Origin of the sequence: Streptomyces sp. PA03-5A, assembly GCF_033792725.1 — a bacterium.
Classification (GTDB): domain Bacteria; phylum Actinomycetota; class Actinomycetes; order Streptomycetales; family Streptomycetaceae; genus Actinacidiphila.
In genome coordinates, this window is the sequence record NZ_JARAVL010000042.1 from 1 (window position 1) to 82,793 (window position 82,793).

Genomic DNA, 82,793 nt, shown 5'->3' on the forward strand with positions numbered 1-82,793 from the left:
CCCCCCGCCGCGAGGGATCCGGCGCGTCCGGCACGTCCGGCAGCGCCGGCACCTCCGGCGTGCCGCACGGACGCTCTCCCGGGGCCCGCAGGCCGGCCGCCGGCGGACGCGACGCCAGGGGCGCCCGGGACCGGGCCGGCCGCGGGGCCGTACCGCCGCGGCGCAGGCCCCCGCGCCCGGTCACGCCGGCCGGTGCGCCGCTGCTGCGGCTGGGCCGGCCACGGCCGCGCCTGCGACTGGTCAGCTTCGCTCTCACGCTGGTGATGCTCACCTTCGTGATCCGGCTCTTCCAGGTGCAGGCCGTGGACGCCGCGACCTACGCCGCAAAGGCCGAGGTCAACCGCAACGTCAAGGTGACCCTCGCCGCCGAGCGCGGGACGATCACCGACCGCAACGGGGTCGATCTGGCCACCACCGTGGACGCGTACGACATCACGGCCGACCCGATGCTCTTCACCCCCAAGTACGCCGAGGTGAAGGACGCTCCGGCGCGCGCCGCGGAACTGCTCGCGCCGATCGTCGACGGCGACCAGAAGGAGATCGCGAAGCAGCTCGCCAACTACCCGGGATCGCGCAACGAGATCATCGCCCGGCAGCAGTCGCCGCAGGTCTGGAACCAGATCAAGGACCTGCAGAGCGCGCTAGCCGACCGGGCCGAGAAGGGCGACGGCGTCAACTACCTCGCCGGGGTCTTCCGGCTCCGGCACGCCAAGCGCGTCTACCCCGCGAGTGACCTCGCGGCGGGCGTGATCGGCTGGGTGAACGCCTCCGGCGCGGGCGGCGGCGGTCTGGAGAGCCGCCTCGACAAGGCACTGGCGGGAAAGGACGGCACCGTCACCTACGCCCAGTCCGGCGGCCGCCGGGTGCCCACGGCCAGCGTGCAGGAGCGCGCCGCCGAGCCCGGCACCGACGTGGAGCTGACCCTGGACCGGGACATCCAGTGGGCCGCCCAGCGGGCGATCACCCAGCAGGTGAGGGCGTCCGACGCCGACCGCGGCTACGTGATCGTCCAGGACACCCGCACCGGGCAGGTGCTGGCCATGGCCAACGCCCCCGGCTTTGACCCCAACGACCTGACCCGGGCCGACCCCACCGCCCTCGGCAACGCCGCGCTGCAGGACGCGTACGAGCCCGGCAGCGTCAGCAAGCTGATGTCCATGGCCGCGGTCCTCGACGAGGGCGTGGCCACCCCGGACACCCACGTCACGGTGCCCGGCACCCTGCCGCGCGCCGACCGCGTCTTCCACGACGACGTGGACCACGGCACCTGGCACCTGACCCTGAACGGCGTGCTCGCCAAGTCCAGCAACATCGGCACGATCCTGGCCGCCGAGCAACTCGGCAAGAACCAGAAGCAGGCCAACCGCGTCCTCTACTCGTACCTGAGGAAATTCGGCATCGGGCGGCCCACGGGGGTCGGTTTCCCCGGCGAGACGCCCGGCATCCTGGCGAGGCCGGACCAGTGGAACGCGTCCCAGCAGTACACCATCCCCTTCGGGCAGGGCCTGTCGCTGAACGCGCTGCAGGCCACCTCGGTGTACTCGACGATCGCCAACGGCGGTGTACGGGTCGAGCCCAGCCTGGTGCGCGGCACGACCGGCCCGGACGGCCGCTTCGTCCCGTCCCCGCAGGCGCCGCGGACCCGGGTGGTCAGCGCGAAGACCGCCAAGACGCTCACCACCATGCTGGAGTCCGTGGTCGGCGACGAGCAGGGCACCGGCACCAGGGCCCGCATCGCGGGGTACCGCGTCGCGGGCAAGACCGGCACGGCCAACCGGGTGGACCCGGAAACGGGCACCTACAGCGGCTACACGGCCTCGTTCATGGGATTCGCCCCCGCCGACGACCCGCGGCTGACCGTGTCCTGCGTGATCCAGAACCCGACCCGCGGCAGTTATTTCGGTGGTCAGATCTGCGGCCCGGTGTTCAAGCGGGTCATGGAGTTCGCCCTGAAGTCCCTGCAGGCGGCGCCCAGCGGAACCAAGGCCCCGAACCTGCCGGTCGAGTGGGACCCCTCGAAGCCGTGACCGGCGAGCAGGGGAGGAAGGAACGGCGGCCGTGAACGGACACGACCCCACAGCGGAAGGTACGGGCGGTAGCCCCGCGCACGCGGACCGTACCGGAGGAAGCAGCAGGCCGGAAGCCCGGCGAGGGGCTTTTGGCCCGGAGCCCGGCCCGGCGGGTACTCTCACGGCCGTGTCACACGCTGATCAGTCCCCCCGCCCCGAACCGACGCAGCCGGGCGCGCCCCGCCCCACCCGGGTCCGGCCCGTACCGACCACGGAACTGGCCGCGCGGCTGGGCGCGGAACCGCCCGCGCCCAGCGCCGCCCCGGTCACCGGGATCACGCACGACTCGCGGGCCGTCCGCCCCGGCGACCTGTACGCCGCGCTGCCCGGTGCCCGCTTCCACGGTGCCGACTTCGCCCCGCAGGCGGCCGAACTGGGGGCCGCGGCGATCCTCACCGACCCGGCGGGCGCCGAGCGTGCGGCGGCGACCGGCCTGCCGGTGCTGACGGTCCAGGACCCCCGGTCGCGGATGGGCGAGCTGGCCGCCGAGATCTACGGCCGGCCGGGTGAGGACCTGCTGCAGATCGGGATCACCGGCACCTCCGGCAAGACCACCACCGCCTACCTCATCGAGGGCGGCCTGCGGGCGGTGCACGGCGGCGGGACGGGACTGATCGGCACGGTCGAGTCCCGGATCGGCGACGAGCGGATCAAGAGCGAGCGCACCACCCCCGAGGCCACGGACCTGCAGGCACTCTTCGCGGTGATGCGCGAGCGCGGGATCGAGTCCCTGGTCATGGAGGTCTCCAGCCACGCCCTGGTGCTGGGACGGGTGGACGGGGCGGTCTTCGACGTCGCCGTCTTCAACAACCTCAGCCCCGAGCACATGGAGTTCCACTCGGGCATGGAGGACTACTTCCAGGCCAAGGCGCAGTTGTTCACCCCGCGCCGCAGCAAGGCCGGCGTGGTCAACATCGACGACGAGTACGGCCGCCGCCTGGTCCGCGAGTCGCAGGTGCCGGTCACCACCTTCTCCGCCGACGGCCACCCCGACGCCGACTGGCGCGCCGAGCACGTCGTGACCGGGCCGCTGCGCTCCACCTTCACCGTCGTCGGCCCGGGCGGCGTGCGCATCGAGGCCGCCTCGCCCCTTCCCGGCCCCTTCAACGTCGCCAACGCCCTCGCCGCGATCGCCGCCCTGGCGGTGGCCGGGATCGACCCGCAGACGGCCGCCCAGGGCGTCGCCGCCGTCCCGGGCGTGCCGGGCCGGCTGGAGCGCGTCGACGCGGGCCAGCCGTACCTCGCGGTCGTCGACTACGCCCACAAGACCGACGCCGTCGAATCGGTGCTGCGGGCCCTGCGCAAGGTCACCAAGGGCAACCTGCACATCGTCCTCGGCTGCGGCGGGGACCGCGACGAGACCAAACGCGGCCCGATGGGCGCCGCCGCGGCACGGCTGGCCGACACGGCCGTGCTGACCTCGGACAACCCCCGCTCCGAGGATCCGCTCGCGATCCTCACCGCGATGCTGGCCGGAGCAGCCGGGGTGCCCGCGCACGAGCGGGGCCATGTCGTCGTCGAACCCGACCGGGCGGCGGCCATCGCGACCGCCGTCGCCCTGGCCCGGCCGGACGACACCGTACTGGTGGCCGGCAAGGGCCATGAGCAGGGCCAGGACATCGCCGGAGTGGTACGCCCCTTCGACGACCGAGAAGTGCTGCGCGCGGCCATCGAACGGGCCGCCGGCACACCAGCGCAGGAGAAGGACCAGGACCAGCTGTGATCCCACTCACCCTCGCCGAGGTCGCACACGCGGTCGGCGGGAGCACGTACGACATACCGGACCCGACGGTGCCCGTCACCGGGTCCGTGGAGATCGACTCCCGCAAGGTGACGCCGGGCGGCCTCTTCGTCGCCTTCCAGGGCGAGCACGTGGACGGTCACGACTACGCGGAGCGGGCCGTGGCGGCCGGAGCGGTCGCCGTTCTGGCGGCCCGGCCGGTCGGCGTGCCCGCGATCGTCGTGGACGACGTCCAGCTCGCCCTGGGTGCACTGGCCAGGCACGTCATCGAACGGCTCGGCGCGACCCTCGTGGCGCTGACCGGATCGGCGGGCAAGACCAGCACCAAGGACCTCACCGCACAGGTGCTGCAGCGGCTCGCCCCGACCGTCTGGACGCCCGGCTCGCTCAACAACGAGATCGGGCTGCCGCTGACCGCGCTGCGCGCCGACGACACCACCCGGCACCTGGTGCTGGAGATGGGCGCCCGCGGCATCGGCCACATCCACTACCTCACCGAGCTGACCCCGCCGCGGATCGGCGTGGTCCTCAACGTCGGCACCGCCCACATCGGCGAGTTCGGCGGCCGAGAGCAGATCGCCCAGGCCAAGGGCGAGTTGGTCGAGGCGCTGCCGGAGGCCGCCGACGGCGGCGTCGCCGTGCTCAATGCGGACGATCCCCTCGTACGCGCCATGTCCTCCCGCACCAAGGCGCGCGTCGTGCTGTTCGGCGAGTCCGCCGACGCAGACGTCCGCGCCGAGAACGTCCGCCTCAACGACCGAGGTCAGGCCGTGTTCACGCTCACAACGCCTACCGGGTGCAGCGAAGTGACCTTGCGCCTGTACGGTGAGCACCACGTGTCGAACGCGCTTGCCGCGGCCGCCGTAGCCCGTGAACTCGGCATGCCCGTCGACGAGATCGCCACCGCGCTCTCCGAGGCGGGGACGCTGTCCCGCTGGCGCATGGAGGTCGTCGAACGGCCGGACGGCGTGACGGTCGTGAACGACGCCTACAACGCGAACCCCGAATCCATGCGAGCCGCCCTGCGCGCGCTCGCGGCCATGGGCCGTGCCGCCGAGGCACGCGGGGGACGCACGTGGGCGGTGCTGGGCGAGATGGCGGAGCTCGGCGGGGAGGCCCTCGCGGAGCACGACGCTGTCGGACGGCTGGCCGTCCGGCTCAACGTCAGCAAGCTCGTGGCAGTCGGCGGCCAGGCGGCCGCCTGGGTGCAAATGGGCGCCTACAACGAGGGTTCGTGGGGTGAGGAGTCGGTGCACGTGTCCGACGCTGAGGCGGCGATCGACCTGTTGCGCAGTGAACTGCGTCCGGGGGACGTCGTGCTGGTGAAGGCATCGAGGGCGGTCGGCCTGGAGCGGGTCGCACTCGCGCTGCTCGACGGCGTCGAGGGCGGGGGCGCTGAGTAATGAACCAGATCCTGGTCTCGGGTGTTCTCGGTCTGTTCCTGTCCCTCGTCGGTACCCCGATGCTGATCAAGCTGCTGGCCCGCAAGGGCTACGGCCAGTTCATCCGCGACGACGGGCCCAAGGAACACCACAGCAAGCGCGGTACGCCCACCATGGGCGGCATCGCCTTCATCCTGGCCACGCTCGTCGCGTACGCGCTCACCAAGGTCATCACCTCGGAGCGCCCGACGATCTCCGGCGTGCTGGTGCTCTTCCTCTTCACGGGACTGGGCGTCGTCGGCTTCCTCGACGACTACATCAAGATCGTCAAGCAGCGCAGCCTGGGCCTGAGGGCCAAGGCGAAGATGGCGGGCCAGCTGATCGTCGGCATCACCTTCGCGGTGCTGTCGCTGCAGTTCTCCGACGCCCGCGGCGTCACCCCGGCCTCCACCCGGCTGTCCTTCACACAGGACTTCGGCTGGTCCCTCGGCCCGGTGATCTTCGTGATCTGGGCGCTGTTCATGATCCTCGCGATGTCGAACGGCGTGAACCTCACCGACGGCCTCGACGGCCTGGCCACCGGCGCCTCGGTGATGGTCTTCGCCTCCTACACCGTCATCGGCGTGTGGCAGTACGGCCAGTCCTGCTCCAACGTCATCACCGCGGGGCCCGGCTGCTACGACGTACCGCACCCGCTCGACCTCGCGGTCGTCGCCGCGGCGCTGATGGGCGCCTGTTTCGGCTTCTTGTGGTGGAACACCTCGCCGGCCAAGATCTTCATGGGTGACACCGGCTCGCTCGCGCTCGGCGGCGCCCTGGCCGGTCTGGCCATCTGCTCCCGCACCGAGCTGCTGCTGGCGATCCTGGGCGGCCTCTTCGTCCTGATCACCCTCTCCGTGGTCATCCAGGTCGGCTCCTTCCGCCTGACCGGCAAGCGGGTCTTCCGCATGGCACCGCTGCAGCACCACTTCGAGCTCAAGGGCTGGAGCGAGGTCCTGGTCGTCGTCCGCTTCTGGATCATCCAGGGCATGTGCATGGCCGTCGGCCTCGGTCTCTTCTACGCGGGCTGGGTGGCCGCGCAGTGACCTCGGCCCCCGGGCAGGAGCCCGGCTCGCGTCAGGGCGGCCTTCCGCCGGCCGCCGTCGAGGCGGCCGGGCGGCTCGGACTGCCGGGCCGCCGGGTCACCGTCGCGGGGCTCGGCGTCTCGGGCGTGCCCGCCGCCAAGGTGCTGCACGCCCTCGGCGCCCGCGTGACGGTCGTCAACGACGGCGACGACGAGCCGGCCCGGGCCCAGGCCGCCGAGCTGGAGGCGCTGGGCGTCACCGTGCGGCTCGGGGACGGCCGGACCCTGCCCGAGGGCACCGAACTGATCGTCACCTCGCCCGGGTGGAAGCCCACCAGCCCGCTCTTCACGGCCGCCGGGGCCGCGGGCGTGCCCGTGTGGGGCGACGTGGAGCTGGCCTGGCGGCTGCGCGGCCCCGGGGCGGCGCCCTGGCTCGCCGTCACCGGCACCAACGGCAAGACCACCACCGTGCAGATGCTCGCCTCCATCCTGCGCGCTGCGGGCCTGCGCACCGCGGCGGTCGGCAACATCGGCACGCCGATCCTGGACGTCGTCCTGTCCGGGCAGGAGCACGACGTCCTCGCCGTGGAGCTGTCCAGCTACCAGCTGCACTGGGCCCCCTCGGTGCGCCCGCACTCGGCCGCCGTCCTGAACCTCGCCCCGGACCACCTCGACTGGCACGGCTCGATGGAGGCCTACGCCGCCGACAAGGGCCGCGTCTACGAGGGCAACAAGGTCGCCTGCGTCTACAACCTCGCGGACCCCGCCACCGAGGCGCTGGTGCGCGAGGCCGACGTCGAGGAGGGCTGCCGCGCGATCGGCTTCGGCCTCGGCAGCCCCCGGCCCTCGGAGTTCGGGGTCGTCGAGGGCATCCTGGTCGACCGGGCCTTCGCGCCCGAGCGGCACAAGAACGCCCAGGAGCTGGCCGAGGTCTCCGACGTGCACCCGCCGGCCCCGCACAACATCGCCAACGCCCTGGCCGCGGCCGCCCTCGCCCGTGCGTTCGGGGCCTCGCCGACCGCCGTCCGGGACGGCCTGCGCGCCTTCCGGCCGGACGCCCACCGCATCGCCCACGTGGACCGGATCGACGACGTGGACTACGTCGACGACTCCAAGGCCACCAACACCCACGCCGCCGAGGCGTCCCTCGCCGCCTACGAGCACATCGTCTGGATCGGCGGCGGCCTCGCCAAGGGCGCCACCTTCGACGAGCTCGTCAAGGGCGCGGCCAAGCGGCTGCGCGGCGCCGTGCTGATGGGGGCCGACCGCGCCCTCGTCCGTGAAGCGCTCGCGCGACACGCCCCCGAGGTCCCGGTCGTCGACCTCGACCGCACCGACACTGGGGCGATGGCGGCGGCCGTCCACGCCGCGCGGGACCTCGCCCACCCGGGGGACACGGTGCTGCTGGCACCGGCCTGCGCCTCGATGGACATGTTCGCGGACTACAAGGCTCGCGGAAACGCCTTCGCGCAGGCCGTACGGGATCTGCGGGCGCCCGGCGCCGGGCAGTAGCCGGGGCCGCTCCGGCACGCACCGCGACCTAGGAGGGGACATGACGGCAGCCGACCACGGTGACGCCTCCGGTTCTCGTTCCCGCAACGCCCTGAAGGCGCCCGCCCGCCCCCCGCGGGCGGCGCCGCCCCGGCGCGGGGCGGCCGCCGCCGGGGCGCGCACCCCCGGCGGGAAGGCGTCGCGGGGCAGCGCGCTGCGGGGCGCCAGGGTCGTCCTGGACCGCGCCATGCGGACCTGGGACCGCCCGCTGACCGCGTACTACGTCATCCTCGGCAGCAGCCTGCTGATCACCGTGCTCGGCCTGGTGATGGTCTTCTCCGCTTCGCAGATCAAGGCGCTGGAGTACGGGCTGCCGTCCACGTACTACTTCCGCAAGCAGCTGTTCGCCGCCGTGCTCGGCACCGGCCTGCTCGTCGCGGCCTCGCGGGTGCCGGTGCGGCTGCACCGGGCGCTGTCCTACCCGCTGCTCGTCGGCTCGGTCTTCCTCATGGCCCTGGTCCAGGTGCCGGGGATAGGGCAGTCCGTCAACGGCAACCAGAACTGGCTCTACCTCGGCGGCCCGTTCCAGCTGCAGCCCAGTGAGTTCGGCAAGCTCGCGCTCGTCCTGTGGGGCGCGGACCTGCTGGCCCGCAAGGAGGACCTCAAGCTCCTCGTTCAGTGGAAGCACCTGCTGATCCCGTTGGTGCCGGTCGCCTTCCTGCTGCTCGGCCTGATCATGCTCGGCGGTGACATGGGCACCGCGATCATCCTCACCGCGATCCTGTTCGGCCTGCTGTGGATCGCCGGCGCCCCCACCCGCCTGTTCGCGGGCGTCCTGGGGGTCGCGGGGATGATCGGCTTCCTGCTGATCAAGACCAGCGGCAACCGCATGGACCGGCTCGCCTGCATCGGGGCCACCGACGTCACTCCCGGTGGCGGCTGCTGGCAGGCCGTGCACGGGATCTACGCCCTCGCCTCGGGCGGATGGTTCGGTTCCGGACTCGGCGCGAGCGTGGAAAAATGGGGTCAACTGCCCGAGCCGCACACCGACTTCATCTTCGCCGTGACCGGGGAGGAACTGGGGCTGACGGGGACGCTGTCGGTGCTCGTCCTCTTCGCGGCTCTAGGCTATGCGGGTATCCGCGTGGCCGGTCGTACGGAGGAGCCCTTCGTCAGGTTTGCCGCGGGAGGCGTGACGACGTGGATCACGGCGCAGTTCGTGGTCAACATCGGTGCGGTGCTCGGCCTGCTGCCGATCGCCGGTGTCCCGCTCCCGCTGTTCTCCTACGGAGGCTCGGCCCTCCTGCCGACCATGTTCGCGATCGGGCTGCTCATCTCCTTCGCGAGGAGCGAGCCCGCCGCGCGAGCGGCACTCAACGCGCGGGGGCCCGGCTACTGGCCGGGGGCAATGACACGGACGATGAGGCGGTTCGTCAGACGGCGACCGTCCGGAGAGCGGTGAATTTCGGTGCATGTCGTACTCGCCGGTGGGGGGACCGCCGGCCACATCGAGCCCGCGCTCGCGCTCGCCGACGCCCTGCGCAGGCAGGACCCGACCGTGGGGATCACGGCACTCGGCACCGAGCGGGGTCTGGAGACCCGGCTGGTGCCGGAACGCGGCTACGATCTGGCGCTCATCCCGGCCGTCCCGCTGCCGCGCAAGCCCACCCCCGAGCTGATCACCGTCCCAGGGCGGCTGCGCGGCACCATCAAGGCCGCCGAGCAGATCCTGGAGCGGACCAAGGCCGACGCGCTCGTCGGCTTCGGCGGCTACGTCGCCCTGCCCGGATACCTGGCCGCCAAGCGGCTCGGCGTGCCGATCGTGGTGCACGAGGCCAACGCCCGCCCGGGCCTCGCCAACAAGATCGGCTCCCGCTACACCGGCTACGTGGCCGTGAGCACCCCGGACAGCAAGCTCCGGCACTCCCGCTACGTCGGCATCCCGCTGCGCCGGTCCATCGCGACCCTCGACCGCGCCGCGGTCCGCGCGGAGGCGCGTGCCGCCTTCGGCCTCGACCAGAACCTGCCGACCCTGCTGGTCTCCGGCGGTTCCCAGGGCGCCCGGCGGCTCAACGAGGTGATCGCCTCCGTCGCCCCGCGCCTGCAGCAGTCCGGCGTCCAGATCCTGCACGCGGTCGGCCCGAAGAACGAGCTCCCGCACGCCGACAACATGCCCGGCATGCCGCAGTACGTCCCGGTCCCCTACCTGGACCGGATGGACCTCGCCTACGCCGCCGCCGACATGATGCTCTGCCGGGCCGGCGCCATGACCGTCGCCGAGCTCTCCGCCGTGGGCCTGCCGGCCGCGTACGTCCCGCTGCCGATCGGCAACGGCGAGCAGCGGCTGAACGCGCAGCCGCTCGTCAAGGCGGGCGGCGGCGTCATCGTCGACGACGCGGACCTCAGCGCTGAGTGGGTGCTCGGCAACGTGCTGCCCGTCCTGACCGATCCGCACCGCCTGTACGAAATGTCGCGCGCCGCGGCAGAGTTCGGCCGCCCGCACGCCGACGAGCTGCTCGTCGGCATGGTCTACGAGGCGATCGCCGCCCGCCGCGGCTGAACCCCGGTGCCGGCCGGGCACCTCCGGCACCCCCGGCGGGCGACGCCGGGGGTCCCCCGTGCTCCGTTGGGGTCACGGGGGAGGAGGCCCGGCCCGCCGGGCGGCGCGCGGCCGCCCGGGCACCCAGCACGACGACTAGCCTGCCCGGAAGCGCAAGGCAGTTCCGACGACCCCGGAGGCGAACGTGGCCGTACCGACGACCGCCCCGGCGGCCGGCGAGCAGGACGGCGGGACCGAGCGCCCGCCGCGGCGGAGCCGGCGCCTCATCGTCCTGACGGCGCTCGCCGCGGCCACCGTGCTGGGCGGCACGGGCACCTGGCTGTTGTACGGCTCCGCCTGGCTGCGCGCGACGCAGGTCCGCGTGACGGGCACGGAGGTGCTCTACCCCGACCAGGTGCGCGACGCCGCGCAGGTGCCGCTCAACGGGCCGCTGGTTTCCGTGGACACGGACGTGATCGCCCGCCGGCTGAAGGCGCGGTTGCCGCGCATCTCCGCCGTGGAGGTGGAGCGTTCGTGGCCGCACGCGATCACACTGAAAGTGACGGAGCGAACTCCCGCCGCCCTTGTGAAAGGTGACGGGTACTTCGTCGAAGTCGACGCGGACGGCTTCCGGTTCGACGAGCGGGACACTCCTCTCAAGGGTGTGCCCATCATCGAATTGAGGCCTGACCGCGACTCCGCGAGCTATCGTCTTTTTGGGACAAAACGACTATTGGCGGCGGCGGTTCAGGTCGCGGCGGACCTGCCGAAGGTCGCATACCGGGACGCACAGCTCATCGATGTGCGCTCATATGACGACATTACGGTCGAACTGACCGGTGGACGTGCGGTGATGTGGGGGAGTGCGGATCGAGGGGCGGAGAAAGCGGTTGCCCTCGCGGCGCTGATGAAAGTCGAGCACGATGCCGAGTTCTTCGACGTGAGCGCCCCAACATCCCCTGCTGCGTCGGACAGTTGACGTCCCAGCCTTCTGTTCGACACCCTGGTTGGTCCGGCTCTGGCGTGATCACATAGGGTCAAAAGAAAAACGGGAGGTTCGGCGTGTTCGTTGAACGCGAACCGCTTGTCGATTTAGTGTCCTGTCCCAAAGACAGTGCGGGACAGACATACTGGTAACCCTAAACCTCAGGGTTAGGGTTCGGATCGGCCGGCCTTCCCGACGGTCCCCACAGGTATACGTAACTCGAGGCGAGAGGCCTTCGACGTGGCAGCACCGCAGAACTACCTCGCAGTCATCAAGGTCGTCGGCATCGGCGGCGGTGGCGTGAACGCCATCAACAGGATGATCGAGGTCGGTCTCAAGGGCGTCGAGTTCATCGCGATCAACACCGATGCACAGGCCCTGCTGATGAGCGACGCCGACGTCAAGCTGGACGTCGGCCGTGAACTCACGCGTGGACTCGGCGCCGGGGCCAACCCGGACGTCGGCCGGAAGGCCGCCGAGGACCACCGCGAGGAGATCGAAGAGGTGCTCAAGGGCGCCGACATGGTCTTCGTCACCGCGGGCGAGGGCGGCGGCACCGGTACCGGCGGCGCGCCCGTCGTGGCCAACATCGCCCGCACGCTGGGCGCCCTCACCATCGGTGTGGTCACCCGGCCGTTCACCTTCGAGGGACGCCGCCGGGCCAACCAGGCCGAGGACGGCATCGCGGGGCTGCGCGACGAGGTCGACACCCTCATCGTGATCCCGAACGACCGGCTGCTGTCCATCTCGGACCGCCAGGTGAGCGTGCTGGACGCCTTCCGCTCCGCGGACCAGGTGCTGCTCTCCGGTGTCCAGGGCATCACCGACCTGATCACCACCCCCGGTCTGATCAACCTCGACTTCGCCGACGTGAAGTCCGTGATGTCCGAGGCGGGTTCGGCCCTCATGGGCATCGGCTCGGCCCGCGGGGACGACCGCGCGGTCGCCGCGGCGGAGATGGCCATCTCCTCGCCGCTGCTGGAGGCGTCCATCGACGGCGCCCGGGGCGTACTGCTCTCCATCTCCGGTGGCTCGGACCTCGGCCTGTTCGAGATCAACGAGTCGGCCCAGCTGGTCAGCGAGGCCGCCCACCCCGAGGCCAACATCATCTTCGGTGCGGTCATCGACGACGCCCTGGGCGACGAGGTCCGGGTCACCGTCATCGCGGCCGGCTTCGACGGCGGGCAGCCGCCGACCCGCAACCGCGACAAGGTGCTCGGCTCGTACTCCTCCCGCGAGGAGAACTCCTCCTCGTCGCCGGCCCGTCCGGCCACCCCGGCCACCGAGCCGGCCCGCCCGGCCTTCAGCGGCCTGGGCAGTGTCACCCAGCGTGAGGAGGGGCCGAAGCCCGAGCCGGTCGCCGAGGTGCCGGCCCAGCCGATCGCCCCGCAGGTTCCCCCGGCGCGTCCGTACCAGGACACTGCCGCCGAGGAACTCGACGTACCCGACTTCCTGAAGTAAGCACAGTCACACGTGATAACGCTCAACCACGCACGTCCGGGCGGCGCCCACTTCGCCTTCACCGACAGGTGGGGAGGGGTGAGCGCCGCTCCGTACGACAGCCTCAACCTCGGCGGCGCGGTCGGTGACGACCCGGCCGCCGTCCTTTCCAACCGTGACCTCGCCGCACGCGGGCTGGGCCTCGACCCCGCCCGGGTGGTGTGGATGAACCAGGTGCACGGCAACGACGTCGCCGTGGTCGCCGCCCCCTGGGCCGACGGCCGGGTCCCGGAGGTGGACGCCGTCGTCACCACGCGGCCCGGACTCGCCCTCGCGGTCCTGACCGCCGACTGCGTCCCGGTCCTGATGGCCGACGCGCACGCCGGGGTGGTGGCCGCGGCCCACGCCGGCCGCCCGGGTCTGCTGGCCGGGGTCGTCCCGGCGGCGGTCGAGGCCATGGTCGGCCTCGGCGCCCGCGCGGAACGGATCACCGCGATGACCGGCCCCTCGGTCTGCGGCGCCTGCTACGAGGTGCCCGAGGCGATGCGCGAAGAGGTCGCCGCCGCCGTCCCCGAGGCCCGTGCCACCACCAGTTGGGGCACCCCCTCCCTGGACATCGCCACCGGAGTGCACGCCCAACTTGCCCGACTGGGTGTCCCGATGGGTGAGAAATCCCATATTTGTACGATGGAGTCCGGAGACCACTTCTCCTACCGCCGTGAGCGGACCACCGGACGACTCGCGGGATATGTCTGGCTGGACGGCCCGAGTGACTGACCGTACGCAAGAGCGAAGGGCCGAGCTGGCCGGGAACCTGGCCGCGGTCGAGGAGCGCATCGCGGCGGCCTGCGCGGCGGCCGGCCGGGCGCGGAACGAGGTGACCTTGATCGTGGTCACCAAGACCTACCCGGCGAGCGACGTGCGGATCCTGTCGGAGCTCGGCGTCCGCCAGGTCGCGGAGAACCGCGACCAGGACGCCGCCCCCAAGGCGGAGGCCTGTGCGGACCTACCGCTGACCTGGCACTTCGTGGGTCAGCTGCAGACGAACAAGGTGCGCTCGGTGGTCCGCTACGCGGACCTCGTGCACTCGGTTGACCGCCTCCGGCTGGTCGAAGCGCTCTCCGCGGCCGTCATGAAGTCCGAGCGGGCCGACCGTGAGCTCGGCTGCCTGGTCCAGGTCGCGCTCGACGCCGAGGCCGGGGCGCAGGGCGCCCGCGGCGGAATCGCACCCGATGCCGTCGAAGGGATCGCCGAAACCGTCGCGGCCGCCCCCGGGCTGCGCCTTGACGGACTGATGACGGTCGCACCGCTGGCGGGGCCGTACGCGGGTCAACCCCGCGCCGCCTTCGATCGGCTGGCGGAAATCGCATCCTGCCTGCGCGCGTCGCATCCGGCTGCAAACATGGTCTCGGCAGGGATGAGCGCGGACCTCGAAGAGGCCGTCGCCGCCGGTGCGACACACGTACGCATCGGTAGCGCGGTACTCGGAGTCCGGACCGGGCTCGGGTAACGTCACCAAACAAGTCGGACCACACAAAAAATATGGTCTTTCCCCGCTGAGAGGACGCAGAGCATGGCCGGCGCGATGCGCAAGATGGCGGTCTACCTCGGCCTCGTGGAGGACGACGGGTACGACGGCCCGGGCTTCGACCCCGACGACGAGTTCGAACCGGAACCCGAGCCGGAGCGCTCCCGCCGACCGCACCAGTCCCACCAGCCACCACATCAGACACAACCGGAGGAACCGGCACGCATCGTGCACGCCCCGGCCCCCCGGGAACCACGGATCGCCGCAGTGGCATCCATCACACAAGAACGCCATAGCCTGGAGAAGAACGCGCCGGTGATCATGCCCAAGGTCGTGTCGGAACGAGAGCCGTACCGGATCACGACACTCCACCCCCGGACGTACAACGAAGCCCGTACGATCGGGGAACACTTCCGCGAGGGCACGCCGGTGATCATGAATCTGACGGAGATGGACGACACGGACGCGAAGCGACTTGTCGACTTTGCCGCCGGGCTGGTCTTCGGGCTGCACGGCAGCATCGAGCGGGTGACGCAGAAGGTGTTTCTGCTGTCGCCTGCTAACGTCGATGTCACGGCGGAGGACAAGGCCCGCATCGCCGAGGGCGGGTTCTTCAATCAGAGCTGAGATACGCAACCGTACGAAACCGGCCGTGAGGGCCATGGACGAGCAAGGGAGAGGGAAGCGCGATGGACATCGCACTCCAGGTGCTGTGGATCGCGCTGATGTGTTTCCTGCTCGTCCTGATCTTCCGGTTGGTGATGGACTATGTTTTCCAGTTCGCTCGATCGTGGCAGCCCGGGAAGCCCATGGTGGTCGTCCTGGAGGCCACCTACACTGTCACCGATCCGCCACTCAAGCTTCTGCGGCGGTTCATCCCGCCGCTGCGTCTCGGGGGCGTGGCGCTCGACCTGTCCTTCTTCGTATTGATGATCATCGTGTACATCCTGCTCACCGTCGTAGGGGGCTTGCGAGGATGACCGATGCGGGCTCCCGATATGTCGACGATCACGTTGAGGTGAAGAGATGCCACTGACCCCCGAGGATGTGCGGAACAAGCAGTTCACGACCGTCCGCCTCCGAGAAGGCTATGACGAGGACGAGGTGGACGCCTTCCTCGACGAGGTCGAGGCGGAACTGACCCGACTGCTCCGCGAGAACGAGGACCTGCGCGCCAAGCTGGCCGCGGCGACCCGTGCCGCCGCCCAGAACCAGCAGCAGGGCATGCGCAAGCCCGAGCCGCAGGACGGCCGCGGTCCCGGGGCCCCCGTGCCCGCCGCCATATCGGGACCGCAGCCGGTGCCGCCCCAGCAGATGGGCGGCCCCGGTCCCCAGGGACCCGGCAGTGGCCTCGCCCTGCCCGCCGGGCCCAGTGCACAGCAGGGCCCCGGTCCGATGGGCCAGGGTCCGATGCAGGGCGGTCCCATGGGTCCCGGCCCGATGGGTCAGGGCCCCATGGGTCAGGGCCACATGGGCCAAGGCCCCATGGGTCAGGGTCCGATGGGCCAGGGCCCGATGCAGGGCGGTCCCATGGGTCCCGGCCCGATGGGCCAGCAGCACGGCCAGCACCCCATGGGTGGTCCCGGTCACCCGATGCAGCAGCAGGGCCCCGGTGGCGACAGCGCCGCCCGTGTGCTCTCGCTCGCCCAGCAGACGGCCGACCAGGCGATCGCCGAGGCGCGCGCCGAAGCGAACAAGATCGTCGGCGAGGCCCGCAGCCGTGCCGAGGGCCTCGAGCGCGACGCCCGCGCCAAGGCCGACGCCCTTGAGCGGGACGCGCAGGAGAAGCACCGCGTGGCCATGGGCTCCCTCGAGTCCGCCCGCGCCACGCTGGAGCGGAAGGTCGAGGACCTGCGCGGCTTCGAGCGCGAGTACCGCACGCGCCTGAAGTCGTACCTGGAGAGCCAGCTGCGTCAGCTGGAGAACCAGGCCGACGACTCGCTCGCCCCGCCGCGCACCCCCGCGGCCGCGTCCCTGTCCTCCGGTTCCGGCGGGATGGGCGGCACGATGGGCGGCGGCACCATGGGCGGCATGGCCACGGCCGGCGCCGGCACCATGGGCGGCAACCAGGGCTACGGCGGGCAGGGCATGGGCGGCGTCGGCGGGCAGAACCCGACGTACGGCGGCCAGCAGCAGATGTCTCCCGCTATGACGCAGCCGATGGCACCGGTGCGGCCGCAGGGGCCGGCGCCGCTGCAGCAGGCGCCGACGCCGATGCGTGGGTTCCTGATCGACGAGGACGACAACTAGTCGCGTAGTCGCTCGCGCGACGGCAGCACCACAGGGCCGGGCCCCCAGGGAATCGCTTCCCTCGGGGCCCGGCCCTTTGGCGTGCCTCTTGCGGCCCGGTGGTTGTGTGCGGGTTGTTTGCGCCTGCGGCGGGCGTCCACCCGCCCTCCCGCCCGATTGCCCGGCGCGGTCAGTGACCGCCTCGCGCGGTCGTTGTGGGGTCGGTGGCGCGCCGGCGCACTCCCCCAGCCTTCGGCCGGGGGGACCCCCACAGCGCTCGCGGTTTGGCCCTACGTCATTCGGCACCGGGTCCGCCGCTCATCGCTTCCGGGCGCACCCCGCCACACCCCCTCCCGGTGTGTTGGGGCGCATGACGGCCGGTGGGGGTGAGTAAGGCATCTGCGGCGACCCCGGACCGCCCACTCACCCCCAACCGGCCGTTGGCCGCCGCTCGATACGGAGGGGGCGGGGTCGTTGGGGGCACCCCCGGCCGAAGGCTGGGGAAGGGTGGGCGTTCTGGACGCTGATGTGTATGTGTTGTGCGGCATCCGGGGTCTGACCTGGACCGCCCGCCATGCAGATAAATATGCGGTCCAGAATGCCCAGCCCCGGAGGCCACGCCCCGGCCCACCATGCACGCGCGCAGCCCGCACCAATCGCGCCGGATGGGGGTCCCCCCGGCCGAAGGCTGGGGGAGGGAGGGCGGGCTGGGGAACCGCCCGCCGCAGGCGCAACCGCAACCACAAACGACCCGCGGACGACGACGCCCTCCGCCCACAGGGAACGTGGGCGGAGGGCGGCGCGTGGGGTGCGGCCCCGCGGGGGTTACCGCTTGCGGAGGTGGAAGGTGAGGCCGAGGGCCTCGTCGGTGAACGCGGGGCCGTAGCCCTCCTCCGGGGCGCCGGAGGCGAAGTCCGTCGCGAGGACCTCGTCCGCGACGAGCCGCGCGTGCTCCGCGAGGGCCTCCGCCAGTTCCGCGTCCGCCGCGGCCCAGCGCAGCGCGATGCGGTCCGCGACGTCCAGGCCGCTGTTCTTGCGGGCCTCCTGGACGAGCCGGATGACGTCACGGGCCAGGCCCGCGCGGCGCAACTCCGGGGTGATCTCGAGGTCGAGCGCCACGGTCGCGCCGGAGTCGGACGCCACGGACCAGCCCTCCCGCGGGGTCTCCGTGATGATCACTTCCTCCGCCGACAGGGCGACCGGCTCGCCGTCCACGAGGACCGACGCGTTGCCCTCGCGCAGCGCCAGCGACAGCGCCGCCGCGTCGCACTCGGCGACGGCCTTGGCGACGGCCTGGACGCCCTTGCCGAAGCGCTTGCCGAGGGCGCGGAAGTTGGCCTTGGCCGTGGTGTCGACCAGGGAGCCGCCGACCTCGCTCAGGGACGCCAGGGAGGCGACGTTGAGCTCCTCGGCGATCTGCGCCCGCAGTTCCTCGCCCAGTGCCTCGAAGCCCGAGGCGGCCACCAGGGCCCGCGAGAGGGGCTGGCGGGTCTTGACCCCGGACTCGGCACGCGTGGCGCGGCCCAGCTCCACCAGGCGGCGTACGAGGGCCATCTGGTCGGACAGGACGGGGTCGACCAGCGCCTCGTCCACCGTGGGCCAGCCGGCCAGGTGCACCGACCCGGGGGCGCCCGGGGTGACCGGGACGACCAGGTCCTGCCAGACGCGCTCGGTGATGAACGGCACCAGCGGCGCCATCAGCCGGGTCACCGTCTCGACGACGTCGTGCAGGGTGCGCAGCGCCGCCTTGTCGCCCTGCCAGAAGCGGCGCCGCGAGCGGCGCACGTACCAGTTGGACAGGTCGTCGACGAAGGACGAGAGCAGCTTGCCCGCGCGCTGGGTGTCGTACGACTCCAGGGCGTCGGTGACGTCCCGCACGAGCGCGCCCAGCTCGCCCAGCAGCCAGCGGTCCAGCAGCGGGCGGTCGGCCGGGGCCGGGTCGGCCTCGCCCGGGGCCCAGCCGGAGGTGCGGGCGTACAGGGCCTGGAAGGCGACCGTGTTCCAGTACGTCAGGAGGGTCTTGCGGACGACCTCCTGGATCGTGCCGTGGCCGACCCGGCGGGCCGCCCAGGGCGAGCCGCCGGCCGCCATGAACCAGCGCACGGCGTCGGCGCCGTGCTGGTCCATGAGCGGGATGGGCTGCAGGATGTTGCCCAGGTGCTTGGACATCTTCCGGCCGTCCTCGGCGAGGATGTGGCCCAGGCAGACCACGTTCTCGTAGGCGTTCCGGTCGAAGACCAGGGTGCCGACCGCCATCAGCGTGTAGAACCAGCCGCGGGTCTGGTCGATCGCCTCGGAGATGAACTGCGCCGGGTAGGTGCCCTCGAAGAGCTCCTTGTTCCGGTACGGGTAGCCCCACTGCGCGAACGGCATGGAGCCCGAGTCGTACCAGGCGTCGATGACCTCGGGCACGCGCACGGCCTCGGCGGAGCACTGCGGGCACGCGAAGGTGACGTCGTCGATGAAGGGCCGGTGCGGGTCGAGGCCGGTCTGGTCGGTGCCGGTCAGCTCCGACAGCTCGGACAGCGAGCCGACGCAGGTGAGGTGGCCCTCCTCGCAGCGCCAGATGGGCAGCGGCGTGCCCCAGTAGCGGTTGCGGGACAGCGCCCAGTCGATGTTGTTGTTGAGCCAGTCGCCGAAGCGGCCGTGCTTGACCGCCTCCGGGTACCAGTTGGTGCGCTCGTTCTCGCGGAGCAGGGCGTCCTTGACCGCGGTCGTGCGGATGTACCAGGACGGCTGCGCGTAGTAGAGGAGCGCGGTGTGGCAGCGCCAGCAGTGCGGGTAGCTGTGCTCGTACGGCAGGTGCCGGAAGAGCAGCCCGCGCGCCTGCAGGTCGTCGACGAGGGCCTCGTCGGCCTTCTTGAAGAACTGGCCGCCGACGAGCTCCAGGTCCTCCTCGAAGGTGCCGTCGGGGCGCACCGGGTTGACCACGGGCAGGCCGTAGGCGCGGCAGGTCTTGAGGTCGTCCTCGCCGAAGGCGGGCGCCTGGTGGACCAGGCCGGTGCCGTCCTCGGTCGTCACGTACTCGGCGTTGACGACGAAGTGCGCGCCCTCCATCTCCACCAGGTCGAAGGGCCGGTCGTACGTCCAGCGCTCCATCTCGCGGCCGGTGAAGCGCTGCCCGGTGGCCTCCCAGCCTCCCCCTGGGCCTGACGGCCCGGGAGGTGCCCCCACGCCGAGCGCCTTGCCGAGCAGCGGCTCGGCGACGACCAGCTTCTCCCGGCCGTCGGTGGCGACGACGTAGGTGACGTCGGGGTGGGCGGCGACCGCGGTGTTGGAGACCAGCGTCCAGGGGGTGGTCGTCCACACCAGGAGCGCGGCCTCGCCCGCGAGCGGGCCGGAGGTGAGCGGGAAGCGCACGTAGACCGAGGGGTCGACCACGGTCTCGTAGCCCTGCGCCAGTTCGTGGTCGGACAGGCCGGTGCCGCAGCGCGGGCACCAGGGTGCGACGCGGTGGTCCTGGACCAGCAGGCCCTTGTCGAAGATCTGCTTCAGCGACCACCAGACGGACTCGATGTACTCCGGGTCCATCGTCCGGTAGGCGTCGTCGAGGTCCACCCAGTACCCCATGCGGGTGGTCAGCTCGGCGAAGGCGTCGGTGTGCCGGGTCACGGACTCGCGGCACTTGGCGTTGAACTCGGCGATGCCGTACGCCTCGATGTCCTTCTTGCCGGAGAAGCCCAGTTCCTTCTCGACGGCGAGCTCGACCGGCAGGCCGTGGCAGTCCCAGCCGGCCTTGCGGGTCACGTGGTGGCCCTGCATCGTCTTGAAGCGCGGGAAGACGTCCTTGAAGACGCGGGCCTCGATGTGGTGCGCGCCGGGCATGCCGTTGGCGGTGGGCGGGCCCTCGTAGAAGACCCATTCGGGCTTGCCCTCGGTCTGCTCGAGGGAGCGGGCGAAGACCTTGTTCTCCTGCCAGAACGCGAGCACCTCGTGCTCGAGCGCGGGCAGGTCGACCTGGGCGGGGACCTGGCGGTACTGCGTCATCGGATTCTGCCTCCGGCGGACACGTCGCGTGCGTATTCCGTCGGAGGGACGAGAGCACGTGCTGTGACTGCTCCCGCGGTACCACCCTCCTTGGCTGCGGACGGGCCCTCGCGGGCTCGCTCCGCAACCCCCTCATTGGGGTCGCGCTACCGGGTCTACTCGCCCTCGCGGGCTTTCTTCCGGCGGCTCCGGGGTGATCTTCACGTCGCGCACACCCCCGGGCTTCCACCGTCCCCGGGTCGCTATGGGCTGCGTACGGCGCTACTCGTCCCCTTCCACGCCTTTCGCTCCGCCCAGTGTAAGGGGCTGCGGGGTGCCGTGTCGGCCGGGTTTCCGCGGGGAGCCGGTGTGACCCGAATGGCCCGGTCCGCACCCTGTTACCCGTTGGTACCGGAATACCTCGTGGAGAGCTGGGCACAACCGATGCAGACCTGCCTCCCGACCCGGAGCGGCAGGCGGATCAGGCGGCGTGCCCCGTTGCCGCGGGTCCGGAGTCGATTTATCGTTCCGGCACGATTCGCGAGCAAGATCACAATATGTGAAGGGGCCTCGGCCATGGTGGGGAAGAAGACCACCGTCACGAAGAAGACGACGGCGAAGAAGACGGCACCGGCGGCCGCCTCCGCGGCCCGCAGGAGCGCCGCGCCCACCGCGCGGAAGGCGGCGGCCAAGCGCCCCACCAGGGCCGCGTCCCCCGCTCGCAGCGACACCGCCACGGCCGGCGAAGGAGCGGCCGAGGGGAAGCGGACCCCCGCGAAGCGGGTGGTCCCCCGTACGTCCGCGCCGCCGGAGAAGGCGGCGCCGGCCACCAGGACGACCGCGAAGAAGGCCGCGGCCGGGAAGAAGGCGCCCGCGAAGAAGGCTGTCGTACGCAAGGCGGCACCCGCCGCGAAGAAGGCCGCGGCGCCCGCCGCGGGGAAGACCGCGGCCGAGGCCGCAGGAAAGAAGGCGGCCGTGGCGGAGGAGACGACGACCAAGGCGGCGTCCACACGGAAGACCGCGGCACGCACCGCGAGGAAGACCGCGCCTCCCGCCAAGAAGGCGGTCACGGCGGCGGAGAAGCCCGCGAAGGCGCCGGCCGCGGCGAAGAAGGCCGCACCGGCGAAGAAGGCCGCGCCCGCGGGGAAGGCCGCGAAGACGTCCAAGACCGCCAAGACCGCCAAGACCGCCAAGACCGCGGGTACGGCCGCGACGGCCGCACCCGCGAGGACCGCGAAGACCGGCACGACCCCCGCCCGAGCGGCGGCGAGGACCACGAGGGCCACGAAGGCCACGAAGACGGGAGCCAAGACGGTGGCAGCGAAGAAGACGGCGGCCGGTACGGCCGCGGCAGGGGCGTCCGCCTCCGCGGTCCCCACGGCCCGCATCGCCGAGGCGGCGGGCGTCGTCGCCGCGGGCGACCTGGCCGTACGGCCCGACGAGGAGCCGTGGTCCGAGGAGGAGGTGGACGCGGCGCGCGCCGAACTGCTGGCCGAGATGGACCGGCTGCGGTCCGAGATCTCCACCTCGGAGGACGCCATCACCGGGCTGCTGCGCGACTCGGGCGACGGCGCCGGCGACGACCAGGCCGACACCGGAACCAAGAACATCACGCGCGAGCACGAGATGGCGCTGACCGCCAACGCCCGCGAGATGCTCGCGCAGACCGAGCACGCGCTGGAGCGGCTGGACTCCGGCACGTACGGGCTCTGCGAGTCCTGCGGCAAGCCGATCGGCAAGGCGCGGATGCAGGCCTTCCCCCGTGCGACGCTCTGCGTGGACTGCAAGCAGCGCCAGGAACGCCACTGACCGCGGACACGGGGAATCGCGGGGCCCGAACCCCCGCAGCCCCGCTGTTCGGACGTATGTGCCGTAACCTCGTCTGCGTCAGGATCCGGACTGGCGCAGATCAGGGCTGAAGGACTCACATGGCGAAGGCACAGGAGACCGCGGCGGACACGGCCGAGGAGCCGACCGGCGGTACGGACGAGGTCACCGGCAAGGGGCCGCGGCGGATCGCCGTGCTGCTCGGCGTCGCGGCGCTCGCGTACGTCCTCGACCTCCTCTCCAAGATCTGGGTGGTGACCAGCCTGGAGGGGCACGAGCCCATCGACGTGTTCGGCAGCTACCTGCGCCTGGAAGCGGTGCGCAACGCCGGCGCGGCCTTCGGCTTCGGCCAGGGCATGACCATCGTCTTCACGGTGATCGCGGTCACGGTGATCGTGGTGATCGCCAGGATCGCCCGCAAGCTGCACAGCGTGCCGTGGGCGATCGCGCTGGGGCTGCTGCTCGGGGGCGCCTTCGGCAACCTCACGGACCGGGTGTTCCGCGCGCCGGGCTTCCTGCAGGGGCACGTGGTCGACTTCATCGCGCCGACCCACTTCGCGGTCTTCAACCTGGCCGACTCGGCGATCGTCTGCGGCGGCATCCTGATCGTCCTGCTGTCCTTCCGCGGTCTCGACCCGGACGGAACCGTCCACAAGGACTGAGCCGGGATCGGGGCGGCGGAGGACGCCCCGCGGATCCGGCATACTCGATCAGGTGAGTATGCCTGCCGAAGTTCGATCCCTTCCCGTCCCCGATGGCCTCGAGGGCGAGCGCGTCGACGCCGCCATCGCCCGCATGTTCGGTTTCTCGCGGACCAAGGCGGCCGAGCTGGCCGCCGCCGGGAAGGTGACGATCGACGGCAGCGAGGCCGCCAAGTCCGACCGGGTGTCGGGCGGTGCCTGGCTCGAGGTCGAGATGCCCGCGCCGCCGCGCCCGGTGGAGGTCGTCGCCGAGCCGGTGCCCGGCATGCGGATCGTCCACGACGACGAGCACGTGGTCGTGATCGACAAGCCCGTGGGCGTGGCCGCACACCCCAGCCCCGGCTGGACCGGCACCACGGTCATCGGCGGCCTGGCCGCCGCCGGCTACCGGATCTCCACCTCCGGCGCCGCCGAGCGCCAGGGCATCGTCCACCGGCTCGACGTCGGCACCTCGGGGCTGATGGCCGTCGCCAAGTCGGAGATCGCGTACAGCGACCTCAAGCAGCAGTTCCGGGAGCGCACGGTCGACAAGCGTTACCACGCGCTGGTCCAGGGCCATCCGGACCCGCTCAGCGGCACCATTGACGCGCCGATCGGCCGCCACCCCAACCACGACTACAAGTGGGCCGTGACCGCCGACGGCAAGCCCAGCGTCACGCACTACGACCTCGTCGAGGCGTTCCGCGCGGCCTCCCTGCTCGACATCAAGCTGGAGACCGGCCGCACCCACCAGATCCGGGTCCACATGGCCGCCCACCGCCACCCCTGCGTCGGCGACCTGACCTACGGGGCCGACCCCACCCTCGCCAAACGGCTGAAGATCACCCGCCAGTGGCTGCACGCCGTCCGCCTGGGCTTCTCCCACCCCGAGGACGGCCGCTGGGTGGAGTTCGAGAGCTCCTACCCCGACGACCTGCAGTACGCCCTCGACGCCGTGCGAGCCGACAGTGCCTGAGACCTACGAGGTCCGGGTCGCCACCGACCCGGACGACCTGAAGGCGTACTACGCGGTGCGGCACGAGGTCTTCGTCGTCGAGCAGAAGGTCCCCGCCGAGCTGGAGTACGACGCCCACGACACCGACGCCGTGCACGTCCTGGCCACCGGCCCCGGGGGCGGCCTCGGCGCGGGCCGGCTCCTCCTCGGCGAGGACGGCACCGGCATCCTCGGCCGGCTCGCCGTGACCGGCGCGTCCCGCGGGCTGGGCATCGGCGTGGCCCTGGTGCGCGCCATCGAGGACGAGGCCCGGCGGCACGGCCTGTCCGCCGTCGAGCTGCACGCCCAGTCGCACGCCGTCGGCTTCTACGAGCGCCTGGGCTACACGTCCTTCGGCGAGGAGTACGAGGAGGCGGGCATCCCGCACCTGTCGATGAGGCGCGTGCTCTGACCGGGGCGGAGGCAGCCGACATGCCACGCTAGGGGTGTGGATCAACTCGCGCTGTTCTTCGCCCTGATGCTCGCGGCCATCGTCATGGTGCCGCTGGGCGACCGGATGGGGCTGCCGTCGCCCGTGCTGATGACACTGCTCGGGGTCGTGCTGGCCCTCCTGCCGTTCGTGCCGAACGTCGAGATCAACCCCGAGCTCATCCTGCCGCTCGTGCTGCCGCCGCTGCTCTACGCCTCCGTACAGCGCACGTCCTGGCGGCAGTTCGCCGTCAACAAGAAGGCCATCTTCCTGCTGGCCGTCGCACTGGTGCTGATCACCACCGCGGCGGTGGGCGCCATCGCCAACGCCGTCGTCCCCGGCATCTCGCTGGCCGCCGCCCTCGCGCTTGGCGCGCTGGTCGCCCCACCCGACCCGGTGGCCGCGACCGCCGTCGCCGGGCGCCTCGGCCTGCCGCGCCGCATGGTGTCGACCCTGGAGGGCGAGGGGCTGTTCAACGACGTCACCGCGATCGTCGTCTACAACGTCGCCGTCGCCGCGGCCGTGACCGGCTCCTTCTCCTGGCCCGAGGCGCTCGGCGAACTGCTGCTGTCGGCGGTGGTCGCGGTCGGCGTCGGCGTCGTGCTCGGCTGGACCGCCTCCAAGCTGATGGGCGTCGTAGGGGACCCGACCCTGCAGATCGGGCTCTCGCTGCTCGTCCCGTTCGCCTCGTACGCGATCGCCGACGAGGCGCACGGCTCCGGCGTCCTCGCGGTGCTCACCACCGCGCTGTTCCTCGCCGAACACGCCCGCGACGCCGACGACGTGACCGGGCGACTGGTCGGCGCCACCTTCTGGGAGGTCGTCGACACGCTCGTCACCGGCGTCGCCTTCGGCCTGATCGGCCTGGAGCTGCACAACGTCTTCGGCGTCGGCGCCGGCCGGTGGGGCACGATGCTGAGCCACGCGGCGATCGTCGTCGGCGCCGTCGTCCTCGTACGGCTGGCCTACCTGATGCCGGCGGCAGCGGTGACCAGACGGCTGCACAAGCGGCGCGACCTCGACGAGGACATCCCGATGTCCTGGCGGGAGACCGTCGTCATGTGGTGGGCCGGCATGCGCGGTGTGGCGTCCGTCGCCCTGGCGCTGGCCATCCCGCACACCACGGAGGCCGGCGAGGCCTTCCCGGCGCGTGACGAGATCCTCTTCATCGCCTTCTCCGTCGTCCTCACCACCCTCGTGCTGCAGGGCCTCACCCTTCCGCAGGTCGTCAAACGGCTCGGGGTCAGCAGCGACACCCAGGTGGAGCACGACATGGAGATGCTGCTCGCGCTGCGCGCCATGGCCGCCGCCAAGCAGCGGCTGAAGGAGGTCGAGGCGACCGAGGACTTCTCCGAGGAGGTCTCCGAACTCCTGCACCGCCGCGCCTTCGACGTCGGGGCCCGGATCTGCCCCGACATCGTCGACGACGAGAAGCGCGAGCGGCACACCGCCCGCGTGCGCCGCATCAGGACCGTCGAGCGCGTCCAGCGCGACATGCTCTCCGCCGCCCGGCACGAGGTCCTCGCGGCCCGCAGCGAGCCCGGCTACGACCCCGAGATCGTCGACCGGGTGCTGCGCCAGCTCGACGTGCGCAGCCTGCGCGTGTCCCGGTAACCGGCCCGGCGCGTTGCCTAGCGGGATCCGGGGCCGGGACCGATGTCCTCGGCCCCGGGTGTGGCCTGCTCCCGGTCCGGGGCCTCGGCCAGGCCGGGGGCGGTGGCGGTGTTGATGCGCGGCAGTGCGTACGGGTGCTCGCGGCGCAGCCAGTCGATCATCTGCTCCCGCACCACGCAGCGCACCGTCCAGATGTCGTCCGCGTCCTTCGCCGTGGCCAGCGCCCGCACCTCGATCGTGGACGGGGTGGTGTCCGTCACCACCAGGCCCCAGGCCCGGCCGTCCCACTGCTCGCACTCCTTGAGGACGTCGTGGAGGCGTCCGCGCATCAGGTCGACGGGCGTGGCGTGGTCCAGGTGGAAGTAGACGGTGCCGGTCATCCGGGCGTTGCCGCGGGACCAGTTCTCGAAGGGCTTGCTGGTGAAGTACGAGACCGGCATGGTGATCCGCCGCTCGTCCCAGGTGCGGACCACCAGGTAGGTGAGGGTGATCTCCTCCACCGTCCCCCACTCGCCCTCCACGACCACCGCGTCGCCGATCCGGACCATGTCGCCGAAGGCGATCTGCAGCCCCGCGAAGAGGTTGCCCAGCGTCGACTGGGCGGCTATGCCGGCGACGATGCCGATCAGCCCCGCGGAGGCCAGCATCGAGGCGCCGAAGCCGCGCATCGCGGGGAAGGTCAGCAGCATGGCCGCGATCGCCACCACGCCGACGACCGCGGTGACCACCCGCTGGATCAGGCTCACCTGCGTCCGCACCCGCCGCACCCGCGCCGCGTCCTGGGCGGCGGAGGCGTAGCGCGAGTAGGAGGCCTCCACGACGGCCGCCGCGACCCTGACGACCAGCCAGGCACAGGCCCCGATCAGCACCAGCGTCAGCACCTGCCCGATCCCGCGGGTGTGGCCGCGGGCCAGGTGCGTCTGTTCGTACGAGCCGCGCAGCAGCGAACTGCAGATCACCAGCTGGAGCGCCAGCCGGGCGCGGCGCAGCAGGTTCCACAACGGGGTCTCCGGGTGCCGGGCGTCCGCCCGGCGCAGCGCGTGGTCCACGGCCCAGCCCACGGCGAGCGTGACGACGAGGGAGCCGCCCACCACGCCGAGCGGTCGTATGACGGAATCCATGTCTTCGACGGTAACGGGCATGATGGAGCCCGTACCCGACCGTGCGCCGATCATGGGAAGTGAAATTGTGAGCTCGGGCATGACCATCGTGCTGTTCCACTCGGCCTACGGACTCCGTCCCGCCGTGCACGCCGCCGCCGACCGGCTGCGCGCGGCCGGCCACGAGGTGCACGTGCCCGACCTCTACGAGGGCCGCACCGCGGACACCGTCGAGGAGGGCATGGCCATCAAGGACGAGATCGGCCGCGACGAACTGCTGATGCGCGCCGTCACCGTCTCCGGCCCGCTCTCCGGCCGCGGCCTGGTCTACGCCGGGTTCTCGCTGGGCGGTTCCATCGCGCAGAACCTCGCCCTCGCCGACGACAGGGCCCGCGGCCTCCTGCTGCTGCACGGCACCTCCGACATCGCCGACGACGCGGCCACCGACCTCCCCGTCCAGCTGCACGTCGCCGAGCCCGACCCCTTCGAGCCCGACGACTGGCTGAACGCCTGGTACCTGCGCATGCGCAAGGCGGGCGCCGACGTGGAGATCCACCGCTACCGGGGCGCCGGACACCTCTTCACCGACCCGGACCTCGACGACTACGACGCGGAGGCGGCCGAGCAGACCTGGGCGGTCGCCCTGGACTTCCTCGCCGACCTCGCGGCGGAGGCCGGGACGGCGGGGGAGGCGTAACGCCGTTGCGGACGGGGGCCGTTGTCAGTGCCCGCTGAGATCATCGGGGACATGGGTGTTCTCTACGGGTACTACTCCGCCGCCGACGACAAGGACGCCGCACGCGCCGTGGTCCGGGAGTTCCGTGAGCTGTGCGAGTTCCGGGGGCCTCGCGAGCTCCGCGAGGCCGACGGCGACGGTCGCGACGAGCACGTGACCCAGGGCATAGACCCGGTCGTGGAGTTGCTCCCCGCGGAGGTGCTCATCACCGGCCGCGCCCCCGAGGACGTGCGCTCCGACCCGCGCCGCGGCGCCCTGGTGGGCGTGGCCGGCGAGGGCAGGGTGGTCGCCGTCTCGCTCACCGACAGTTTCCGCGACGCCCTCGCCGCCTTCGACGCGGACCTGCTGGACGACGTCGCCATGGGGTGGTCCCGCACCTCCGGGGGTCTCCACGGCGTCCACGGCCCGGACGTCCTCGGGCTGTTCCTCAAGGAACTCGCCGGGCTGGCCGGCCGCGCGGCGGCGGGCGGACGGCGGCTCTACTGCTGGATCCGCCCCTGAGCGAAGGCGGCCCCGCGCGGCCCGGCGGCCGCGGCGAGCAGCAGGAGCGCGGCCGAGGGCAGGAACACGTACATCGCCGGCACCGCGCCGATGACGGACCAGGTGACCAGCGCCAGCGCGATGACGACGCAGGCCTGGGCGAACACCCTGGGGAACCGCCCCAGGAGCGGTGGCAGCGCCAGCGGCACCACGGTCAGCACGAAGAAGCCTCCGTAGTAGCTGTCCAGCCCGAAGAGCAGCCCGGGCACGGCCGCGGCCAACGCCCCCACCGCGAGCACCCACTGCCGCCGCCCGATCCCCGCCCGCGCTTCCGGTCGCCCCACCTCAGCCCTCATGGCCGCCCCTTCCCCCTGGCGAAGAGCACTTTGAACGCGTTCAACCTAGCGGATCGAGGCCCGGCTCAGTACCAGCGGCTGAACGCGGCGGCACCGAGGCCGGACCGGGCGGCGTGACGCAGCACACGCACGGGGGCGTCGAGCAGCTCGGCCCCGTCGAACTCCGGGGCGTCGCCCATGCCGCGCATCCAGCCGGCCACGCGGGAAAGGACCTCGTCCCGCCGGGCGCCGGAGACGTCCAGGGCCCGCACGACCCGGGGGAGTGCCGCCACCACCTCGTCATGGCTCAGCAGGAACTCGCCGAACCTGCCGGGCAGCAGGGCCGAAGCCTCCGCGCCGAGACCGTGCAGCAGCGCCGCGACCGGGCTCGCCTTACGGGCGACGGCGGCGAACGGGCCGTCGCCCCCGGTCGTCGGCATGAGCTCCATGAGCTCGTCCTGAAGGGTCAGCGCGGGCTCGTCGTCGGGGGCGGTGTTGCAGTGCACGAGTTCGGCGAACCGCAGCGCGGCCGGGGTGGGGGACGCGCCACCTGAGCCGTCCGCGGTGCCATCGAAGAAGCGCTCCGCGTCACCTCCGCCCGACCACCAGGCGAGCGCCTGCGCGTGCACCGGTGGCAGGTCCTCGTCTCCGGTGCCCCGCCGGGCCGCGTGCCGGGACAACGCCCGTGCCTCGTCGTCGGGGACGGCCCCGACCACCCAGACGCCCATCACGCTCACGGCCCCCACCCACCTCCCGGTTCGATCCCGACCGTATCCAAGGGGGCCGGAGGGAGCGTGGCGGGGCGTCACGTCGTGGATGACGGTCGGCACGGCGCCTGGGCCTGCCGCCGCCACCGCCGATCGCCACGACGGCCTACGCGTGCTCGTTCCGCGCGACGGCAACGTTCGTTGCCGTTCCGGGGACGGCCGGGGTGGAATGGGCGGATGGAAGACCTGTCCTCGATCGCCGCCGCCCTGGCGGAGGTCGGCCCCCGCCTCAAACGCCTGCGCACGCAGCGGGGCGTCACGCTGGCCGCGCTGTCCGAGTCCACGGGCATCTCCACGAGCACCCTGTCCCGCCTGGAGACCGGCGGGCGCCGCCCCAGCCTCGAACTCCTCCTCCCGATCGCCCGGGCGCACCGCGTACCGCTGGACGAACTGGTCGGCGACCCGGAGGCCGGCGACCCCCGGGTACGCCTCAAGCCCCGCCGCGTGAACGGCCGTACCGTCCTGCCGCTGACCCGGCAGCCGGGTTCCCCGCAGGCCTGGAAGGTCGTCGTCCCGGCGGGCCAGTGCGAGCCCGACCTCCGTGTCCACGAGGGCTACGAGTGGCTGTACGTGCTCTCCGGACGCCTCCGACTCCTGCTGGGCGACCGCGAGGTCGTCCTCGGCGTCGGTGAGGCCGCCGAGTTCGACACCCGGATGCCGCACTGGTTCGGCAGCGCCGGTGACCAACCCGTCGAGATCCTCAGCCTCTTCGGCCGCCAGGGCGAGCGCATGCACGTCCGGGCCAGGCCCAGCCGGGGGAAGGGGCGCGGCGGTGACGGCTGAGGACGAGCTGGCTGATCGCGCTTTCCCCGTCGCAGTAAGGCAGTAACCTCCGTCCGGAACGGGGGAGACGGGTGGGGACGGTGGGGGAAGTCCAGGGGCCGCTCGCGTCGGCAGAGGCCCTCATGCGCGGCGCAGCCCGGACAGGGATGCTCCGCGAATCGGACGTGGCCCTCAAAGGGGTGCTCGTCTGGGTCACGGTGGGGTTCGCCGGAACCTGGATCGCGGTCGCCGTCCGGCGCCGGCGACGCCTGTGCGCGGCCATCGCACAGCCGCCCGCACTCGTCGGTCGGCCACAAGGCCCTTTCGCCTGACCGGCTACCGGTACCAGTCGCCGCCATCGGCGAGGGCCCGCCGCAGATAATCGTCCAGCTCCCGCGCAGCCCACAGCCGACTGTCGTCCTCGTGGTCCCACACGAAGATGTCCGGACGCTTGGGCGTCTGCACGAAGGCGAACTGGTCACCCCCGCCGTTGTCACCGAAGAACAGCAGGGCGTCGAAGGGCATGTACAGGCCAGGGAACGCATCGGGAGACCAGAACAGCAGATTCTGTTCCACGATCCGATGCAGGGACCAGACGACGTCCTTGCCGTAGGTGCCGACCATCCCGTCGGCCTCCAGCAGCAGGGCGGCCAACTGCGCGGGCAGGGCCCGCCCCAGACGCTGCTCGGCCTCGGCGAGGGCTGCCCGGTCAACCGGTGGTCGAAATGCGACGTCGGGCAGGAGCTCGGCAGCGGTCTCTTTCCACATCAGCGCAGCATATGCGGCGGGCTGGTCAACCGGTCAGCTTCCGGATACGCCGGCGCCGGTCTTGAGCCGAAAGCTCAACTGGGCCCCCACCTCTCGGAAACCGAGCGCGCCCGCAACCCTTCGGGACGGCTCGGGCCGAGCTCTCCACTGAGGTAGGAGACCCGCATCGAGAGCATGAGCCACTGCTGCGGAGGCCACGGTCTTCGCCAACCCATGACCGCGGCGCTGCGGTGCCGTGAGTACCGACACATGAGCAGTACTCCCGGGCCACAGCCGATATCCCGCTGCGGCCACGACCTCGCCGCCGTCGAGGACGACGAACGCAGGCGAAGAGATCTCATCCAGGCCGCTTTCGCCGGCGTCTTCGTGCCCCGCTGCCCCGAGCAAGGCCAGCAGGTCAGGGTGTTCCGCGGGCAGGCGCACCACAGCCCGGTCCGTGGGCGCAGGACGGAACTCCACGTCGGACAGGTAAGCGAGGGTGGCCGGACCGAGTACCTCGATGACGGGCAGTACCGTCCGGAGCGCGTCCGTCCGGACGAGGGCGTCCGGAGGAATCCCAGCGGTGGCTTTGTACAGCAGGCCGGCGACCTCGGCTGTCGGAACCGTGACGATCCCTGCTCCGCCCAGCACCACGACCCCACACCACGAAGGGGGACACAACCCCGACCCCGGTGAGACGACCACCTGGGCCGCGGAGCGTCCGAATTCGACAGGTGCGCGGGCCAGTTCCCGCCACAGGGCTTGAGCACGAGCCGTCAGGTCGTCAGGCATGCGTGGATCCTGCCATTCGAGTGCCCAGTGCGAGGCGGCGTGAGCACAGGAGCCGGCCCGATCGGCGGCCGGTGTACGGGCCCGGATCTCTTGCGACCTCCGGCGCGACGTTCGCGGGGTCGGTCCGACGCGGCCGCTACGATCACCCCATGACGTCCCATCAGGTGGATGCCGCGTAGGGCGCCGTGCGAGGTGAGGGCCGCGGGGTCCGATGAACGAGGCAGTGATGCGGTGAGCTCGTTGCTCATCGGCACGTGTCCTGGGCAGCCCGTGTGCGCCGCCGTTCACACGTACCTCTTCGTCGACGGTCTCGACATGGTCGCGCGCAGCGACAGCAGGATGGCCGGCCTCGATCCGAGGCGGCTGCTCCGGCCGGGCGGGCCGCTTTATCCGACGGACATGCCGCGTGAGGTGGAGGTGGCAGCCCAGGGGCAGGCCGGGTCGGGGCCGGGCAGGCTGGGCATCCGGCTCCGGCTCCGGCTCCGGGGCGGGACGGTCATCTGGTCCGGCCTGATGTACCCCGGCATCGATGGCAGACCCGTCGAAGAGGTGCGCTTCCGCCTCGAGCAGTACCTGGGCGAGGTGGAGCGTGCCTACGCGGTCGTCACCGCCGACCGGCGGCCCACGGCGGGTGGCTAGGCCCCTGCCCTCGTCCTCATCCGCATGCATCGGTGGACCGACACGCCCACGCCGACGGCGAGGCATCCCGGCAGGCCGGTCGAGAGTGCCACGCCGGTCTCGCCGTCAGGATCTCCGATGCCGTCAGGAGTCGGCTCGATTCCGTACCTCACCGACAACGCGGGCGCCGCCCACGTCCGCCTCTCCGCGGCCGACCTCGCCGACCTCGACGCCATACCGGCCCCCGTCGGCGCGCGCTACTGACCCGACCGCCCCGGCACGCGGGGGCGCGGGACGATACCGCGCCCCCGCGGCGTGCCTTGCCCGCTACGGATCACGTGTGCAAAGCCCGGAATCGCCGAAGGCCACGAAGGTCAGCGTCGACATGGCCAGCACCATCGACGCACACACCCGCCTCGTAGTTGAAGCGCTGCGGCGCGCGTAGCTGTGCACGAAGTCCTCATGCGGGTGCCGCCCCGCAAGCGAGCGCCGTCACGGGGCCGTCGCCCGGCTGGAGGTCAGGTGATGCCAGGGGTGGCTGCAGTTGTGGACACGGCACAGTGCCCTGCGACTGCCGTCCGCGACGGCCAGCAGGGCGATCAGGAGGCGGAAGGCCTTCAGTCGCTCGTGCTGCGGGGTCAGCCCGGCGACCCTCCCCACCTGGTCCTCGATTCGTCCTCGAACGAGCATGACCGCAGGAGTGTGGGTCGGCCGGAGACCGGAACGCCGGATGCTCTCCAGGGCTTCCTCGGCGGTGGGGTGGGCTTGGAAGCAGAACCCCGCCAGCAGGCACAGCGTCCCGGTTTGCTCGTCCTCGGGGGAGGGATGCGAACCATGCGATCCCCTCGTCGAGCGGGCGCAGGTCCTGGGCGAGTTCGTTCAGGTACTCCCCGGTGCCCGCTCTGTATCGCACGGCTTTCCCTCTCTCCTCGGCCGTCCGCCCATCGTCATCTGCCCGAGGCCACCGCCGCATCCCCTCTGATGGAGGGAACTGTCCCCTTTGCCGCCGTCTATTCTGGTGGCGCGACCGCAGGTTCGCGCGTGCCGCTGCACGTCGTGCCGAGGACGCGATCGGCGGGCACGATGGCCCTGTGCCGTCCCTGGGCCGTGGAAGGTCGACCAGCGTTGGCGAACGTTGACAACCAGCGGCGGCGTCAACTCTGCTCAGTAGACCGATATGTGCACGTGGTCGAAGTGGTTCTGCGTGATGGACCCGCGGTCCTCCATCAACTTCCACCCCTGTTGCGGGAGTCGGCTCGACCAGATGTGCTGCTCGTAGATGACGTACCAGATGCCGTATTCGTCCGCGTGCTCCCGCACCCAGGCCACGATGGCCTCGCCCAGGGCGTCGGACTTGCCGGTGGCCTTCTTGCCGGCGGGCATGAGCATGAAGTCGCAGGCGCGGCCGAGAGGGTGTTCGCCGCCGCCGGCGATGCCGCCTTCCTCGCGGTAGCAGCCGGGGGCGCCCTCGAGGCCGCGGGGGCCGAACTCCTTGACGACGGCCTCGCGGACGGCCTCCATGCGGGCGGTGATGTGCTGCGGCCCGCGGGGTTGCTCCTTCGGCCAGTTGGCCGCGCGGACCTGTGCGGAGAGTGTGGGCCACGCCACGGCGGCCAGTACGAGGCCGCCGATCAGCAGCAGCCCGAATATGGTGCGCCGCCGGCCGCGGCGCGCGGTGTCCCGCCCCCTGGTGGTGTTCATCGCAAGCCAGAACGCGCGACCGTGGCCGGAAGTGCCCGGTTGAACGCGGTGCGACGGTGACGCGAATAACGCCCCGCCGGGGGTCGTCCCCGGGCACGCGAGCGTACGCTCCTGCGTTGGACGCGGCAGACACGGACCAGCCCAGGAGGCACAGCACCGATGGCCACAGGCATGACGACGGACGAAGAGCGCGGCGAGCGGATCCTTGAGGTCTTCGGCACCGCGTTCGGGGAGCTGCTGGCCGCCGATCCGGCCGCGTTCCGGGTCAAGTTCCGCAAGATGGCGGCGTCGGCGTTCGCCTTCTACCGGGGCACCGCGTGCCTCTACTACGCGGACCTGGCCGACACCAAGGACGGCAGCCCGTTCCTGGACGAGCGCACCTCCCGGGTGTGGATCCACGGCGACCTGCACGCCGAGAACTTCGGCACCTACCTGGACGCCAACGGCCGCCTGATCTTCAACGTCAACGACTTCGACGAGGCCTACGTCGGCCCCTTCACCTGGGACCTCCAGCGGTTCGCCGCCTCCATAGCGCTGATCGGCTACAGCAAGGCCCTGGCCGACGACGTGATCTCCGGTCTGGTGCGCAGCTACGCCACCGCCTACCGCGAGCGCGTGCGCGCCCTCGCCCAGGGCGAGGCCGTCCCCGCGCTGACGCTGGACTCGGCGCAGGGCCCGCTGCTGGACGCGCTGCGCCACGCCCGCTCGCAGACCCGGTTCGGGCTGCTGGACTCGATGACCGAGATCCGCGCCTGGGACCGCCGCTTCGGCGCGGGGGGCGGCGCCGTGGAACTGGACGGCGGCACCCGCGAGAAGGTGCTGCGGGCGTTCGAGGCGTACCTGGACACGCTGCCGGAGACCAGCCGGATCAACCCGGAGAGCCACCGCGTCAAGGACGTCGTGGGCCGCCGCGGCGTGGGCATCGGCAGTGCGGGCCTGCCCTCGTACAACATCCTCCTCGAGGGCCACACCGACGCCCTGGAGAACGACGTCGTGATCTACATGAAGCAGGGGCAGACCCCGGCGGTCTCCCGGCACATCACCGACCCGGCGGTGCGTGACTACTTCCGCCACGAGGGCCACCGCACCGTGATCTCGCAGCGCGCGCTGCAGGCGCACGCCGACCCGTACCTGGGCTGGACCGAGCTGGACGGCGTCGGCCAGCTGGTCGCGGAGGTGTCGCCGTACGCGGTGGACCTGGACTGGTCGGACATCGACGACCCGGAGCAGATCGAGGCCGTCGTCGCCGACCTCGGCCGGGCCACCGCCGGCATGCACGCGGCCGCCGACGACGAGAGCGGGCACTCGCTGGTGCCGTTCTCCACGGAGGACGCCATCGACGCGGCCATCGCCCGGGACGAGGACGGCTTCACGGAGTCCCTGGTGGAGTTCGCCCACTCCTACGGCGCCCGGGCCCGCGCCGACCACCAGATCTTCGTGGACCTGTTCCGCAACGGGCGCATCCCGGGGCTCTGATCCCGGGCGCCTTGTTCGGGGGTTTAGGCATTGCTTACACACCGGCATGGCACACTCTGCGCCATGGAAGGGACCGGACCCCGGCTGAGGGCACTGCGCGCGGGATGCTTCGCCGCGCTGTGCGTGACGCTGTCCGCGACCGCCCACATCATGCTCTCGCGGGAGCCCCTGCCGATGACGACCACGGCGGGGGCCTTCGCGGGCGTCTTCGCGGTCGCGTACGCGCTCGGCCGCCGGGAGCGCGGCTACTGGCCGATCGCCGGGCTGCTCGTCCCGCTGGAACTGGCCCTCGACACGCTGTTCACCGCGGGCCAGCACACCTGTTACGGCCCCGGGGGCGGTCCCGTCACCGGCTCGTGGCGCTCGATCAACGAGGCGCTGGCCTGCCACGGCGGCGACGTCGGCGGCTCGCTCGCCACGGGGCAGGGGATGTCCGGCGCCGGCACCTCGCCGTGGCTGCTGCTCCTGGCGCACGTCTGCGTCGGCCTGGTCGCCGCCGGGTGGCTGCGGTGCGGTGAGGACGCCCTGCACCGCCTGCTGCGTGCCGCCTTCCGGCCGCTGCTCGTCGCGGTGGCCGTCTTCCGGACGGCCGGACCGCGCGGTACCGCGCGCGCCGGCGCGGCCGGGCCCGTGGCCGCCGCCCCGGCCTTGCCCCTGCTCCTGCACTCCGTCGTACGGCGAGGGCCGCCCGCCCGTCTCGGCTTCCGCTGAGCACGGCGCCCCACCCCTCACCCACGTACGCACGAGTCGGAGATCACACCACCATGAGCAAGCGAAACAGCCAGGCCGCCAAGAACGCCGCCCGTGAGCGGCTGCGCGTCGAGCGCGAGCGGCAGGCGAAGCGGGACAAGCTGCGGCGGCAGCTCGTCGTCGGCGGCAGCGTCCTGGGCGTGCTGGCGCTCGGCGCCGGCATAGCCGTGGCCGTCGTCAAGATGAACGCGCCCACCTACTGGGAGAAGGCCGCGGACAAGCCGCTGGTGAAGCCGGCCAACTCCTCGGGCAAGAACGGCACGTCGATCGTCATCGGCGACGAGAACGCCAAGCACACGCTGAAGGTGTACGAGGACCTGCGCTGCCCGGTGTGCGCGCAGTTCGAGCAGACCTCGGGCGAGACCGTCCAGAAGGACGCCAAGGACGGCAAGTACAAGATCTCGTACACCATGGGTGCCTTCCTCGACGACCGCCTCGCCCAGGGCCAGGGTTCGAAGAACGCGCTGAGCGCGCTGGGCGCCGCCCTGAATGTCAGCAAGGACGCGTTCGTCCAGTACCACACGCTGCTGTACTCCAAGGACGTCCACCCCGAGGAGACCAAGGACGACTTCGGCAGCGACGACAAGCTGATCGAACTGGCGCAGAAGGTCGACGCGCTCAAGGGCAACAAGACCTTCGAGAACGCGGTCCGCAACGGCACCTACGACAAGTGGGCGCTGACCATGGACCAGCAGTTCACCGACGACGGCATCACGGGCACGCCGACCGTGAAGCTCGACGACAAGACCATCGACAGCGTGCAGGCGATGACCGCCGACCAGTACACGGCCGCGGTCGACCAGATCATCGGCAAGGGGTAGCACCGGCCCGTGGCCGGTTCCGCCCTCCGGTCCCCGGCGTCACGCCGGGGACCGGAGGGCGAAGTCCTCCCGAACTCTTGTGCATTCGGTCCCGGAAAGGGGTTACCGGCGCGTAATCTGACGCCCCGTGACCGATACCTCTGCACCCTCACAGACCTCATCGAGAACACCGAGCCGCCGTTCGGTCGTCAAGGCCGGCGCCGTCGTGACCGGCGCCGCGCTGATACCGCTGGCGGTCTCCGCCGCCCCCGCCTCCGCCGCGCCGGGCCCCGCCTTCCTGCACGGCGTGGCCTCCGGTGACCCGCTGCCCGACGGCGTGCTGCTGTGGACGCGCGTGACTCCCCTGCCCGAGGCCGTCCCGGGCTCCGGGCTCGGCCCCGCGACCGAGGTGAGCTGGACCGTCGCCACGGACAAGGCGTTCACCTCCGTCGTGGCTACCGGCACGGCGACCACCACCGCCACCTCCGACCACACCGTCAAGGCCGACGTGCGCGGACTGCAGCCCGCCACGGACTACTGGTTCCGCTTCACGGCCGGCGGTGTGACCTCGCCGGCCGGCCGCACCCGTACCGCGCCCGCCGAGAACGCCGCCGCCGACCGGCTGCGCTTCGGGGTGGTCTCCTGCGCCAACTGGGAGGCCGGGTACTTCTCCTCCTACCGGCACCTGGCCGCCCGCGGTGACCTGGACGCCTGGCTGCACCTGGGCGACTACATCTACGAGTACGGCACCGGGGGCTACGCCGCCCGCGGCACCGTCGTCCGCCCGCACGCGCCCGCCCACGAGATCGTCACGCTGGCCGACTACCGCACCCGGCACGGGCGCTACAAGACCGACACCGACCTGCAGGCGCTGCACGCCGTGGCCCCGGTCGTGGCGATCTGGGACGACCACGAGTTCGCCAACGACGCCTGGTCCGGCGGCGCCGAGAACCACACCGAGGGCGCCGAGGGCGCCTGGACGGCCCGGGTGGCCGCCGCCAAGCAGGCCTACTTCGAGTGGATGCCGGTGCGTCCCTCGGTGGCCGGCACCACCTACCGGCGGCTGCGCTTCGGCAAGCTCGCCGACCTGTCCCTGCTCGACCTGCGCTCCTTCCGCTCCCAGCAGGCCTCGATCGGCAGCGGCTCGGTGGACGACCCGGACCGGACGATCACCGGCCGGGCCCAGCTGGACTGGCTGAAGGCCGGTCTGAAGGCCTCGGACACCACCTGGCGGCTGATCGGCAACTCGGTGATGATCTCGCCGGTCGCCTTCGGCGCGCTGCCGGACCACCTGCTGGCGCCGCTGGCGAAGCTGCTCGGCCTGCCCGCAGAAGGCCTGGCGGTCAACGTCGACCAGTGGGACGGCTACACCGACGACCGCCGCGAGATCCTGGCCCACCTGCGGGACAACGGCATCCGCAACACGGTGTTCCTGACCGGCGACATCCACATGGCGTGGGCGAACGACGTCCCGGTGAAGGCGGCGACCTACCCGCTGTCGGCCTCGGCCGCGACCGAGTTCGTGGTCACCTCGGTCACCTCCGACAACCTGGACGACATCCTCAAGGTCGCCCCGGACACCGTCTCCACGGTCGCCGAGGCCGCCGTGAAGGCCGCCAACCGGCATGTGAAGTGGCTGGACATGGACTCCCACGGCTACGGCGTGCTGGACATCACCGGCGAGCGGGCGCAGATGGACTACTACGCGCTCTCCGACCGCACCGACCCGAACGCCTCGTCGACCTGGGAGCGTTCGTACCGCACCCTGTCGGGCACGCAGAAGGTCGAGCGGGTCTACTCGCCGGTACGCTGAGCCTCCCGAACGTCGATTTCCGGCCAACCCCCCGTGCCGTGCGGGGACCGGCCGGCGCGGGGCGGGCGGTGGGGAGCCCCCGGGTCCGAATCCGGACACACCGCCCGCCCCGCGTTCCGCGGTGTTACGCCGGCCGGCACGGACCCTCAAGGGTCCTTCGTTGTCTAGGGATTACCCTCTGTCCGCCAATGGGCCGGAAGGGGGCTGCACCGGTTCTGGCATGGACACATAACCTCCGGGCGGCGAGGAGGAAATTCCTCCCGTACGTCCCACGAGGAGTGCCCCCACATGTCACGCACCCCCCGTTCCCGCCGTCTCGTCGGTCTCGCCGCCGTGGCCGGAACCCTGGCCCTGCTCCCCCTCACCGGCGCGACGGCCACCGTGAGCAGCGCCTCCGCGCACGCGAGGACCCCCGCGGAGCAGTGCGCGGACAGCGGCGACGCCGCGGCCCGCAAGATGAAGGGCTCCACCGCCCACGAGCCCAACGCCATCAGCGACGCCACCGCCAAGGCGATGGACGCGGACCTGAGGAAGCGCGTCGCGAAGATCAAGGCCGAGAGCAAGGGATCCCGGGTCGCCGCCGCCGCGACGACGACCATCCCGGTCTACTGGCACGTCATCCACAGCGGCAGCACCGGCAAGCTCAGCGCCGCCGCCGTCGCCGGCCAGATAGCGGTGCTCAACGCGGCCTACGCCGGCCAGGGCACCGGCAACGTCGACTCCGGCTACCGGTTCTCGCTGGTCGCGACGGACTACACCGACAAGGCCGCCTGGTACAACCTGACCGAGGGCTCCTCGGCCGAGACCTCGATGAAGACCAGCCTCCGCAAGGGCGGCGCGAGCGCGCTCAACATCTACTCGGCCAACCTCCAGGACGACCTGCTCGGCTGGGCCACCTTCCCGAGCTGGTACGCCGGCGACCCCGAGGACGACGGCGTGGTCATCCTCGACGCGTCCGTCCCCGGCGGCTCCGCCACCAACTACAACCAGGGCGACACCGCCACCCACGAGGTCGGCCACTGGATGGGCCTCTACCACACCTTCCAGGGCGGCTGCGGCGCCAACGGCGACTACGTCTCCGACACGCCCGCCGAGAAGACCGCCGCCAGCGCCTGCCCGACCGGCCGTGACACCTGCACGGCCGGCGGGGTGGACCCCATCCACAACTTCATGGACTACACCTACGACTCCTGCATGTACCAGTTCACCGCAGGCCAGGTGAGCCGCATGAAGAGCTCGTGGGCCGCCTACCGGGCGGGCTGACGCCACCGTCCGCGTCCGGCCGGTCACGGGGCCGGCCGGCCGCGGCGGCGAGGGCGGGGAGCGCGGGAATGGCATCGGCTGTCGGACCCCCGGCGTAGGATTCCAACGCCGCCAGATGACGACCGATGCCGGAGGTGTCGCTTCCCGTGACCACGCCGTTCACCCACCTTCACGTCCACACCCAGTACTCCCTGCTGGACGGAGCGGCGCGGCTCAAGGACATGTTCAAGGCCTGCGGTGAGATGGGCATGACGCACATCGCCATGACCGACCACGGCAACCTGCACGGGGCGTACGACTTCTTCCACCAGGCCAAGGGCGCCGGGATCACGCCGATCATCGGGATCGAGGCGTACGTCGCCCCCGAGTCGCGGCGGAACAAGCGCAAGGTCACCTGGGGCCAGCCGCACCAGAAGCGGGACGACGTCTCGGCCTCCGGTTCGTACCTGCACAAGACGATCTGGGCGGCGAACGCGACGGGTCTGCACAACCTCTTCCGGCTCTCCTCCGACGCCTACGCCGAGGGCTGGCTCACCAAGTACCCGCGCATGGACAAGGAGACCATCGCCCAGTGGTCGGAGGGCCTGATGGCCTCCACCGGCTGCCCCTCGGGCGAGGTGCAGACCAGGCTCCGCCTCGGCCAGTTCGACGAGGCGGTGAAGGCCGCCGCCGAATACCAGGACATCTTCGGCAAGGAGCGGTACTTCCTGGAGCTGATGGACCACGGCATCGAGATCGAGCGCCGGGTCCGCGACGGGCTGCTGGAGATCGGCAAGAAGCTCGGCATCCCGCCGGTCGTCACCAACGACTCGCACTACACCTACGCGAGCGAGGCCGACGCCCACGACGCGCTGCTGTGCATCCAGACCGGCAAGAACGTCTCCGACCCGGACCGCTTCCGCTTCGACGGCACGGGCTACTACCTGAAGACGACGGACGAGATGTTCGCCATCGACTCCTCCGACGCCTGGCAGGAGGGCTGCCGCAACACCACGCTGCTGGTCGCGCAGCAGGTCGAGACCGAGGGCATGTTCGAGGCGCGGAACCTGATGCCCCGCTTCGACGTCCCCGAGGGGTACACCGAGGTCACCTGGTTCCGCGAGGAGACCATGCGCGGCATGCAGCGCCGCTACCCCGGAGGCATCCCGGACGACAGGATCAAGCAGGTCGAGTACGAGATGGACACCATCATCCAGATGGGGTTCCCCGGCTACTTCCTCGTCGTCGCCGACTTCATCATGTGGGCCAAGAACAACGGCATCGCCGTGGGCCCCGGCCGCGGTTCCGCGGCCGGCTCGATCGTCGCGTACGCGATGGGCATCACCGACCTCGACCCGATCGACCACGGCCTGATCTTCGAGCGCTTCCTCAACCCCGAGCGCGTCTCCATGCCCGACGTCGACATCGACTTCGACGAGCGCCGGCGCGCCGAGGTGATCCGGTACGTCACCGAGAAGTACGGCGCCGACAAGGTCGCCATGATCGGCACCTACGGCACGATCAAGGCCAAGAACGCGATCAAGGACTCGGCCCGCGTCCTGGGCTACCCGTACGCCGTCGGCGACCGCCTCACCAAGGCGATGCCCGCCGACGTCCTCGGCAAGGGCATCCCGCTCTCCGGCATCACCGACTCCTCGCACCCGCGCTACAGCGAGGCCGGCGAGATCCGCTCGATGTACGAGAACGAGCCCGACGCCAAGAAGGTCATCGACCTCGCCCGCGGCGTCGAGGGCCTGGTCCGGCAGATGGGCGTGCACGCCGCCGGTGTGATCATGTCCAGCGAGCCGATCGTGGACCACGCCCCGGTCTGGGTGCGGCACTCCGACGGCGTCACCATCACGCAGTGGGACTACCCGAGCTGCGAATCGCTCGGCCTGCTGAAGATGGACTTCCTCGGCCTGCGCAACCTCACGATCATGGACGACGCGGTCAAGCTCGTGAAGGCCAACAAGGGCGTCGACATCGAATTGCTGGCCCTGCCCTTCGACGACCCCAAGACCTTCGACCTGCTCGCCCGCGGCGACACCCTCGGCGTCTTCCAGTTCGACGGCGGCCCCATGCGCTCCCTGCTGCGCATGATGAAGCCCGACAACTTCGAGGACATCTCCGCCGTCTCGGCCCTCTACCGGCCGGGCCCGATGGGCATGAACTCGCACATCAACTACGCCCTGCGGAAGAACAAGCAGCAGGAGATCACCCCGATCCACCCGGAGCTCGAGGCCCCCCTCAAGGAGGTCCTCGACGTCACCTACGGCCTGATCGTGTACCAGGAGCAGGTGCAGAAGGCCGCCCAGATCATCGCCGGGTACTCCCTCGGCGAGGCCGACATCCTCCGCCGCGTCATGGGCAAGAAGAAGCCCGAGGAACTGGCCAAGAACTTCACCATCTTCCAGGAGGGCGCCCGGAAGAACGGCTACAGCGACCAGTCGATCCAGGCGCTGTGGGACGTGCTGGTGCCGTTCGCCGGCTACGCCTTCAACAAGGCGCACTCGGCCGCGTACGGCCTGGTGTCGTACTGGACGGCCTACCTCAAGGCCAACTACCCGGCCGAGTACATGGCCGCGCTGCTCACCTCCGTGCGCGACGACAAGGACAAGTCGGCGATCTACCTCAACGAGTGCCGCCGCATGGGCATCAAGGTGCTCCCGCCGAACGTGAACGAGTCGGACGCGAACTTCACCGCGCAGGGCGACGACGTCATCCTGTTCGGCCTCACCGCCGTCCGCAACGTCGGCCAGAACGTGGTGGACTCGATCATCCGCTGCCGCAAGTCCAAGGGGAAGTACACCTCCTTCCCCGACTTCCTCGACAAGGTCGAGGCCGTGGTCTGCAACAAGCGCACCGTGGAGTCCCTGATCAAGGCCGGCGCGTACGACGAGATGGGCCACACCCGCAAGGGCCTCACCGAGCACTACGAGCCGATGATCGACAACGTGGTCGCGGTCAAGCGCAAGGAGGCCGAGGGCCAGTTCGACCTCTTCGGCGGCATGGGTGACGACGCCGGGGGCGACGAACCGGGCTTCGGGCTCGACGTCACCTTCTCCGACGTGGAGTGGGACAAGACGTACCTCCTCGCGCAGGAGCGCGAGATGCTCGGCCTGTACGTCTCCGACCACCCGCTCTTCGGCATCGAGCACGTCCTCAACGACAAGGCGGACGCCTCCGTCTCGGCCCTGGCCGGCGACTACGCCGACGGCGCGATCGTCACCATCGGCGGCATCATCTCCGGTCTGCAGCGCAAGATGACCAAGCAGGGCAACGCCTGGGCCATCGCCACCGTCGAGGACCTCGGCGGCTCCATCGACTGCATGTTCTTCCCGGCCACGTACCAGTTGATCTCGACCCAGCTCGTCGAGGACGCCGTCGTCTTCGTCAAGGGCCGGCTCGACAAGCGCGAGGACGTGCCGCGCCTGGTGGCCATGGAACTGATGGTCCCCGACCTCACCGACGCCGGGACCAACGCGCCGGTGACGATCTCCATCCCGACGGTGAAGGTGACCCCGCCGCTGATCGCCCGCCTCGGCGAGGTGCTCGCCAGCCACAAGGGGAGCACCGAGGTCCGGGTGCGGCTGCAGGGCGCCCGCAAGACGACGGTGCTGCGGCTCGACCGCCACCGCGTCACTCCCGACCCGGCACTCTTCGGCGACCTCAAGGCCCTCCTGGGCCCCTCCTGTCTCGCCACCGCCCAGCAGCAGGCGGGCTGATCACCTCCCGCGCGAGCGGGCGGACGTGCCGAGGGTGGCACCCCTTCCGGACGGGGTGCCACCCTCGGTCGTGAGTGTCCGGCGCTCGCGCGCTAGTTGTGGCCGAACTTCTTCTGCCGCTTCTGCGACACGTGCGGTTCGGCGCCCGGGACCGTCATCGCCATCTGCTCGCGTCCGCCTGCGCTCTTCGCGTGCTCTTCGGTGGTCGCGGCGCTGCGGTCGTGGTGCTGGCCGGTACGTTCGCCCCGGTTCTTGTTCTTGCCCACGATTCCTCCTTGGGGGAAATCTCGGATGATGGGCCGCACTCAGGCTTGCACGGGAGTACGAAGGTCGCATTTCGGGCAGTTGCAGAGTGTGGCGCGCCGGTGATCGCGTAACCGGTCACAACGCCCCGGTGTTCGGGCAGACTCGGGGCAACAGCGTTACCGGGGGGACGGACGGCAGGACTTTCGGAGAAGAGGGTGAGACCGATGGACCGCTGCGTCGTCCTCGTGGATGCCGGCTACCTGCTCGGGGCTGCCGCGAGCCTCCTCGCCGGAGAGCCCTCACGGTCCAGGATCACGGTCGACCACGCCGAGGTCGTCGCGGGCCTGCGGGAGCGCGCCGAGAAGGAGACGGGCCAGCCGCTGCTGCGGATCTACTGGTTCGACGGCGCCCCCGACCGCGTCCCCCAGCCGGAGCACCGCAGACTGCGCGTGATGCCCCGGGTGACGGTCCGCCTGGGCGCGCTGACCCGGACCGACGGCCGCTGGGCGCAGAAGGGCGTCGACGCGGCCATGCACGCCGAGCTGTCGGAGCTGGCCCGCAACCGCGCCTGCTCCGACGTCGTCCTGGTCACCGGCGACGGCGACCTCCTGCCCGGCATGATGTCGGCGAAGGAGCACGGCGTCGCCGTCCACCTGTGGGCCGTGCAGGCCGCCGACGGCGACTTCAACCAGTCCGAGGACCTGGTCGCCGAGGCCGACGAGCGGCGCGTCCTGGACCGGGAGTGGATCACTCGGGCCATCCACGTGCGCGAACCCGCCGGGGTCTGCGCGCCCCTCACCCCGCGGCCCGAGATCGCCGCGATCCTGTCCGCGCCGCTGCCCGAGACCACCCGCAGCGCCGAGCCGCAGCCCGCGGCGGACCAGCCCGCGGAGCCGGCCGCCGTCGCGCCCCAGGTCGTCACCGTCGAGCGCAACGGCACCCGCCCGAACCCGCAATCGCCCGCCGCCGCGACCGGCAAGGGCATGGTGCCCACCCCCAAGGACGTCGCCGGCATCGTCCACCGCGGGCACTCCTCCCCGCACCCCGCCTCCCCGTCCGCCACCGGGGCCACCCTGCGCTGGTCCTCCGACCGCGGGCTGGTCGGCGGCGGCGAGGCCGCCGACGCGGGCCTGCCCACGCTGGCCCAGCTCACCAGCCCCGAACAGCGCTGGGCGGACCGCGAGGAGGACATCACCGCCGTCAGCGGCGACCCGTACGAGGTCGGCCAGGTCTTCGCCCGCCGCTGGATCGGCCGGCTCACCGACACGTCCCACCTCCAGGTGCTCTCCGCCGAGTACCCGCGCGTCCCGCACCGCATCGACGGCGAGCTGCTGCGCTACGCCGCCCGGTTCGGGCTGCTGGCCCACAAGGACGACCAGATCGACGAACACGACCGCTACGCCATCCGGGCGGGCTTCTGGCGCGAGATCGACGCCCGCGCGGTCGTCGCGAGGGCCTCTCCGGGGGAGTGAGCGCGCCCGGACCCGACCCTGCGGCACGTCCCGGCCGGGATGCAGCGTAGGCTCGATGCTCGTGAGTACGGGCACGGGACAGGGCGCCACCACGCGGACGGCGATGGTGGTGACCGTGCGCGGGCTGGTGAAGAGCTATCCGGCCGGGCGGGGGCGGCGCGGCGCCGCGAGCCCCCCGGTGCGCGCCAACGACGGCATCGACCTGGACATCCGGGGCGGTGAGATCTTCGGGCTGCTCGGCCCCAACGGTGCCGGAAAGACGACCTTGGTACGCCAGTTGACGGGGCTGCTGCGCCCCGACGCGGGCACCGTCCAGCTCCTCGGGCACGACCTCGTCCGGCACCCGGAGCGCGCGGCGCGGCTGGTCGGCTACCTCGGCCAGGAGTCGAGCGCGCTGGACGAGCTGACCGTCGCCCTGGCCGCCGAGACCACCGGACGGCTGCGCGGTCTGGACGCCAGGGCCGCGCGCGCCGAGCGGGACGCCGTCCTGGAGGAGCTGGACCTGACGGCCCTGGCCTCACGGCCGGTGAAGAGGCTGTCGGGCGGGGAGCGGCGGCTCGCCTGCTTCGCCGCCGCCCTGGTGGGCGAGCGGCCGGTGCTCGTGCTGGACGAGCCGACCACCGCCATGGACCCGGTCGCCCGGCGCGCGGTGTGGGCGGCGGTCGACCGGCGGCGCGCCGAACGCGGCACCACCGTGCTGCTGGTCACCCACAACGTGATCGAGGCGGAGACCGTACTGGACCGGGTCGCGGTCATCGACGACGGCCGGGTCATCGCCTGCGACACCCCGGCCGGGCTGAAGGCACTCGTCGCCGACGAGGTACGGCTGGACCTGGTGTGGCGGGAGACGCCCCCGCTGTCGGTGCCCGTCGTGGCGGCCCTGCGCGACGCCGCCCACGTCACCGGGCGCCGGTGGACGCTGCGGCTGCCGCAGCAGCGGGCCCGTTCCGTGGTCGCCGAGCTGACCGGCGGCCCGGCCTTCGGCGCGCTCGACGATTTCACCCTGACGGCGCCGAGCCTGGAGGATGTCTACCTGGCGCTCGGCGGCCGCCGGAAGGGACTGGTCAAGGCGTGAACGGCGGCAACGGCGAAGACGTGACCCTGGACGTGGACCGGAACGTGGACCTGGACGTGCGCGGCACCGCGCAGCGGGGCGGCGTGGAGTGACGATCATCTCCGCGGGAGCGGACACCCGGACGGCGGCACCGGCGGCGCCCGCCGCCCCCCTCGGCGAGGCGGCCGCGACGCTCGCCCCGCGCGCCCGGCTGCTGCCGGCGATGGCGGCGGTGTACCGGGCGCAGCTGTCCCGGGCGAAGGTCGCCCGGATCCCGCTGCTGTTCGTGGCGACCTTCCAGTCGGTCGGCATCATGATCATGATGCGTGGCGTCGTCGACGGCGGCCCGGCCGCGCGTGCGGTGGTCGCCGGGTCGAGCGTGCTGGTCGTCGCCTTCGTGGCGCTGAACCTGCTGGCCCAGTACTTCGGGCAGCTGCGCGCCTCCGGCGGGCTCGACCACTACGCCACCCTGCCGGTGCCACCGGCCGCCGTGGTGCTGGGCGTGGCAGGCGCGTACGCGTCCTTCACCGTGCCCGGGACGCTCGTGACGGCGGGCATCGGCTGTGCGCTGTTCCAGCTGCCGTTCGCCCACCTGTGGATCCTCGCCGCGGTCATCCCGCTGGCGGGGGCCGCGCTGTCCGGGCTGGGCGCGGCGCTCGGGCTGTTCGCGCCGCGCCAGGAACTGGCCACCCTCGCCGGTCAGCTCGGCATGTCCGCGGCGCTGCTGCTGGGAGTGCTGCCGGCCGGCAACCTCCCCCGGCCCATCGGCTACGTACGGGACCTGCTGCCCTCCACCTACGGCGTGGAGGCCTTCATCCGCAGCTTCGACGCCCACCCCGACTGGCTGGCGATCACCACCGACCTGTCGGTGTGCGCGGCCGTGGGCCTGGTGTCGCTGGCCGTGGCCACCTGGGCCTACCGCCGGGCGGCCTGCCGGTGACCCGTGGGTGTGGTGCCGGTGAGGTGCCGGTGCCGCGTGCCACGGAAGGACCTGGCACGATGGCAGGGTGACCGCACCCCTGACCCCCCATGATCAATGGCCGCCCGCGCCGCTGCCGCCGTTCCCGCAGCAGGAGAGCCGCATGGATCCCGTCCGGGAGCTCAAGAGCGGCGCGCTGACCGCGGTGCTCGTGGCCGTGGCGGGCGTGGTCCTCGGCCTGCTGTGGCTGTGGCTCGCGCCGCGGATCCCGCTGGTCTCCGACGGCAAGGCGGTCTACCTCAAGGACACCGAGGGGGAGCAGGCGATCGGCGCCGACGGCGTCTTCGTGCTGCTCGGGCTCGGCATCGGAGTGCTGACCGGGGCCGTCGTCTTCTGGCGCAACCGGCGCGGAGGCGTCGGCGTCGTCCTCGGCATGGCGGTGGGCGCGGTACTGGGCTCCCTGCTGGCCTGGCGGCTGGGCACCTGGCTCGGCCCCACCAGCGACCTGATCGCGCACGCCAGGGCGGTCGGCGCGAAGAAGGTGTTCGACGGCCCCCTCGCACTGCAGGCCAAGGGCGCGCTCCTGGCCTGGCCCGTAGGGGCCGTCCTCACCCATCTGCTGCTCACCACGGGTTTCGGCCCCCGCGACGAGCAGCCCCCCACCGTGCAGTGGACGCCGCCGCCCCCGGGCGCGTGACCCGCGGCCCGCAGGTCACGCCGGGCGCCTGCCGTGGTTGGCGTTGCGCTTCTTGATCCGCCACTTGCGCTTGCGGGTGCGCTTGGACATCGGGCCTCCCCTGGACCGGGTGTGCTTCCCGGCAGAGTGCGCCCGTACGGGCCCGCCGTCCAGGGGTCAGGCGCGACCGATCGGCGCGACGACCGCGTCCGTGAGCCGCACCAGGTCCTGCGGCGCCAGCTCGACCTCCAGGCCGCGCTTGCCCGCCGAGACGAAGACCGTGGGGTGCTCCAGCGCGGAGGCGTCCACGACGGTGCGCAGCCGCTTGCGCTGCCCCAGCGGGGAGATGCCGCCCCTGACGTATCCGGTGGTCCGCTCGGCGGCGGCCGGATCGGCCATACCGGCGCGCTTCCCGCCGGCCGCGGAGGCCAGCGCCTTGAGGTCCAGTGAGCCCGCGACGGGGACGACGGCGACGGTCAGCGCCCCGTCCACGTCGGCGACGAGGGTCTTGAACACCCGGTCGGGGGAGGTACCCAGCGCCTGCGCGGCCTCCTCCCCGTAGCCGAGCTCCGAGGCGGGGTCATGGGCGTACGCGTGCACGGTGAAGGCGGCACCCGCCTTCTCCAGGGCGACGGTGGCGGGCGTGCCGCCGGAGGATGACTGCTTCTTCTTGGCCATGGCGCTGTGAGGATACGTCAGTTCGGGCTCGGGACCTGCCGGGTCAGGTCCACGGCGGGCAGGGTGCCGAGCTTGTTGATGACGGCCGCCTCGCGGCGCAGCAGCCGCAGTTCCCGCTCCAGCCGGGCCGCGGTGTCCGGGGCCTCCAGCAGGGCCTGTTTCTCCGGGGTCTCGGCGACGGTCGCGGCCGCCACCAGGTACGACAGCACGGTCGGGTCGTCCGGCAGCTCCTGGCTCCCCGCCAGGCTCCGCTCCCGCGCCCCGGCCAGCCGCTTCTGGTAGGTGCGGAAGGCCCGCGCCACGTCGGCCGCCAGCGCCCCCGACCCGGTGCCGGGCTCCTCCGGGACCGCCTCGACCTCTCCGACCAGGTACGGCCCTGAGGCGTCCACCGACAGCAACCGGAAGCGCGTCGTACCGGTCGCCACGACGTCGAAGCCGCCGTCCTCGCGCTCCCCGATCGTCGCCGCGTCCGCGGTGCAGCCCAGCGCGTACAGCGCCCCGGACAGGTCCGGCGCGTACCCGGCGGCGGCCTCCTCCGCCCCGGCGGGGGCGACCTCGTGGCCGTCCCGGATCGCCACGACGCCGAAGGTGCGCGGCGCGTCCTCCGGCAGGGCCAGCAGGTCGCGGAAGAGCGCGCGGTAGCGCTCCTCGAAGACGTTCAGCGGCAGCACGAGCCCCGGGAAGAGGACGGAGCCGAGCGGGAAGAGCGGAAGGCGAGCGGTCACGGTCAGCAATCCTAGGGCCTGCGGCGTTCACCCCCATCGTCGCCCTCGTCCCGCACCACCCGTTTTCGCCCCGGACGACCCGTATGCGGCCATCGCCCCCCACCGGGCGCACCGGCTCGCCGGGCCCGCAGGCCCGCGGCGGCGTCAGCCGCGGCGCAGCAGGCGGGAGGCGCCGGCGGCGACCGTGGTGGCGAGGATCCAGCCGAGCATGCTGAGGACCGCGGCGGCCCATTGGGCGTTGCCGGTCAGGCGCCAGGCGTTGTCCTGCCCGAGGTTGATGACCGGCAGGAGCAGGTCGAGGGCGAACAGGGAGGGGTTCCAGTGGGGGAAGGCGCCGCCGTCGACGGGATCGGGCCTGCCGTGCGCGGTGAAGAAGACCGCGCCGAAGGCCCAGAGCAGCGCCATCCATATGGCGGCGCGGCCCGGGCGGTAGCCGTAGCCGACGGTCACGTCCTGCAGGTAGCCCCAGAGCTTGCCCGCCAGGGGGAGGGTCTCGCGGCGCCGGCGTTGCTTGGCCAGCAGCACCTCGCGGGCGTCGGCGTCCTCGCCGCTCGCGCGCAGGGCGGCCGACAGGTGCTCGTACGGCTCGGGGCTGTACTCAGGGGTGGCCGCGGCCAGCCAGGCGATCCGGGCGCGCAGCGGGAAGGCGCCCTCGGGGCTGAGGGAGCCGTAGGCGAAGCCGGTCAGGTCGAGACCGCCGGCGTCGGGCCAGCAGGTACGGCTGTCCGTGAGGTTGCCCACCCGCGCGCCCGCCAGCGAGATCGTCCCGGTCGGGGGCTGGTCGAGGGTGAGCCGCAGCTCGGGCGTCTGGATCCGGCGCAGTGACAGTTGCTGGCCGCCGGTGAGCCGGAACCGCGCCTGGTGGATGATCACCGCGTTGCCGAACCGGCCGTCGTCCAGCCGCACCCCGCCGTCCGAGCTGAAGCGCCGGGTGCGCACGCCCAGCGGCGGGGTGCCGCCGCCGGATCCGCCGGTGCCGACGTAGCCCGCGCTCAGGTAGAGGGTGTGCTCGACGGTGACCCGGGCCGCGTTGAGCGCGTAGCGCCCGTACGGGTTGTGCAGCCGGCTGCCGCGCAGGCTGAGCCGGCCGCCGATGCGGGCGCTGCGCAGGCTGATCTCGCCGGTCGCCTCGATCAGCTCGGCCTCGACGTCCTGGGCGACGCTGAGCCCGTCGGCCGCCAGCGCCCGGCCGTGCCGGTCCTTGCGCAGGGTGATCTGGTTGAGCAGCAGGTCCGTGCCGATGTGGGCGTCGGTGAGCCGTATCCCGCCCTCGATCGTGCACTGCGGCAGGTGCAGGTCCCCCGAGGTGTGCAGACGGGCCGCCTCCAGCCGCGGTATGGCGCAGCGCACCATGCGCAGGGTCGTGAAGCTGCACTCCGCGAGCAGCACCTGTTGCTCGAAGCGGCAGTCGTGCAGCTCCACGTACGGCACCACCGTGCCGCCCGAGAGGTTGAGCTGACCGCTGATCTGGGCCCCGGACAGCTTCACGCACGACACGCGCCCCGAGGCGGCCTGCGGCCCGTCGAGCAGCAGCTTGGCGATCACCTCGGCCCGCACCGTGCGGTCCGGTCCCCAGAAGCGGTCGGCGGCCGGGTCGTCCCGCTCCGGGATGCCGGTGCGCAGGTCGTACAGCTCTCCCCGGCGGAAGGCCTCCCACAGGCCCTGCTCCACAGCGCTCCAGTCGTGCGGCGGCGCGACGTCCGACGGCTCGGTCACCGGTTTCCCTCCCGTGGCTGGCGACGACGACGGAAACGCTAGCCGGGGAGATCATGGGACGGGGCCCGTACGCGTATCACGGACTGATACTCGACGAAGGCCGTGAGGGCGGTTCTCTACACTTGGGAGGGTGATCTCCCGAATCGATCTGCGCGGCGACGCCTTCCCGGCGGACGGCGTCGACCGCGACCTGCTGCCCCGTGCCGAGCTCGACGTCGAGGCCGCACTGGAGAAGGTGCGCCCGATCTGCGAGGACGTGAAGCATCGTGGCACCGCGGCACTGATCGACTACGCGGAGAAGTTCGACGGCGTCACCATCGACCGGGTGCGCGTTCCGGCCGAGGCGCTGACCCGGGCCCTGGCGGAGCTGGACCCGAAGGTGCGGGCCGCGCTGGAGGAGTCGGTCCGCCGCGCCCGGCTCGTCCACGGCGAGCAGCGCCGCACCGACCACACCACGCAGGTCGTGCCGGGCGGCACGGTCACCGAGCGCTGGGTGCCGGTGGAGCGCGTGGGCCTGTACGTGCCCGGCGGCCGCTCGGTCTACCCGTCCTCCGTGGTGATGAACGTGGTGCCCGCGCAGGAGGCCGAGGTCGGCTCGATGGCCGTCGCCTCGCCCCCGCAGAAGGAGTTCGGCGGGCTCCCGCACCCGACGATCCTCGCCGCGTGCGCGCTGCTCGGCGTGGACGAGGTGTACGCCGCGGGCGGCGCCCAGGCCGTCGCGATGTTCGCTTACGGCACCGAGGAGTGCCGTCCGGTGAACATGGTCACCGGCCCCGGCAACATCTGGGTCGCCGCCGCCAAGCGCCTGCTCAAGGGCCGCATCGGCATCGACGCGGAGGCCGGCCCGACCGAGATCGCCATCCTCGCCGACGCCACCGCCGACCCGGTGCACGTCGCCGCCGACCTGATCAGCCAGGCCGAGCACGACCCGCTGGCCGCCGCCGTCCTGGTCACCGACTCCGTGGACCTCGCCGAGGCGGTGGAGAAGGAGCTGGAGACCCAGGTCGCGGCGACCAAGCACGTCGAGGACCGGATCGCCCCCGCGCTGTCCGGCCGCCAGTCCGGCATCGTCCTGGTCGACGGGATCGAGCAGGGCCTGCAGGTGGTGGACGCCTACGCGGCCGAGCACCTGGAGATCCAGACCGCGGACGCCGCCGCCGTCGCCGCCCGGGTGCGCAACGCGGGCGCGGTCTTCGTCGGCGCGTACGCGCCCGTATCGCTCGGCGACTACGCGGCCGGCTCCAACCACGTCCTGCCCACCGGCGGCTGCGCCTGCCACTCCTCGGGCCTGTCCGTGCAGTCCTTCCTGCGCGGCATCCACGTCGTGGACTACACCCGCGAGGCGCTCGCCGGGATCGCCGCGCACGTGGTGACCCTGGCCGACGCCGAGGACCTGCCCGCGCACGGCGCCGCGGTCCGCGCCCGATTCGATTGGACGGTACCGGGTCCGTGACCGGCATCGACGACCTGCCCATCCGGGACGAGCTGCGCGGCAAGTCCCCCTACGGCGCCCCGCAACTCGACGTCCCCGTACGCCTGAACACCAACGAGAACCCGTACCCGCTGCCCGAGGCGCTGGTCGAGCGGATCGCCGAGCGGGTCCGCGAGGCCGCCCGCGACCTCAACCGCTACCCCGACCGGGACGCGGTCGAGCTCCGCACCGAACTGGCCGGGTACCTGACCCGCACCGCGGGCCACGAGGTGGGACTCGCCAACGTGTGGGCCGCCAACGGCTCCAACGAGGTCATCCAGCAACTGCTGCAGACCTTCGGCGGCCCCGGGCGCACCGCGATCGGCTTCGAGCCCTCGTACTCCATGCACGGGCTGATCTCCCGCGGCACCGGCACCGGCTGGATCTCCGGCCCGCGCCGCGAGGACTTCACCATCGACGTGGCCGCCGCCGCGCGGGTCATCGCCGAGCAGCGGCCGAACGTGGTCTTCATCACCTCCCCCAACAACCCGACCGGCACCGCCGTCGCCGCCGACACCGTGGTGGCGCTGTACGAGGCGGCCCAGGCGGCCCGGCCCGCGCTGGTGGTGGTCGACGAGGCGTACGGCGAGTTCAGCCACGGTCCGTCCCTGCTGCCGCTGATCGAGGGCCGCCCCAACATGGTGATCAGCCGCACCATGTCCAAGGCCTTCGGCGCCGCCGGCCTGCGGCTGGGCTACCTCGCCGCCGACCCGGCGGTGGTGGACGCCGTCCAACTGGTGCGGCTGCCGTACCACCTGTCCGCCGTCACCCAGGCCACCGCGCTGGCCGCCCTGGAGCACACCGATACGCTGCTGGGGTACGTCGAGCAGCTGAAGGCCGAGCGGGACCGCCTGGTCGGCGAGCTGCGGGCGATCGGCTGCGAGGTCACCGACTCCGACGCCAACTTCGTCCAGTTCGGCCGCTTCGAGGACAGCCACCGCGCCTGGCAGGCGATCCTCGACCGCGGCGTGCTCGTCCGCGACAACGGCGTACCGGGCTGGCTGCGGGTCACCGCGGGCACCCCGGCCGAGAACGACGCGTTCCTCGAAGCGGTACGCGAGCTGAAGAAGGAGCAGTAACCACATGACCCGCGTCGGCCGCGTGGAGCGCACGACCAAGGAGACCTCCGTCGTCGTCGAGCTCGACCTCGACGGCACCGGCAGGACCGAGATCTCCACCGGAGTCGGCTTCTACGACCACATGCTCGACCAGCTCGGCCGCCACGGCCTCTTCGACCTCACGGTCAAGACCGAGGGCGACCTGCACATCGACACCCACCACACCATCGAGGACACCGCCCTCGCGCTGGGCGCCGCCTTCAAGCAGGCGCTCGGCGACAAGGTGGGCATCTACCGCTTCGGCAACTGCACCGTGCCGCTGGACGAGTCCCTTGCCCAGGTCACCGTCGACCTGTCGGGCCGCCCGTACCTGGTGCACACCGAACCCGAGAACATGGCGCCGATGATCGGCTCCTACGACACGACGATGACCCGGCACATCCTGGAGTCCTTCGTCGCCCAGGCGCAGATCGCGCTGCACGTCCACGTCCCGTACGGGCGCAACGCCCACCACATCGTGGAGTGCCAGTTCAAGGCGCTGGCCCGGGCCCTGCGCTACGCCTCCGAGCGCGACCCGCGCGCCGCGGGCATCCTCCCGTCGACGAAGGGCGCCCTCTGATGAGCAAGCCGGCCGTTCTCTTCATCCTGCTCGGCCTCTTCCTGGCCGGCGGGGTGTACTCCTTCTGGAAGCAGAAGATGCCCAAGAGCATCGTCGTGCTGCTCGGTGTCGGCTCGGCCATGTCGCTGGCGGCCGGCCTGCTGCGGCTGTAGGGGGTTCCGGCAGATGAGCAAGGCCGCCAAGAAGGTCGTGGTCCTCGACTACGGCTTCGGCAACGTCCGTTCCGCCGAGCGCGCGCTCGCCCGGGTGGGCGCGGACGTGGAGATCACCGCCGACTTCGACAGGGCCATGAACGCCGACGGGCTGCTCGTCCCCGGCGTCGGCGCCTTCGCCGCCTGCATGGCCGGGCTGAAGGCGGTGCGCGGTGAGTGGATCATCGGCCGCCGGCTGTCGGGCGGCAGGCCCGTGATGGGCATCTGCGTCGGCATGCAGATCCTCTTCGAGAGGGGCGTCGAGCACGGCGTCACCACGGAGGGCTGCGAGGAGTGGCCCGGCACCGTGGAGCCGCTGCGCGCACCGGTCGTGCCGCACATGGGCTGGAACACCGTCAAGGCGCCCGAGGACTCCCGGCTGTTCGCCGGCCTGGACGCCGAGGCCCGCTTCTACTTCGTGCACTCCTACGCGGTGCGCAGCTGGGAGCTGGAGACCGCCAACCCCGGCATCCGGGTCCCGAAGGTCACCTGGGCCACGCACGGCGAGCCCTTCGTCGCGGCGGTGGAGAACGGTCCGCTGTGGGCCACCCAGTTCCATCCGGAGAAGTCCGGCGACGCCGGCGCCCAGCTGCTGACCAACTGGCTCGACACCTTCAAGGACTAGGACGTACGCCGCCATGAGCACGACGCACCGCCTCGAACTCCTTCCCGCCGTCGACGTCCGCGACGGCCAGGCCGTCCGCCTCGTCCACGGCGAGTCCGGCTCCGAGACGTCCTACGGCGACCCGATGGCCGCCGCCCTGGCCTGGCAGCAGGCCGGTGCCGAATGGCTGCACCTGGTCGACCTGGACGCCGCCTTCGGCACCGGGGACAACCGGGAGCAGATCGCCGAGGTGGCCCGCTCCATGGACATCAAGGTCGAGCTGTCCGGCGGCATCCGCGACGACGGGACGCTGGCCGCGGCGCTCGCCACCGGCTGCACCCGGGTCAACCTCGGCACCGCCGCCCTGGAGACCCCGGAGTGGGTCGCCAAGGTCATCGCCGAGCACGGCGACCGGATCGCGGTCGGCCTGGACGTCCGCGGCACCACCCTGCGCGGCCGCGGCTGGACCCGCGACGGCGGCGACCTCTACGAGACGCTGGCCCGCCTGGACTCCGAGGGCTGCGCTCGCTACGTCGTCACCGACATCAACAAGGACGGCACCCTCCAGGGCCCCAACGTCGAACTGCTCAGGAACGTGTGCGCCGCGACCGACCGGCCGGTGGTCGCCTCCGGCGGTGTCTCCTCCCTCGACGACCTGCGCGTCCTGGCGACTCTGGTCCCGGAGGGCGTCGAAGGCGCCATCGTGGGTAAGGCCCTGTACGCCAAGGCGTTCACCTTGGAAGAGGCTCTGGAGGCTGTGTCGCGATGACCCAAACCCCTGCCGTACGGCGTGTGCAGAGCGACAGCCCCTGGGAGGAGCAGTTCGGTTTCGCACGTGGCGTCGCGGCGGGGGACCGGGTCCTCGTCGGCGGCACGATGCCGTTCGTCGGCACCATGCTGTACGGCGAGGGCGACCCGTACGAGCAGGCCAAGACGGCGTTCACCAACGCGCTCGGCGTGCTGGAGGAGTTCGGCCTCGGCGCCGAATCGGTCGTCCGCACCCGCATGTATCTCACCCACACCCGCGACGTGGACGCGGTGGGCCGGGCCCACAAGGAGTTCTTCGACGCCGTGCGACCCACCGCGACGGTGGTCGTCGTCTCCGGTTTCGTGGACTCCCGGGTCCTGGTCGAAGTCGAACTGGAAGCATTCCGAGGAGCTTGAGCACCATGACCCTGGCGGTCCGAGTCATCCCCTGCCTGGACGTGGACGACGGCCGGGTCGTCAAGGGCGTCAACTTCCGGAACCTGCGGGACGCCGGCGACCCCGTCGAGATGGCCAAGCTGTACGACGCCGAGGGCGCCGACGAGCTGACCTTCCTCGACATCACGGCCTCCTCCGGCAACCGCGAGACGACCTACGACGTGGTGCGGCGCACCGCCGAGCAGGTCTTCATCCCGCTCACCGTCGGCGGCGGCGTGCGGTCCGCCGAGGACGTCGACAAGCTGCTGCGTGCCGGGGCCGACAAGGTCGGCGTCAACACCGCCGCGATCGCCCGGCCCGAGCTGCTGCGCGAGATCGCCGAGCGGTTCGGCCGCCAGGTGCTGGTGCTGTCCGTGGACGCCCGCCGCACCGACGCCGGGACGCCGTCCGGCTACGAGGTGACCACGCACGGCGGCCGCCAGGGCACCGGCATCGACGCCGTGGAGTGGGCGCACCGCGCGGCCGAGCTGGGCGCCGGCGAGATCCTGCTCAACTCGATGGACGCCGACGGCACCAAGGACGGCTACGACACGGAGATGATCGCCGCCGTCCGCAAGCACGTCACCGTCCCCGTCATCGCCTCCGGCGGCGCGGGCCGCCTCACCGACTTCCCCCCGGCCGTCGCGGCCGGCGCCGACGCCGTCCTGGCCGCCTCCGTCTTCCACTTCGGCGACCTGCGCATCGGCGAGGTCAAGCGGACCCTGCGGGACGCCGGGCACCCGGTGCGCTAGGCCGTGTCGTCAAATGGGCGCCGGCCGCCCGGAGGGCGGGCTCGGCGGCGTCTGGTGCGGTGCATCGCAAGGCGGAGAGTCGTCCTCGTAGTGGGTTACTCGGACGATTCGACAACGCAGCGTGGGGGCACCCCCGGCCGAAGGCTGGGGGAGTGCCGCACCAGGCGTCGCCGAGCAGGCGGGCATTTGACGACACGGCCTAGGCCGGCCCGTTCCGGCCCGCGGCCCGGACGGCGACGCGGTCGCGGGCCAGGAGCGGCCGCGCGGCGGCGAGGGTGAGGGCGGTGAGGGTGACGCCGCTCGCGGCGCTGACGGCGGCCGCGGGGAGGGAGCCGTCGGCGAGGATCAGGCCGCTGACGGCTGAGCCGCCCGCGATGCCGGTGGTGACCAGGGTGACCAGCCAGGCGAAGGCCTCGGTGACGGTGCCCGCCGGGGCGAGTTCGCCGGTGAGCCCGAAGACCACGGTGAGCAGCGGCGCGAAGAACACCCCGCTCAGCAGGGCGGCGACCACCATCGGCAGCGGGCCGGGGACCAGGGCGAAGGGCCAGAAGGTGACGGCCATCCCGGCGGCGGTGACGGCCGCCTTGGTGGCCGGGTCCGCCCGCCAGGGCAGGACGGCGATCAGCAGGGCGCCGATCAGGGCGCCGGTGGAGTTCAGCGCCAGCAGGGTGCCCGCGCCGCCGGGCAGCGGGTGGCGCTCGGCGTAGGCGACGGCGAAGACGTTGAACGTGCCCAGGGCCCAGCCGCATCCGGCCAGCGCGCACAGCACCACCACCAGGGCCCGGTTGCGCAGCGGACCCAGCCAGTCGACGGAACGGGTGGCGGAGGCCCAGGCGCGGGAGGGCGCGGAGGTCGCGACGGAGAGCGCGCCCACCACCCCGAGGACGGCCGCGGCCAGCAGCGCCAGCCGGGCCGGGCCGAGCACCGCCAGCCCGCCGACCAGGAGCGGGCCGGCGATGAAGACCAGCTCCTGCGCACCGGCGTCCACCGCGTACGCCGACTCCAGTTCGTCCGGCTCGACGAGGTCCGGCCAGAGCGCGCGCAGGCACGGCTCCAGCGGCGGCGAGGCGGCCCCGGCGACGGCCGGGCCGAGCACGGCCACCGCCGTGCTGCCCGGTGCGGCGGCCAGCGCGGCGAAGCCGCAGGCCGAGACCAGCGCCGAGACGATCAGCACGCGCGGCTGGCCCAGCCGGTCCGCCCACCGTCCGAGCAGCGGCCCGCCGATCGCTCCGGACACCGCGTAGACGCCCCCGGCGGCGCCGACCAGCCGGTAGTCGGCGCCGGCCGCGCGCAGCGCCAGCGCGATGGCCAGGGCCGCCATGGCGGTCGGCAGCCGTCCGACGAGCGAACCGGACAGCAACCGGCCCACATGGGGCCGGCGGAGCAGCTTCAGGTACGGCACACGTCACCCACGGAGGTCGAGCGCTGCGGCGATCACGTCGTGCACCAGGGTCTCACCGGACGCCCGGTTCTCCTTCAGCCGTTCGAGGTCCTCCGGGCCGAACCAGCCGTACTCCGTGTGCTTGCCCGGCTCCAGGCGCGGACGCGCGAGGTCCCCGTCGACGTCGACCACGAAGTCCGCCTCATGGCGCAGGCCTTGACCGTCGTCGCCCTCCCAGGTGGACACCCCGATCAGCCGCCGCACGGCGCGCAGCCGCCAGCCGGTCTCTTCCTCCACCTCGCGGGCGAGGGCCGCCAGGAGGGTCTCGCCGGGCTCCACATGGCCGCCGACGATGTCCCAGCAGTCCGGGAAGAGCCTGCGGCCGGGGGAGCGGCGCTGGGCGAAGGCCCTGCCGTCCGTGTCGAGGACCACCGCCCCGACGGCCCAGGTCTCGCCCGGGCGCGGCACCGGTATCCCGGGCCCCGCCGACCCTACGTCCGTTCCCGTCCCACCCTGGTTCGCGTCCATGGCCGCAGAGCGTAGCCCGATGTGCAGGATCAGTTGCGCAATTTCTGTTGCGCAAATTTCCTTTCCTATCTAGCCTCCCGGGTATGCCCGATGAAGAGGCGGAGGAGAACTCCGCAGACCCCCGCAGGATCACCGACCTCGACGCGCTCAAGGTCTTCACGCACCCGCTGCGCATCGAGCTCTACCGCGCCCTGTTCACCGCCCGCACCGCGACCGCCTCCCAGCTGGCCGACCAGGTCGACGAGGCGGTGTCGCTGGTCAGTTACCACCTGCGCAAGCTCGCCGCGCACGGCTTCATCACCGAGGCCCCCGGGCAGAGCTCGGACGGCCGCGAACGGTGGTGGAAGGTCAGCTCCGAGCGCGGATTCACCTTCCGCACCTCGGACTTCGCCGACCGCCCCGAGGGCGCCGCCGTCATGGGCGAGGTGACCCGGCAGCTCCTCGCCACCCGCTACGCGCGCTACGCCGCCTACCTCGACCAGCAGTTCGCCTGGGACAAGGAGTGGACCGACGCGTCCTTCAGCTCCGAGTACATGCCCCGGCTCACCGCGCAGGAGATGCGCCGGTTCGGCGATGAGCTGGGCGAGCTGGTCATGCGCTGGGTCGACCGCGGGCGCGCCGCCGAGGAGGCGGGCGACACCGAGGGCCGTGAGCACGTCGCGGTGCACCTGTACGGATTCCCCCACCGGCCGTGAACCCCGAAGGAGGCGACCGCATGACGGCGCCCGCCACCGCCGCACCGTCCCTGTCCCCTTCCCGTGCCCCCGCCCACCGGGACGCCAACGTCCTGCGCTGGCTCGCCGCCTTCACCGCCTCTCTCGTCGGCGACGCCGTGTGGTTCCTCGCGCTGTCCTGGGCCGCCACCCGCGCCGGCGACCCCGGGCGGGCCGGCCTGGTCCTCGCGGCCGGCGCCGTGCCGCGCGCGGTGCTGATGCTCGGCGGGGGAGTGCTGGCCGACCGGTTCGGGCCGCGACGCATCGTCATCGGCAGTGATCTGACCCGGTGCGCGGTGATGTTCGCGGCGGCCGCGCTGCTCGCCCTCACCACCCCCGGGCTGTGGGCGCTGGCCGTCGTCGCGGTGCTCTTCGGCGCCGTGGACGCGGTGTTCCTGCCCGCCGTCGGCGCCCTGCCGCCGCGCATCACCGGCCCGGACCAACTGGGCCGCCTGCACGGGATGAAGGGCATCGCGATGCGGGTCGGCAACGTGGCCGGCGCGTCGCTCGGCGGCACGGTCGTCGCGACCGGGGGCGCCCCCACCGCGTTCGCCGTCGCGGGCGTGCTGTTCGCGGTCTCGCTCGTGCTGCTGCTCGCCGTCCGCGTGGCCCCGCTGCCGCCCGACGACGGTGCCGCGAAGGCGGACGGCACCCCGTGGCGGGAGCTGGTGGACGGCCTGCGCCACATCCGGGGACGGCGCGCGCTCACCGCGCTCATGGTCGTCATCGCGGTCGGCGAGCTCGGTTTCACCGGGCCGTTCAACATCGGCCTCGTGCTGGTCGCCGCCGACCGGGGCTGGGGCGCCGCCGGGCTCGGCTGGATCGTCAGCGGCTTCGGCGCCGGCGCGGGTGCCGCTTCACTGCTGCTGACGGTGCGCGGCCGGCTGCCGCGCGCCGGGCTGGCCCAGGCCTGCTGCCTGGGGCTGGGGGCGGTCGCGGTGGCCGCCTTCGCCTTCGTCCCCGCGCTGCCGGGGGCGGTCGCCGTGGCCGTCGTGATCGGCCTCGTGGCAGGACTGAGCGGGGCACTGTGCGGAGCCCTGCTGCAGACCCTCACCGAACCCGCCTACCTCGGCCGGGTCAGTTCGGTGGCCGCGCTGTTCTCGCTCGGCGTCGCCCCGATGAGCTACCCGCTCACCGGGGCCGCCATCGGCGCCTGGGGTCCGCAGCCGGTGTTCGTCGTCAGCGCGGCGGTCGCGGCCGCGGGAGCCGTCGCGGGACTCGCCGCGCCGGCGCTGCGGCGGGCGGAACTCGCCCGCCGCCCCGGGTAGCCGGACTCAGGCGGTGATCCCGAGCCTGGCGTCGTACAGCCGGGTCACCGCGTCCTTGTCGCCCTCGGTCTCCACCCGGGCGGAGTCCTGCCGGCCGAAGGCGAACAGCAGCAGCTCGCCGGGCTCCCCGGTGACCGTGACGACCGGGGCGCCGCGGTGCGCCACCGCGGTCTGCCCGTCCGGACGGCGCAGCACCACGCCGACCGGGGCCTTGCGGCCCAGCAGCCGGGCGGAGCGCTCCAGCCGGGACCAGAGCAGTTCGGCGAAGACGGGGTCCAGTTCGCGCGGCGACCAGTCCGGCTGGGCCCGGCGCACGTCCTCGGCGTGGACGAAGAACTCGACGGTGTTGGCCGCCTCGTCGATCTGCTTGAGGGCGAACGGCGACAGCCGCGGCGGCCCGGTGCGGATCAGCCGGATCAGTTCCTGGAAGGGCCGTTCCGCGAACTCCTTGCGCACACGCTCCGACCGGTCCGCGAGGAAGGGGATGACCAGGCCGGCCGAGGCGTCACCGCGGCGCTCCCGCACCACGATGTGGGCGGCGAGGTCGCGGGTGGTCCAGCCCTCGCAGAGGGTTGGCGCCTCGGGTCCGGCACTCTCCAGCAGATCGGCGAGGAGCAGACGTTCACGCTGGGCATGAGTCGACATGCCGTCAGCCTACGTCCGGCCCCCGCCGGTGGGCAGCAGCTACGGCAGCGGTTTCGTCAGCTTCTTGCCGTCCAGCTTGTTGCTGAGGGTCAGGGAGCAGGAGATGGTGTCCTTGCCCTGCACCTGGTAGCCCGAGAGCTTCGGGTACAGCGCGTAGTAGTAGTACCCGGGGTTGTCCTTGACGTCCTTCAGGCGCTTGGCGGCGTCCGCCTCGCACAGCTTCAGGACCTTGGCCTTGAGCGCGGCCTCGGTGTCGAAGGTGCCCGTGATGGTCTCGTTGGCGATGACCTCGGCGTCGTGCGGGCCGTTGCAGGAGACCGTCGTGACCTCGGTGACGCCGCTGTCCAGGCCCGGATCGTCGAAGCACTGGCCGGGGCTGAGCACGACGTACTTGCGGAAGATCTCCGAGGGGTCCGGCTCCGTGGACGCGGTCGCCGTGTCCTGCGTGGCGGGGGCCGAGGCCGTGGGGCTGCTGCTCGTGGACCCGGTGGCGCCCTTGTCGTCGTCCTCGCCGCCGCTCAGCGCGATCGCCAGGCCGCCGACGACGACGGCTATCAGGACGACCGCGCCGATGACGATCGCGGCCACCTTCGCGCCGCCACCGCTGCGCGGCGGCTGCGGCGGGGGCGGGTAGCCGTAACCGCCGCCCTGCTGCGCAGGCCCGGGGAACTGCGGCTGGTTCTGGTACGGCTGCGGCTGCGGCTGGTACTGCTGCTGCGGCTGGGGTTGGTACTGCGGCGGGCCGAAACCCCCCGGGGGCGGCCCGAAACCGCCGCCCTGTCCGGGGCGCGGGTCGTCGGGCGGCGACGGCGGAGGAAAACTCATGGACGAAGCATGCCCCATACGGGTGAGCGGGGTGAGGGCAGGAGCCGAAGTCACGCCGCCCGCAGCGGGCAGAATGGGGGTATGGAATCCCCGCTCGACCCAGCCGTCGCCGCCCGTCTCAAGCGCACCGCCGACGGCCTCGTCCCCGCCGTCGCGCAGCAGTACGACACCGGCGAAGTCCTCATGCTCGGATGGATGGACGACGAGGCGCTGCACCGCACCCTCACCACCGGCCGCTGCACCTACTGGAGCCGCAGCCGCCAGGAGTACTGGGTCAAGGGCGACACCTCCGGGCACGTCCAGCACGTGAAGTCCGTGGCCCTGGACTGCGACGGCGACACGATCCTCGTCAAGGTCGACCAGGTCGGCGCGGCCTGCCACACCGGCGACCGCACCTGCTTCGACGCGGGCGAACTGCCGCTGGCCTGAAGCGGCCGCGCCCGGGCACTAGGCTGCGGACCATGACCACGGGCACCGTCACCCCCGACCTCGACACCTTCCGCAAGCTGGCGCAGGACCGCCGTGTCATCCCGGTCAGCAGGAAGCTGCTGGCCGACGGGGACACCCCGGTCGGCCTGTACCGGAAGCTCGCCGCCGAGCGCCCCGGCACCTTCCTGCTGGAGTCCGCGGAGAACGGCCGCTCGTGGTCCCGCTACTCGTTCGTCGGCGTCCGCAGCGCCGCCACCTTGACCGAGCGCGACGGCCGGGCCCACTGGCTCGGCACGCCGCCGGTCGGCGTGCCGGCCGGGGGCGACCCGCTGGAGGCGCTGCGGGCCACGATCGAGGCCCTGCACACCCCGCGCGACCTGCACGACGACGCGGGCCTGCCGCCGTTCACCGGGGGCATGGTCGGCTACCTCGGCTACGACGTCGTGCGCCGCCTGGAGCGCATCGGCGACCACGCCCGCGACGACCTGGGCCTGCCCGAGCTCACGATGCTGCTCACCTCCGACCTGGCGGTGCTCGACCACTGGGACGGCTCGGTGCTGCTGATCGCCAACGCGATCAACCACAACGACCTCGACACCGGCGTCGACGAGGCGTACGCCGAGGCCGTGCGGCGGCTCGACGCCATGACCGAAGACCTGGCCCGTCCCGTGGACTCCGCGCCCGCCGAGCTGCCGCCGTCCCGGCTGCCGGAGGAGGTCACCTCGCGCTTCGGCGGCGCCGCGTACCAGGCCGCGGTGGAGACGGCCAAGGAGTACATCCGGGCCGGCGACGCCTTCCAGGTCGTGCCCTCGCAGCGGTTCGAGACCCCCTGCCCGGCGAGCGCGCTCGACGTCTACCGCGTGCTGCGGGCGACCAACCCCTCCCCCTACATGTACCTGCTGCGCTTCGACGGCTTCGACGTCGTCGGCTCCAGCCCCGAGGCGCTGGTCAAGGTCGAGGACGGCCGGGCCATGGTGCACCCCATCGCGGGCACCCGCCCGCGCGGCGCGACGCCCCAGGAGGACCAGGCGCTCGCCGACGAACTGCTCGCCGACCCCAAGGAGCGCGCTGAGCACCTGATGCTGGTCGACCTGGGCCGCAACGACCTCGGGCGGGTCTGCGAGCCCGGCAGCGTCGAGGTCGTCGACTTCATGTCGATCGAGCGGTACAGCCACGTCATGCACATCGTCTCCACCGTCACCGGCAGCCTCGGCGCCGGCCGCACGGCCTTCGACGTCCTCACCGCCTGCTTCCCCGCGGGCACCCTGTCGGGGGCGCCCAAGCCGCGGGCGATGCAGATCATCGACGAGCTGGAGCCCACCCGGCGCGGGCTGTACGGCGGCGCCGTGGGCTACCTCGACTTCGCCGGGGACTCCGACACCGCCATCGCCATCCGCACCGCGGTGCTGCGCGGCGGGACCGCCTACGTCCAGGCCGGCGCCGGCATCGTCGCCGACTCCGACCCGGTCAGCGAGGACACCGAGTGCCGGAACAAGGCCGCCGCGGTGCTCCGCGCCGTCGACACGGCGGGCCGGATGCGCGGCGGGGCGTGACCGCCACCGGCAGGACCCGCGTGCCGGGGCGCGGCAGCGACGGGGGATAGTGGTCCGGTGAGCAGTTCCGTACCCCAGCCCCGCACCGTCGCAGAACCGTCCGGCGAGCCCGCACCCCGCCGGGCGGCCGGCCGCGGCAGCCTCGTCCTCGCCCTGGCGAGCGGCGTGGCCGGCGCCGCGGTCGTGCTCCTGGCCTCGGGCAAGACCTGGCAGAAGGGCAGCGCCCCGTTCGCCGGCGGCGGGATGCCGGTCAGTGTCTCCGGCCACCAGGTCACCGGGGTGCCGGGCGCGCTCGCGCTGGTGGGACTCGCCGCCCTCGTGGCGGTCTTCGCCGTACGGGGAGCGGCCCGGCTGCTCGTCGGCGGGCTGCTCGCGCTGTGCGGGGCCGGGGCCCTCGCGGCGGCGCTGCTCGCGCTCGGCGACACCGCGGCCCTGGACGCCGCCGCGGCGACCGCCAGCGGCCTCAGCCGTACGACCGTCACCGGGGCCGCCACCAGCGCCTGGCCGGGCGTCTCCGCGGCCGGTGGGGCGCTGCTGCTGTCCGCAGGCGCCGTCGCCCTCCTCCGCGCCCGGACCTGGCCCGGGATGTCGAACCGGTACGACCGCGACACCCCGAAGGCGTCGCAGCCCGCCCGTACCGCCGCACCCGCCGCCGGCGAGGAGCGCCCCGAGGACCTGTGGAAGGCGCTGGACCGCGGCGAGGACCCCACCGAGGCGCCCTGACGCGCCGGGCCACCCCCCGCGCGCGGAGCGTCAGCGGAACGGGGGACAATGGCGCGTGACGCGCGCCATCGCGCGGGCGGAGCAACTGACGACCCTTTTGTAGAACGACTTGGGAGCACTCATGGCGGGCAACAGCCACGGACACACCCCTGCCGCCTGGACCGGCGTGACCATCGCCTTCATCGGCTTCTGCGTCGCGGCTGCCTTCGTCGTCCTGGCGGAGCCGATCGGTATGTTCGCCGGCCTGGCGGTCGCCGCCCTGGGCGGTCTGGTCGGTCTCGGCATGCGCGCCGCGGGCCTCGGCAAGCCGGTGCCGGAGAAGCAGCACGGCTGACCCGGGCACGGACCCCGCAGCCGCCGCCGGCGCATCCGCCGGCGGCGGCTGCGTCCTTTCCGGCCACCCCGGGTGTCCCTGCCGGCCGCGGCGCGGGACAATCACCGCGTGACCGAGACCGCCGCCAGGCCGAAGCCGATTGCCCTCGCCGCCCCGCTGGGCGTGCTCGGCGGTGTCGCCGCCGCCTTCGCGTACGTCGGCACCTTCGACCCGAACGAGGCCGGGCACTACCCGGTCTGCCCCCTGCTGCACTACACGGGCCTGTACTGCCCCGGCTGCGGCGGGCTGCGCAGCGCGTACGCGGTCGTGCACGGCGACTTCGGCACGGCGTTCGGCCTCAACGCGCTGGCCGTGGCGGGCTACCTGCTCTTCGCCGTGGTGTGGACGGTCTGGCTCATCCGGACGCTGCGCGGCCGGCCCTTCCCGCTCGCGCTGCGGGCCGTCCACTGGTGGGCGATCACGGGTGCCGTGCTGCTCTTCACCGTCGTCCGGAACCTTCCGTTCGGGACCGCGCTGGCGCCCTGACCAGCGACGAAGGGACGACCGGACCGTCCGTCCGGTGGGCCCCCGCCCCGCCGGATGCGGGTCCTCCGCCCACCGGCGGTTACCATCGCAGTGCTGGTGGAACATCTCACTGGCTTGATCGTTTCGCTTTCGGAAGGGGTCCTCTCGCGTGAGTGTGCTCGACGAGATCATCGACGGAGTCCGCGAGGACCTCGCCGAGCGGCAGGCCCGGGTCTCCCTCGACGAGCTCAAGGAGCGGGCGGCGAAGGCGCGCGACGCCAAGGACGGCGTGGCGGCCCTGCGCGGCGACAGCGTCAAGGTCATCTGCGAGGTCAAGCGGTCCAGCCCCTCCAAGGGCGCTCTGGCCGCCATCGCCGACCCCGCGGGCCTGGCCGCGGACTACGAGGCGGGCGGCGCCGCCGTCATCTCGGTCCTCACCGAACAGCGCCGCTTCGGCGGCTCGCTGGCCGACCTCGAGGCCGTCCGGGCCAAGGTCGACATCCCCGTGCTCCGCAAGGACTTCATCGTCACCGCCTACCAGCTCTGGGAGGCCCGCGCCTACGGTGCCGACCTGGCGCTGCTGATCGTCGCGGCGCTGGAGCAGGACGCGCTGGTCTCCCTGATCGAGCGGGCCGGGTCCATCGGGCTCACCCCGCTGGTCGAGGTGCACGACGAGGAGGAGGTCGAGCGCGCCGTCGACGCGGGCGCCCGCATCATCGGCGTCAACGCGCGCAACCTCAAGACCCTCGAGGTCGACCGCGGCACCTTCGCCCGCGTCGCCCCGGAGATCCCGGACCACATCGTCAAGGTGGCCGAGTCCGGCGTCCGCGGCCCGCACGACCTCATCGCCTACGCCAACGACGGCGCCGACGCCGTCCTCGTCGGCGAATCGCTGGTGACCGGCCGCGACCCCAAGGCCGCCGTGGCCGACCTCGTGGCCGCCGGCGCGCACCCCGCGCTGCGCCACGGACGGGGCTGACCGGCACCATGACGACCTACGCGCGACTGGCCCGGGGCTGCCGTCCCCGTGGCTGCCGCGCGCCCGCGCGGCGCGTCCTCGGCCGCCGCGTGCGCTACCACATCGGCTGCGAGCCGGGTCAGATCAACGGGCGCCGATGGCGCTGACGGCAGCGCCGTCCTCCTGATGACCGGGGCACGGGCGTGCCCACCGGCCACCGCGCCGGTGAGCGTCCCGCCGTGCTCCCCGGCCGCGGGCGTGCGCATGCCGCCGGCGGCGCCGAACGCGCCGTAACGTGACCATTGGTACGCGAAACCCTGGGGGCTGCCGACGCACGCCCCCGAAGGAGCCGAGAACGTCATGTCCGAAGACTTCTTCATCCCCGACCCCGAGGGCCGGGTGCCCAGTGCCGAGGGCTACTTCGGCCGGTTCGGCGGCAAGTTCATCCCGGAGGCGCTGGTCGCCGCCGTGGACGAGGTCGCCGTGGAGTACGACAAGGCAAAGTCCGATCCGGCCTTCGCCGCGGAACTGAACGACCTGCTGGTGCACTACACCGGCCGGCCGAGCCCGCTCACCGAGGTGCCGCGGTTCGCGGAGCACGCCGGCGGGGCACGGGTCTTCCTCAAGCGGGAGGACCTCAACCACACCGGCTCGCACAAGATCAACAACGTGCTGGGCCAGGCGCTGCTCACCAAGCGCATGGGCAAGACCCGGGTCATCGCCGAGACCGGCGCCGGCCAGCACGGCGTGGCGACGGCCACCGCCTGCGCCCTGTTCGGCCTGGAGTGCACCATCTACATGGGCGAGGTCGACACCGAGCGCCAGGCGCTCAACGTCGCCCGCATGCGCATCCTCGGCGCCGAGGTCATCCCCGTGAAGTCCGGCAGCCGCACGCTGAAGGACGCGATCAACGAGGCGTTCCGCGACTGGGTCGCCAACGTGGACCGCACCCACTACCTCTTCGGCACGGTCGCGGGCCCGCACCCCTTCCCGGCGATGGTGCGCGACTTCCACCGCGTCATCGGCGTCGAGGCCCGCCGCCAGATCCTGGAGCGCGCGGGCCGGCTGCCGGACGTGGTCGCCGCCTGCGTGGGCGGCGGGTCCAACGCGATCGGCCTGTTCCACGCCTTCATCCCGGACGGGTCCGTGCGTCTGGTGGGCCTGGAGGCGGCAGGGCACGGCGTGGACTCCGGCGAGCACGCGGCGACGCTCACCGTCGGCGAGCCCGGCATCCTGCACGGCTCCCGCTCCTACGTCCTGCAGGACGACGAGGGCCAGATCACCGAGCCGTACTCGATCTCGGCTGGCCTGGACTACCCCGGCATCGGCCCCGAGCACGCCTACCTCAAGGAGACCGGCCGCGCCGAGTACCGCCCGGTCACCGACGACGAGGCGATGCAGGCGCTGCGCCTGCTGTCCCGCACCGAGGGCATCATCCCGGCCATCGAGAGCGCCCACGCCCTCGCCGGCGCGCTGGGAGTCGGCCGGGAGCTGGGCGAGGAGGGCCTGGTCCTGGTCAACCTCTCCGGCCGCGGTGACAAGGACATGGACACGGCCGCCCGCTACTTCGGGCTGTACGACGAGTCTGAAGGAGCACAGCGGTGAGCGGGCAGATCGAGCTGCTGGACCGGACCCTGGCCGGTGCCAGGGCCGAGGGGCGCGCTGCCCTGGTGGCCTACCTCCCGGCCGGTTTCCCGACCGTGGAGGGCGGCATCGAGGCGGCGAAGGCGGCCCTGGAGGGCGGTGCCGACGTCGTCGAGATCGGCCTGCCGCACAGCGACCCCGTGCTGGACGGCCCGGTCATCCAGACCGCGGACGACATCGCGCTGCGCGGCGGTGTGCGGATCAAGGACGTGCTGCGCACGGTGCGGGAGGCGCACGCCGCGACCGGGAAGCCGATCCTGGTCATGACGTACTGGAACCCGGTGGACCGCTACGGCACCGAGCGCTTCGCGGCCGAGCTGGCAGAGGCGGGCGGCGCGGGCTGCATCCTGCCGGACCTGCCGGTGGAGGAGTCCGAGGTGTGGCGGAAGGCCGCCGAGCAGCACGGACTGGCCACCGTCTTCGTGGTCGCCCCGAGCAGCCGGGACGAGCGGCTGGCGAAGATCACGGCGGCGGGCTCCGGCTTCGTCTACGCGGCCTCGCTGATGGGCGTCACCGGCACCCGTGAGAGCGTCGGCGCCGAGGCGGCCGACCTGGTGCGGCGCACCCGGGCCCAGACCGAGCTGCCGGTCTGCGTGGGCCTGGGCGTCTCCAACGCCGCCCAGGCGGCCGAGGTGGCGGGTTTCGCGGACGGGGTGATCGTCGGCTCGGCGTTCGTCAAGCGGCTGCTCGACGCGCCGGACCTGGAGCAGGGCCTGGCCGGGGTGCGCGAGCTGGCGGCGGACCTCGCCCAGGGCGTCCGCCGGTAGCGGCGCCTCACTCTTCCGGGCGAAACATGGGCCGGGGGTACGCGCGAGCGTGCCCCCGGTTCGTTGTGCCTGGGTGTGAGCGAGAAGAACCGTGAAGGAAAGCGCAGTGCCCGGGACCGGCTGCAGGAGCAGCGCGCGGAGGACGAGCGCCGGCACAAGCGCAAGAGGACGCTGATCGTCGCGGGCTCCGTGGTGGGGGTCCTGGCCGTCGGCGCCGTCATCGGGATCGTGGTGGCGGGCAGCGGCGGTGGTTCCGGCGCCCCGGCCGTCACCCCGGTGGGCGCGACCGGCAAGGACAAGCTGGCCCTCCCCAACGGCGCGAGCGACGCCCCGTCCACCCTGACCGTGTACGAGGACTTCCGGTGCCCGGCCTGCGCGGCCTACGAGAACGAGCTCCGCGACACCATCCACGCCCTCCAGGACCAGGGCCAGCTCAAGGTCGAGTACCACCTCGTCCGGCTCATCGACGGGAACCTGGGCGGTACCGGATCGCTCAACGCCGCCAACGCCGCGGCCTGCGCGCAGGACGAGGGCAAGTTCCGCGCGTACCACGACGTCCTCTACCGGAACCAGCCGCAGGAGAACGACGACCACTTCGCCGACAAGACCTACCTGCTGGAGCTTGCGGGCAAGGTGCCGGGACTGAAGACCGACGCCTTCACCACCTGCGTGAAGGACGGCACGTACGACGACTGGGTGAACGCCAACAACGAGGCCTTCGGCGCCGCCGGCTTCAACTCCACGCCCACCATCCTGCTCAACGGCGGGGGGAACCTGCTCGCCAAGGGGCAGCCCAACCTGACCGCGGACCGGCTGAAGCAGCTGGTCACCGAGGCCAACAAGGGCAAGAAGCCCGGCACCGCGACGCAGGGCGCCACCCCGCCGAGCGCTTCCGGGTCGCCGGGTGCGCCGGGATCGGCGAGCGGCTCCGCGACCGCGGGAGGCTCTCCCGCGGCCTCGCAGGGCGGCTGAGCTCCCGCCCGTTATCCAGCCGTTGCCGGGCGGGTGCCCGCCGCACCCGCCCGGCACGGTAGCGTCGGCAGTGCCATGGAACTCATCGCCTTCATTCCCAGCCCGTCGCGCGGGGTCATCCACCTCGGCCCCATCCCTCTGCGCGGCTATGCCTTCTGCATCATCATCGGTGTCTTCGTGGCCGTGTGGCTCGGCGGCAGGCGATGGGTCGCCCGCGGCGGACTGAAGACCACGGTCGCCGACATCGCCGTCTGGGCGGTGCCCTTCGGCCTGGTCGGCGGCCGCCTCTACCACGTGATCACCAGTTACGAGCTCTACTTCGGTGAGGGCAAGGACTGGGTCAACGCGTTCAAGATCTGGGAGGGCGGCCTCGGCATCTGGGGCGCCATCGCCCTGGGTGCCCTCGGCGCCTGGATCGGCTGCCGGCGCCGCGGCATCTCGCTGCCCGCGTACGCCGACGCCGTGGCGCCGGGCATCGCCTTCGCACAGGCCATCGGCCGCTGGGGCAACTGGTTCAACCAGGAGCTGTACGGGCGCGCCACCGATGTGCCCTGGGCGCTGAAGATCGACAGCGCCCACCGGCCGGCGGACAGCCTGGACGTCGCGACGTACCACCCGACCTTCCTCTACGAGTCGCTGTGGTGCGTGGGCGTGGCCCTGCTGGTCATTTGGGCCGACCGGCGCTTCCGGCTCGGCCACGGCCGCGCCTTCGCGCTCTACGTCGCGGCGTACACCGTCGGGCGCTTCTGGATCGAGTACCTGCGCGTCGACGACGCCCACCACGTCCTCGGCCTGCGTCTCAACGACTGGACGTCGATCCTGGTCTTCGTCGCCGCCGTGGTCTACATCGTGGTCTCGGCGAGGCTGCGGCCGGGCCGTGAGGAGGTCGTCGAGCCGGCGGCCGTCGCCGCGGCCGAGGCCTCCGCGGAGGGGACGGACCCCGACGCGAAGGCCAAGGACGCCAAGGACGCCGAGGGCGAGCAGGCGACGGACACGGAAGCGGACGTGGACGCCGAGAAGACCGAAGCCGACGGGGCGGAGCCCGGCCCGGACCGGGACGAGGAGGACGGCGCCGTCCCCGTCGACGCCGAGGCCAAGCCCGCCAAGAACCTCTGACGCGTACGTCGCGCAGCCCGCGGCCGCCGTTCACCACCCTGGTGACGGCGGCCGCGGCGTTTCGTCTCCGGGCGCGTTTTCGCAGGTAAGGCAGGCTTTCCTTGCTGGAAACGCAGGGAATTCGAGCGTACGGTCGAGGCGTTCGAGGGAGGGACGCGGGGATCGCCGCCCCGGGGGAAGGAGCAGATCGACCATGCCGTCAGCCATGGAGGACGAGCGGGTCGCGCCGTACCACGTGGCGCACCACACCCACCGGGACGTCAGCGGCGGCTGGCTTCGTCCGGCCGTGTTCGGGGCGATGGACGGCCTGGTGTCGAACCTCGCGCTCATGACCGGCGTCGCGGGCGGCAACGTCGCCCCCTCGACCATCGTGATCACCGGATTGGCCGGACTCGCGGCGGGCGCCTTCTCGATGGCCGCGGGCGAGTACACCTCCGTCGCCTCCCAGCGGGAGCTGGTCCAGGCAGAGCTGGACGTCGAGCGGCTGGAACTGCGCCGCAACCCCACGGACGAGCTGCGCGAACTGGCCGCGCTGTACGTCGCCCGGGGCGTCGAGCCGGAGCTGGCCGAAGAGGTGGCCCGGCAGATGTCCAGGGACCCGGAGCAGGCCCTGGAGATCCACGCCCGCGAGGAGCTGGGCGTCGACCCGACCGACCTGCCGTCGCCGCTGGTGGCGGCCGGTTCCTCGTTCGTGTCCTTCGGCGTCGGCGCCCTGCTGCCGGTGCTCCCGTACCTGATCGGCGCAACGGTGGTCTGGCCCGCGGTGATCGTCGCGCTGATCGGTCTCTTCCTCTGTGGGGCGGCTGTGGCCCGTGTGACGGCGCGCAGCTGGTGGTTCAGCGGACTTCGGCAGCTCGTCTTGGGCGGAGCCGCCGCCGGGGTTACCTTCGTTCTGGGCGCGCTGTTCGGCACCGCCGTCGGCTGAGCCGGGTGACGGCCACAAGCCACTTGTTACCCGCTCGTTTCAGCGCGACCAACACAGGGCATCAGTCTGTGGCGCCGTGGGCAGTGTCGCCTGCGTCTCACGTGAGCGATGCTGGCCCATACTGCCTGCTCGTAGCGCTGCTTAGTCCACATGATGGAACTGGCTATCCACTTTTCGGCCATCCGGCCATCATGTAACCTGCACGAAATCGCAGAGGGCCAACGTCGTCCCTAGTGCGCATGTCATATGCCAGATGACGACGACGGGAGAGCCGATGCGTTCCGCGTCCACGCACCCCCAGACCGCCGGCTCCGGTTCCGGCCGGTGGTCCCACATGGACGGGCGTCCCGCCCCCCAGGGGATGTACGACCCCCGCAACGAGCACGACGCCTGCGGCGTCGGCTTCGTGGCCACCCTCACCGGCGAGGCGGACCACGCGCTCGTGGAGCAGGCACTGACCGTGCTGCGCAACCTGGAGCACCGCGGGGCCACCGGCTCCGAGCCGGACTCCGGCGACGGCGCGGGCATCCTGATGCAGGTCCCGGACGCGTTCCTGAGGGCGGTCGCCGGTTTCGAGCTGCCCGCCGCCGGCCGGTACGCGGTCGGCACGGCCTTCCTGCCCGTCGAGGACGAGGACCGCCGCAAGGCCGTCGAGTCCATCGAGCGGCTGGCCGCCGAGGAGGGACTGACCGTCCTCGGCTGGCGCGAGGTGCCGATCGGCCCCGACGTCCTCGGCGCCACGGCGCGCTCGACGATGCCGCACTTCTCCCAGCTCTTCGTCTCGGACGCCGAGGACGCGCGGTCCGGGATCGACCTCGACCGCCCCGCCTTCGTGCTGCGCAAGCGCGCCGAGCGCGAGGCGGACGTCTACTTCCCGTCGCTGTCGGCCCGGACGCTCGTCTACAAGGGCATGCTGACCACCGGCCAGCTGGAGCCCTTCTTCCCGGACCTGTCCGACGAGCGCACCGCCACCGCCATCGCCCTGGTGCACTCCCGCTTCTCCACCAACACCTTCCCCAGCTGGCCGCTGGCGCACCCGTACCGCTTCGTCGCCCACAACGGTGAGATCAACACCGTCAAGGGCAACCGCAACTGGATGCGCGCCCGCGAGTCGCAGCTCGCCTCGGGCCACTTCGGCGGCGACCTGGACCGGATCTTCCCGGTCTGCACGCCGGACGCCTCGGACACGGCGACCTTCGACGAGGTGCTGGAGCTGCTCCACCTCGGCGGCCGCTCGCTGCCCCACAGCGTGCTGATGATGATCCCCGAGGCGTGGGAGAACCACGACTCGATGGACCCGGCCCGGCGCGCCTTCTACCAGTACCACTCCACCCTGATCGAGCCCTGGGACGGCCCGGCCTGCGTCACCTTCACCGACGGTTCCGTCGTCGGCGCCGTCCTGGACCGCAACGGCCTGCGTCCGGGGCGCTACTGGGTCACCGACGACGGCCTGGTCGTGCTCGCCTCCGAGTCCGGCGTGCTGGACGACATCTCCCCGGACAAGGTGGTCCGCAAGGGCCGGCTGCAGCCCGGGAAGATGTTCCTGGTCGACACGGCCCGGCACCGGATCATCGAGGACGACGAGATCAAGGCCCAGCTCGCCGCCGAGCACCCCTACGCGGAGTGGCTGGAAGCCGGCCTGATCCACCTCAACGACCTGCCCGAGCGCGAGCACATCGTGCACACCCACGCCTCGGTCACCCGCCGCCAGCAGACCTTCGGGTACACCGAGGAGGAGCTGCGGATCATCCTGGCGCCGATGGCGAAGACCGGCGGTGAGCCGCTGGGCTCCATGGGCACCGACTCGCCGATCGCGGCGCTGTCCGAGCGGCCCCGGCTGCTCTTCGACTACTTCACCCAGCTGTTCGCGCAGGTCACCAACCCCCCGCTGGACGCCATCCGGGAGGAGCTGGTCACCTCGCTGATCAGCGCCGTCGGCCCGTCCGGCAACCTGCTGGAGCCGTCGCCGGCGTCCTGTCGCAACATCACCCTGCCCTTCCCGGTGATCGACAACGACGAGTTGGCCAAGCTCATCCACATCAACGCCGACGGCGACATGCCGGGCCTGAAGGCCGCGACGCTGTCGGGCCTGTACCGGGTCTCCGGCGGCGGCGAGGCCCTGGCCGCGCGGCTCACCGAGATCTGCGCCGAGGCCGACGCCGCCATAGAGGACGGCGCCCGGCTGATCGTGCTCTCCGACCGGCACTCGGACGCCGAGCACGCGCCGATCCCGTCGCTGCTGCTCACCTCCGCCGTGCACCACCACCTCATCCGCACCAAGCAGCGCACCCAGGTGGGCCTGCTGGTCGAGGCCGGCGACGTCCGCGAGGTGCACCACGTCGCGCTGCTCATCGGCTACGGTGCCGCGGCGGTCAACCCGTACCTGGCGATGGAGTCGGTCGAGGACCTGCTGCGCGCGGGCACCTTCCTCCAGGGTCTGGAGCCCGAGGCGGCCATCAGGAACCTGATCAAGGCGCTGGGCAAGGGCGTACTGAAGGTGATGTCCAAGATGGGCATCTCCACCGTCGCCTCCTACCGCGGTGCGCAGGTCTTCGAGGCCATCGGCCTGGACAACGACTTCGTCGACACCTACTTCCACGGCACCACGACCAAGCTCGGCGGCGCCGGCATCGACGTGGTCGCCAAGGAGGTCGCCGCCCGGCACGCCAAGGCCTACCCCGCCTCCGGCATCGCCCCGGCGCACCGCCGGCTGGAGATCGGCGGCGAGTACCAGTGGCGCCGCGAGGGCGAGCCGCACCTGTTCGACCCGGAGACGGTCTTCCGGCTGCAGCACGCCACCCGCTCGCGCCGCTACGACATCTTCAAGCAGTACACGGACCGGGTGAACGAGCAGTCCGAGCGCCTGATGACGCTCCGCGGCCTGTTCGCCTTCAAGGACGGCGAGCGCGCCCCGATCCCGGTCGACGAGGTCGAGCCGGTCTCCGAGATCGTCAAGCGCTTCTCCACCGGCGCCATGTCGTACGGCTCCATCTCGCGCGAGGCGCACGAGACGCTGGCCATCGCCATGAACCAGCTGGGCGGCAAGTCCAACACCGGCGAGGGCGGCGAGGACCCGGACCGCCTGTACGACCCGGCGCGCCGTTCCGCGATCAAGCAGGTCGCCTCCGGCCGCTTCGGCGTCACCTCGGAGTACCTGGTCAACGCGGACGACATCCAGATCAAGATGGCCCAGGGCGCCAAGCCCGGTGAGGGCGGCCAGCTGCCCGGCCACAAGGTCTACCCGTGGATCGGCAGGACCCGGCACAGCACCCCCGGTGTCGGCCTGATCTCGCCGCCGCCGCACCACGACATCTACTCCATCGAGGACCTGGCGCAGCTGATCCACGACCTCAAGAACGCCAACCCGCAGGCCCGCATCCACGTGAAGCTGGTCTCCGAGGTCGGCGTCGGCACGGTCGCGGCGGGCGTCTCCAAGGCCCACGCCGACGTCGTGCTGATCTCCGGCCACGACGGCGGCACCGGCGCCTCCCCGCTGACCTCCCTGAAGCACGCGGGCGGCCCCTGGGAGCTGGGCCTGGCCGAGACGCAGCAGACGCTGCTGCTCAACGGCCTGCGCGACCGCATCGTCGTCCAGACCGACGGCCAGCTGAAGACCGGCCGCGACGTCGTCATCGCCGCCCTGCTGGGCGCCGAGGAGTTCGGCTTCGCGACCGCCCCGCTGGTGGTCTCCGGCTGCGTGATGATGCGGGTGTGCCACCTGGACACCTGTCCGGTCGGCATCGCCACCCAGAACCCGGTGCTGCGCGACCGCTTCACCGGCAAGGCCGAGTACGTGGTGAACTTCTTCGAGTTCATCGCGCAGGAGGTCCGCGAGCTCCTGGCCGAGCTGGGCTTCCGCTCGATCGAGGAGGCCGTCGGCCACGCCGAGCTGATCGACACCACCGCGGCCGTCACCCACTGGAAGGCGCAGGGCATGGACCTCGCCCCGCTCTTCCACGTGCCCGAGCTGCCCGAGGGCGCGGCCCTGCACCGCACCATCGACCAGGACCACGGCCTGGGCAAGGCGCTCGACAACGAGCTCATCGCACTCGCCAAGGACGCCCTCGACAACGGCGACCCGGTCCGCGCCCAGGTCGCGATCCGCAACGTCAACCGCACGGTCGGCACCATGCTCGGCCACGAGGTGACCAAGAAGTACGGCGGCGCCGGCCTGCCCGACGACACCGTCGACATCACCCTGACCGGCTCCGCGGGCCAGTCCTTCGGCGCCTTCCTCCCCAAGGGCATCACGCTCCGCCTGGAGGGCGACGCCAACGACTACGTCGGCAAGGGCCTGTCCGGCGGCCGGGTGATCGTCCGTCCCGACCGGGGCGCCGACCACCTGGCCGAGTACTCGACCATCGCCGGCAACACCATCGCGTACGGCGCCACCGGAGGTGAGCTCTTCCTGCGCGGCACCACCGGCGAGCGCTTCTGCGTCCGCAACTCCGGCGCCACCGTCGTGTCCGAGGGCGTGGGCGACCACGGCTGCGAGTACATGACCGGTGGCCGGGCACTGGTGCTCGGCCCGACCGGCCGCAACTTCGCGGCCGGCATGTCGGGCGGCATCGCGTACGTCCTCGACCTCGACCCGGACAACGTCAACACCGGCATGGTGAACGTCGAGGAGCTGGACGCCGACGACATCAAGTGGCTGCACGACGTGGTGCGCCGCCACCAGGAGGAGACGGGCTCCACCGTCGCCGAGAAGCTCCTCGCCGACTGGGGCCACACCCTCACCCGCTTCGGCAAGGTCATGCCGCGGGACTACAAGGCAGTGCTCGCCGCCAAGAACGCCGCCGAGCAAGCCGGGCTCTCCGAGTCCGAGACCGTCGCGAAGATGATGGAGGCGGCAAATGGCTGACCCGAAGGGCTTCCTCACCACGCCCCGCGAGACCGCTCCGACCCGTCCGGTCGAGGAGCGCAAGCAGGACTGGAACGAGGTCTACGTTCCCGGCGGCCTGCTGCCGATCATCACCAAGCAGGCCGGACGCTGCATGGACTGCGGCATCCCCTTCTGCCACAACGGCTGTCCGCTGGGGAACCTGATCCCCGAGTGGAACGACTACGCCTACCGTGAGGACTGGAAGGCCGCCAGCGAGCGCCTGCACGCGACCAACAACTTCCCGGAGTTCACCGGTCGCCTCTGCCCGGCCCCCTGCGAGTCCGCCTGTGTGCTCGGCATCAACCAGCCGGCGGTGACCATCAAGAACGTCGAGGTCACCATCATCGACAAGGCCTGGGACAGCGGGGACGTCACCCCGCAGCCCCCGGACCGGCTCTCCGGCAAGACCGTCGCCGTCATCGGCTCCGGCCCGGCGGGCCTGGCCGCCGCCCAGCAGCTGACCCGGGCCGGCCACACCGTCGCGGTGTACGAGCGGGCCGACCGCATCGGCGGTCTGCTGCGGTACGGCATCCCCGAGTTCAAGATGGAGAAGCGGCACATCAACCGCCGCATCGAGCAGATGCGCGCGGAGGGCACCAAGTTCCGCACCGGTGTCGAGGTCGGCCGCGACATGCCGGGCAGCGCACTGCGCAAGCGGTACGACGCCGTGGTGATCGCCGCGGGCGCCACCCAGTGGCGCGACCTGCCCGCCGAGGGACGCGAACTCGGCGGCATCTACCAGGCGATGGAGTACCTGCCGCTGGCCAACAAGGTGCAGGAGGGCGACTTCGTCGCCCCGCCGATCACCGCCGAGGGCAAGCACGTGGTCGTCATCGGCGGTGGCGACACCGGCGCCGACTGCGTCGGCACCGCGCACCGCCAGGGCGCCCGCTCGGTCACCCAGCTGGAGATCATGCCCCGGCCGTCGGAGGACCGCCCGGCGCACCAGCCCTGGCCGACCATGCCGATGACGTACAAGGTCACCTCCGCCCACGAGGAGGGCGGCGAGCGGGTCTACGCTGTCAACACCATGAGGTTCGAGGGCGACGAGGACGGCAACGTCAAGGCGCTGCACCTGGTCGAGGTCGAGTTCCAGGACGGGAAGTTCGTCCCGCAGCCCGGCACCGAGAAGGTGATCCCTGCCGAACTGGTCACCCTCGCCATGGGCTTCACCGGCACCGACCAGCGCAACGGCCTGGTCGAGCAGCTCGGCCTGGAGCTCGACGCCCGCGGCAACATCGCCCGCGACAAGGACTTCACCACCAACGTGGACGGTGTCTTCGTCGCCGGTGACGCGGGCCGCGGCCAGTCGTTGATCGTGTGGGCCATCGCCGAGGGCCGTTCCGCGGCCCGCGCGGTGGACCACTACCTCACCGGCGCGAGCATCCTGCCGGCCCCGATCCGTCCGACGGATCGCCCGCTGACGGTCTGACCCTCCGTCACACCTGAGACGTCCCGTACAAGGGCGTACGGAACGGAACGCGGCGCCTGCCCTCACCCGACCGGGGGCAGGCGCCGCACTGCCATGTCGTGGAACTCCACCAGGGCGTCCTCGGTGTAGGCGCCCACGCCGCCCCGGGTGTAGGGGCGTTCGGCGTCCGCGAACGAGGTCAGGAAGCGCCCGTCGACCGTGATCGTGAGCGTGGCGCCGCGCTGCTCCACCTCGATCCGGTACCAGCGCCCGGTGGGGAACGGCGCCGGACCGGTGGCCAGGAAGCGCTGGCCACCCGGGTACGCCGGGTCGCGCTTGCCCAGCTCCCAGCCGTTCGGCTTGAGGGCGAGGTAGTAGAAGTGCTCCGGGTCGCGGTACGCCCACACCAGCCACGGCACTTCCCACGGGTTGGGCCGGGGGGTGCGCAGCTGACGGAGCGTCCGCGTCCGCGCCCCGTAGGCCATGTCCCCGTACTCCTCGGTGGAGACCACCAGGCCCGCGTGCGTGACGTCCGGGCGGTCGGCCACGCCCGGCGAGAGCAGCAGCGACGTGGCGTCCCCGCGGTTGTCGCCGTAGCCGTCGTACACCGACAGCCAGGGCCCGTGCACCGTGCCGTCCGTCCAGCCGGGCCCGGCGCCGCCGCGCCCCTGGCACGCGTACACCACGCCGCCCACCACCAGCAGCAGGGCGAGCACCAGCCCGGCGGACCGCGGGCCCCTCCGCCGCGGTGGGCGGAGGGGCCGGAGCACGGAGGACCTCAGGACGGTGGTCATGCCGCGGGGGAGGGCTCCGGGGCACGGGGCGGCGGGACCGCGGAGGAGAGCGTGGTGGGCACGTCCTCGCCGAAGTCCTCGGCGAGCTGGGCGAGCACGCGTTCTGCCGCCCGTCCGTCGCCGAAGGGATTGCCCGCGGTCGCCATGCGGTGGTACTCCGCCGGGTCGTCCAGCAGCCGGCCCGCGGCCGTCAGGATCGCCTCGGGGTCGGTGCCGATCAGCCGGGCCGCGCCCGCCTCCACGGCCTCCGGCCGCTCGGTGGTGGTACGGAGCACCAGCGCGGGCTTGCCGAGGCTGGGCGCCTCCTCCTGGATGCCGCCGGAGTCGGTGAGGACCAGCTCGCAGTCGGCGAGGGTCGCCGCGAAGTCGGGGTAGCCCAGCGGTTCGACGACGTGCACGGCGTGGTGGCCGGTCAGTTCGGGCAGCAGGGCCTCGCGCACGGCCGGGCTCTTGTGCAGCGGCAGCAGGATCTCCACGTCCCCGCGCCGGCCGAGCCGGCGCAGCGCGCGGCCCATGGCGCGCATCCGCTCCCCCTGGTTCTCCCGGCGGTGCAGGGTGAGCAGCACCCGGCGGCGGCCGCTGCCCGGGAAGGCGCTGCGGCCGACGCCCTCGCCGAGCACCCACAGCAGGTTGTCGATGACCGTGTTGCCGGTGGTGAACACCTGGGTGTCGGGGGTGCCCTCGGCGAGCAGGTGGGCGGCGGCCCGCGGGGTGGGGGCGAAGTGCCAGCGGGCGATGCGCCCGATCAGCCGGCGGTTGAGCTCCTCGGGGAACGGGTTGTCGAGGACGCCGGTGCGCAGGCCCGCCTCGACGTGGGCGACGGGGACGCGTTCGTAGAAGGCGGCCAGCGCCCCGGCCAGCGCGGTGGTGGTGTCGCCCTGGACGATCACCAGGTCCGGACGGTCGTTCCTGATGACCTCGCCCAGTCCCTCCACCAGACGGGCCGTCAGCTCCGAGAGCTGCTGGCGCTCGCGCATCACGTCGAGCCCGGCCCTGGCCGGCACCTGCAGCAGCTCCAGCATCTGGTGGAGCATCTCGCGGTGCTGTCCGGTGGTGACCACGATCGGCTCGAACAGCTCCGAGGCCGCCATCGCCCGGGCCACGGGGGCCAGTTTGATCACCTCCGGCCGGGTGCCGAGGACGAGCATCGAGCGGATCGTTTGCGTCGTTCCGGGCGATTCGGATGGGTGAGCGGACATGGTTCCCCCCTGGGACGGTGGTGCAGGTGATCGGGACGAGAAGGAGTACGGGCCGTCAGGTGCGCGCGGTCTTCAGCCAGGTGCGCTTGCCGGTGAGCATCCGCCACAGGCCCCACCAGCCGGCGGCGAACCAGATGTAGCCGTAGAGGATGAAGGCGTGCGCCGCCAGGACGGAGCGCACCAGCCCGAGTGTGCGCTCGCGCTTGGCGTAGACGAAGCCGTAGACGTAGGCCGCGGTGAAGGAGAGCAGGTACGGGCCGAGCAGCCACATCGGCGAGACCAGCGGCCGGCCCTCCTGGAACGAGGCGGCGACGGTGCCGCCGACGGCGACCAGGAAGGACAGCGGCAGCAGCGAGGTGAGCAGGATCAGCACCGGGCTGGACAGGTGGTAGAGCAGGTCCAGGGCCGGGCGGGTGGAGACCTCGCGCAGGATCAGCGGCACCAGGCCGGCGGACTGCAGGTGGCCCTGGAACCACCGCGAGCGCTGCCGCACCAGCCGTCGTACGTCGAGCACGGCCTGCTGGGAGACGGCGGCGGTGGTGCAGTACTGGTTGCGCCAGCCGCGCGCGATCAGCCGGACCCCGAGGTCGAGGTCCTCGGTCAGGCTGTCGCTCCAGGGGCCGTCGCCGCCGAGCGTGTCGAGCGCGGACAGCCGCATGAACTGCCCGTTGCCGCCCATGCCGACGCTGCCCAGGAAGCGCCGGGCGCTCTGGAAGACGTCGCCGTAGACGACGAACTCCATGTCCTGCAGCCGGGCCAGCAGCCCCAGGTGCCGGTTGTACATGCGGACGCCGATCTGGACGGCGCCGGTGGCCGGGTCGTCGAAGTACGGGTCGACGGCCTGGATGGTGTGCGGGTCGAGCCGGCCGTCGGCGTCGACGACGCAGAGGATGACGTCCTCGGGGGCGCGGTGGCCGAGCAGTCCGGAGGCCCGCAGGTGGCGCACGCCCGCGTTGAGCGCCGCGCCCTTGCCGCGCCGGGCGTCGGGGAGCCGGCGCCGGTAGAGCCAGACCCGCGAGCTGTCGGCGGCCCGGGCGACCTCGGACGTACGGTCGTCGGAGGCGTCGTCGATGACCAGTGCCACGAAGCTGTCGGCGGGCAGTGAGGTGATCCGGGCCAGGCTCTCGGCGAGGACCTTCTCCTCGTTGAGGCAGGCGAGCAGGAAGACGTAGAAGCGCTGCCGTCCCGGCTGGCGCACCCGGCGGATGTGGCGCCGGGAGAGCAGGAACAGCGTGGTGTTGTAGGTCCCGGCCAGCACGATCAGCGCGGTCGCGGCCCACAACGCGAACTGGCCGGTCATGACCGGCCCCCGGCGGTCCGGCCGGCCGCCGCACGGGCCGAGGGACGGCGGAGCCAGAGTCTCGCCGCCATCAGACCGAATGCGATCAGGCAATACAGCAGGAAGCCCATTCCTGCCGCTATTTGTAAACCCCTGGCGAACGGAATGCCAGGAACAGCCCTCGAAGCCGTGGCCATACCAGCCAGCGGCAGCATTGTGCCCAGTGCGGGCCTTCCGTACATGAGTGAGTCCCCCCAATGCGTTCCGGCGCGAAAGGCGGTCCGGAACTCCAGGGCAGGAAGTTAGCAGATACTTTTGGATGATCATCGCCTGATAGGCGGTGCGTGGGGTTGCGCGCGGGGCGTGCGCCGGTATCGCCGCAGCTCCGGGGTGTGTACCGAAAGGGGGATTCACCCTTCTGGGGGCATTGGGTTTCCATGCCGGAATGAAAATCGAACGAGAGGCGAATCCGATGATCGTGTTGACATCGGGCATTGCGGCTCTGAACAATCGGCGACCTGTTCTGAACCGGTGCAATGGGGGGAAACATGCAATCCCGCATCAGGAGGCCCGGGAAGTCCCGGGTCTCCGTCATCGTCATGCTCATCACGGCCCTCTTGGGGGTCGCATTCCTGTCCGCCCCGGCGGGCGGTGCCGCAGGGCGCGGCCCCGCGGGCAAGGGCGACCACCGCCACCGCGGCGAGCTCCTGGGCGGCCGCGCCGGCCTCGGCGAGGTCGACTTCACGGGCTGGGCC

At 72.2% G+C, this 82,793-nt stretch carries 79 protein-coding genes; 59 read left to right on the plus strand and 20 right to left on the minus strand.

Annotated features, from left to right (window positions below; genetic code table 11):
- From PV410_RS36920 to PV410_RS36985, 14 genes are all read left to right on the plus strand, one after another.
- On the plus strand, positions 1 to 2,027 hold a 2,027-nt coding region (locus PV410_RS36920), incomplete at its 5' end, for a peptidoglycan D,D-transpeptidase FtsI family protein (protein WP_500330484.1).
- Positions 2,028 to 2,196: 169 nt separating this feature from the next.
- The gene (locus PV410_RS36925) at positions 2,197 to 3,792 is read left to right on the plus strand and encodes a UDP-N-acetylmuramoyl-L-alanyl-D-glutamate--2,6-diaminopimelate ligase (RefSeq protein ID WP_500330485.1); all 1,596 of its coding nucleotides are present in this window, start codon (positions 2,197 to 2,199) and stop codon (positions 3,790 to 3,792) included.
- Positions 3,789 to 5,213, plus strand: coding sequence for a UDP-N-acetylmuramoyl-tripeptide--D-alanyl-D-alanine ligase (locus PV410_RS36930; RefSeq protein ID WP_500330486.1), 1,425 nt, complete (start codon positions 3,789 to 3,791; stop codon positions 5,211 to 5,213). Before PV410_RS36925 ends, PV410_RS36930 begins: the two co-directional genes overlap by 4 nt.
- Positions 5,213 to 6,277, plus strand: a complete 1,065-nt coding sequence (mraY, locus tag PV410_RS36935) for a phospho-N-acetylmuramoyl-pentapeptide-transferase (RefSeq protein ID WP_499511361.1) — start codon at positions 5,213 to 5,215, stop codon at positions 6,275 to 6,277. Before PV410_RS36930 ends, mraY begins: the two co-directional genes overlap by 1 nt.
- A gap of 80 nt (positions 6,278 to 6,357) precedes the next feature.
- Positions 6,358 to 7,767 (plus strand): UDP-N-acetylmuramoyl-L-alanine--D-glutamate ligase, encoded by a 1,410-nt coding sequence (gene murD, locus PV410_RS36940; RefSeq protein WP_500330579.1) that lies wholly within the window; start codon positions 6,358 to 6,360, stop codon positions 7,765 to 7,767.
- A 40-nt stretch (positions 7,768 to 7,807) separates the two neighbouring features.
- Entirely contained in the window at positions 7,808 to 9,208 is a 1,401-nt protein-coding gene (gene ftsW / locus PV410_RS36945) for a putative lipid II flippase FtsW (protein WP_500330488.1), read from the plus strand.
- Between the two features lie 6 nt (positions 9,209 to 9,214).
- Positions 9,215 to 10,306: an undecaprenyldiphospho-muramoylpentapeptide beta-N-acetylglucosaminyltransferase gene (gene murG, locus PV410_RS36950; protein WP_500330489.1), complete on the plus strand. Its 1,092-nt coding sequence runs from the start codon at positions 9,215 to 9,217 to the stop codon at positions 10,304 to 10,306.
- A gap of 184 nt (positions 10,307 to 10,490) precedes the next feature.
- Entirely contained in the window at positions 10,491 to 11,264 is a 774-nt protein-coding gene (locus PV410_RS36955) for a cell division protein FtsQ/DivIB (protein WP_500330490.1), read from the plus strand.
- 246 nt (positions 11,265 to 11,510) lie between these two features.
- Entirely contained in the window at positions 11,511 to 12,731 is a 1,221-nt protein-coding gene (gene ftsZ / locus PV410_RS36960) for a cell division protein FtsZ (protein WP_500330492.1), read from the plus strand.
- 15 nt (positions 12,732 to 12,746) lie between these two features.
- On the plus strand, positions 12,747 to 13,487 hold the full coding sequence (pgeF, locus tag PV410_RS36965; RefSeq protein WP_500330581.1) for a peptidoglycan editing factor PgeF: 741 nt from the start codon (positions 12,747 to 12,749) through the stop codon (positions 13,485 to 13,487).
- The gene (locus tag PV410_RS36970; protein ID WP_500330494.1) at positions 13,459 to 14,220 is read left to right on the plus strand and encodes a YggS family pyridoxal phosphate-dependent enzyme; all 762 of its coding nucleotides are present in this window, start codon (positions 13,459 to 13,461) and stop codon (positions 14,218 to 14,220) included. The genes pgeF and PV410_RS36970 overlap by 29 nt, the downstream gene beginning before the upstream one ends.
- Before the next feature lie 63 nt (positions 14,221 to 14,283).
- Positions 14,284 to 14,865 (plus strand): cell division protein SepF, encoded by a 582-nt coding sequence (locus tag PV410_RS36975; RefSeq protein WP_018557119.1) that lies wholly within the window; start codon positions 14,284 to 14,286, stop codon positions 14,863 to 14,865.
- 62 nt (positions 14,866 to 14,927) lie between these two features.
- Positions 14,928 to 15,218, plus strand: a complete 291-nt coding sequence (locus PV410_RS36980) for a YggT family protein (protein ID WP_018557120.1) — start codon at positions 14,928 to 14,930, stop codon at positions 15,216 to 15,218.
- A gap of 46 nt (positions 15,219 to 15,264) precedes the next feature.
- Positions 15,265 to 16,488: a DivIVA domain-containing protein gene (locus PV410_RS36985; protein ID WP_500330496.1), complete on the plus strand. Its 1,224-nt coding sequence runs from the start codon at positions 15,265 to 15,267 to the stop codon at positions 16,486 to 16,488.
- A gap of 804 nt (positions 16,489 to 17,292) precedes the next feature.
- On the opposite strand, the gene ileS is transcribed toward PV410_RS36985, so the two are convergent.
- The gene (gene ileS, locus PV410_RS36990; protein WP_500330498.1) at positions 17,293 to 20,454 is read right to left on the minus strand and encodes an isoleucine--tRNA ligase; all 3,162 of its coding nucleotides are present in this window, start codon (positions 20,452 to 20,454) and stop codon (positions 17,293 to 17,295) included.
- Between the two features lie 555 nt (positions 20,455 to 21,009).
- On the opposite strand from ileS, the gene PV410_RS36995 reads away from it, so the two are divergent.
- From PV410_RS36995 to PV410_RS37015, 5 genes are all read left to right on the plus strand, one after another.
- Positions 21,010 to 22,242, plus strand: coding sequence for a TraR/DksA family transcriptional regulator (locus PV410_RS36995; RefSeq protein WP_500330500.1), 1,233 nt, complete (start codon positions 21,010 to 21,012; stop codon positions 22,240 to 22,242).
- A 119-nt stretch (positions 22,243 to 22,361) separates the two neighbouring features.
- Positions 22,362 to 22,922, plus strand: coding sequence for a signal peptidase II (gene lspA / locus PV410_RS37000; protein ID WP_500330501.1), 561 nt, complete (start codon positions 22,362 to 22,364; stop codon positions 22,920 to 22,922).
- Between the two features lie 58 nt (positions 22,923 to 22,980).
- The gene (locus PV410_RS37005; RefSeq protein ID WP_499516802.1) at positions 22,981 to 23,916 is read left to right on the plus strand and encodes an RluA family pseudouridine synthase; all 936 of its coding nucleotides are present in this window, start codon (positions 22,981 to 22,983) and stop codon (positions 23,914 to 23,916) included.
- Positions 23,909 to 24,346, plus strand: coding sequence for a GNAT family N-acetyltransferase (locus PV410_RS37010; RefSeq protein ID WP_500330503.1), 438 nt, complete (start codon positions 23,909 to 23,911; stop codon positions 24,344 to 24,346). Before PV410_RS37005 ends, PV410_RS37010 begins: the two co-directional genes overlap by 8 nt.
- Positions 24,347 to 24,382: 36 nt before the next feature.
- Positions 24,383 to 25,978, plus strand: coding sequence for a cation:proton antiporter (locus PV410_RS37015; protein WP_499511349.1), 1,596 nt, complete (start codon positions 24,383 to 24,385; stop codon positions 25,976 to 25,978).
- Between the two features lie 17 nt (positions 25,979 to 25,995).
- Here the strand turns inward: PV410_RS37015 and PV410_RS37020 are convergent, their stop codons facing one another.
- Positions 25,996 to 27,099, minus strand: coding sequence for a mechanosensitive ion channel family protein (locus PV410_RS37020; RefSeq protein WP_500330504.1), 1,104 nt, complete (start codon positions 27,097 to 27,099; stop codon positions 25,996 to 25,998).
- Positions 27,100 to 27,178: 79 nt separating this feature from the next.
- On the opposite strand from PV410_RS37020, the gene PV410_RS37025 reads away from it, so the two are divergent.
- Complete coding sequence (locus tag PV410_RS37025; protein WP_500330506.1) at positions 27,179 to 27,775, plus strand: dienelactone hydrolase family protein; 597 nt, start codon at positions 27,179 to 27,181, stop codon at positions 27,773 to 27,775.
- A 51-nt stretch (positions 27,776 to 27,826) separates the two neighbouring features.
- Entirely contained in the window at positions 27,827 to 28,315 is a 489-nt protein-coding gene (locus tag PV410_RS37030) for a hypothetical protein (protein ID WP_500330508.1), read from the plus strand.
- Here the strand turns inward: PV410_RS37030 and PV410_RS37035 are convergent.
- A complete protein-coding gene (locus tag PV410_RS37035; RefSeq protein ID WP_500330509.1) occupies positions 28,294 to 28,650 on the minus strand; it encodes a hypothetical protein in 357 nt (118 codons plus the stop codon). The two genes, PV410_RS37030 and PV410_RS37035, sit on opposite strands and share 22 nt — an antisense overlap.
- A gap of 65 nt (positions 28,651 to 28,715) precedes the next feature.
- On the minus strand, positions 28,716 to 29,366 hold the full coding sequence (locus PV410_RS37040; protein ID WP_500330511.1) for a hypothetical protein: 651 nt from the start codon (positions 29,364 to 29,366) through the stop codon (positions 28,716 to 28,718).
- 207 nt (positions 29,367 to 29,573) lie between these two features.
- Here PV410_RS37040 and PV410_RS37045 point away from each other — a divergent pair, with 207 nt between their 5' ends.
- A complete protein-coding gene (locus tag PV410_RS37045; protein WP_500330513.1) occupies positions 29,574 to 30,179 on the plus strand; it encodes a helix-turn-helix domain-containing protein in 606 nt (201 codons plus the stop codon).
- A 315-nt stretch (positions 30,180 to 30,494) separates the two neighbouring features.
- Here the strand turns inward: PV410_RS37045 and PV410_RS37050 are convergent, their stop codons facing one another.
- Positions 30,495 to 30,926 (minus strand): SMI1/KNR4 family protein, encoded by a 432-nt coding sequence (locus PV410_RS37050; RefSeq protein WP_500330514.1) that lies wholly within the window; start codon positions 30,924 to 30,926, stop codon positions 30,495 to 30,497.
- 33 nt (positions 30,927 to 30,959) lie between these two features.
- Positions 30,960 to 31,697, minus strand: a complete 738-nt coding sequence (locus tag PV410_RS37055) for a GNAT family N-acetyltransferase (RefSeq protein WP_500330515.1) — start codon at positions 31,695 to 31,697, stop codon at positions 30,960 to 30,962.
- Between the two features lie 231 nt (positions 31,698 to 31,928).
- Here PV410_RS37055 and PV410_RS37060 point away from each other — a divergent pair, with 231 nt between their 5' ends.
- Both PV410_RS37060 and PV410_RS37065 read left to right on the plus strand, forming a co-directional pair.
- Entirely contained in the window at positions 31,929 to 32,336 is a 408-nt protein-coding gene (locus PV410_RS37060) for a hypothetical protein (RefSeq protein WP_500330517.1), read from the plus strand.
- Between the two features lie 117 nt (positions 32,337 to 32,453).
- Entirely contained in the window at positions 32,454 to 32,579 is a 126-nt protein-coding gene (locus PV410_RS37065) for a hypothetical protein (RefSeq protein WP_500330519.1), read from the plus strand.
- A gap of 228 nt (positions 32,580 to 32,807) precedes the next feature.
- Here PV410_RS37065 and PV410_RS37070 read toward each other — a convergent pair whose 3' ends face one another.
- Positions 32,808 to 33,110 carry a DUF5958 family protein gene (locus PV410_RS37070; protein WP_500330583.1) on the minus strand — a complete coding sequence of 101 codons (303 nt, stop codon included), beginning with the start codon at positions 33,108 to 33,110 and terminating at the stop codon, positions 32,808 to 32,810.
- A 369-nt stretch (positions 33,111 to 33,479) separates the two neighbouring features.
- Positions 33,480 to 34,016 carry a VldE C-terminal domain-containing protein gene (locus PV410_RS37075; RefSeq protein WP_500330520.1) on the minus strand — a complete coding sequence of 179 codons (537 nt, stop codon included), beginning with the start codon at positions 34,014 to 34,016 and terminating at the stop codon, positions 33,480 to 33,482.
- Positions 34,017 to 34,175: 159 nt separating this feature from the next.
- On the opposite strand from PV410_RS37075, the gene PV410_RS37080 reads away from it, so the two are divergent.
- The 6 genes from PV410_RS37080 to dnaE all read left to right on the plus strand — a co-directional run bounded on the left by PV410_RS37080 (position 34,176) and on the right by dnaE (position 43,822).
- The gene (locus PV410_RS37080; protein ID WP_500330522.1) at positions 34,176 to 35,492 is read left to right on the plus strand and encodes a DUF2252 domain-containing protein; all 1,317 of its coding nucleotides are present in this window, start codon (positions 34,176 to 34,178) and stop codon (positions 35,490 to 35,492) included.
- A gap of 63 nt (positions 35,493 to 35,555) precedes the next feature.
- Entirely contained in the window at positions 35,556 to 36,203 is a 648-nt protein-coding gene (locus PV410_RS37085; protein WP_500330523.1) for a hypothetical protein, read from the plus strand.
- Between the two features lie 53 nt (positions 36,204 to 36,256).
- Positions 36,257 to 37,063, plus strand: a complete 807-nt coding sequence (locus tag PV410_RS37090; RefSeq protein WP_499511336.1) for a thioredoxin domain-containing protein — start codon at positions 36,257 to 36,259, stop codon at positions 37,061 to 37,063.
- A 127-nt stretch (positions 37,064 to 37,190) separates the two neighbouring features.
- Positions 37,191 to 38,855 carry an alkaline phosphatase D family protein gene (locus tag PV410_RS37095; protein WP_500330525.1) on the plus strand — a complete coding sequence of 555 codons (1,665 nt, stop codon included), beginning with the start codon at positions 37,191 to 37,193 and terminating at the stop codon, positions 38,853 to 38,855.
- A 288-nt stretch (positions 38,856 to 39,143) separates the two neighbouring features.
- On the plus strand, positions 39,144 to 40,118 hold the full coding sequence (locus tag PV410_RS37100) for a zinc metalloprotease (RefSeq protein WP_500330527.1): 975 nt from the start codon (positions 39,144 to 39,146) through the stop codon (positions 40,116 to 40,118).
- 125 nt (positions 40,119 to 40,243) lie between these two features.
- Positions 40,244 to 43,822 carry a DNA polymerase III subunit alpha gene (gene dnaE / locus PV410_RS37105; protein ID WP_500330528.1) on the plus strand — a complete coding sequence of 1,193 codons (3,579 nt, stop codon included), beginning with the start codon at positions 40,244 to 40,246 and terminating at the stop codon, positions 43,820 to 43,822.
- Positions 43,823 to 43,914: 92 nt separating this feature from the next.
- Here the strand turns inward: dnaE and PV410_RS37110 are convergent, their stop codons facing one another.
- The gene (locus PV410_RS37110; RefSeq protein ID WP_499511332.1) at positions 43,915 to 44,088 is read right to left on the minus strand and encodes a hypothetical protein; all 174 of its coding nucleotides are present in this window, start codon (positions 44,086 to 44,088) and stop codon (positions 43,915 to 43,917) included.
- 204 nt (positions 44,089 to 44,292) lie between these two features.
- On the opposite strand from PV410_RS37110, the gene PV410_RS37115 reads away from it, so the two are divergent.
- The 4 genes from PV410_RS37115 (at position 44,293) to PV410_RS37130 (ending at position 48,210) form a co-directional block, all read left to right on the plus strand.
- Positions 44,293 to 45,540, plus strand: coding sequence for an NYN domain-containing protein (locus PV410_RS37115; protein WP_500330530.1), 1,248 nt, complete (start codon positions 44,293 to 44,295; stop codon positions 45,538 to 45,540).
- A gap of 55 nt (positions 45,541 to 45,595) precedes the next feature.
- Complete coding sequence (locus tag PV410_RS37120; protein ID WP_500330531.1) at positions 45,596 to 46,615, plus strand: ABC transporter ATP-binding protein; 1,020 nt, start codon at positions 45,596 to 45,598, stop codon at positions 46,613 to 46,615.
- 202 nt (positions 46,616 to 46,817) lie between these two features.
- Complete coding sequence (locus tag PV410_RS37125; protein WP_500330585.1) at positions 46,818 to 47,534, plus strand: ABC transporter permease; 717 nt, start codon at positions 46,818 to 46,820, stop codon at positions 47,532 to 47,534.
- A gap of 67 nt (positions 47,535 to 47,601) precedes the next feature.
- A complete protein-coding gene (locus tag PV410_RS37130) occupies positions 47,602 to 48,210 on the plus strand; it encodes an ABC transporter permease (protein ID WP_500330532.1) in 609 nt (202 codons plus the stop codon).
- Between the two features lie 15 nt (positions 48,211 to 48,225).
- Here the strand turns inward: PV410_RS37130 and PV410_RS37135 are convergent, their stop codons facing one another.
- The 4 genes from PV410_RS37135 to PV410_RS37150 all read right to left on the minus strand — a co-directional run bounded on the left by PV410_RS37135 (position 48,226) and on the right by PV410_RS37150 (position 51,308).
- Positions 48,226 to 48,300 (minus strand): 50S ribosomal protein bL37, encoded by a 75-nt coding sequence (locus tag PV410_RS37135; protein WP_488180945.1) that lies wholly within the window; start codon positions 48,298 to 48,300, stop codon positions 48,226 to 48,228.
- A gap of 66 nt (positions 48,301 to 48,366) precedes the next feature.
- Positions 48,367 to 48,867, minus strand: a complete 501-nt coding sequence (ybaK, locus tag PV410_RS37140; protein WP_500330533.1) for a Cys-tRNA(Pro) deacylase — start codon at positions 48,865 to 48,867, stop codon at positions 48,367 to 48,369.
- Between the two features lie 17 nt (positions 48,868 to 48,884).
- Positions 48,885 to 49,592: an LON peptidase substrate-binding domain-containing protein gene (locus PV410_RS37145; protein WP_500330535.1), complete on the minus strand. Its 708-nt coding sequence runs from the start codon at positions 49,590 to 49,592 to the stop codon at positions 48,885 to 48,887.
- Between the two features lie 144 nt (positions 49,593 to 49,736).
- Positions 49,737 to 51,308 carry an oxidoreductase gene (locus PV410_RS37150; protein WP_500330536.1) on the minus strand — a complete coding sequence of 524 codons (1,572 nt, stop codon included), beginning with the start codon at positions 51,306 to 51,308 and terminating at the stop codon, positions 49,737 to 49,739.
- Positions 51,309 to 51,438: 130 nt separating this feature from the next.
- Here PV410_RS37150 and hisD point away from each other — a divergent pair, with 130 nt between their 5' ends.
- From hisD to hisF, 8 genes are read left to right on the plus strand one after another with little or no spacing between them, the layout of a single operon-like run.
- Entirely contained in the window at positions 51,439 to 52,761 is a 1,323-nt protein-coding gene (hisD, locus tag PV410_RS37155; RefSeq protein WP_500330538.1) for a histidinol dehydrogenase, read from the plus strand.
- A complete protein-coding gene (locus PV410_RS37160; protein WP_500330539.1) occupies positions 52,758 to 53,858 on the plus strand; it encodes a histidinol-phosphate transaminase in 1,101 nt (366 codons plus the stop codon). Before hisD ends, PV410_RS37160 begins: the two co-directional genes overlap by 4 nt.
- Positions 53,859 to 53,862: 4 nt before the next feature.
- Positions 53,863 to 54,456, plus strand: a complete 594-nt coding sequence (gene hisB, locus PV410_RS37165) for an imidazoleglycerol-phosphate dehydratase HisB (RefSeq protein WP_319661088.1) — start codon at positions 53,863 to 53,865, stop codon at positions 54,454 to 54,456.
- Positions 54,456 to 54,608, plus strand: coding sequence for a CG2302 family histidine operon protein (locus tag PV410_RS37170; RefSeq protein WP_499511324.1), 153 nt, complete (start codon positions 54,456 to 54,458; stop codon positions 54,606 to 54,608). The genes hisB and PV410_RS37170 overlap by 1 nt, the downstream gene beginning before the upstream one ends.
- Positions 54,609 to 54,621: 13 nt before the next feature.
- The gene (gene hisH / locus PV410_RS37175) at positions 54,622 to 55,272 is read left to right on the plus strand and encodes an imidazole glycerol phosphate synthase subunit HisH (protein WP_500330541.1); all 651 of its coding nucleotides are present in this window, start codon (positions 54,622 to 54,624) and stop codon (positions 55,270 to 55,272) included.
- 13 nt (positions 55,273 to 55,285) lie between these two features.
- Positions 55,286 to 56,020, plus strand: coding sequence for a bifunctional 1-(5-phosphoribosyl)-5-((5-phosphoribosylamino)methylideneamino)imidazole-4-carboxamide isomerase/phosphoribosylanthranilate isomerase PriA (gene priA, locus PV410_RS37180; protein ID WP_500330543.1), 735 nt, complete (start codon positions 55,286 to 55,288; stop codon positions 56,018 to 56,020).
- Positions 56,017 to 56,415: a RidA family protein gene (locus tag PV410_RS37185; protein ID WP_499511321.1), complete on the plus strand. Its 399-nt coding sequence runs from the start codon at positions 56,017 to 56,019 to the stop codon at positions 56,413 to 56,415. The genes priA and PV410_RS37185 overlap by 4 nt, the downstream gene beginning before the upstream one ends.
- Positions 56,416 to 56,420: 5 nt before the next feature.
- Positions 56,421 to 57,185 (plus strand): imidazole glycerol phosphate synthase subunit HisF, encoded by a 765-nt coding sequence (gene hisF, locus PV410_RS37190; protein WP_500330545.1) that lies wholly within the window; start codon positions 56,421 to 56,423, stop codon positions 57,183 to 57,185.
- Between the two features lie 199 nt (positions 57,186 to 57,384).
- Here hisF and PV410_RS37195 read toward each other — a convergent pair whose 3' ends face one another.
- Both PV410_RS37195 and PV410_RS37200 read right to left on the minus strand, forming a co-directional pair.
- On the minus strand, positions 57,385 to 58,587 hold the full coding sequence (locus PV410_RS37195) for an MFS transporter (protein ID WP_500330546.1): 1,203 nt from the start codon (positions 58,585 to 58,587) through the stop codon (positions 57,385 to 57,387).
- 3 nt (positions 58,588 to 58,590) lie between these two features.
- Positions 58,591 to 59,094: an NUDIX hydrolase gene (locus PV410_RS37200; protein WP_500330547.1), complete on the minus strand. Its 504-nt coding sequence runs from the start codon at positions 59,092 to 59,094 to the stop codon at positions 58,591 to 58,593.
- A gap of 83 nt (positions 59,095 to 59,177) precedes the next feature.
- Between PV410_RS37200 and PV410_RS37205 the strand changes: the two genes are divergently transcribed.
- Positions 59,178 to 59,789 carry a winged helix-turn-helix domain-containing protein gene (locus PV410_RS37205; RefSeq protein ID WP_500330549.1) on the plus strand — a complete coding sequence of 204 codons (612 nt, stop codon included), beginning with the start codon at positions 59,178 to 59,180 and terminating at the stop codon, positions 59,787 to 59,789.
- Between the two features lie 20 nt (positions 59,790 to 59,809).
- Entirely contained in the window at positions 59,810 to 61,075 is a 1,266-nt protein-coding gene (locus tag PV410_RS37210) for an MFS transporter (RefSeq protein WP_500330551.1), read from the plus strand.
- A gap of 6 nt (positions 61,076 to 61,081) precedes the next feature.
- Here the strand turns inward: PV410_RS37210 and PV410_RS37215 are convergent, their stop codons facing one another.
- Both PV410_RS37215 and PV410_RS37220 read right to left on the minus strand, forming a co-directional pair.
- Positions 61,082 to 61,720 (minus strand): TIGR03085 family protein, encoded by a 639-nt coding sequence (locus PV410_RS37215; RefSeq protein WP_499511315.1) that lies wholly within the window; start codon positions 61,718 to 61,720, stop codon positions 61,082 to 61,084.
- Positions 61,721 to 61,759: 39 nt separating this feature from the next.
- Positions 61,760 to 62,545 (minus strand): hypothetical protein, encoded by a 786-nt coding sequence (locus PV410_RS37220; RefSeq protein WP_500330553.1) that lies wholly within the window; start codon positions 62,543 to 62,545, stop codon positions 61,760 to 61,762.
- Positions 62,546 to 62,626: 81 nt separating this feature from the next.
- Here PV410_RS37220 and hisI point away from each other — a divergent pair, with 81 nt between their 5' ends.
- The 14 genes from hisI to PV410_RS37290 all read left to right on the plus strand — a co-directional run bounded on the left by hisI (position 62,627) and on the right by PV410_RS37290 (position 78,787).
- Positions 62,627 to 62,974 carry a phosphoribosyl-AMP cyclohydrolase gene (gene hisI, locus PV410_RS37225; protein ID WP_499511313.1) on the plus strand — a complete coding sequence of 116 codons (348 nt, stop codon included), beginning with the start codon at positions 62,627 to 62,629 and terminating at the stop codon, positions 62,972 to 62,974.
- Positions 62,975 to 63,006: 32 nt separating this feature from the next.
- Entirely contained in the window at positions 63,007 to 64,527 is a 1,521-nt protein-coding gene (locus tag PV410_RS37230) for an anthranilate synthase component I (RefSeq protein ID WP_500330554.1), read from the plus strand.
- Positions 64,528 to 64,584: 57 nt separating this feature from the next.
- Positions 64,585 to 65,250: a TIGR02234 family membrane protein gene (locus tag PV410_RS37235; RefSeq protein WP_500330556.1), complete on the plus strand. Its 666-nt coding sequence runs from the start codon at positions 64,585 to 64,587 to the stop codon at positions 65,248 to 65,250.
- Positions 65,251 to 65,371: 121 nt separating this feature from the next.
- A complete protein-coding gene (locus PV410_RS37240; RefSeq protein ID WP_500330558.1) occupies positions 65,372 to 65,584 on the plus strand; it encodes an HGxxPAAW family protein in 213 nt (70 codons plus the stop codon).
- Between the two features lie 108 nt (positions 65,585 to 65,692).
- Entirely contained in the window at positions 65,693 to 66,109 is a 417-nt protein-coding gene (locus tag PV410_RS37245; RefSeq protein ID WP_500330560.1) for a DUF2752 domain-containing protein, read from the plus strand.
- 148 nt (positions 66,110 to 66,257) lie between these two features.
- Entirely contained in the window at positions 66,258 to 67,067 is an 810-nt protein-coding gene (trpC, locus tag PV410_RS37250) for an indole-3-glycerol phosphate synthase TrpC (protein ID WP_500330562.1), read from the plus strand.
- Positions 67,068 to 67,075: 8 nt separating this feature from the next.
- Positions 67,076 to 67,213: a tryptophan biosynthesis modulator TrpM gene (gene trpM, locus PV410_RS37255; protein ID WP_431959897.1), complete on the plus strand. Its 138-nt coding sequence runs from the start codon at positions 67,076 to 67,078 to the stop codon at positions 67,211 to 67,213.
- Positions 67,214 to 67,406: 193 nt separating this feature from the next.
- Entirely contained in the window at positions 67,407 to 68,651 is a 1,245-nt protein-coding gene (gene trpB, locus PV410_RS37260; protein ID WP_500330564.1) for a tryptophan synthase subunit beta, read from the plus strand.
- Positions 68,648 to 69,457 carry a tryptophan synthase subunit alpha gene (gene trpA, locus PV410_RS37265; RefSeq protein WP_500330566.1) on the plus strand — a complete coding sequence of 270 codons (810 nt, stop codon included), beginning with the start codon at positions 68,648 to 68,650 and terminating at the stop codon, positions 69,455 to 69,457. The genes trpB and trpA overlap by 4 nt, the downstream gene beginning before the upstream one ends.
- A 75-nt stretch (positions 69,458 to 69,532) precedes the next feature.
- Complete coding sequence (locus tag PV410_RS37270) at positions 69,533 to 70,429, plus strand: DsbA family protein (RefSeq protein WP_500330567.1); 897 nt, start codon at positions 69,533 to 69,535, stop codon at positions 70,427 to 70,429.
- Between the two features lie 75 nt (positions 70,430 to 70,504).
- Entirely contained in the window at positions 70,505 to 71,545 is a 1,041-nt protein-coding gene (lgt, locus tag PV410_RS37275) for a prolipoprotein diacylglyceryl transferase (RefSeq protein WP_500330569.1), read from the plus strand.
- A 205-nt stretch (positions 71,546 to 71,750) separates the two neighbouring features.
- Entirely contained in the window at positions 71,751 to 72,470 is a 720-nt protein-coding gene (locus PV410_RS37280; RefSeq protein WP_500330587.1) for a VIT1/CCC1 transporter family protein, read from the plus strand.
- Positions 72,471 to 72,744: 274 nt separating this feature from the next.
- Positions 72,745 to 77,334 (plus strand): glutamate synthase large subunit, encoded by a 4,590-nt coding sequence (gene gltB, locus PV410_RS37285; protein ID WP_500330589.1) that lies wholly within the window; start codon positions 72,745 to 72,747, stop codon positions 77,332 to 77,334.
- Positions 77,327 to 78,787 (plus strand): glutamate synthase subunit beta, encoded by a 1,461-nt coding sequence (locus PV410_RS37290; RefSeq protein ID WP_500330571.1) that lies wholly within the window; start codon positions 77,327 to 77,329, stop codon positions 78,785 to 78,787. Before gltB ends, PV410_RS37290 begins: the two co-directional genes overlap by 8 nt.
- A gap of 62 nt (positions 78,788 to 78,849) precedes the next feature.
- On the opposite strand, the gene PV410_RS37295 is transcribed toward PV410_RS37290, so the two are convergent.
- From PV410_RS37295 to PV410_RS37305, 3 genes are all read right to left on the minus strand, one after another.
- The gene (locus PV410_RS37295; protein WP_500330573.1) at positions 78,850 to 79,560 is read right to left on the minus strand and encodes a calcium-binding protein; all 711 of its coding nucleotides are present in this window, start codon (positions 79,558 to 79,560) and stop codon (positions 78,850 to 78,852) included.
- Positions 79,557 to 80,708: a non-hydrolyzing UDP-N-acetylglucosamine 2-epimerase gene (wecB, locus tag PV410_RS37300; protein WP_500330575.1), complete on the minus strand. Its 1,152-nt coding sequence runs from the start codon at positions 80,706 to 80,708 to the stop codon at positions 79,557 to 79,559. The genes PV410_RS37295 and wecB overlap by 4 nt, the downstream gene beginning before the upstream one ends.
- Positions 80,709 to 80,814: 106 nt before the next feature.
- A complete protein-coding gene (locus PV410_RS37305) occupies positions 80,815 to 82,059 on the minus strand; it encodes a glycosyltransferase family 2 protein (protein WP_500330576.1) in 1,245 nt (414 codons plus the stop codon).
- Positions 82,060 to 82,586: 527 nt separating this feature from the next.
- Between PV410_RS37305 and PV410_RS37310 the strand changes: the two genes are divergently transcribed.
- Positions 82,587 to 82,793: hypothetical protein (locus PV410_RS37310; RefSeq protein ID WP_500330577.1), on the plus strand; the 207-nt coding region annotated here is incomplete at its 3' end.

Excerpts from the sequence above, each read along its gene's own strand:
- mraY (WP_499511361.1), top strand. The coding sequence starts at position 5,213 with ATGAACCAGATCCTGGTCTCGGGTGTTCTCGGTCTGTTCCTGTCCCTC.
- ftsW (WP_500330488.1), top strand. The coding sequence starts at position 7,808 with ATGACGGCAGCCGACCACGGTGACGCCTCCGGTTCTCGTTCCCGCAAC.
- PV410_RS36970 (WP_500330494.1), top strand. The coding sequence starts at position 13,459 with ATGTCTGGCTGGACGGCCCGAGTGACTGACCGTACGCAAGAGCGAAGG.
- PV410_RS36975 (WP_018557119.1), top strand. The coding sequence starts at position 14,284 with ATGGCCGGCGCGATGCGCAAGATGGCGGTCTACCTCGGCCTCGTGGAG.
- PV410_RS36980 (WP_018557120.1), top strand. The coding sequence starts at position 14,928 with ATGGACATCGCACTCCAGGTGCTGTGGATCGCGCTGATGTGTTTCCTG.
- PV410_RS36985 (WP_500330496.1), top strand. The coding sequence starts at position 15,265 with ATGCCACTGACCCCCGAGGATGTGCGGAACAAGCAGTTCACGACCGTC.
- ileS (WP_500330498.1), bottom strand. The coding sequence starts at position 20,454 with ATGACGCAGTACCGCCAGGTCCCCGCCCAGGTCGACCTGCCCGCGCTC.
- PV410_RS36995 (WP_500330500.1), top strand. The coding sequence starts at position 21,010 with ATGGTGGGGAAGAAGACCACCGTCACGAAGAAGACGACGGCGAAGAAG.
- lspA (WP_500330501.1), top strand. The coding sequence starts at position 22,362 with ATGGCGAAGGCACAGGAGACCGCGGCGGACACGGCCGAGGAGCCGACC.
- PV410_RS37005 (WP_499516802.1), top strand. The coding sequence starts at position 22,981 with ATGCCTGCCGAAGTTCGATCCCTTCCCGTCCCCGATGGCCTCGAGGGC.
- PV410_RS37020 (WP_500330504.1), bottom strand. The coding sequence starts at position 27,099 with ATGGATTCCGTCATACGACCGCTCGGCGTGGTGGGCGGCTCCCTCGTC.
- PV410_RS37025 (WP_500330506.1), top strand. The coding sequence starts at position 27,179 with ATGACCATCGTGCTGTTCCACTCGGCCTACGGACTCCGTCCCGCCGTG.
- PV410_RS37030 (WP_500330508.1), top strand. The coding sequence starts at position 27,827 with ATGGGTGTTCTCTACGGGTACTACTCCGCCGCCGACGACAAGGACGCC.
- PV410_RS37035 (WP_500330509.1), bottom strand. The coding sequence starts at position 28,650 with ATGAGGGCTGAGGTGGGGCGACCGGAAGCGCGGGCGGGGATCGGGCGG.
- PV410_RS37045 (WP_500330513.1), top strand. The coding sequence starts at position 29,574 with ATGGAAGACCTGTCCTCGATCGCCGCCGCCCTGGCGGAGGTCGGCCCC.
- PV410_RS37050 (WP_500330514.1), bottom strand. The coding sequence starts at position 30,926 with ATGTGGAAAGAGACCGCTGCCGAGCTCCTGCCCGACGTCGCATTTCGA.
- PV410_RS37055 (WP_500330515.1), bottom strand. The coding sequence starts at position 31,697 with ATGCCTGACGACCTGACGGCTCGTGCTCAAGCCCTGTGGCGGGAACTG.
- PV410_RS37065 (WP_500330519.1), top strand. The coding sequence starts at position 32,454 with ATGCCGTCAGGAGTCGGCTCGATTCCGTACCTCACCGACAACGCGGGC.
- PV410_RS37075 (WP_500330520.1), bottom strand. The coding sequence starts at position 34,016 with ATGAACACCACCAGGGGGCGGGACACCGCGCGCCGCGGCCGGCGGCGC.
- PV410_RS37080 (WP_500330522.1), top strand. The coding sequence starts at position 34,176 with ATGGCCACAGGCATGACGACGGACGAAGAGCGCGGCGAGCGGATCCTT.
- PV410_RS37085 (WP_500330523.1), top strand. The coding sequence starts at position 35,556 with ATGGAAGGGACCGGACCCCGGCTGAGGGCACTGCGCGCGGGATGCTTC.
- PV410_RS37090 (WP_499511336.1), top strand. The coding sequence starts at position 36,257 with ATGAGCAAGCGAAACAGCCAGGCCGCCAAGAACGCCGCCCGTGAGCGG.
- PV410_RS37100 (WP_500330527.1), top strand. The coding sequence starts at position 39,144 with ATGTCACGCACCCCCCGTTCCCGCCGTCTCGTCGGTCTCGCCGCCGTG.
- dnaE (WP_500330528.1), top strand. The coding sequence starts at position 40,244 with ATGCCGGAGGTGTCGCTTCCCGTGACCACGCCGTTCACCCACCTTCAC.
- PV410_RS37115 (WP_500330530.1), top strand. The coding sequence starts at position 44,293 with ATGGACCGCTGCGTCGTCCTCGTGGATGCCGGCTACCTGCTCGGGGCT.
- PV410_RS37120 (WP_500330531.1), top strand. The coding sequence starts at position 45,596 with ATGCTCGTGAGTACGGGCACGGGACAGGGCGCCACCACGCGGACGGCG.
- PV410_RS37125 (WP_500330585.1), top strand. The coding sequence starts at position 46,818 with ATGGCGGCGGTGTACCGGGCGCAGCTGTCCCGGGCGAAGGTCGCCCGG.
- ybaK (WP_500330533.1), bottom strand. The coding sequence starts at position 48,867 with ATGGCCAAGAAGAAGCAGTCATCCTCCGGCGGCACGCCCGCCACCGTC.
- hisB (WP_319661088.1), top strand. The coding sequence starts at position 53,863 with ATGACCCGCGTCGGCCGCGTGGAGCGCACGACCAAGGAGACCTCCGTC.
- PV410_RS37170 (WP_499511324.1), top strand. The coding sequence starts at position 54,456 with ATGAGCAAGCCGGCCGTTCTCTTCATCCTGCTCGGCCTCTTCCTGGCC.
- hisH (WP_500330541.1), top strand. The coding sequence starts at position 54,622 with ATGAGCAAGGCCGCCAAGAAGGTCGTGGTCCTCGACTACGGCTTCGGC.
- priA (WP_500330543.1), top strand. The coding sequence starts at position 55,286 with ATGAGCACGACGCACCGCCTCGAACTCCTTCCCGCCGTCGACGTCCGC.
- PV410_RS37185 (WP_499511321.1), top strand. The coding sequence starts at position 56,017 with ATGACCCAAACCCCTGCCGTACGGCGTGTGCAGAGCGACAGCCCCTGG.
- hisF (WP_500330545.1), top strand. The coding sequence starts at position 56,421 with ATGACCCTGGCGGTCCGAGTCATCCCCTGCCTGGACGTGGACGACGGC.
- PV410_RS37200 (WP_500330547.1), bottom strand. The coding sequence starts at position 59,094 with ATGGACGCGAACCAGGGTGGGACGGGAACGGACGTAGGGTCGGCGGGG.
- PV410_RS37205 (WP_500330549.1), top strand. The coding sequence starts at position 59,178 with ATGCCCGATGAAGAGGCGGAGGAGAACTCCGCAGACCCCCGCAGGATC.
- PV410_RS37210 (WP_500330551.1), top strand. The coding sequence starts at position 59,810 with ATGACGGCGCCCGCCACCGCCGCACCGTCCCTGTCCCCTTCCCGTGCC.
- PV410_RS37215 (WP_499511315.1), bottom strand. The coding sequence starts at position 61,720 with ATGTCGACTCATGCCCAGCGTGAACGTCTGCTCCTCGCCGATCTGCTG.
- PV410_RS37220 (WP_500330553.1), bottom strand. The coding sequence starts at position 62,545 with ATGAGTTTTCCTCCGCCGTCGCCGCCCGACGACCCGCGCCCCGGACAG.
- hisI (WP_499511313.1), top strand. The coding sequence starts at position 62,627 with ATGGAATCCCCGCTCGACCCAGCCGTCGCCGCCCGTCTCAAGCGCACC.
- PV410_RS37230 (WP_500330554.1), top strand. The coding sequence starts at position 63,007 with ATGACCACGGGCACCGTCACCCCCGACCTCGACACCTTCCGCAAGCTG.
- PV410_RS37240 (WP_500330558.1), top strand. The coding sequence starts at position 65,372 with ATGGCGGGCAACAGCCACGGACACACCCCTGCCGCCTGGACCGGCGTG.
- trpM (WP_431959897.1), top strand. The coding sequence starts at position 67,076 with ATGACGACCTACGCGCGACTGGCCCGGGGCTGCCGTCCCCGTGGCTGC.
- trpB (WP_500330564.1), top strand. The coding sequence starts at position 67,407 with ATGTCCGAAGACTTCTTCATCCCCGACCCCGAGGGCCGGGTGCCCAGT.
- lgt (WP_500330569.1), top strand. The coding sequence starts at position 70,505 with ATGGAACTCATCGCCTTCATTCCCAGCCCGTCGCGCGGGGTCATCCAC.
- PV410_RS37280 (WP_500330587.1), top strand. The coding sequence starts at position 71,751 with ATGGAGGACGAGCGGGTCGCGCCGTACCACGTGGCGCACCACACCCAC.
- gltB (WP_500330589.1), top strand. The coding sequence starts at position 72,745 with ATGCGTTCCGCGTCCACGCACCCCCAGACCGCCGGCTCCGGTTCCGGC.
- PV410_RS37290 (WP_500330571.1), top strand. The coding sequence starts at position 77,327 with ATGGCTGACCCGAAGGGCTTCCTCACCACGCCCCGCGAGACCGCTCCG.
- PV410_RS37295 (WP_500330573.1), bottom strand. The coding sequence starts at position 79,560 with ATGACCACCGTCCTGAGGTCCTCCGTGCTCCGGCCCCTCCGCCCACCG.
- wecB (WP_500330575.1), bottom strand. The coding sequence starts at position 80,708 with ATGCTCGTCCTCGGCACCCGGCCGGAGGTGATCAAACTGGCCCCCGTG.
- PV410_RS37305 (WP_500330576.1), bottom strand. The coding sequence starts at position 82,059 with ATGACCGGCCAGTTCGCGTTGTGGGCCGCGACCGCGCTGATCGTGCTG.